The 115,343-nt window shown below is 70.8% G+C and carries 92 protein-coding genes, 2 tRNA genes and 5 pseudogenes (2 of these 99 cut by a window edge); 44 read left to right on the forward strand and 55 right to left on the reverse strand.

Going from position 1 to position 115,343, the window contains the following annotated elements; translation table 11 throughout:
- The 5 genes from OG936_RS31885 to OG936_RS31905 form a co-directional block, all read left to right on the forward strand.
- Window positions 1-1,731: the 3' portion of an ATP-binding protein gene (locus OG936_RS31885; protein ID WP_406499409.1), read on the forward strand. Its footprint begins 252 nt before the window's first position; 1,731 of the gene's 1,983 nt are visible here — the last part of the coding sequence; the start codon falls outside the window, past its left edge; its stop codon occupies window positions 1,729-1,731.
- Between the two features lie 7 nt (window positions 1,732-1,738).
- Window positions 1,739-2,173 (forward strand): roadblock/LC7 domain-containing protein, encoded by a 435-nt coding sequence (locus OG936_RS31890; RefSeq protein WP_406499410.1) that lies wholly within the window; start codon window positions 1,739-1,741, stop codon window positions 2,171-2,173.
- A gap of 2 nt (window positions 2,174-2,175) precedes the next feature.
- Window positions 2,176-2,547, forward strand: coding sequence for a DUF742 domain-containing protein (locus OG936_RS31895; RefSeq protein ID WP_266750438.1), 372 nt, complete (start codon window positions 2,176-2,178; stop codon window positions 2,545-2,547).
- A 382-nt stretch (window positions 2,548-2,929) separates the two neighbouring features.
- The gene (locus tag OG936_RS31900; protein WP_406499411.1) at window positions 2,930-3,490 is read left to right on the forward strand and encodes a GTP-binding protein; all 561 of its coding nucleotides are present in this window, start codon (window positions 2,930-2,932) and stop codon (window positions 3,488-3,490) included.
- Window positions 3,487-4,074 (forward strand): GAF domain-containing protein, encoded by a 588-nt coding sequence (locus OG936_RS31905; RefSeq protein WP_406499412.1) that lies wholly within the window; start codon window positions 3,487-3,489, stop codon window positions 4,072-4,074. Before OG936_RS31900 ends, OG936_RS31905 begins: the two co-directional genes overlap by 4 nt.
- Window positions 4,075-4,080: 6 nt before the next feature.
- Here the strand turns inward: OG936_RS31905 and OG936_RS31910 are convergent, their stop codons facing one another.
- From OG936_RS31910 to OG936_RS31925, 4 genes are all read right to left on the reverse strand, one after another.
- Complete coding sequence (locus OG936_RS31910; RefSeq protein ID WP_406499413.1) at window positions 4,081-5,991, reverse strand: DUF2264 domain-containing protein; 1,911 nt, start codon at window positions 5,989-5,991, stop codon at window positions 4,081-4,083.
- A 37-nt stretch (window positions 5,992-6,028) separates the two neighbouring features.
- Window positions 6,029-8,461 carry a polysaccharide lyase 8 family protein gene (locus tag OG936_RS31915; protein ID WP_406499414.1) on the reverse strand — a complete coding sequence of 811 codons (2,433 nt, stop codon included), beginning with the start codon at window positions 8,459-8,461 and terminating at the stop codon, window positions 6,029-6,031.
- A 271-nt stretch (window positions 8,462-8,732) separates the two neighbouring features.
- Complete coding sequence (locus tag OG936_RS31920) at window positions 8,733-9,827, reverse strand: LacI family DNA-binding transcriptional regulator (RefSeq protein ID WP_406499415.1); 1,095 nt, start codon at window positions 9,825-9,827, stop codon at window positions 8,733-8,735.
- A gap of 223 nt (window positions 9,828-10,050) precedes the next feature.
- The gene (locus OG936_RS31925; protein ID WP_406499416.1) at window positions 10,051-11,037 is read right to left on the reverse strand and encodes a hydroxyacid dehydrogenase; all 987 of its coding nucleotides are present in this window, start codon (window positions 11,035-11,037) and stop codon (window positions 10,051-10,053) included.
- 339 nt (window positions 11,038-11,376) lie between these two features.
- Here OG936_RS31925 and OG936_RS31930 point away from each other — a divergent pair, with 339 nt between their 5' ends.
- From OG936_RS31930 to OG936_RS31945, 4 genes are all read left to right on the forward strand, one after another.
- Entirely contained in the window at window positions 11,377-12,390 is a 1,014-nt protein-coding gene (locus OG936_RS31930; RefSeq protein WP_406499417.1) for an ABC transporter permease, read from the forward strand.
- Between the two features lie 82 nt (window positions 12,391-12,472).
- Complete coding sequence (locus OG936_RS31935) at window positions 12,473-13,333, forward strand: carbohydrate ABC transporter permease (protein ID WP_266750451.1); 861 nt, start codon at window positions 12,473-12,475, stop codon at window positions 13,331-13,333.
- 61 nt (window positions 13,334-13,394) lie between these two features.
- Window positions 13,395-15,068, forward strand: coding sequence for an extracellular solute-binding protein (locus OG936_RS31940; protein ID WP_406499418.1), 1,674 nt, complete (start codon window positions 13,395-13,397; stop codon window positions 15,066-15,068).
- Window positions 15,065-16,531, forward strand: a complete 1,467-nt coding sequence (locus tag OG936_RS31945) for a M1 family metallopeptidase (protein WP_406499419.1) — start codon at window positions 15,065-15,067, stop codon at window positions 16,529-16,531. The genes OG936_RS31940 and OG936_RS31945 overlap by 4 nt, the downstream gene beginning before the upstream one ends.
- 90 nt (window positions 16,532-16,621) lie before the next feature.
- Here the strand turns inward: OG936_RS31945 and OG936_RS31950 are convergent, their stop codons facing one another.
- On the reverse strand, window positions 16,622-17,644 hold the full coding sequence (locus OG936_RS31950) for a LacI family DNA-binding transcriptional regulator (protein WP_406499420.1): 1,023 nt from the start codon (window positions 17,642-17,644) through the stop codon (window positions 16,622-16,624).
- 273 nt (window positions 17,645-17,917) lie between these two features.
- Between OG936_RS31950 and OG936_RS31955 the strand changes: the two genes are divergently transcribed.
- The 3 genes from OG936_RS31955 to OG936_RS31965 are packed head-to-tail and all read left to right on the forward strand — an operon-like array spanning window position 17,918 to window position 20,676.
- Entirely contained in the window at window positions 17,918-18,781 is an 864-nt protein-coding gene (locus OG936_RS31955; protein WP_406499421.1) for an ABC transporter permease, read from the forward strand.
- Window positions 18,782-18,829: 48 nt separating this feature from the next.
- Window positions 18,830-19,849: an ABC transporter substrate-binding protein gene (locus tag OG936_RS31960; protein WP_406499422.1), complete on the forward strand. Its 1,020-nt coding sequence runs from the start codon at window positions 18,830-18,832 to the stop codon at window positions 19,847-19,849.
- Window positions 19,846-20,676, forward strand: a complete 831-nt coding sequence (locus tag OG936_RS31965) for an ABC transporter ATP-binding protein (RefSeq protein ID WP_406499423.1) — start codon at window positions 19,846-19,848, stop codon at window positions 20,674-20,676. Before OG936_RS31960 ends, OG936_RS31965 begins: the two co-directional genes overlap by 4 nt.
- Before the next feature lie 80 nt (window positions 20,677-20,756).
- Here OG936_RS31965 and OG936_RS31970 read toward each other — a convergent pair.
- From OG936_RS31970 to OG936_RS31980, 3 genes and pseudogenes are all read right to left on the reverse strand, one after another.
- Window positions 20,757-20,903, reverse strand: a pseudogene (locus OG936_RS31970) (sugar phosphate isomerase/epimerase); the annotation flags it as partial.
- Between the two features lie 51 nt (window positions 20,904-20,954).
- Window positions 20,955-21,857: a transketolase family protein gene (locus tag OG936_RS31975; protein WP_406499424.1), complete on the reverse strand. Its 903-nt coding sequence runs from the start codon at window positions 21,855-21,857 to the stop codon at window positions 20,955-20,957.
- A gap of 36 nt (window positions 21,858-21,893) precedes the next feature.
- Entirely contained in the window at window positions 21,894-22,595 is a 702-nt protein-coding gene (locus OG936_RS31980; protein WP_406499425.1) for a transketolase, read from the reverse strand.
- A gap of 129 nt (window positions 22,596-22,724) precedes the next feature.
- On the opposite strand from OG936_RS31980, the gene OG936_RS31985 reads away from it, so the two are divergent.
- Window positions 22,725-22,798: transfer RNA gene (locus tag OG936_RS31985), tRNA-Pro, on the forward strand.
- Here the strand turns inward: OG936_RS31985 and OG936_RS31990 are convergent.
- From OG936_RS31990 to OG936_RS32030, 9 genes and pseudogenes are all read right to left on the reverse strand, one after another.
- Window positions 22,764-23,444: pseudogene (locus tag OG936_RS31990) on the reverse strand (tyrosine-type recombinase/integrase); the annotation flags it as partial. The gene OG936_RS31985 and the pseudogene OG936_RS31990 sit on opposite strands and share 35 nt — an antisense overlap.
- A gap of 171 nt (window positions 23,445-23,615) precedes the next feature.
- On the reverse strand, window positions 23,616-24,371 hold the full coding sequence (locus OG936_RS31995) for an NAD-dependent epimerase/dehydratase family protein (protein WP_406499426.1): 756 nt from the start codon (window positions 24,369-24,371) through the stop codon (window positions 23,616-23,618).
- 422 nt (window positions 24,372-24,793) lie between these two features.
- On the reverse strand, window positions 24,794-25,696 hold the full coding sequence (locus OG936_RS32000) for an IS3 family transposase (RefSeq protein WP_331746374.1): 903 nt from the start codon (window positions 25,694-25,696) through the stop codon (window positions 24,794-24,796).
- Between the two features lie 5 nt (window positions 25,697-25,701).
- Entirely contained in the window at window positions 25,702-26,007 is a 306-nt protein-coding gene (locus OG936_RS32005) for a transposase (RefSeq protein ID WP_266751048.1), read from the reverse strand.
- 37 nt (window positions 26,008-26,044) lie between these two features.
- Entirely contained in the window at window positions 26,045-26,641 is a 597-nt protein-coding gene (locus tag OG936_RS32010; RefSeq protein WP_406499427.1) for a hypothetical protein, read from the reverse strand.
- A complete protein-coding gene (locus OG936_RS32015; RefSeq protein WP_406499428.1) occupies window positions 26,641-26,823 on the reverse strand; it encodes a hypothetical protein in 183 nt (60 codons plus the stop codon). Before OG936_RS32015 ends, OG936_RS32010 begins: the two co-directional genes overlap by 1 nt.
- 287 nt (window positions 26,824-27,110) lie before the next feature.
- Window positions 27,111-27,893 (reverse strand): IS630 family transposase, encoded by a 783-nt coding sequence (locus OG936_RS32020; protein ID WP_406492112.1) that lies wholly within the window; start codon window positions 27,891-27,893, stop codon window positions 27,111-27,113.
- Window positions 27,782-28,216 (reverse strand): helix-turn-helix domain-containing protein, encoded by a 435-nt coding sequence (locus tag OG936_RS32025; protein ID WP_406500688.1) that lies wholly within the window; start codon window positions 28,214-28,216, stop codon window positions 27,782-27,784. The genes OG936_RS32020 and OG936_RS32025 overlap by 112 nt, the downstream gene beginning before the upstream one ends.
- A 2-nt stretch (window positions 28,217-28,218) precedes the next feature.
- Window positions 28,219-28,668, reverse strand: a complete 450-nt coding sequence (locus OG936_RS32030) for a hypothetical protein (RefSeq protein ID WP_406499429.1) — start codon at window positions 28,666-28,668, stop codon at window positions 28,219-28,221.
- A gap of 565 nt (window positions 28,669-29,233) precedes the next feature.
- Here OG936_RS32030 and OG936_RS32035 point away from each other — a divergent pair.
- Together OG936_RS32035 and OG936_RS32040 are read left to right on the forward strand one after the other, a co-directional pair.
- The gene (locus OG936_RS32035; protein WP_406499430.1) at window positions 29,234-29,482 is read left to right on the forward strand and encodes a hypothetical protein; all 249 of its coding nucleotides are present in this window, start codon (window positions 29,234-29,236) and stop codon (window positions 29,480-29,482) included.
- A 129-nt stretch (window positions 29,483-29,611) separates the two neighbouring features.
- The gene (locus OG936_RS32040; RefSeq protein WP_406499431.1) at window positions 29,612-30,895 is read left to right on the forward strand and encodes a phosphatase PAP2 family protein; all 1,284 of its coding nucleotides are present in this window, start codon (window positions 29,612-29,614) and stop codon (window positions 30,893-30,895) included.
- Between the two features lie 862 nt (window positions 30,896-31,757).
- On the opposite strand, the gene OG936_RS32045 is transcribed toward OG936_RS32040, so the two are convergent.
- From OG936_RS32045 to OG936_RS32060, 4 genes are read right to left on the reverse strand one after another with little or no spacing between them, the layout of a single operon-like run.
- A complete protein-coding gene (locus tag OG936_RS32045; protein ID WP_406499432.1) occupies window positions 31,758-33,455 on the reverse strand; it encodes an ABC transporter family substrate-binding protein in 1,698 nt (565 codons plus the stop codon).
- Window positions 33,456-33,476: 21 nt separating this feature from the next.
- Complete coding sequence (locus OG936_RS32050; RefSeq protein ID WP_406499433.1) at window positions 33,477-35,603, reverse strand: dipeptide ABC transporter ATP-binding protein; 2,127 nt, start codon at window positions 35,601-35,603, stop codon at window positions 33,477-33,479.
- On the reverse strand, window positions 35,600-36,556 hold the full coding sequence (locus OG936_RS32055) for an ABC transporter permease (RefSeq protein ID WP_406499434.1): 957 nt from the start codon (window positions 36,554-36,556) through the stop codon (window positions 35,600-35,602). The genes OG936_RS32050 and OG936_RS32055 overlap by 4 nt, the downstream gene beginning before the upstream one ends.
- Window position 36,557: 1 nt before the next feature.
- Entirely contained in the window at window positions 36,558-37,316 is a 759-nt protein-coding gene (locus OG936_RS32060; RefSeq protein ID WP_266750469.1) for an ABC transporter permease, read from the reverse strand.
- A gap of 1,041 nt (window positions 37,317-38,357) precedes the next feature.
- Between OG936_RS32060 and OG936_RS32065 the strand changes: the two are divergent.
- A pseudogene (locus OG936_RS32065) lies at window positions 38,358-38,492 on the forward strand (transposase); the annotation flags it as partial.
- Between the two features lie 587 nt (window positions 38,493-39,079).
- Here OG936_RS32065 and OG936_RS32070 read toward each other — a convergent pair.
- The 5 genes from OG936_RS32070 to OG936_RS32090 all read right to left on the reverse strand — a co-directional run bounded on the left by OG936_RS32070 (window position 39,080) and on the right by OG936_RS32090 (window position 44,091).
- Entirely contained in the window at window positions 39,080-39,865 is a 786-nt protein-coding gene (locus OG936_RS32070; RefSeq protein WP_406499435.1) for an SDR family oxidoreductase, read from the reverse strand.
- Window positions 39,866-39,954: 89 nt separating this feature from the next.
- A complete protein-coding gene (locus OG936_RS32075) occupies window positions 39,955-41,031 on the reverse strand; it encodes an acyl-CoA dehydrogenase family protein (RefSeq protein WP_406499436.1) in 1,077 nt (358 codons plus the stop codon).
- On the reverse strand, window positions 41,028-42,023 hold the full coding sequence (locus tag OG936_RS32080; RefSeq protein WP_406499437.1) for an acyl-CoA dehydrogenase family protein: 996 nt from the start codon (window positions 42,021-42,023) through the stop codon (window positions 41,028-41,030). The genes OG936_RS32075 and OG936_RS32080 overlap by 4 nt, the downstream gene beginning before the upstream one ends.
- Window positions 42,023-43,243, reverse strand: a complete 1,221-nt coding sequence (locus OG936_RS32085) for an acyl-CoA dehydrogenase family protein (protein ID WP_406499438.1) — start codon at window positions 43,241-43,243, stop codon at window positions 42,023-42,025. The genes OG936_RS32080 and OG936_RS32085 overlap by 1 nt, the downstream gene beginning before the upstream one ends.
- Window positions 43,243-44,091 (reverse strand): enoyl-CoA hydratase, encoded by an 849-nt coding sequence (locus OG936_RS32090; protein ID WP_406499439.1) that lies wholly within the window; start codon window positions 44,089-44,091, stop codon window positions 43,243-43,245. Before OG936_RS32090 ends, OG936_RS32085 begins: the two co-directional genes overlap by 1 nt.
- A gap of 48 nt (window positions 44,092-44,139) precedes the next feature.
- Here OG936_RS32090 and OG936_RS32095 point away from each other — a divergent pair, with 48 nt between their 5' ends.
- The 4 genes from OG936_RS32095 to OG936_RS32110 are packed head-to-tail and all read left to right on the forward strand — an operon-like array spanning window position 44,140 to window position 47,958.
- On the forward strand, window positions 44,140-45,342 hold the full coding sequence (locus tag OG936_RS32095) for an acyl-CoA dehydrogenase family protein (protein WP_406499440.1): 1,203 nt from the start codon (window positions 44,140-44,142) through the stop codon (window positions 45,340-45,342).
- Window positions 45,339-46,124, forward strand: a complete 786-nt coding sequence (locus OG936_RS32100) for an SDR family oxidoreductase (RefSeq protein ID WP_406499441.1) — start codon at window positions 45,339-45,341, stop codon at window positions 46,122-46,124. Before OG936_RS32095 ends, OG936_RS32100 begins: the two co-directional genes overlap by 4 nt.
- 56 nt (window positions 46,125-46,180) lie before the next feature.
- Window positions 46,181-46,768 (forward strand): TetR/AcrR family transcriptional regulator, encoded by a 588-nt coding sequence (locus tag OG936_RS32105; RefSeq protein WP_406386859.1) that lies wholly within the window; start codon window positions 46,181-46,183, stop codon window positions 46,766-46,768.
- Window positions 46,769-46,800: 32 nt separating this feature from the next.
- Window positions 46,801-47,958, forward strand: a complete 1,158-nt coding sequence (locus OG936_RS32110) for an acetyl-CoA C-acetyltransferase (protein ID WP_406499442.1) — start codon at window positions 46,801-46,803, stop codon at window positions 47,956-47,958.
- 101 nt (window positions 47,959-48,059) lie between these two features.
- Here OG936_RS32110 and OG936_RS32115 read toward each other — a convergent pair whose 3' ends face one another.
- Genes OG936_RS32115 through OG936_RS32130 form a run of 4 tightly spaced genes read right to left on the reverse strand, consistent with a single transcriptional unit; the run spans window position 48,060 to window position 51,515 of the window.
- Window positions 48,060-49,130 (reverse strand): NAD(P)H-dependent flavin oxidoreductase, encoded by a 1,071-nt coding sequence (locus OG936_RS32115; protein WP_406499443.1) that lies wholly within the window; start codon window positions 49,128-49,130, stop codon window positions 48,060-48,062.
- Window positions 49,127-49,900 (reverse strand): CoA-transferase subunit beta, encoded by a 774-nt coding sequence (locus OG936_RS32120; RefSeq protein WP_406499444.1) that lies wholly within the window; start codon window positions 49,898-49,900, stop codon window positions 49,127-49,129. The genes OG936_RS32115 and OG936_RS32120 overlap by 4 nt, the downstream gene beginning before the upstream one ends.
- The gene (locus tag OG936_RS32125; protein WP_406500689.1) at window positions 49,897-50,745 is read right to left on the reverse strand and encodes a CoA transferase subunit A; all 849 of its coding nucleotides are present in this window, start codon (window positions 50,743-50,745) and stop codon (window positions 49,897-49,899) included. The genes OG936_RS32120 and OG936_RS32125 overlap by 4 nt, the downstream gene beginning before the upstream one ends.
- 14 nt (window positions 50,746-50,759) lie before the next feature.
- Window positions 50,760-51,515: an enoyl-CoA hydratase family protein gene (locus OG936_RS32130; RefSeq protein WP_406499445.1), complete on the reverse strand. Its 756-nt coding sequence runs from the start codon at window positions 51,513-51,515 to the stop codon at window positions 50,760-50,762.
- A gap of 179 nt (window positions 51,516-51,694) precedes the next feature.
- Here OG936_RS32130 and OG936_RS32135 point away from each other — a divergent pair, with 179 nt between their 5' ends.
- The 4 genes from OG936_RS32135 to OG936_RS32150 all read left to right on the forward strand — a co-directional run bounded on the left by OG936_RS32135 (window position 51,695) and on the right by OG936_RS32150 (window position 55,707).
- Entirely contained in the window at window positions 51,695-52,606 is a 912-nt protein-coding gene (locus tag OG936_RS32135; RefSeq protein WP_406499446.1) for an SDR family oxidoreductase, read from the forward strand.
- A 109-nt stretch (window positions 52,607-52,715) separates the two neighbouring features.
- Window positions 52,716-53,867: an ABC transporter ATP-binding protein gene (locus OG936_RS32140; protein ID WP_406499447.1), complete on the forward strand. Its 1,152-nt coding sequence runs from the start codon at window positions 52,716-52,718 to the stop codon at window positions 53,865-53,867.
- Between the two features lie 93 nt (window positions 53,868-53,960).
- Complete coding sequence (locus OG936_RS32145) at window positions 53,961-54,119, forward strand: hypothetical protein (RefSeq protein WP_406499448.1); 159 nt, start codon at window positions 53,961-53,963, stop codon at window positions 54,117-54,119.
- 133 nt (window positions 54,120-54,252) lie between these two features.
- Window positions 54,253-55,707, forward strand: coding sequence for a glyceraldehyde-3-phosphate dehydrogenase (locus tag OG936_RS32150; protein ID WP_406499449.1), 1,455 nt, complete (start codon window positions 54,253-54,255; stop codon window positions 55,705-55,707).
- A gap of 211 nt (window positions 55,708-55,918) precedes the next feature.
- On the opposite strand, the gene fusA is transcribed toward OG936_RS32150, so the two are convergent.
- Window positions 55,919-58,018 (reverse strand): elongation factor G, encoded by a 2,100-nt coding sequence (fusA, locus tag OG936_RS32155; protein WP_406499450.1) that lies wholly within the window; start codon window positions 58,016-58,018, stop codon window positions 55,919-55,921.
- A 691-nt stretch (window positions 58,019-58,709) separates the two neighbouring features.
- Between fusA and OG936_RS32160 the strand changes: the two genes are divergently transcribed.
- On the forward strand, window positions 58,710-59,342 hold the full coding sequence (locus OG936_RS32160) for a class I SAM-dependent methyltransferase (RefSeq protein WP_406499451.1): 633 nt from the start codon (window positions 58,710-58,712) through the stop codon (window positions 59,340-59,342).
- Window positions 59,343-59,363: 21 nt separating this feature from the next.
- Here the strand turns inward: OG936_RS32160 and OG936_RS32165 are convergent, their stop codons facing one another.
- Window positions 59,364-59,690 (reverse strand): hypothetical protein, encoded by a 327-nt coding sequence (locus OG936_RS32165; RefSeq protein ID WP_406500690.1) that lies wholly within the window; start codon window positions 59,688-59,690, stop codon window positions 59,364-59,366.
- Between the two features lie 122 nt (window positions 59,691-59,812).
- Window positions 59,813-60,715, reverse strand: a complete 903-nt coding sequence (locus OG936_RS32170) for a DUF2510 domain-containing protein (RefSeq protein WP_406499452.1) — start codon at window positions 60,713-60,715, stop codon at window positions 59,813-59,815.
- A 166-nt stretch (window positions 60,716-60,881) separates the two neighbouring features.
- On the opposite strand from OG936_RS32170, the gene OG936_RS32175 reads away from it, so the two are divergent.
- The 5 genes from OG936_RS32175 to OG936_RS32195 all read left to right on the forward strand — a co-directional run bounded on the left by OG936_RS32175 (window position 60,882) and on the right by OG936_RS32195 (window position 65,649).
- Window positions 60,882-61,661, forward strand: coding sequence for a crotonase/enoyl-CoA hydratase family protein (locus OG936_RS32175; RefSeq protein ID WP_383760400.1), 780 nt, complete (start codon window positions 60,882-60,884; stop codon window positions 61,659-61,661).
- A 106-nt stretch (window positions 61,662-61,767) separates the two neighbouring features.
- A complete protein-coding gene (locus tag OG936_RS32180) occupies window positions 61,768-62,514 on the forward strand; it encodes a FadR/GntR family transcriptional regulator (protein WP_406499453.1) in 747 nt (248 codons plus the stop codon).
- A 164-nt stretch (window positions 62,515-62,678) separates the two neighbouring features.
- Window positions 62,679-63,446: a (Fe-S)-binding protein gene (locus OG936_RS32185; RefSeq protein ID WP_406499454.1), complete on the forward strand. Its 768-nt coding sequence runs from the start codon at window positions 62,679-62,681 to the stop codon at window positions 63,444-63,446.
- On the forward strand, window positions 63,443-65,020 hold the full coding sequence (locus OG936_RS32190; protein ID WP_406499455.1) for a lactate utilization protein B: 1,578 nt from the start codon (window positions 63,443-63,445) through the stop codon (window positions 65,018-65,020). The genes OG936_RS32185 and OG936_RS32190 overlap by 4 nt, the downstream gene beginning before the upstream one ends.
- A complete protein-coding gene (locus OG936_RS32195) occupies window positions 65,017-65,649 on the forward strand; it encodes a lactate utilization protein C (RefSeq protein ID WP_406499456.1) in 633 nt (210 codons plus the stop codon). The genes OG936_RS32190 and OG936_RS32195 overlap by 4 nt, the downstream gene beginning before the upstream one ends.
- A gap of 46 nt (window positions 65,650-65,695) precedes the next feature.
- On the opposite strand, the gene OG936_RS32200 is transcribed toward OG936_RS32195, so the two are convergent.
- Window positions 65,696-67,327: a DUF2264 domain-containing protein gene (locus OG936_RS32200; RefSeq protein WP_406499457.1), complete on the reverse strand. Its 1,632-nt coding sequence runs from the start codon at window positions 67,325-67,327 to the stop codon at window positions 65,696-65,698.
- A gap of 94 nt (window positions 67,328-67,421) precedes the next feature.
- On the opposite strand from OG936_RS32200, the gene OG936_RS32205 reads away from it, so the two are divergent.
- Complete coding sequence (locus OG936_RS32205) at window positions 67,422-68,189, forward strand: sulfite exporter TauE/SafE family protein (protein WP_406499458.1); 768 nt, start codon at window positions 67,422-67,424, stop codon at window positions 68,187-68,189.
- On the opposite strand, the gene OG936_RS32210 is transcribed toward OG936_RS32205, so the two are convergent.
- Both OG936_RS32210 and OG936_RS32215 read right to left on the reverse strand, forming a co-directional pair.
- Window positions 68,087-68,530, reverse strand: a complete 444-nt coding sequence (locus OG936_RS32210; protein ID WP_406499459.1) for a hypothetical protein — start codon at window positions 68,528-68,530, stop codon at window positions 68,087-68,089. The genes OG936_RS32205 and OG936_RS32210 overlap by 103 nt on opposite strands.
- Before the next feature lie 48 nt (window positions 68,531-68,578).
- Complete coding sequence (locus OG936_RS32215) at window positions 68,579-69,145, reverse strand: hypothetical protein (protein WP_406499460.1); 567 nt, start codon at window positions 69,143-69,145, stop codon at window positions 68,579-68,581.
- 104 nt (window positions 69,146-69,249) lie between these two features.
- Between OG936_RS32215 and OG936_RS32220 the strand changes: the two genes are divergently transcribed.
- Window positions 69,250-70,005, forward strand: a complete 756-nt coding sequence (locus tag OG936_RS32220; RefSeq protein WP_406499461.1) for a cobalt-precorrin-6A reductase — start codon at window positions 69,250-69,252, stop codon at window positions 70,003-70,005.
- Window positions 70,006-70,012: 7 nt separating this feature from the next.
- Here OG936_RS32220 and cobF read toward each other — a convergent pair whose 3' ends face one another.
- Both cobF and OG936_RS32230 read right to left on the reverse strand, forming a co-directional pair.
- Window positions 70,013-70,768, reverse strand: a complete 756-nt coding sequence (gene cobF, locus OG936_RS32225; protein ID WP_406499462.1) for a precorrin-6A synthase (deacetylating) — start codon at window positions 70,766-70,768, stop codon at window positions 70,013-70,015.
- Between the two features lie 262 nt (window positions 70,769-71,030).
- A pseudogene (locus OG936_RS32230) lies at window positions 71,031-71,483 on the reverse strand (DUF309 domain-containing protein); the annotation flags it as partial.
- 108 nt (window positions 71,484-71,591) lie between these two features.
- Here OG936_RS32230 and OG936_RS32235 point away from each other — a divergent pair.
- Window positions 71,592-74,225, forward strand: coding sequence for an ATP-binding protein (locus tag OG936_RS32235; RefSeq protein WP_406499463.1), 2,634 nt, complete (start codon window positions 71,592-71,594; stop codon window positions 74,223-74,225).
- A 50-nt stretch (window positions 74,226-74,275) separates the two neighbouring features.
- A tRNA-Pro gene (locus OG936_RS32240) sits at window positions 74,276-74,349 on the forward strand.
- A gap of 99 nt (window positions 74,350-74,448) precedes the next feature.
- Here OG936_RS32240 and OG936_RS32245 read toward each other — a convergent pair.
- Window positions 74,449-74,795 (reverse strand): annotated as a pseudogene (locus tag OG936_RS32245) (tyrosine-type recombinase/integrase); the annotation flags it as partial.
- Window positions 74,796-74,891: 96 nt separating this feature from the next.
- Between OG936_RS32245 and OG936_RS32250 the strand changes: the two are divergent.
- Window positions 74,892-77,123, forward strand: a complete 2,232-nt coding sequence (locus tag OG936_RS32250; RefSeq protein WP_406499464.1) for a protein kinase domain-containing protein — start codon at window positions 74,892-74,894, stop codon at window positions 77,121-77,123.
- A gap of 447 nt (window positions 77,124-77,570) precedes the next feature.
- Here the strand turns inward: OG936_RS32250 and OG936_RS32255 are convergent, their stop codons facing one another.
- From OG936_RS32255 to OG936_RS32320, 14 genes are all read right to left on the reverse strand, one after another.
- A complete protein-coding gene (locus OG936_RS32255) occupies window positions 77,571-78,350 on the reverse strand; it encodes a thioesterase II family protein (RefSeq protein WP_406499465.1) in 780 nt (259 codons plus the stop codon).
- A complete protein-coding gene (locus OG936_RS32260) occupies window positions 78,347-80,008 on the reverse strand; it encodes a condensation domain-containing protein (protein WP_406499466.1) in 1,662 nt (553 codons plus the stop codon). The genes OG936_RS32255 and OG936_RS32260 overlap by 4 nt, the downstream gene beginning before the upstream one ends.
- Window positions 80,005-84,024: a non-ribosomal peptide synthetase gene (locus tag OG936_RS32265; protein ID WP_406499467.1), complete on the reverse strand. Its 4,020-nt coding sequence runs from the start codon at window positions 84,022-84,024 to the stop codon at window positions 80,005-80,007. The genes OG936_RS32260 and OG936_RS32265 overlap by 4 nt, the downstream gene beginning before the upstream one ends.
- Window positions 84,021-87,527, reverse strand: coding sequence for an amino acid adenylation domain-containing protein (locus tag OG936_RS32270; RefSeq protein ID WP_406499468.1), 3,507 nt, complete (start codon window positions 87,525-87,527; stop codon window positions 84,021-84,023). The genes OG936_RS32265 and OG936_RS32270 overlap by 4 nt, the downstream gene beginning before the upstream one ends.
- A gap of 230 nt (window positions 87,528-87,757) precedes the next feature.
- Window positions 87,758-88,477: a response regulator transcription factor gene (locus OG936_RS32275; protein ID WP_406499469.1), complete on the reverse strand. Its 720-nt coding sequence runs from the start codon at window positions 88,475-88,477 to the stop codon at window positions 87,758-87,760.
- A gap of 203 nt (window positions 88,478-88,680) precedes the next feature.
- Window positions 88,681-90,204, reverse strand: a complete 1,524-nt coding sequence (locus OG936_RS32280) for an MFS transporter (protein ID WP_406499470.1) — start codon at window positions 90,202-90,204, stop codon at window positions 88,681-88,683.
- Between the two features lie 72 nt (window positions 90,205-90,276).
- Window positions 90,277-93,243 (reverse strand): type I polyketide synthase, encoded by a 2,967-nt coding sequence (locus OG936_RS32285; RefSeq protein WP_406499471.1) that lies wholly within the window; start codon window positions 93,241-93,243, stop codon window positions 90,277-90,279.
- Window positions 93,240-97,280, reverse strand: a complete 4,041-nt coding sequence (locus OG936_RS32290) for an SDR family oxidoreductase (RefSeq protein WP_406499472.1) — start codon at window positions 97,278-97,280, stop codon at window positions 93,240-93,242. Before OG936_RS32290 ends, OG936_RS32285 begins: the two co-directional genes overlap by 4 nt.
- Window positions 97,277-98,887 (reverse strand): type I polyketide synthase, encoded by a 1,611-nt coding sequence (locus OG936_RS32295; protein WP_406499473.1) that lies wholly within the window; start codon window positions 98,885-98,887, stop codon window positions 97,277-97,279. The genes OG936_RS32290 and OG936_RS32295 overlap by 4 nt, the downstream gene beginning before the upstream one ends.
- Window positions 98,884-100,635 (reverse strand): fatty acyl-AMP ligase, encoded by a 1,752-nt coding sequence (locus tag OG936_RS32300; RefSeq protein ID WP_406499474.1) that lies wholly within the window; start codon window positions 100,633-100,635, stop codon window positions 98,884-98,886. Before OG936_RS32300 ends, OG936_RS32295 begins: the two co-directional genes overlap by 4 nt.
- The gene (locus tag OG936_RS32305; protein ID WP_406499475.1) at window positions 100,632-101,303 is read right to left on the reverse strand and encodes a methyltransferase domain-containing protein; all 672 of its coding nucleotides are present in this window, start codon (window positions 101,301-101,303) and stop codon (window positions 100,632-100,634) included. The genes OG936_RS32300 and OG936_RS32305 overlap by 4 nt, the downstream gene beginning before the upstream one ends.
- Window positions 101,304-101,364: 61 nt before the next feature.
- Window positions 101,365-101,904: a hypothetical protein gene (locus OG936_RS32310; protein ID WP_406499476.1), complete on the reverse strand. Its 540-nt coding sequence runs from the start codon at window positions 101,902-101,904 to the stop codon at window positions 101,365-101,367.
- Window positions 101,901-102,785: a hypothetical protein gene (locus tag OG936_RS32315; protein WP_406499477.1), complete on the reverse strand. Its 885-nt coding sequence runs from the start codon at window positions 102,783-102,785 to the stop codon at window positions 101,901-101,903. Before OG936_RS32315 ends, OG936_RS32310 begins: the two co-directional genes overlap by 4 nt.
- 58 nt (window positions 102,786-102,843) lie before the next feature.
- Window positions 102,844-103,521 (reverse strand): thioesterase II family protein, encoded by a 678-nt coding sequence (locus OG936_RS32320; protein WP_406499478.1) that lies wholly within the window; start codon window positions 103,519-103,521, stop codon window positions 102,844-102,846.
- 372 nt (window positions 103,522-103,893) lie between these two features.
- On the opposite strand from OG936_RS32320, the gene OG936_RS32325 reads away from it, so the two are divergent.
- From OG936_RS32325 to OG936_RS32345, 5 genes are all read left to right on the forward strand, one after another.
- The gene (locus OG936_RS32325) at window positions 103,894-105,531 is read left to right on the forward strand and encodes a (2,3-dihydroxybenzoyl)adenylate synthase (RefSeq protein ID WP_406499479.1); all 1,638 of its coding nucleotides are present in this window, start codon (window positions 103,894-103,896) and stop codon (window positions 105,529-105,531) included.
- A gap of 95 nt (window positions 105,532-105,626) precedes the next feature.
- Window positions 105,627-106,973, forward strand: a complete 1,347-nt coding sequence (locus OG936_RS32330; RefSeq protein ID WP_406499480.1) for a salicylate synthase — start codon at window positions 105,627-105,629, stop codon at window positions 106,971-106,973.
- A gap of 134 nt (window positions 106,974-107,107) precedes the next feature.
- Window positions 107,108-108,670, forward strand: a complete 1,563-nt coding sequence (locus OG936_RS32335) for a DHA2 family efflux MFS transporter permease subunit (RefSeq protein WP_406499481.1) — start codon at window positions 107,108-107,110, stop codon at window positions 108,668-108,670.
- Window positions 108,671-108,756: 86 nt separating this feature from the next.
- Window positions 108,757-109,404: a TetR/AcrR family transcriptional regulator gene (locus OG936_RS32340; RefSeq protein ID WP_406499482.1), complete on the forward strand. Its 648-nt coding sequence runs from the start codon at window positions 108,757-108,759 to the stop codon at window positions 109,402-109,404.
- A gap of 59 nt (window positions 109,405-109,463) precedes the next feature.
- Window positions 109,464-109,898: an ester cyclase gene (locus tag OG936_RS32345; protein ID WP_406499483.1), complete on the forward strand. Its 435-nt coding sequence runs from the start codon at window positions 109,464-109,466 to the stop codon at window positions 109,896-109,898.
- Window positions 109,899-110,137: 239 nt separating this feature from the next.
- Here OG936_RS32345 and OG936_RS32350 read toward each other — a convergent pair whose 3' ends face one another.
- Window positions 110,138-111,244, reverse strand: a complete 1,107-nt coding sequence (locus tag OG936_RS32350) for an NlpC/P60 family protein (protein ID WP_406499484.1) — start codon at window positions 111,242-111,244, stop codon at window positions 110,138-110,140.
- 255 nt (window positions 111,245-111,499) lie between these two features.
- Between OG936_RS32350 and OG936_RS32355 the strand changes: the two genes are divergently transcribed.
- From OG936_RS32355 to OG936_RS32365, 3 genes are all read left to right on the forward strand, one after another.
- Complete coding sequence (locus OG936_RS32355) at window positions 111,500-111,736, forward strand: hypothetical protein (RefSeq protein ID WP_406499485.1); 237 nt, start codon at window positions 111,500-111,502, stop codon at window positions 111,734-111,736.
- 157 nt (window positions 111,737-111,893) lie between these two features.
- Complete coding sequence (locus OG936_RS32360; RefSeq protein ID WP_406499486.1) at window positions 111,894-112,409, forward strand: GNAT family N-acetyltransferase; N-acetyltransferase; 516 nt, start codon at window positions 111,894-111,896, stop codon at window positions 112,407-112,409.
- 621 nt (window positions 112,410-113,030) lie between these two features.
- On the forward strand, window positions 113,031-114,260 hold the full coding sequence (locus OG936_RS32365; RefSeq protein WP_406499487.1) for a cytochrome P450: 1,230 nt from the start codon (window positions 113,031-113,033) through the stop codon (window positions 114,258-114,260).
- A 45-nt stretch (window positions 114,261-114,305) separates the two neighbouring features.
- On the opposite strand, the gene OG936_RS32370 is transcribed toward OG936_RS32365, so the two are convergent.
- A complete protein-coding gene (locus tag OG936_RS32370; RefSeq protein WP_406499488.1) occupies window positions 114,306-114,956 on the reverse strand; it encodes a formylglycine-generating enzyme family protein in 651 nt (216 codons plus the stop codon).
- Window positions 114,957-115,282: 326 nt separating this feature from the next.
- On the opposite strand from OG936_RS32370, the gene OG936_RS32375 reads away from it, so the two are divergent.
- Window positions 115,283-115,343, forward strand: partial view of a PP2C family protein-serine/threonine phosphatase gene (locus tag OG936_RS32375; RefSeq protein ID WP_406499489.1) — the 5' portion only. It continues 1,061 nt past the right edge of the window; the window shows 61 of its 1,122 coding nt (coding positions 1-61); the start codon lies at window positions 115,283-115,285; its stop codon lies beyond the right edge, outside the window.

Consider the following 115,343-nt stretch of genomic DNA (forward strand, 5'->3'; position numbering starts at 1 on the left):
GGGCTGGGCGGGGCCGGTGCGCTGGCCCTCGCCGCCGTGCTGGCCGCGTATCTCGCGGCCAACCGCGTCGCCACCACCGTCTTCGGCCGCTGTCTGGCGCTTCGCCGCGCCAGCGTCCACGGCCAGGCCGAACTGCAACGGGTGGTGGAACAGCTCCGCAACGGCGAGTCCGTGCCCGCGCGGCGGCCCGCGCGGCCCGTTGTTCCCGGCAGCGACGCCTTCGAACTGCTCGGGCAGGAACTCAGCCGCCAGCAGGAAGTCGCCGTGGCCGCGATCGTGCAGGCGTCCCGGCTCCCCGGCCACACCGGGGAGGACCAGAAGGTCGAAGTCTTCGTCAACCTCGCCCGCCGGCTCCAGTCGCTCGTCCACCGCGAGATCCAACTGCTCGACGAGCTGGAGCACAAGGTCGAGGACCCGGATCTGCTCAAGGGCCTCTTCCACGTCGACCACCTCGCCACCCGCATTCGCAGACACGCGGAGAATCTCGCCGTCCTCGGTGGCGCAGTCTCCAGGCGGCAGTGGAGCAATCCGGTCACCATGACCGAGGTCCTGCGCTCGGCGATCGCCGAGGTCGAGCAGTACCCACGGGTCAAACTGGTACCGCCGATCGACGGCACACTGCGCGGACACGCCGTCGCCGATGTGATCCATCTGCTGGCCGAACTGGTCGAGAACGCCACGGTGTTCTCGGCCCCGCACACCCAAGTGCTGCTGCGCGCCCAGCAGGTCACCGCCGGGCTGGCCCTGGAGGTCGAGGACCGGGGCCTCGGCATGCCGGGCAACGAGCAGAGGCGGATGAACGCCCTGCTCGCCGACCCCGACCAGGTCAACGTGGCCCATCTGCTCCAGGACGGCCGGATCGGCCTGTTCGTCGTCGCGTCACTGGCCCGGCGGCACGGCATCGCCGTCCAGCTGCAGAGCAACATCTACGGCGGTACGCAGGCCGTACTCGTCCTCCCCCAGTCCCTCCTGGGCCTGGACGGTGACGTTCCCGCCGGAGGCGACGCTACCCCGGTCCCGCCCCCCGGTCCCGTGCATCGGCCACCGGCCGAGGACGCCACCGGCGGCCACCGCAGGCCCAATCCGGACCGGGGCCTCGGTCCCGGACCCGACCGGGGCCCCGCCCCGAGTCCGCAGCCGAGCACCAACCGCCAGCCCTACGTCCCCAGCCAGCCGCTGCACCTGCATCAGCCGGCCCAGCAGACGGGACGCCAGGGCGAAGCCCCACCGCTCCCCCTGCGCGCGGAGCGCCTCGACCGCTCCGCCCCCGCCGAGGCCGGTCCCGGGAACCGGGGCACCGGCGACGCACCCGCGGCGCTTCACCCCGAGACGCTTCATCCCGAGCCCGGCGTGGTGCGCGCCACCATGGGCCGGCCCCAACTCCCGCGGCGGGCCAACCAGGAGCACCTCGTCCCACAGCTCAGGGAGGCACCGGCCCCACGCAGCGAGGACGAACAGGCCCTGCACGACCCGGGGCTCATGGCGGCCTTCCGGCGCGGCATCGAACTCGCGGAGGCCCGTGCCGAATCCGAGGCGGACACCGCCCAGGCGGCGGGCACGAGCCCGGGAACGGCGTCCGCCCCGCAGGCCCGGAAGCCCCAGGCCCCGCTCGAACCGCTGCCGGTACGCGGACTCACGGCAACCGCCGCCGCGCACACCCAGGCCCCGGCCCCGGACACGAACGCGGGCGAGACCACCGACCTCCTCGAATCGAACACCTCCAAGGAGTAGATGCACCATGTCGACCGATATGTCGTCCGGTCGGGTCTCGGACCTCGACTGGCTGCTGAGCGGACTGGTCCAGCGCGTCCCGTACACACGCAGCGCAGTCCTTCTCTCCGCCGACGGGCTGGTGAAATCCCTCCACGGTATGGACGCCGACAGCGCCGACCACATGGCCGCGCTGGCCGCCGGCCTGTACTCGCTCGGCCGCAGCGCCGGCGCGCGCTTCGGTGACAGCGGCGACGTACGCCAGGTGGTCGTCGAGCTCGACACGACGCTGCTGTTCGTCTCCACCGCGGGCTCGGGCACCTGCCTCGCCGTCCTCGCCGGCCGTGAGGCGGACGCGGCGGTGCTGGGCTACGAGATGACGATGCTGGTCAAGAGCGTCCGGCCCTACCTGATGACTCCGGCAAGACAGGCGGCCGGGGCCCCGAGCACCACGGGGCTGTGAGGGTGTCGGTTCCGCAGGACGCGCCGCTGCTCGACGACGCGGCCGGCCGGCTCATCCGCCCGTACACCGTGAGCAACGGCCGGACCCGTCCGACGGCCGTGCTCGATCTGCTCTCCCTGGTGATGGCCACGGGGACCGAGCCACAGGTCCATCTCGGTCCCGAGCACTCCGTCGCGCTGGGGCTGTGCGGCGGCCCCACCTCGGTGGCCGAGATCGCCGCCCATCTGCGGTTGCCGGCAGTCGTCACCAAGGTGCTCGTCTCCGACCTGGTGGACTGCGGAGCAGTCACCGCGCACGCGCCCGCCTTCCATGACATGCCCACCGACCGATCTCTGCTGGAGGCAGTGCTCGATGGCTTACGACGACAGCTCTGACGGCTTCGGCAGCCCAGCCGCGTACGAGAACAGCGCACGCCACGAAGGCTTCGGAAGTCTCGGAAGCCATGGAGAGCGTGGAGACCCTGGAAGCCGTGGAAGCCATGGAAGCCAGGAGAGCCATGAAGACCGCGGCTATCCGGAAGGCCTTGGCGGCTCCGGCGGTGCGTATGGCTCCGGCGGTGCGTATGGCTCCGGCGGTGCGTACGGCTCCGGCGGTGCGTACGGCTCCGATAATTCCTATGGCTCCGATAGCTCCTATGCCTCGGATGGTTCTCATGATGCCGACGGTTCCTACGGATCCGGCGGGTCCTATGACGTCGGCGGCGGCTACGACTCCGCCGGGCCCGATGCCTCAGAAGGCTTTCCCGTCGCGCTCAAGGTGCTGGTGGCAGGCGGGTTCGGCGTCGGCAAGACGACCTTCGTCGGCGCGGTCAGCGAAATCGCGCCGCTCAGCACCGAAGAGCTGCTGACCCAGGTCAGCGCCGCGACTGACAGCCTCGACGGCATCGAGTCCAAGACGTCCACCACCGTGGCGATGGACTTCGGCCGCATCACCCTCGACGAGCAGCACGTTCTCTATCTGTTCGGCACCCCCGGCCAGGAACGCTTCTGGTTCATGTGGGACGAGCTCTCCCAGGGCGCGCTGGGAGCGGTCGTGATCGCCGACACCCGCAGGCTCGCGGAGTGCTTCGCCGCCGTCGACTTCTTCGAGCGGCGCGGTATCGGTTTCATCGTCGCGGTGAATGAGTTCGACGGCGCCTACCGCTACGCCCCGGAGGAGGTACGGGCCGCACTCGATCTGGGACCGGACGTGCCGGTCGTGCTCTGCGACGCCCGGATCGCCAGCTCCGGTACCGGGGCCCTGGTCACCCTGGTTCAGCACCTGATCAACGTCACCTCCGCCCCGGCCCCGCTGACCGCCCTCGGATCCCACACGTGACCGGGCACGCCGCTGGCCGGCTGCTGCTCACGCCCGTCGACCGGGACGCCCTCGTCCGTACCCAACGGCTGCGGACCCTGGGTCTGGGGGAACGCGCCGATGCCTCGTTCGACAACTTCGACGCCTTCGCCGACCGGGTCGCCGAAGTGACCGACGTGCCCTTCTCGATGGTCAACTTCATCGACGGGAACCGGCAGTTCTTCGCCGGTCTGCACACCCCGGCCGGCACGCCCAGGGGATCCCACCTGGGCGCCACGGCCGCGGGCAGCGGCCGCGCCGGCCGCTACGTGGCCCTCGACCGCGGCTACTGCCCGCATGTCGTCGTACGGCGCAAGGCGCTCGTCCTGGAGGACGTCTGCGACTACCCGCGGTTCGCCGGGAATCCGGTGGTCGACGACATAGGCATCCGCTCCTATCTCGGCGCGCCCCTCATCGACCGCACGGGCGTCGCCCTGGGCGCCGTCTGCGCGGTCGACACCGTGCCCCGCCCATGGGGCAGGGCGGGGCTCGACACGATCAAGTCCCTGGCGCGGGAACTGGTCGGGCACATCGACCGGCGGGAGGGGAACAGCATCGGCGGCTGACCGCGGTCAGACCTCGACCGTCGTACCGTCCAGGAACGTCAGCACCACCGACTCCGATCCCGCCCGCACCCGCACCGAGTCGCGCAACGCCGCCGGATGCACGGTGTCCCGGGAGAGGGCGACCAGCGAGACATGGACGCTCCGCCCGCCCGGGTGCGGTCGGCTGCGCAGATACGGGATCGCGGAGCGCGGCCCGTACGCGTTGGACTGGACGTCACGCGCCACAGCGGCCCCTTCGGGACCACCGTCCCAGCCGTGCAGCGCGACCAGGGCGCTGCTCAGACCGTCGGCGGTACGGGCCAGCGCCCAGCCGGGACCCGACAGGGCGAACGGACTCTCCGTGTGAGCGACCGCGTGACCGCCCTCCCGCACCACCGCACCCTCGGGCGCCTCGACCCGGTGCACCCGGATCTCCCACGGGCCGTGCAGCACACTCGTCGTCTCGATCCGGTACGGATGATCGTCGCCGGGCAGCCGGGCCGCGTACCAGGAGGAGGCCACGCGGTCCTCGCAGCGCAGCGGATGGATCCGGCGGCGCAGCGACGGCGTGCCGTCCGGGGCCACGAGTGCCAGATGGCCGTCGATGGAGCGTGCCACGGCATGCGGAGCGGATTCGGGGGCCGTCGCCGTCGAGTAGGCCAACTTCGCGTAGTGCGGGTCCTCCGTGCCCTCGGACGGGTCGGCCGTCTCGTCGTACGGCGGATTGTGGTCGCTGCCGTGATTGATCAGCCGCACGATGCCGTCGTCACGGGTGCCGTGCAGCAGCCAGCCGGGGGCCGGCAGCGCGGTGTACCGGTCGGACTTCTCGATGGGCAGCGGGAGTTCGCGCGCCGTCCACACCGGATGGTCCGCCGGGAGCAGCAGCCCGAGGAAACCCTTGCTCGCCCAGTACGGCGAGGCGGGACCGGAGTACGGCTGGGTGCTCGGCAGGAACGTGTCGTACCAGCCCAGTGTCAGCAGCCCCCGCTCGTCGGGCACACCGCGCTCCGCGAAGTGCCGCATCGTGCCCGAGGCGAGCCGGCGCGTCAGCCCCGGTGCGAGCGGGGTGCAGTCGGCCAGTGCCCCCATCCACACCGGTGCGAGCGCGGCGAACCGGTACGTCAGTGAGCGGCCCTGATGGACCGGTGCCCCGTCGGAGCCGAAGAAGTGCGGATAGTCCTCCAGGAACCGGCTGAGCCGCTCCCGGTAGACCTCGGTGCGGCCGCCGTCGTCGGGGCCCGCGATCCGGGACCACAGCAGCGGGTACAGATGCATGGCCCAGCCGATGTAGTAGTCGAAGTTCCGGCCGTCCCCGTCGGTGTACCAGCCGTCGCCGACGTACCAGTCCTCGATCCTGTCCAGATTGCTCTCGATGTCGGAGCGGCTGTACGGGGCGCCGACCGAGGCGAGGAACTGCTCGGACACCACCTGGAAGAGCCGCCAGTTGTTGTCCCAGGTACGCCCGCCGACGAACCCGGAGAACCAGTCGACGACCCGCTCCTGCACCCGGGCGTCCAGCCGGTCCCAGATCCACGGCCGGGTCTCGTGCAGCGCGACCGCGACCGAGGCCGCCTCCACCATCTGCTGCGAACAGTCCGTCAGCCGCGGCCACGCCTCACCGCTGCCGGGATCCGTGCCCGCGGCCAGGCCCGCCGTGTACCGCTCGATCAGTGCGGGGTCGACCGCCCCGCCCGCGCCCGCTATCCGGCAGGCGGCGAGCAGGAACGACCGCGCGAACCCTTCGAGACCGTCCGAGACGACACCCGACCAGCTGGTGCGGCCCGGCAGCCGGTACTGCGCGAAGCCGGGTGTCGCGTACGGCACCAGTGCGTCCAGCATCCGGTCGGCCGTCGCCTCCCAGTGGGCCCGGGTCCAGCCGGTACGGGACGACAGGAGCCGGTCGGGCGGCGGCAGTTGCAGATGCGGTGTGACGGACATGGTGGTGCTGCTCCTCGGAGGGGGTGCGGAGTGTGGGTTACTGGATGAGTTCGGCTCGGTGGGTGTGGCCGCGGGAGCCGCCGACGGTGACGGTGAGGACGGGCCTTCGGCCCGGGACGAGGCTCACCGTGTCATCGGCGTCCGCGACGGACCGTACGTGGAAAGGCAGCTCGACCGAGAGCGTGGTGAGCGTCCGGCCCGGGTCGGCGACCGCGACGCTCACGCGCGCGCCGTGGCGCCGTACGAGCACCGACGCGGGGCCCGATGCGGTGATCCCGGCCGCTGTTCCGGCGCCCCAGAAGTTCACCGCGGTCAGTCCGGCCCGGCGTACCTCCACGGCCTGCGCGGTGGTGTCGTTGGCGACGATCCGGACCGGCCGGGACCGCGACCAGGCGGCGGTCGCCGCCGCCGACGCGCCGGGCAGCAGCACGTAGGCGTAGTGGGCGTCGGTGGGGGAGGAGCCGTGGTCCACCCAGAGCGTCAGATAGCGGCGGCTGACCGGATCGGCGCTGCCGCCCGTGTCCGACCCGGAGTTGATGTCCCGCCAGGTGCCGGTGCGCTGTTCACGCAGGGCGTGCAGGGTGGTCCCGCCAGGGAAAATATAGCCGCCCACGCCGTCCGTGTGCGCCCACCGGGCTCCGTCGAACTCATGGGTCCAGCCCTGGTCGACGGGCTGCCGGACGCCGTCGATCAGCAGCCGGTGCCCGCCGTCGGCGCCCAGGTTCCGGTTCTCCACGATCGTCTCGACCCGGCGGCCGTCGCTCGCCGTGATGCCGGCACCGAGCGCGATCACCGCATTGTCCAGCAGGAACCACGACTTCCTGGCCCGCAGGGTGGTGCCCTGCGCACCGATCACCTCCATCGCGGCCGCCACGTACCTGCCGTCCAGCACGGCACCGCCCGCGACGGCATTGGACGGACAGTAGGTGGACGTGCCCGCGCTCGTGCCGAGATCGGTGCGCTGCCGGGTGTCGACCGTGGTGCCGGGGAGCCGGTACGGATCGACGGTCGGCCAGAAGCCGTCGTTGTACTGCCGCAGATCGTCGCCGTCGTACAGATACGTCATGCCGTCGCCGGTGTACCAGCCGTGCAGGTTCTCGCCGTTGCCCGCCTCGTACGCCGAGATCCGCTTCGACGACAGCGACAGCGCGCAGGCCCAGCCGGGGCGGCGGTGCACGACGCGGTCCATGTCGGCGAAGACGAGACTGCCGGTCGTACGCGCCTCGGCGGGGACGGTCCTGTCGTTCAGGACGGACTTGGCCAGGGCGAGTTGGGGCAGGCTCGCGAAAGTCTCGAAGGGGGTGGTGCGGTTGCGGGTCAGCCAGCCCTTGACCAGTGCCCGCCAGCGCTTCGCGTACTCGGCGGGTGCACCGGACGCGAGGAGCAGGATCGCCGCGACGGCCGCCGCGCCGTCGCGGTGGTCACCGGCGGCTTGCCGGGAGATCGCCCGGCCGCGCACCGAGTCCATCATCAGTCCGTCGAAGATCACCGGGGTGAAGGTCCGTTCGACGGCCTCGTACACCACCGACACCTCCGGGTCGGCCACCGCCCACTCGGACCCCGCCAGCAGCGCCAGCAGGTAGGCGGTGCCGCTGAGCAGCACGACGCCGTACGTACCGGTGTAGGCGACCACATCGTGCTGGACGAACGACCCGTCCCGGTAGAAGCCGTCACCCGACGTCGCGTACCGGAAAAGGCTGTTGCGGCCCAAGTCGCGTACGTCGGAGAGCGCGTCACGGGCCGAGACCAGCTTGGCGGCGTCCCGCCCCAGCAGTCCGCGCAGCGCCACGATGACGGCCTTGTCGGTGCGGTTCGCGCCGGTCTCGGACAATCTGGGGGAGTTGGTACGGCGGTCCGCGTCCGGGCAGAACCGGTCGACGACAGCGAGATAGTCCGTCAGATCGGCTGCGGGCAGCCGGTCGCGCAGGAGGACGGCGCAGTCCATCAGCGCACGCGGGGCGCCGATTTCCCAGAACCACCAGTTGCCCGTCTCGGGCTTGGCCGGGTTGTACGCGATGTCGTGGCTGAAGCGCAGCGCGGCGACGAGGGCGTCCGCCACCTGGATGCTGCCGGTGAGGGAGGTGCCCTCGGTGGCCCAGGCGGTCGCGAGGGTGCGCAGCCGCGTGTAGCTCTGGCCGAAGTTGCCCGGGTCGGTGAGGGGCGCGAGGTCCGGCCAGAGCGCGGTGCGTCCGGCGCCGCGGTCGAGGGTGTCCCACAGACCGGTGGCCGTGGCGTCCAGTGCCGCGACCGCGGCCGTGAAGTCGGTGTCGGCGGGGTCGAACCCGCCGCCGGTGAGAAGCGTTTGGGCCCGCTGGAGCAGCGTGTCGAAGTCGGCGGTGGCCGCGGCGCCCGCCGATGCGGCCGCGACCGGACGGGCCTGCGCGCCGCCGGCCGATGTCAGGAGTGTTGTCGTGGCCGTGACAGCGGTGGCGCTGCTCGCCGCGAGGAGGGTTCTTCTGCTGAGGTTCACGGTGAACTCCCTTTCGTCGTGGTCAGTCGGTCAGCACGGACGGGTCGACGGGCGGCTTCGGCAGGTTCAGCGCGGCCGGCTCGGCCCTGGCCGTGGCATCGATGGGCAGACGCATGCGGAACTCTCCCTGCGGAAACGAGTGAGGGGCGGAAGCGTGCGGAACGGTGCTGCTCGGCGTCAGCATGTAAGCGGTTGCTATCGACCCGCAAGAGGAGTCGGGAAGTTACTGTGATTTTCTATGGCCAACTGTGGACAGGCGGGAAGTAACCGGTCACATACGGGTGGGGCGTCCCGGCCGTGGCGCAACGGAATCGCGTACCACGATGTGCGTACCGAGCCGCAGCGCACCCGTCGTCGGCTCGCGCCAGTCGTCCTCGTCGCCGCCGGTCACGGCGAGCCGTACCGCCTGGCGCCCCATCTCCTCCAGCGGCACATGGACGGTGGTCAGCCGAGGCCGCAGCTCCTGGGCCACCGGGATGTCGTCGTACCCCACCAGGGACACGTCCTTCGGTATCTGCACCCCGGCCTCCTCCAGGGCCTGCGCAGCGCCCGCCGCGACCATGTCGTTGGCGGCGAAGACCGCGGTGAAGACCGGTCCGTCCCGCAGTAGTTCCACCATCCGCCGGTATCCGAAGCTGCGGCTGAAGGCGCCGGACTGGACCAGCTCGGGGGCCGGGGCGATACCGCGCAGCCGCAGGGCTCGTTGATGCCCGGCCAGCCGGTCGCGGGTGGTGGAGAGCTTGGGCGGGCCGCCGAGATAGAGGATCCGCTCGTGCCCCTGCATCAGCAGGTGGTCGGTGATGGCGAAGGCGCCGCCCTCGTTGTCGTACTCGACCGCGACGGTCGGGGCCTGTTCGCCCAGCGGTGGCCTGCCGCACAGCACGAGTTTCGATCCGCCCGCGTCCAGCTCGCGCGCCCTGCGGGCCAGTTCGCTGGTATAGCCGCGGTCCGCGAGGGAGCCGCCGACCACGATCACCGCGTCCGCCCTGCGCTCGTGCATCAGATCGATGAACGCCAGCTCGCGCTGCGGGTCGCCCTGGGTGCAGCAGACCAGGCAGAGCCGGCCGCCCAGCGCCGCCTCCCGCTCCACGCCGCGCGCGATGTACGCGTAGAACGGGTCGATGACCTCATTGACGATGATGCCGACGGTGCGGTTGGAGACGCCGGCCAGCGCACGGGCGTGGGCGTTGACGACATAGCCGAGCTCGCGCATCGCGCACTCGACACGCTCCCGGGTCGCCTCGGCGACCGGGTAGTTGCGGTTCAGTACGCGGGAGACCGTGGCCGTGGAGACGCCCGCGCGCCGCGCGACATCGGTGACCGTCGCGCGCCGTTGTCCATCCGCGGCCGTGCTCTGCCGGCGCATCCGGCTCACCCCCTGGTGGCTGTTGTGTGACGCCGAGCCTAGTGCCCCTCCCGGCAGGCTCTGCCCCGTCGCGCCGCCCATCACGCACGCTCGCCGTGTTGGCCAAGAGCCCTGGTGGCTCGGCTACCAGGACGTCCGGCCACCTTGCGATCGCACGCACCGGACGACGCTCCTTCCGGGCAGGCACGGCCGGTCGCGGCACTGGCCTGTGCCGGGACGGGACTCATGCGATCCTCCCCAGATCGGCCCGGTGCACCGGATGGTCGAACGGTGTGCCGCGCGCGTACCGCGTCAGCTCGTCCACGGCGAGCGCCCCGAGTCGCCCCACCTCGTTGCCCTGAGCGCCCGCCAGATGCGGGCTGAGGAAGACGTTCGGGAGGTCCCACAGGGGGTGACCGTCCGGCAGCGGCTCGGGCGAGGTCACATCGAGGACGGCGTCCAGCCGGCCGCTGACCAGGTGCTCGGTCAGCGCCTCGGTGTCCACCAGAGGGCCGCGCGCCGTATTGACGAGCAGGGTGCCGGGGCGCATCAGGCCGATCCGCCGGGCATCGATGATCCCGCGGGTTTCGGGCGTGTCGGGGGCGTGGACGGTCACCACGTCGCAGGTCGCCACCAGGGTGTCCAGGTCGGTCGGGGTGACGCCGAGGAGTTCTGCCTCGGCTTCACCGACATACGGGTCGTACAGCAGGACTTCCGCATCGAGCACCCGGAGCAGCTCGATGACCCGGCGGCCGATCCGGGAGGCCCCGACGACGCCGATGGTCAGGCCGTGCGTACCGAGCCAGTGCTGGCGGTCGAGGTCGGCGGCGGTGCGGTGGGTGCGCCGGGTGCGGAAGAGCCCGGCCAGCGGAAAGACGCGTTTGGCGCCCATGATGATCGCCGCCAGGGTGAACTCGGCGACCGGCACGGCATTGGCGGCGGCGGCCGAGGAGACGACGATCCCCCGGTCGAACGCGGCCGGGGTCAGAAACGTCTTCACCGTGCCGGCCGCATGGATGACGGCACGGAGCGCGGGCGCCCGGTCCAGCAGTTCGGCGTCGACGGGTGGGCAGCCCCAGCCGGTGAGCAGGACCTCGGCGGCACTCAGCGCCGCGGCGGCTTCCGGGGAGTCGAAATCGCTGATCACGAACGGGTTGAGGAGGTCGGCCGTCTCCTCCAGACGCGCCCGCACCGGTGGCGGAAATACGTCGTCGAGCAGTCCGGGGCTCATGACCAGGACTGTGCACGGCCGTTGCGGGGGCGGTGCCGCAGCATCGCTGCCGGAATGAGCCGGTGCCTCTTCGGTGGTTCGCACCCTGCCTCCGGATAGTAATCGCGTTCTATGGGATGACCGGCACGCTAAGGAGCGCGATGGTCGACCGTCAAGCTCGCAGGCGTTCCAACTGTCCGCTTGATCTTCTTTTTTGATGATTCTTTGGGTCTGATTCGATGCGCCGGATGTCGCATCACAAGGACATTCGCCCAGATCTCTTGACGCTTGGGTTAACCGCTTACTAACTTGCGGCCTCAGAAGGCTCATATCGCGCCACCCAGCCGAACAGGAAACACCATGGCTGAAACAGCACCCCCGTTGCCGCGGGAGAAGCGGCGGCAGAAGGCTGGAATACCCTCTCCGCCCGCTGCCCAGGCCGCCGTCGCACAGCACCGGCTGACGCTCTGGCAGCGGATCAAGCGGGACCGGGTGATGCTGCTGCTCACTTTGCCCGGTCTGCTGTACTTCGTCGTCTTCCACTACGTACCGCTGCTCGGCTATGTGGTGGCGTTCCAGGACTACCAGCCGTACCTCGGCTACATGCACAGCGTCTGGGTGGGGTTCGCCAACTTCTCCGCGGCGTTCAGTGAGCCGGCCTTCTGGTCCGCGACGTTCAACACCCTGGAGATCGCCCTCGTCCAGCTGGTGTTCTTCTTCCCGATCCCGGTCGCCCTGGCCCTGTTGCTCAACAGCATCGCGAGCGACCGCGTCAGGCGGTTCGTGCAGAGCGTCGTCTACCTGCCGCACTTCATCGGCTGGGTCATCATCGTCTCGATCTTCCAGCAGATCCTGGGCGGCGCGGGCCTCCTGCCCGACGTGCTCGACGGTCTGGGGCTGCCGCGCTACGACATGATGAGCGACCCCGACGCCTTCCCGTGGCTGCTGACCCTCCAGGTGGCCTGGAAGGACGCCGGCTGGGGCACGATCATCATCCTCGCCGCGCTGCTGAACATCGACAAGCAGCAGTACGAGGCCGCCGCGATCGACGGCGCGGGCCCGCGACGCCGCCTGTGGCACGTGACCCTGCCCGGCATCGCCCCCGTACTCATTCTGCTGCTGATCCTCAATCTCGGGCAGATCCTGTCCGTCGGCTTCGAGCAGATCCTGCTCCAGCGCGACGCGGTCGGCCCGGACGCCGGCGAGGTCCTCGACACCTACGTCTACTACCACGGCATCAAGGACAACGACTGGGGCGTCGCAGCCGCCGTCGGTCTCGTCAAGGCGGTCATCGGCACCGCACTCGTCCTGGGCGCGAACAAGTTCGCCCACCGACTCGGCCACGAAGGGGTGTACCGCGGTGCTGACCGCTGAGAAGACGCGCGCCACAACGGAATCCGCCGCACCGGAGCCCCCGCCCGCTCCCGCCCGGAAGCCCGACGGCAGGCCCCCATGGATGGAACGGCCGACCCGTGTCGGGCAGATTGCCAAGGCGGTCGCCATCGTCGTGGTCGTCCTCGCCGTTGCCTACCCGCTGGTCGGCGTCATCGGCACGAGCTTCGCCTCGCAGACCGACATCATCAAGAGCTCCGGTCTCGTCCTGTGGCCGGACCACCCCACCCTGGACGCCTACCGCACCATCTTCACCGGCGGAGTCGTCACCCGGGCGCTGATCGTCTCCGTGGGCATCACCGTCCTCGGCACCCTCGCCAGCCTGCTGGTGACCGTCGGCATGGCGTACGGACTGTCCCGTCGCGACGTCACCGGCTCCCGCTTCATCCTGATGACGGCCCTCTTCACGATGCTCTTCAACGCGGGCATCATCCCGAACTTCCTGCTGGTCAAGGGGCTCGGCCTGTACGACACCTACGCGGCGCTCGTCATGCCCACCCTGGTCAGCGCCTTCAACCTGGTCGTCCTGCGGTCGTTCTTCATGAGCCTTCCGGAGGAGCTGTACGACGCCGCGAAGGTCGACGGCGCCGGAGACTTCCGCATCCTGGTGCGGATCGTCCTGCCACTGTCCAAGGCCGTTCTCGCCGTCATCAGCCTCTTCTACGCGGTGACGTACTGGAACGCGTTCTTCAACTCGCTCCTGTACCTCAACGACTCCGACAAGTGGCCGCTGCCGATGGTGCTGCGCACCTACGTCCTGCAGGGCCAGAGCCTGAACGCGGCCTCGGCCGGTGAGGTGCTCGCCCCACAGCAGGCCGTCCAGATGGCGGTCCTGGTGATCGCCGTCGTACCGATCCTCTGCGTCTACCCGTTCCTCCAGCGCTACTTCACCAAGGGCGTGCTCACAGGCGCCGTCAAGGGCTGAGCGCAGCCACAGACCCCACAGACCCCCACTCCTTCCTTCCCCTTCTCCCAAGGAGATTCAGGTGTCGAGCTCCACCCCCATCAACCGCAGAGCACTGTTCCGCATGGGAGCGGGCGTCGGTCTGGGACTGGCCGCCGCCCCGCTGCTCGCCGCCTGCGGCGACGGCGGCACGACCGCCAAGGCAGAGGCCAAGAGCGCCTCGCTGCTCCCCAACTCCGCGATCCGCAACATCGGCCTCAAGCCCGACCTGCCCGGCACCGCGGCCGGCGTTCCGCAGGGCTTCTTCCGCTACCCGGCCAAGCCGCTGCGCGCCACGAAGAACACCCCGCTCAAGGGCGCCCAGCCGATCAGCGCGACGATGGAGACCTTCTCCCCGCCGCCGCCCGCGCGCGGCAAGAACGTCGCCTGGCAGGAGATCGAGAAGCTCCTCGGCGGTCAGGTGAACATCACCGCCGTCCCCGCCGACGACTACGGCACAAAGTTCTCCACCATGGTCGCCAGCGACAGCCTGCCCGACCTCTTCATGTACCCCGAGGCCGGAGGCGTCGACAACAAGGCGGCCTTCCTCCAGGCCAAGTGCGCCGACCTGACCCCGTACCTCGCCGGGGACAAGATCAAGGACTACCCGAACCTGGCCGCGATCCCGAAGGGCGCCTGGCAGGCCGCGATCTTCGGCGGGAAGCTGTTCGGCATCCCGATCGCCCGCACCGGCACCGGCGGCGCCGGCTTCTACCGCCACGACCTGTTCGAGGAGGTCGGCGTCACCAGCCTCGACCAGATCACCGACCTCGACCGGTTCGTCGAGGTCTGCAAGGAACTGACCCGGCCGAAGAAGGACCAGTACGCGATCATCGCGGGCGCCACCACGATGCTCGCCATGTCCGCGGGCGCTCCCTACGCCTGGCGGCTGGACGAGAAGACCGGCAAGTTCACCTCCGACCTGGAGACGCCGGAGTACCGCAAGGCCGTGGAGACCGCCCGCGAGCTGTACAAGGCGGGCTGCTACTACCCGGGCACCCTTCAGATGTCCGGGGCGCAGAAGGCCCAGTACACGGACATGTTCAAGAACGGCAAGGGCGCGTACGTCTACGACGGCATGCCCACCTACCTGGCCCCCGGCGTCGGGTACATCGCCTCCATGGGAGCGATCGACAAGAAGTACGACCCGCGCCCCTTCGTCCCGATCGGCAAGGACGCCATCTCCTGGATGGACAACCTCAAGCTGGAGAACACCCACGTCAAGAAGGCGTCCGCGGAACGGGTCAAGCAGATCCTCGCGCTCGCCGACTTCGCCGCCTCGCCGTTCGGCAGCCAGGAGTACACGCTCATCAACTACGGCGTGGAGGGCAAGGACTTCACCCGCGACGACAAGGGCAACCCGGCGCTCACCAAGCAGGGCACCCAGGACGTCACCGTGCCGTGGAAGTTCATGGCCTCCGCCGTCCCCGCCATCTTCAGCGCCGACTCGGAGCAGGGCGTCCGTCACGTCCACGACGCCTTCTCGAAGCTGATCCCGATGATGGAGCCCGACCCGACGCTCCAGTACTCCTCGCCCACCTGGGACTCCAAGGGCTACGGCAGCCTCTACACCCTCAAGCAGGACGCGCTGAAGGACATCGTCGCGGGTCGCAAGCCCATGTCGGCCTACGACCAGCTCGTCAAGGACTACCTGGCCAAGGGCGGCGAGCAGGCCCGCGGCGAATTCGAGGACGCCTTCCAGAAGGGGAAGAAGTGACGACGCGACGCACAGCCCTCAGACTCGGCGGCGCGGCGGTGGCCGCGGCCGTCGCCGTACCCGCCCTCGGCTCGCCCGCCGGAGCGCAGCCGCGCCGCTTCGACCCGAAGCCGGGATCCGACGGCGTCGGCGACCCGCTGTTCCCGACCCTCGGCAACGGTGGCTACCAGGTCGTCCACTACGACCTCACCTTCGACTTCACCCCGGTCACCTACGACTTCACCGCCGTCGTGAAGATCAACGCCAAGGCGACCCAGGACCTCTCCGCCTTCAACCTGGACACCGACGGCCACACCATCGAGTCCGTCACCGTTGCCGGCCGCCCCGCCACCTGGGAGCTCTCGCCGGGCCAGAGCGGCCAGGAGCTGACCGTCACCCCTGCCCGCCCGCTCCACGACAACCAGGCCTTCACCGTCGAGATCCGCTACCGGGGCAACGGCAAGGCGCCCCGACTCGGCCTGAGCGGCTGGAAGTTCGGCACCGACGGCGGCTTCGCGTCTGCCGCCCAGTCCTCCCGCGCCGATACCTTCCTGCCGTGCAACGACACCCCGTCCGACAAGGCGACGTGGACCTTCCACATCAGCGCACCGCAGGGCTACGTCGCCACCGCCAACGGCGAGCTGCTCCACAAGACCCCACGCGCCGACGGCTCCACCGTCTGGCACTTCGCCCTCCGCGAGCGCATGGCGACCGAACTCATCGGCATCGCCGTCGTCAAGGGCACCTATCTGTACGGCACCAGCCACCGCGGACTGCCACTGCGCCACATCGTCCCGCAGGGCCAGGAGGAGAAGTACGCTCCGATCGTCGCCCGTACCGCGGACCATCTCGCGTGGTCGGAGGCGAAGTTCGGCCGCTACCCGTTCTCCGTCTACGGCCTCCACATCTACGACGGCTACACCGACGCCCTGGAGAACCAGACCCTCTCCCTGTTCTCCACCAACTGGTTCAAGCCCGACGCCAACGGCCGGCCCGGCTACGAGACCACCATGGTCCACGAGCTCGTCCACCAGTGGTTCGGCGACTCCGTCACCCCGAACGACTGGCAGCAGGCCTGGCTCAACGAGGGCCCCGCCGTGTACTACGCCGGCCTGTACGGAGACGAACGCGGCTGGTCGGTCTTCGAGGACAAGATGAAGGCCACCTACGAGAAGCTCGACGCCGTCCGCGCCACCGACGGCCCGCCCGGACTCCCGAAGGCGCTCGGCGGCACCAACATCTACGACGGCGGCGCACTCGTCCTGTACGCCCTCAGTCTTCAGATCGGGCAGCGGCAGTTCGACAGGGTCATGCATGAGTGGGTGAAGCGCTTCAAGGACTCCACGTACACCAGCGAGGCCTTCATCCGGCACACGGTCGACGTCACCGGCGACAAGTCCCTCGACCCGTTCCTGCGCGACTGGCTCTTCGGGGCCGTGAACCCGCCCATGCCCGGCCACCCCGACTGGAAGGCCTCCGCGTGAACCGCCGCAGCGTGGCACTCTCCCAGGTACTCGTCCGCCCGTAGGGCCGCTCCCCAGGGCCCTACGGCCCCACCCCCCGGACGCCGCCGGTCATCCGACCGGCGGCGTCCCAGTGCTCGCCCGCACCACCACCTCGCCCGCCACCCGCACGACCCGGGCCCGCTGCCCCGCGGACCGTTCCCGCAGCGCCAGCGCGATCACGTCCTCGCCCATCGAGGTCAGCGGCAGCGCCACCGTGGTGAGTGCCGGTGACAGTTCCCGTACCAGTGGGATGTCGTCGAAGCCCGCCAGCGAGATGTCCTCCGGCACCCGCAACCCCTCCTCCCGCAGCGCGGCGAGCGCACCGACCGCCATGACATCGGTGACCGCGAACACGCAGGTCGGCCGCGGACGGCCGCAGGCCAGCAGCCGACGGGTCGCCGCGTACCCGCCCTCGCGGGTGAACGCGCCCTCCACGACCCGGTCGAGCCCGATTCCCGCCTCCGCGAGACCTTCCCGGAAGCCCGCGAGCCGGTCGGAGACCGTGGTCAGCGCGGGCGGTCCGGTGAGCACCGCGAACGTCCGGTGCCCGAGCCGCACCAGCGTCCGGGCGAGCGCGGCCGCCCCCGCCCGGTTCTCCGGCTGTACGGTGTCCACCCGCAGGCTGCGGTGCCGGCTGACGACCGCCACCCGCCCGCCGCCCCGTACGTACGGCGCCAGTTCGGCATCCATGGCCCGCTCCCACGCCCGGTCCTGGAACCCGGAGCCGATGAGCAGGATCGCCCGGGCGCGCTGGGCCCGCAGCATCGAGACGTAGGCGATCTCCCGGGCGGGCTCCCGGAACGTGGAGGCCAGCATCACCAACAGATCCTGTTCGGCGGCGGCCCGCATCACACCACTGGACACGGCGGCGAAGTAGGGGTCGCTGACGTCATGGCAGATCACTCCCACCGTACGGTTGTTGGTGGCGTTCGCGAGTGCCTGTGCGTGCGCGTTGGGGATGTAGCCGAGCCGGTCCGCCGCCGCCCGTACCCGCTCGCGCAGATCGTCGCGGACCCTGGTCGTGCCATTGAGGGCGCGCGAGGCGGTGGCGGGGGAGACGCCGGCCTCCCGGGCCACGGCGTCGAGCGTCACATGCGCCGCCGCGCGAGGGGCGTGGCGCGGTCCGCGGTGGTGCGCTTCCGGGTGGTGCGGTGATCCCCATTCACTCAAGTCGACCCCCAAGGGCGCGGTGGTGGAAGGCGCGAAACTTGTCGACGACCTATTGACCGTGCGTGCAGGCAGTCATTAGCGTGGCCAAAACCTTATCAGAAAGCGCTTTCTGAAAGCGTCTTCTGAAAGCGCGTTCTCGTTACCGCAGGATCGTACAGCTCTCCACAACTGCCCAGGAAGTGCAGGGAGTTAACAGTGAGTCAGAGTGTGTTGGCCAAAAGCCCACCCGAAGCGGCGGGAGTCGTCCGGCGGGCCGGGCCCTCGGCGGGGGAGCGGTTCGCACGGGCGGCCGAGCAGAGCTGGCGGCCCCTCGCCCTGCTGCTGGCCTGTTTCGCCGCCTGGTGGGTGATCTCGGCGGCGGAACTGGTGAAGCCCTACCTCGTACCGTCGCCCGGGGCGACCCTCGACGTCCTCACCGGCAAGGCGGGCTATCTCTGGCAGCACACCTGGGTGACCACGTACGAGACGCTGCTCGGCTTCCTGATCGCCGTGGCCGTCGGTGTCCTCTCGGCCGTCGTCATGGTGTACTCCTCGACCGTCGAGCGCACGCTCTATCCGATCCTGCTGTTCGCCCAGGTCGTACCGAAGATCGCGATCGCGCCGCTGTTCGTCGTCTGGCTCGGCTTCGGAATCGGACCGAAGATCCTCATCGCCGTGCTCATCGCCTTCTTCCCCGTGGTGATCTCCATGGTCACCGGCCTCAAGGCGGTCGACCCGGAGATGCTCCAGCTCTCGGCGACGATGGGCGCCAAGCCCTGGCAGACCTTTCTCAAGATCCGCTTCCCGGCCTCGCTCCCGCACCTCTTCTCGGGACTCAAGGTCGCCGTCACTCTCGCGGTGACCGGCGCGGTCGTCGGCGAGTTCGTCGGCGCCAACGAGGGCCTGGGGTATGTGATCCTCCAGGCCAACGGCAACCTCGACACCCCGATGCTCTTCGCCGGGCTGCTCGTGATGTCACTCATCGGCGTCGTCCTCTTCGTCGCCGTCGAGATCGCGGAAACGCTGCTGCTCCCGTGGCACGCCAGCCGCCGGGACACCTCCGCCACCACCACGTACTGATTCCGTCCGACCGACTCCTTTTTACTTCGTCGCGGGAAGGCCCAGCCCATGTATGCGCGCAGACTCCTGATCGGTGTCGTACCTCTCGTCCTGGTGGCCACGGCCTGCGGTGGCAACGACACGTCGACCACCACGAGCGAATCGGGCAAGAAGCTCGACAAGGTCACGCTGACCCTCAACTGGTATCCGTACGGCGAACACGCGCCGTTCTACTACGGCAAGCAGCAGAAGATCTTCGAGAAGCACGGCATCGACCTGAAGATCCAGGCGGGCCAGGGCTCGCAGAAGACGGTGCAGGCCACCGCGGCGGGCCAGACCGACTTCGGCTGGGCCGACACCCCGGCGCTGCTCGCCGGTGTCGACCAGGGCGTGCAGGTGAAGAGCCTCGGAGTCTTCCTCCAGACCACCTCGGCGTCGGTGCAGTCCTTCGACGCCGCGGGCATCCGATCGCCCGCCGACCTCAAGGGGAAGACCATCGCGGGGACCGCGGGGGACGCGCTCTCCAAGACCTTCCCGATCTTCCTGAAGAAGAACGGCCTGGCCGAGTCGGACGTCAAGGTCCAGAACACCGACCCGGCGGGCAAGATCGCCGCAGTGATGTCCGGGAAGACCGACGGACTGCTCGGCTACGCCAGCGACCAGGGCCCCACCATGCAGGACAAGGCGAAGAAGCCCGTCTCGTACCTGCGCTTCTCCGAGAACGGGCTGAACTTCTACTCCAACGGTCTGCTCGCCGGCCAGAAGATCCTCTCCTCGAAGTCCGAACTCGCCGGACGCATGGTGCAGGCGGTCAGCGAGTCATGGGCGGCCGCCGAGAAGGCCCCCGGGCCAGCGGTCGCGGCGATGGACGGAGCCTCGGAGCAACTGCCGCCGGCCACGGTCCTGACCGAGCAGTTCAAGACGACCCTCACCCTGCTGCACACCACCTCGACCCAGGGCAAGGCGCCCGGCGTGAACGACGAGGCCGACTGGCAGCAGACCATCGACGTCTTCGCCGAGGCCGGCATGGTGAGCAAGCCGAAAGCCGTCGCCGAGTACTGGGACGAGAAGACGGCCCTGAAGGGATGACCATGCCGAAGCAGGACACGACACGGACCGAGGTGCCGGTCCACGCCGCCACGGCGGCAGCAGCGGTCGAACTGTCCGACGTGGCGGTCCGGTTCCGCAGCAAGAAGCGCGATGTCACCGCGTTGCGCGAGGTGTCGCTCGATGTGGCTCCCGGTGAGTTCGTGGCCATCGTCGGACCGTCCGGATGCGGCAAGTCGACCCTGCTCAAACTGGTCGCGGGACTGCTGAAGCCGTCCGCGGGCGAGGTCCGGCTCGGTGGCGAGCAGGTCAACGGGGTGCGCCACGACATCGGCTACGTGTTCCAGCGCGCCGCCCTCCTGGAGTGGCGTTCGGCGCGCCGCAACATTCTTCTCCAGGCCGAGATCCGGAAGATGCCTCCCGCGCAGGCGCGCGGCCGGGTCGACGAACTGATCCGGATGACGGGACTGGGCGGCTTCGAGGACGCGTATCCGCACGAGCTGTCCGGCGGAATGCAACAGCGCGTGGCACTGTGCCGGGCGCTGCTGCACGAACCGCCGGTGCTGTTGATGGACGAGCCGTTCGGCGCGCTCGACGCCCTCACCCGCGAGCAGATGAACATGGAGCTGAACCGCATCTGGCGGGAGACCCGCACCACCGTCCTGCTGGTCACCCACTCCATCTCGGAGGCCGTCTATCTGGCCGACCGGGTGGTGGTGATGAGCCCGCGCCCCGGCACGGTCTCCGAAATCATCGAGGTGGGACTGGGCGCGGATCGGGAGTACGGCGAGACGCTGGGCCGCCCGGAGTTCCGGGAGGCGGCCGCTCGTATCCGCGACCTGCTGGGTGCGGCCTCCGCGCACGACTGATGGTGTCGCCGGCCACCGGCAACGGAACGGCCCCGGGCTGCGGTTCACGCAACCCGGGGCCGTTCCACGCACCCGCCCGGTCAGTAGCGCAGCCGGGACGGATACGTGTAGCTCGCGAGCGCCGAGGCGAACGGATCGGCCGGTGAGTCGTGCTTCACCAGTCACTGCTTCACACCGCCCCGCCGGGCCGTGTCGGACATCGCCGGGAAGTCCAGCACCCCGAACCCCGCGCGAGGGCTCCCGCTCCGCTCGGCGACGGTGGAACGCACCGATGCGCGTCAGCCGCCGAGGAACGCACCGATGCGTTCCCGCAGCCCCCGCGGATCCAGGCCGTGGGCGGTGAGGTGCTCGTCGATCTCCCCGTACCTGCGCAGCTCGGCCCGCCCCACCCCGATGCCCAGCACACGGTGTGGCAGTTCGATGAGCGCGTCATTGGCGACGGCCGTGGACGTGCCCGCCAGGTAGGGCTCGACGATCACCACATCGGCCGCCCCACCGCCGCCGACCGCCCGCCGCAGCCCGGCCCCGTCGAACGGGCGCACCGTCGCCGCGTACAGCACGGTCACATCGAGGCCGTCGGTCGCCGCGAGGACGTTGTCGAGCATCGGTCCGACCGCGATCACCACCCCGCCCTTCCCCTCCCGCACCACGGTGAACCCGCTCCCCGCGCCGACCGGCCGCGCCCGCGCGTTCGACTGGAGCGACAGCCGTACGTACACCCGGCCGTCCTCGGCCGCAGCCTGCCGCAGCAGCTCCTCGGCCTCGTCGGGGTGGCCCGGCACATGGACCGTCCAGCCGTCGAGGGTGTCCATGAGGGCGACATCGCCCGGTGACATGTGGGTGAAGCCGCCGGCGGGCCAGTCGTACGAGCCTCCGGCGCTCACCAGCACCCCGCTCACCCCCTGATGGCCGAAGTCCAGCTTGACCTGCTCGAACGGCCGCTCCACCAGAAAGCTGGCGAAGGTGTGCACGAGGGGCCGCAGTCCGGCGAGCGCCATCCCGGCGCCCGCGCCGATCAGCAGCTGTTCCCTGATCCCCACATTGATCACCCGGTCCGGATGGGCCCGCGCGGCCCATTCGAAACCGTCCCGGCTGATCTCGGCCAGCACCAGGGCGAGGCGGGGGTCCTCGTCCAGCAGCTGCGACGTGGTCGAGATGAAGCGGTCACGCATCGTGTCCATGCGTCTCTCTCCGTTCCGTTGTCTGCGTCCGTGGGTTCAGCGCTTCGGGGCGACGTGCGCGATCACGGCGCGCGGGTGTCCGCCGTGCGGTGCGGTGAAGGCCGCGTACAAAGCCTCGTGGTCCCGTCCGTCGACGGAGTCGACCGACCAGCCGGCGGTCTCGAACCGGGCCGCGATCCCGCCGGGCCGGCCGTGCGACGCCGACGCGTTGTCGATCACCACGGTGTGCAGCTGCTCCAGACCGGCCGGGCCCGCGTAGGCGAGCGCCTCGTGATTGCTGCCCTCGTCCAGCTCGGCATCCCCGATCAGCACCCATACCCTCGGGTCGGTCAGCCCCCGCGCCCGCAGACCGAGCGCGGTCCCCACGGCCAGCGGCAGCCCGTGCCCCAGCGACCCGCTGCCGATCTCGACCCCCGGCACCAGGGTCCGGTCCGGGTGGTGCCCGAGCGGGGAGTCGTACGCCCCGAACCCCGACAGCAGCTCCTCGCCGAAGAAGCCGTGCGCGGCCAGGACCGCGTAGTACGCCATCGGCCCGTGCCCCTTGGACAGCAGGAACCGGTCGCGGTCCGGCGCGTCCACGGTGCCGGGCGTCACCCGCAGCACCCGGTCGTACAGCACCCAGAGCGCGTCCAGCGTGGAGGTCGCGGCGGGGCCGTGCTTCTCGTCCCCCGTCATCAGGCTCATCAGGCGGTTCACGTCGCGGTAGCCGCCCGTCGGCGGGGTTGTCGTGTTCGTCATGACCCCAGCGTTGAACATCAACTTTGGTCGAGGTCAAGCCACGGGAAAGGCGTTCGTGACCACTCGTCCGAGTGCGGTATTGTTCTCTTGCGCCGTTCGGCCGGGGGAAGCCCCAGGTCAGGCGGGCATCGGGACGTGGCGCAGCTTGGTAGCGCACTTGACTGGGGGTCAAGGGGTCGCAGGTTCAAATCCTGTCGTCCCGACTTGTGTTTCCGCAGGTCGCAGGCGGTATCGGAGAAATCCGGTACCGCCTTTCCGTGTTTCTTGGGGACCAGTTGGGGACCACGGGGTCCAGCGGCGCCGTCCTGCTGCCGGCTGGACGGCGAGGGTGAGGGGTGTGCGGATGGGGTTGAGGTGTGTGGTGAGGGCGTGGCCGGCGTTGGTGATCTGGGTCATGTCGGGCTGGAGGTAGCGCCGGGTGGTGAGGAGGGAGCCGTGTCCGGCGATTTTGCGGAGGACGTGGGCGGGGACGCCGGCGTCGGCGAACCAGGTGAGTCCTGTGTGGCGGAGGTCGTGGCGGCGCAGGTGTTCGTGGCCGAGTGAGGTGACCACCTCGTCCCAGTGGGTTGCGTCCCGTAGGACGGCGGTGGAGATGCGCCCGCCGCGGGGGCCGGTGAAGAGCCGCGCGTCAGGGTTGGGGCCGAAGGCGAGGATGCGTTCGGCGATCATCGGGCGGATTTCCTCGATGAGGGGGACTTGGCGGGCGCGTTTGCCTTTGGTGTTCTTGTCGGTGAGTCCGCCGGGTGCGGGGGTGGTCTGCCGGCGGACGGTCCAGATCCAGTTCTCGGTGTCGATGTCGCAGGCGCGGATGCCGGAGACCTCGCCGATGCGGGCGGCGGTCGCGGCGGCGAAGACGACGACCTCGCGCCATCCTCGGTAGTGGTCGTAGGATCGGTCGGTGAGTGCCTGGGCGAGGGCGAACTCGCCACCGCCGGAGGGTCTCGAACAGCTCGGCGGCGCGGGCTTCGAGGGACGCGATGGAGACGGGCGGCCTCTCGGGGAGGGCCTTGTCGAGCGCGGTCATGTCTGCGCAGGTGAAGTACTGGTAGGCGTCGGTGACCGTGTTCGGCACCAGCTCGGCAAGCAGCGGCTGACCGGTGGCCTCGCGGTGCAGGCGGGCGCACCACTGTGCGACGTCGGCGAAGAAGACGGCGAAGCCGGCGCCGAGGTTGTAGACCGCAGCTGGCACCGGCCGACGATCGGTGAGCTGGATGATGGTGGCGGTGACGGTCTCGATGAGATGTAGTCGCGGGCGGCGGTCAGGGAGTCGCCGAAGACCCGGATTTGTCCGGTGCGGGCGGCCTGGCGCGGGAGTTGGGACAGGATCGAGGCCATCGGGCCCTTGCCGGTCTCGTCCGGGCCGACCACGTTGGTGTAGCGCAGCCCCACCCACTCCAGGCCGGTGGCGTAGCGGGTGCGCATCTGCTGGTCGAGGGCGAGCTTGGACGTCGCGTAGGGGTTGAGCGGGCCGAAGTAGCGGCTGGTGTCTGCGTCTTCGGTGATCGGCGTGCGATGGTGAAGGGTGCCGTAGACGGAGTGCGAGGAAGCGTAGATCAGGCGGGCCGCGCCGGTGCGGCAGGCGTCGGCCAGGCGCAGCCGCCCGGCAGTGTTGGTCTCCTCCAGTTCAGGCCCGGCTGGGGCCCGGGTATCGCTGATACCGGCCTGGTGACTCTCGGGTTGCCGGTACTCGTCGAGGTCACTGCTGAGCGGCGTGATCTCCTCGACTTCATAGTCCAGCTCCGCCAGGGCTGTTCGGAGGTCCGCGAAGGTAGGCACCGGCGTGGGGCCGTGCTCGAGGCGGTGGCACTGCACGGGGAACCGGCAGCCCTGCCACGGTTCCCTCCTCGAGGGCCGCTCCCACGTGAACTCGACCAGACCGTAGTCGCGCCACATCAGGTCGCCCCGAAGGTTCTCCCCGTAGTCGCCGAGCCAGGCAGTGACTTGGTCGGGCGTAGCCTGCAGTCCAGGCCGCGGACCGTGCCCCGGGCCACCACCTGGGCAAAGAAGGCGAGTTCGCTCATCCGAGCCGCCCGTTCCGTGGCTGTGACGGGTTCCTCAGCTGCAGGCTGGCGATTCGGTCCTCGACGGTACCGGGCCAGTGCGGGTTGGGCAGGCCGTCGTGGGTCATGTGCTCCCTGCGCCACAGGCGCGGCCACAGGTCCCGTTGAAGTTCCCCCTTGATCTTGGACAGCGGTTGTTTACGCTGCGGGGGTAAATTCGTGCTGCAGCCTGGCTCGGGTTTCGAGTGGGGTGAGGTACCCGAACTCGGGGTGCTTGCGGAGCCTGGTGCGGTTGTACTCGACCTCGATGAAGCGGAAGACGTCGGCGCGGGCCGCCTCACGGCTCTCCCAGACGGCGGTGCCGATCTCCGCTTTCAGTAGACCGAAGAAGCTCTCGGCTGCGGCGTTATCGTAGCATATGCCGGTTCGTCCCATGCTCTGTCTCAGGTTCAACTCCCGCAGCTCGCGGCGGAATTCGCCACTCGTGTATTCGCTTCCGCGGTCGGTGTGCATGATGCAGCCGCCCTGAAGGTCGCCGCGGCCGGCGGCCATCCGCAGCGCGTCGGTGACCAGCTCGGCACGGTGGTGTTCGGCCATCGCGTACCCGATCACCTCGCGCGTCGCCAGGTCCATGACGGTCGCGAGATACCACCAGCCCTCGATCGTCGGCAGATAGGTGATGTCGCCGACGAGCTTCGTGCCGGACCGGGTAGCGGTGAAGTCGCGGCCAACCAGGTCCGGAGCCGGTGCGGCCTTGGTGTCCTGCTGCGTCAGGTGGCGGCGTCTGCGGCGGGTGACGCCGCGGATGTCGCGCTCGCGCATGATCCGCTCGACCTTCTTCCGGTTGATCGCATGGCCCTTGCGCCGCAGCGCGGCGTGCACGCGCGGGGCACCGTAGGCACCCCGTGAGGAGGCGTGGATCTCGCGGATCTCCTCGGTCAACTCATCCTCGGCACACTGCCGTTCGGCCGCTGCCGGCCGGGCCGCCAGCCAGGAGTAGTAGGTGGAGCGGTTGATCCCCGTGACGCGGCACAGCAAAGCCACGCTGTAGCCGTCGGGGTTGGCCTCGGCGGCCTTCTCCGCGTCGATGAAACGGCACAGAGTGCCTACTTCATCGTCTCCTTCGCGAAGAAGGCCGCTGCTTTTTTCAAGATCTCGATCGTCTGCTGCTGTTCCCGGTTCTCCCTGCGCAGCCGCTGGAGCTCTTCCTTCTCCGCCGTGGTCAGCGCGCCGGGCGCCCCCTCGCCGCGGTCGGCCTTCGCCTGCTTCACCCAGCCGCGAAGCCCCTCCGGACTCACACCGAGTTCCCGGGCGACCTCGGTGACATTCCGCCCTGACGACCGGACCAGTGCCACCGCGTCCCGCTTGAACTCCGACGTGTACCGCTTGCTCATGTTGCTCTTGCCACTCAACCTGGACTGCTTCCTCCGGGACCGATCCGTCCCAGTATCAGGCTGTCCAGTTCAGAGGGGGAACTTCACGTTCGCGAGGGTGGAGGTAGTGCGGCTGGCCGCAGGCGCAGGAGCGCTGTACCGTTCCGCAGCTGCGGCACAGGTCGATGAACCCGTGGCCGGTTGAACGGGACACCGCGGGCAGGCCGCTGCCGCAGTCCGCGCAGCCGGGCAGTGCTTCGCCATTCGCCAGGCCGATTTGGCGGCGGACGAACTCGGGCAGGGCCAGGGCAGGATGGCCGAGCGGATCGAGCTGGATGCAGCTCTGCTGCCCGTGGCGGTGCCACCACGGGCCCGGGCGTCGGGGGCCCCGCTGACCGGCATGCTTCTCGCGTCGCCGCCGCTCGGCGTACCGGGCGTCCTCGGCCAGCCGGAGCAGGCGGGCCTCGTGGAGCTCGTTCACCGCACGTTCCAGAGACTCGGGATCGGCGTCGAGGTCGCGTGGTATCGCGGCGCTGACCGTCAGGTGGTGGTACGTGGCGCGGAAGCCGTATGGGGCGTACAGAGTGAGGCAGGCCCGCAGTGCCGCGTGGCGACGCCGCATCGGAAGCGTGCAGTCAAGCACGAGCCGGCGGTGCGTCAGGAAGCTCGCCATCAGCTCAGCTTTCGCAGTGGTGCGGTGATTGCGAGCGACCGGTCGACCGCACTGACCAGTGCCTGCGCCGACTGGGGCGCGTGCTGCTCGGCCCATGCTGCGACCAGGAGGAGGAAGTCCGCGAGGTCCTGCTGGACCCCGGCGAGCAGCCGGGGGAGCTCGGTCCGGGCGACCTCGATCACGGGGCCCGGGTGCTCGCCGTTCGGGTGGAGCCGGACGGTGTCGCCGAGTTGTTCGGCCCACGGTGTCGGTTCGTGGCCGAGCCACAGCTCGCTTCCGTCGGCGATCTATAGTGCCGCGACCGGCAATGTTTGCCCGGAAGGAGCGTCGTCCAGTGCGTGCGATCGCAAGGCGGCCGGAAGTCCTTGTAGCGGAGCTACCAGGGCTTTTGGCCAACGCAGCGAGCGTGCGTGCTGGGCGGCGCGACGGGGCAAAGCTTGCCGGGAGGGGCACTAGTAGACCGTCGCAGCTAATTTTTGGGATAGAGGTGGCGCAGTTTGATGCGTGCGTCGTGCGTGGTGAACTGCCAGTCCACGTGACGTTGGTCGGTGTTGGTGGCGTTCTGCCAGGCCGAGAGTTCGGTGTTGAGGATGTCGAGGTCGCCGATCCGGCGGTCGAGACATTGCCGGGTCAGCGCGGAGAGTTCGATCTCGGCGATGTTGAGCCATGACCCGTGTTTGGGCGTGTGGTGGATCTCGAGGCGTTGGGCCAGCGCGAAGGCCTCTTCTGGTTCGAATGCCTCGTACAGTGAGGCGATGCCGTGGGTGTTGAGGTTGTCCATCACCAGCACCACGGCCTCGGCGTCGGGGTAATCCACGCTCAGCAGCTGCTTGACCTGGCCGGCCCAGTCGATCCGGGTCCGCTGGGACAGTGCCTGAACTCGACGCCACCCGCGCAGGGGTTCGACCCACACGAAGATTGAGCACGTGCCGCAGCGGATGTACTCGCTGTCCTGGCAGGCGTCGTGACCAGGGCGGGCCGGGAGCGGGTCGCGGGCATGGTCGAGGAGCTGGTAGGGCTTCTCGTCCATGCACACCACCGGACGTGCCGGGTCATATGGCCGGGCATAGACGGCCAGCACGTCTTCCATCCGGGCCGCGAACTCCGCGTTCGCTCGTGGTGGGATGGTCCAGCACTTCTTCAGGTGAGGACGCAGTTCCGTTTTTTTAAGACCCGCCCGATGGTGGAGTGGTCCAGATCGGGGATGTCCTCGACCAGCGCGACGTGCTTCTCCAGCAGCCGCAGTGACCACCGGGCATGGCCTTGGGGTGGCTGTGAGCACGCCATCGCGATCAGCCGGGCTTCGACCTCACCGGTCACTGGCGAGGGCACCGGTGGGAGGTCGCGCTTCTTCCGCGCGATCGTGGCGTGAACATCGCCACCGGTCTCGGCGAAACGCTTGGCGACCAGCCGCAACGTCTCACCGGAGACGCCGAGCCGGGCCGCGATCACCTCCTTGGGATCCGCCTCACCCGCCGAGGTATCCAGTGCAAGCAGTACCCGCGCACGCATGATCATCGAGGCCCCACGAACACCTGTCGTGGTCACCCGGACCAACTCCTCGCGATCCTGCACGGTCAACCTGACCGGCCGCTTCTTCTGCGAACCCATGACAACAGTCCTGTCTGGCAAAGGGGAAGGAATCTGCCAGACACCAACCTCCCAACCAGACACGCCATAACTAAACAGCGACACGCTACTAGCCATCCGCGCCAGTCCTCCAGTCCGCAGCAGCAACCGGGCGTCAGCGTCGTGCCGGTGCCGGTGTCCTGGACGCGGAGCCCTCCAGGGGCGACGAACCCCTCCTCGTGTAGTAGTGAGCTCAGGAAGGCGTCGGCCGGGTCGGTCAGGTGGTCTTCGACCCGGCTGGAGTTGTAGCCGGCCATGGTGGCTATTGCCGTGCCGACCTGCTCATCGCTCAGCGTGCCGTTCAGTGGGGTGAGGTGGTGCGGCGGTTGCTCGACGACCGGCCAGAGCTCGAAGCCGGGGAGCGCGCCGGTCTCCAGCACGGGGTGTATGACGATCACCGGCCCAGTGTCGCGGACACCTGTCCCGGGCGCCGCCGAATATCAGCGCCACTGGTGGTTGGCTTTGCAGGTGACAACGGAGAGCGTTTGTCGGCAGATACGGAGAGCGGCCGCTTCGTCCAGGACGCTTAAATGTTGCCGAGTTCTGAGTGGGCGTTTGATGTTGATTCGTGATGGGTATTTCGACCCGCTTTGCCGTATTCATCGCCAACGTGCACAGCCTGAAATGCTGGAAGCTCCGCATTGGCGGGAATCTTCCGCCCCATTGCTAAACTAGAAAGAATCCAGTGCCGAGAAGCGGATTAAGCGGGCACGCAGGTCGGCGCTCGGAAGGCCGTGAAGGCGCACGTAAGGTGTGAATCAGCCCGAAGATCGTTGGCCGCAGGAGCGACTTAGCACCACAATCCATCCCTAAACGCCCACTCAGGAATCGGAAGGCGGTCTTTCGTGCGTCCGGGGGCGTGGTGGTCGCAGTGTGATTGCATGCCCGGGTTGGGGCTGGTTCGCGGTGGGTGGGCAGCATCCGACAGAGTCAGTGGCCCCCTGGTGTGGCTGAGCGCTGTAGGTGGCCAGTCTGAACACTCTCATTGGCGACTATCCGCTGTCGGCGTCGCTCGCGCTGCCCTCGACCGCCACTGTCGCCGTCGAGCTCGCCCCGACACCCGCCCTCCTGTCCACCGAGCCGCCCGCGCCGCCCCAATCCGGGGCCGTGCGGGCCGCGCGGCGTTTCATGTCCGCCGTGGCTGCGGGAAAAGGGGAGCTGATCGCTGTATTCGGCGTACCTGTGATCAGCGAAACCCACCCGTTCCGTTAGCATGTTCGAGCTCACAATGATCACATTGGAATATGACAAAGCGGCTGAAAATTGATATCTACGGTAACGCGAGTGTTTTCGCGAATAGACGGCAGAACTAGGTTCGCTGCATGGCGTCAACCACGCGTCATGCTGTGGGTCGCGGTGAGTGTAGCGGCCCTCGGATTCCTCATTGCACTGGAGGTCGCCGCGCGTCGGTACGGCGAGCCGGGGCCGATCACCGACCAGGCGCGAGAGGTGATATTCGCCCCCAAATCGGGGACGGTGTTGTACGTCAGTATGGCGTTGATGATGGTGGTGCTCACCTGGCGGCAGCGGTTCATCGCGGCCGGCGCCGCGATCGGCATCGACGTCGTCTTCTGGCTCGTGCGGTGGGCGGTCGACGCCGAGATGATGTTCGGCAACGGCGCGTTGTGGGTGACTTTGGCCTGTGCCGTCATCGCTGTCACGCGCCGCACCGACCGGGACCGTGTCCTGCTGCTGAAAGGCGTCGGACTGGCCCTGCTGCTGGTGGCCGGCCGCAAGACCGGCTACACCTGGCTGCTGATCACGTCGAAGACCCGCCCGGCGGTGCTCGACCAGTACGTGGCAACCGCCGATCATGCGTTGGGTAACCCGTCGTGGCTGGTAGGGCGGATTGTCGCGGCTACCGGCACGGTCGGCGCCCACGTTCTCGACTGGGTCTACATTCAGCTCGCGGTGGCCGCGGTCGTCGTCGCGCTGTACCAGCTGCGCAACGTGGCGGTCGAGCGCCGCTTCCCGGGCCATCATCTGGTGCGTACCTTTCTGGTCATCGGCCTGCTCGGGCCGGGCATCTACATGATCTTCCCGGTGGTCGGACCGATCTTCGCCTACGGCGCGGACGGGGGGCACTGGGCGGTGGCCAACCTGTGGCCGGACACGCCGCCGCCGGTCAGTACCCCGCACCCGATGCTCTTCGACGAGGTCACCCCGCGCAATTGCATGCCCAGTCTGCACACGGCGTGGGCTACCGCGATTTTCATTCATTCCCGCAAGGGCCCGCGGGCTCTGCGATTCGCAGGCGCGTTCTGGCTGATCGCCACGCTCGGTGCAACGCTGGGCTTCGGCTACCACTACGGCGCGGACATCGTCGCCGGTGTGGTGTTCACGCTCACGATCGAGACGGCGCTGCGCTCGCTCGACCGCGGCTGGGACCGGTCGGGAATCCAGCTGGTCGTCTACGGCGCCGCGGTCTTCGCTGGGCTCTTGGCGTCGTATCGCTATCTGTCGGTGGAGATGGCCGGACATCCGTGGGTGTTCGGGCCGCTGCTCATTCTGGCGATGACCTCAGTGGTCTACGGCTACGTACGGACCACCAAGCTGTGGGACCGGAAGGCCGCGTCGGCGTATCTGCCGGAACCGCGACGCGAACCGGAGCCCGAACTGGTTTGAGTCATGTTGCAGCGGGTCGTGGGCTGAGCGCCTCCCGGGTGGGGCCGGGAGTGTGGCTGAGCGCTGTGGTTGGCCAGTCTGAGCGCTCTCGTCGGCGACTGTCCGCCGTCGGCGTCGCTCGCGCTGCCTTCGGCATCGCCACGGTCGCCGTCGATGGAGGCCCGGGCGCATGGGGCATGGGGCATGGGGCTGGTGGTGGGGACCCGTCCGGATGCTCCTGTTGCCGGCCTGTGTGAGGTCAGCGCGCGGCGGGCTCGGTCACGGCCTGTTTCCGGGCCGGGATCAGGCGGGGGACGGGGTTCAGTTGAGCTGCCCTTGCTGGCGATTCCCCGACCTTGTTCCGGCGCCCCTTCGTCATGCGGCCGGTGAAGGACTTCATCTCGAAGATGAAGTCCGCCGGCGTCCGCGTCGGGTACTGGTCGCTCGACCAGTACCCGACCTCCAGGGGCGACCGGGTCCGGGCTTGGGGACCAGTTGGGGACCACAGGGTATGCCCGGTGCCGCACAGTGTGCCTCGCCATGCACGATCTGCGTCCGTGAAATGTGTGATCCATCCGGAAAATTCCCCTGGCTCGCACTCCTGGGGGTCAAGGGGTCGCAGGTTCAAATCCTGTCGTCCCGACTCGTGAGAGTCGCAGGTCAAAGGCCGGTTTCGGAGCAATCCGAAACCGGCCTTTGATCATTCTTGGGTACCAGTTGGGGACCGGCGTGCTTGACCGGTGTCATGACGTCGACGGCCTCCGTCACCTGCCGTCACCACCGACTACGTAACAGAGCCGTTCGTTCGTCCGACAGACCACTGGTACAGGCCGGGGGCTCCACCGCATCGACGCTGCGGCGGAGCCCCCGGCAGGGCGGCTTACTACTTCTGCCAGCCGATCAGATCGGGCTGGCCGAGGTTGCCGTAGTTGCCGTAGAACTGGGCCGCGCCGAAGTTGGCGAGCCCCTTCTTGACGGCCCAGATGGTGGTGCCGTTGTGGAGCGGCATGATGCCGTAGGTCTCCATGGCCTTCATCTCGACCTCGTTGCCGGCCTTGATCTGCTCGTCCAGGGTCGGCAGGTTGGTGACGGCCTTGGTCTCCTCGTCCAGGCTCTTCGGCACCGAGCGGGAGACGTTGAGCGTCGAGTCGGAGCAGTACATCTGGCAGATGTAGAGCATGCCGTTCGGGTCGCTGGAGATGAAGCCCATCCCGAAGATGTCGAAGGAGCGCTCGGTGAACACCTTGTTGAAGTCGGCGGAGGGGTGCGCCTTGATGTCCACCTTGACGCCGATGTTCTTCATCATCTGGGCGATGGCAGTGGCACGGGCCTTGACGGTGGAGCTGTCACCGATGGTGGGGAAGGTCAGTTCCAGCTTCTTGCCGTCCTTGGCACGCACACCGTCCGAGCCGGCCTTCCAGCCGGCGGCGTCCAGGTCCTTCTTCGCCTTCTCGGCGTCGAACTTCACGAGCTTGCCGAAGGTGTCCTGGTACCCCTTCTGGAAGGGGAAGAGGGTGAAGGAGCCGGGCAGCGGCTCGGTGTACCCGAGTCCCTGGAAGGTGATCTTCGCGAGCTGAGCGCGGTCGATCCCTTCCATCACGGCCTTGCGCACCGCCAGGTCCTTCAGCTGCGGCGAGGTGCTGTTGAAGACGAGGAGGTTGTTGGAGGTGGTCGTGCCGCGGCGAAGCTCGGTCCCCTTCACCGACTTCACCTGGTTGAGCTCCTCGGCGTTGGCCGCCGAGACCCCGTCGATCTGGCCGTTCTTGAAGGCGTTGATGCTGGCGCTCGTCTCCATCTGCACGAAGGTGAACTCGTCCAGATGCGGCTTGGCGCCCCACCAGTTGGGGTTGGGCTTGTAGGAGACGGTGCCGCCCTTGGGGTCGAACTTGGAGATGGTGTACGGACCGGCACCCCACTCCGCGTGCGGCTTGCTCACGTACGCCTTGTTGAAGTCCTCGGCCTTGGCGATGTGCGGGTTGACGATCTGGTTGAAGAGGGACTTCCAGTAGACGAACGCGCCCTTGAAGGTGACGATCGCCTGCTTGTCGTCATTGCCCTTCTTCACCGAGGTGATGCTGGAGTACCCGTCCGTGGACGAGACGTTGTACTCCTTGTTCTTCCCGTTGAGCGCGGTCCAGGTGTCACGGAACGCGGTCCAGTCGATGTCCTGGCCGTCGTTCCACTTGGCCTTCGGGTTGATGGTGTACGTGACCTGGGTGTTGCCACCCACCGTCTCCTGCTTGACGTCGGTCAGGTAGTCCTGGCTGAAGGTGATGTTGCCCTTGGGGTCGTTGAAGGACAGCTGCGGCTGGTAGAACCAGGCGATCTTCGACGTGTAGAGCGACCCGTTGCCGTTCATCGGGTTGAGCTGGTCGGGGATCTCCACGATGGGAAGCGTCATCTTGCCCCCCTGCTTCAGGTTGCTCGCAGGCTGGGGGTTGTACGAAGTCAGGACGTCCTTCTCGGAGGTGGCGCCCTTGGACTTCTTCTGCCCGGAGTCGCCGGAGTCGCTGCTGCACCCGGAGAGGACGAGGGAAGAGGCGGCGGCGAGCGCCACCAGGCTCAGGGAGATCTTTCTCATAACGGCCTTGGCCTTTCTAACTTAGTTGTCGACAGACGTGGTCGTGCCCGCGAAATGGCATGCGTCGCGGTGGTCCGGGTCCCCCCTCTCGGTGAGTAGAGGAGTGACCCCGCGACACTGCTCCTTCTGCGGCTCCGACAACGTCGTGTGGAGCGGACACCTGGAGACGAACCGGCAACCGGGCCGTTCGTCGGTGGGACTGGGAAGGTCGCCCTCCAGGAGGACGCGTTCCCGGGTGCGCTCGGCCACCGGATCGGGCAGGGGGATCGCGGAGAGGAGCGCCTTGGTGTAGGGGTGCCTGGGGTTGTCGAAGACGGAGTCGGTGGCCCCGATTTCGACGATCCGGCCCAGGTACATCACCGCCACACGGTCGGAGATGTGGCACACCACCGACAGGTCGTGGGCGACGAAGAGGTAGGACAGGCCCAGCTCGGCCTTGAGGTCGTTGAGCAGGTTGATGACGCCGGCCTGCACCGAGACGTCGAGAGCCGAGACCGGCTCGTCGAGCACGAGCAGCTGGGGCTTGGTGGAGAGCGCCCGGGCGATGCCGATGCGCTGCCGCTGTCCGCCGGAGAATGCGGAGGGGAAGCGGTCACGGTGCTCGGGGTCGAGCCCCACCAGCTCCATGAGGTCCGCGACCTTGGTGCTGAGCACCTTCTTGTCGCGTTCGCCGACCGCGCGGAGCGGTTCCGCGAGGATGTCGAAGACCGTCATGCGGGGGTCCAGCGCGCCCATGGGGTCCTGGAACACCATCTGGATGTTGCGGCGGACGGCGCTGATGTCCTGCTTCCGCTTCAGGTCGGCCGTGTCCTGGCCGCAGACGGCGATGCTGCCCTGCTCGGGCGGCTTCAGCCCCATGATCTCCAGCAGGGTGGTGGTCTTCCCACACCCCGACTCGCCGACCAGCCCGAGCGTCTCTCCCTCGCGGATGTCCAGGTCGATGCCGTTGACCGCGAAGACCGTGCCCACCTTGCGCTTGAGCAGGCCGCCCCTGGTGAGCGGGAAGGTCTTCGTGACACCGGAGAGTTCCAGGACCTTCGGCCGGTCCTCACGGGGGACGTCCGCGACGCGGCTCTCCCGCTCGGCCGGGACGGGGTAGATCGGCTCACCGCCGATGGCGCCGTCACGGATCTCCGCGGCACGCCGGCAGGCCGTCGAGTGCCCCGCACCGGTGTCACTCCCGGCGATGGCCAGCAGCGGCGGCTCGGCCTCCCGGCAGGCGTCCTCGACCGCGGGGCAGCGCGCCGCGAACGGACAGGCGTCGGGAAGGTCCACCAGGAGCGGCGGAGTGCCCAGAACCGGGGTCAGCGCTTCCCTGTCGCGGTCGTCCAGGCGGGGGATCGCGCCCATCAGGCCGATGGTGTACGGCATCCGGGGCTGCGCGAAGAGCTCGTCCACCCCGGCGTGCTCGACCGGGCGACCGGCGTACATCACCATGACGTCGTCGGCGGAGCCGGCCACCACCCCGAGGTCGTGGGTGATCATGATGACCGCGGCGCCGGTCTCGCGCTGGGCCGTCTTGAGGACGTCGAGGATCTGGGCCTGCACGGTGACGTCCAGGGCGGTCGTCGGCTCGTCGGCGATGATCAGGTCGGGGTCGTTCGCGATGGCCATGGCGATCACGGCCCGCTGCCGCATGCCGCCCGAGAACTCGTGCGGGAACCCCTTGGCGCGGCGGTCCGGGTTGGGGATGCCGACCAGGTCCAGCAGCTCGACGGCCCGCTTCCAGGCGGCTGCGGACGAGATCTCCTGGTGGATCTGGAGGGACTCGACGATCTGGGCCCCGATGCTGAAGATCGGAGTGAGCGACGAGAGCGGGTCCTGGAAGATCATGCCGATCCGCTGACCGCGGACCTTGGACATCCGCCGGTCGTCCAGGTCGAGGAGGTTCTTCCCGTCGAGCATGATCTCGCCGGTGACCGAGGCGTACTCGGGAAGCAGCCCCATGACGGCCATCGACGTGACGGACTTGCCCGAACCGGATTCGCCCACGATGCCGAGGGTCTTGCCGCGGTGCAGGTCGAAGGAGACACCGCGAACGGCGTCCACCCGGCCGGCCTCCGAGGGGAAGGCGACCTTCAGGTCACGCACGGACAGCAGGGCCCGCTGGGTGCCGGGCTCGGTCGTGACAGCGCGCTGCTCGATCATGCGCGGCCTCCAGACTGCGATGTGGGGTCCAGGGCGTCGCGCAGACCGTCACCGATGAGGGCCATTGCCACGGTGAGCAGCACCACCAGTGCCGCCGGCATGTAGAACAGCCAGGGAGCGGTGGACAGCGTGTTCTGCCCGTCGGCAAGCATGGAACCCAGGGACACGTCGGGCTGCTTGACGCCGAATCCGATGAAGGAGAGTGCCGTCTCGGACTGCACGGTCGAGGCGACACCGAGGGTGAACGTCACGATCAGCAGGGACCCGATGTTCGGTACGAGGTGGCGGATGATGGTGCGGATCGGGCTGACGCCCATGAAGCGGGCCGCCATCACGTACTCGCGCTCCCGGAGGGACGTGGCCAGGGACCAGATCACCCGGGCGGTGAGCATCCAGCCGAACAACGTGAGGACCACGACCAGAACCTGCCACTCACCCCGGTAGTGCGTACCGACCAGGGCGATGATGAGGAACGAGGGCAGGATGAGCAGGAAGTGCACGAAACCGAGCATCGCCCGCTCGATCTTCCCGCCGAAGTAGGCGGCGGTGGTGCCGAACAGACCGGCGATGGCGGTGGTCAGGAGCGACACCGTCACGGCGATGATCAGCGACCTGCCGAGGCCGTGCACGAGCTGGGCGTAGACGTCGTTGCCCGCGCCGTTGGTTCCCAGGAGATGGCCCCCGACCCCGGGGGCGACGGAGAGCGCGGTGAAGTCCGCCTCCATGTGGTCCCAGTGGGTCAGATACCGGCCGAACACCGAGAAGAACACGAGCAGGACGAAGAGGATCAGACCGCCGAGCGCGGGCTTGTTGCGCGCGAAGCGCCGCATGTAGAGCCGGGAGGGGGAGAGGCGCTTGCCACCGGTTCCGGTCTTTCCCGGTTCCAGTGCTTCGGCGGTCTCGGGGCGCGCCTCTTCGGGGGCGGTTCCGGCGCCGGGCATGTTGATGGCCACGTCAGCTCACCCTGATCCTGGGGTCGAGGGCCACGACGACGAGGTCGGCCAGGATCGCGCCGATGGCCGTCATGAGGGCACCGAAGGCTGCGACAGCGACGACGCCGTGCACGTCGTTCGTGCTGATGGTCTTGGTGAAGTACTCACCCATGCCGTGCCACGCGAAGACCGTTTCCGTGATGACCGCGCCGGTGAAGAGCGCGGGCATCGCGAACGCGACCTGAGTGGCGACGGGAATGATCGAGGTCCGCAGCCCGTGCCGGTAGATGGCCTGCTTCCGCGTCAGCCCCTTGGACCGTGCGGTACGCACGTAGTCGGAGTTGATGTGGTCCAGCAGCAGAGAGCGCTGCAACAGGTGGTATCCGGCGTACGAGATGAACGTCAGCGAGATCGTGGGAAGAATCGCGTGCATCGCCCGTGACCCCAGGACCGGCCAGAACCCGACGACATCGGGGCTCTGCGCTCCGGCGACGGGCAGCAGCGTGCTGCCGAGGGACTGGTTGAGCGCGATGGCCGCGAGTACCACGCCGAGCGAGGCCACCGCGGAGGGCGTGTTGAAGGAGATCACGGAGATGCCCTGCCACACCCGGTCGCCGGCCTTGTACTGGCGCGACGCGGTGTAGACGCCCAGCCCGACACCGATGATGATGGACAGGATCGTCGAGGCCAGGACGAGTTGGCCGCTGACGAAGATCCGGTAGGAGACCTGGTCGTTGACGCTGCCCCCGGTTGGCGACTGGCCCCAGTCGAAATGAGTCACGATCTGAGTGATCCAGTGCCACCACCGATCCATGATCGGTTTGTCTGGATTGAGATTGTAAAGCGCCAGCGACTGGTTGATCTGGGCTGGAGTTCGAGGCGGTCGCAACGCGGTGTAGTTCGACGCAGGTTTGAGGAATGCGTTAGCGAGGAAGTACGTGAGGTTGGTCGCGATGGCGATCATCAAAATCCAGCCGACTGCTTTGCGGGCGATGTAACGCAGCACTGTTAGCCGGCCTTTCGTGATATGGGGCGTATCGGCCCGCAAGTCCGGTGAGTGACCGGACGCTTGGCCGCGTTGACCGGGCACCGGGTCGCGAGCGCTCGGACAGGACGTGCGGATCCTCGGGGGATCAGAAAATGATTTGTGTGAAACCGTTCCGGTGTACGAGCCTGAGGTGTGCTGACGGAGCTGCACAGGCGGGCGAAGGTGGAGTGAGCAGTGCGCCGGGCATGGAGCGACAACCTCGCGTGGGGGTAAGCCAATTCAAGGCGACCGCATGGTTCAGCAGCGCCGCTGCTGACGATTTCAACTGCCCGTGTGGCACGTCAAGGCTGGTCAGGTCGCGATCCGATTAAGCTGAAGCCGCATATCGGTCATTCTTCGCGAAAGTTTTCAACGCCGTGGTGGACGCGCGGTGAACGATGGAGCTCTGGAGGCTCCAAAAGATGCAAAACCAACCTATCGCGCGCATTCGCCGCTTTGTGTTTGATCCAGGACCAGGGTTTCTTCTGTGAACTGTCGTTCTGGGGGCGCTGTTGGTGGTCTTCGGTGTGACGACGGAGCGTGCCGTGCAGGTGTGGGTGGGTAGTTCGACGACTTCTCCGCCAGTCTGGCGGGGGTGTTCGGGCGGGTCGAGCCGCGTCGGGTGGCGATGGCCCACATCAAGGCGTTGATCGCTCCGGTGGAGCGGAAAAGGGGATGGCAGATCGCGGAGCACGCCGCGCATGTCACGCTGGACCGGGTGCAATGGTCCCTGGCCCGCTCCGTGCGGCGTGCGGACCATCCTCATGACCGTGTAGGGAAGTTCGTCGTTGCCCACCTCGGACGGGCGGACTGGTCCTGGACGAGACCGCCTTCCTCAAGAAGGGCGTGAAATCGGCCGGGATGGCAAGGCGGTACGTCGGCAGCACCGGGCAGACCGAGAACTGTCAGGTCGCGGTGTTCTGCGCCTGAGCTACCGACACCGACCGGTGTAACGAAGCGAGGATCCCCAGGCTCCGGGCCGGCGAGCTGAACACCAAGGCCGAAATCGGTCGCGGATGGACGAGCGGGCCCGCCGCGCCTCGGTGCCCTTCGAACGGGTCGCCGCGGACAGCGCCTACGGCCAGGACCGCAAACTCCGCGCCGCACTCGAACGCCGCGGCATCCCCTACGTCATGGCCGTCCCGGCCACGGGGCAACCCCATCGAGCGCGCCTGGCGGGACGCCCACGCCGGCAGCGTGCACGTGGCCAACGACGTCGAACGGGCGCTGGCGATGTACGGATGCGGCGCATTCGGGCTCACCGTCGAGGACAACCTGGTCTGAGCGGGCCGGGGCCGCTGCCGGTGTCCGGCAGCGGCTCCGTATCGCGTCACGGCGTGACGGAAGGTCGGCTCACGGCATACGGGAAGTCCGGTCACGGCGAGACGGAAGGCCCGGTCACGGCATACGGGAGGTCCGGTCACGGCGATACGGAAATGAGAAACGGCCGCGCGGCCGTTTCCGTGCGGGCCCGCTGGGGCCCGCACACAGACCTCAATCGGCCCGTCCGCCCGGCCTCACCCCGTCCCGCCGGACTTCGCGGCGAGATAGCGGGAAGGGAACTCGCCCCCGCCGTGCACCGCCAGGTCGGCGCCGTTGACGTAGGAGGCGAGGCCACCGGCGAGATACAGACAGGCGCCCGCGACATCCTCCGGGACGGCCATCCGCTCCATCGGGACGACCCGCGCCACCGCGGCCCCGCCGTCCTCGCCGTAGACGGCCGCGGCGCTCTCGGTGCGGATCAGACCGGTGGTGATGTGGTTGACCCGGACCTTCGGCGCCCACTCCAGGGCCAGTGCCCTGGTCAGGGTGAGCAGACCGGCCTTGGCGGCCGAGTAGGCGGCCGTGCCGGGCTGCGGGTCGTGGGCGGAGACACTTCCGATGTTGATGACCGAGCCACCACCGCTCTGGGTCCGCATGACCCGGTTGGCGGCCTGCGCCACGTAGAACGGCGCCAGCAGGTTGAGGGCGACGATCTTCTCGACGAACCGCGGGGAGACCGTGGCCGCTTCGGCGTCGGGGGAGCCGCCCGCGTTGTTCACGAGGACGTCCAGCCGGCCGAAGCGGTCCACGGCGCCGTCGACGAGCCGCGCCGCCGCCGCGGGGTCGCGGACATCGGCCGGGAGGAACACGGCGTGCCGGCCGTTCGCACCGGGCAGCGCCCCTGGTTCGTTGCGGCCGCAGACGACGACATCCGCGCCCGCGCCGAGAAACGCCTCGGCGATCGCCGCACCGATGCCCCTGGTGCCCCCGGTGACCACCACGACTCGTCCGGTGAAGTCCATCGGGTTGTCGCTGTCCATGCTTCCGCCTTCTGTCAGGCTCCGGTAGGGCGTACTGGAATCCGTGGGTGGAACCACGGACCCGGGTGACTGGGCTGCCGTCCGGCCGGTCACGCCGCGGTCAGCCCCAGGCCGGTGGCGAGCCGGCCCCGGTGCCACGACGGCGGGCCGAAGAGCCGGCCGGAGCCGTGCGCGCGTTTGAAGAAGCGGTGGGCGGTGTGTTCCCAGGTGATGCCGATACCACCGTGCAGCTGGATCATCTCGCCCGCCACCGCGGAGAACGCCTCCGAGCAGGCGGACTTGGCGACGGCCGCGGACCGGCTCAGCTCCGGTGAGCCCTCGACGGCCGCGAGGGCCGCACCGAGGGCGGCCGAGCGCGCCGACTCCACCAGCACGTACGCGTCCGCGAGCCGGTGCTTCACCGCCTGGAAGGAGCCGATGGGCCGGCCGAACTGGACGCGGTCCTTGGCGTACGCGACCGTGAGTTCGAGACAGCGTTCGGCCGCGCCGACCTGCTCGGCGGCGAGCGCCGCGCACGCCAGGTCCAGTACGTGCCGCAGCACCCGGTCGCCCTCGCCGTCGGCGCCGATGAGCCGTCCCTCGGCACCGTCGAGGACCACGCGCGCCTGTGACCGCGTCAGGTCCATCGTCACCACCGCTTCGCGACGTACTCCCACACCGTCCGGGGCCACCTCGAAGAGCGAGACTCCGGCCGCCGTGCGGGCCGCCACGAGCAGCACATCTGCCTCGGTGCCGTCCAGCACGTGCTCCTTGGTCCCGGTGATCCGCCAGGCACCGCCTCCGGGCCCGGCGACGGCCTCGGCCCGGATCGCCGCCGTGTCCCAGGAACCCTGCTCGGCCCACGCCAGCGTCCCCACCGTGCGGCCTTCGGCGAGCCGCGGCAGCAACCGGGCGCAGGCCGCCCCGTCACCGGAGGCGAGCAGCGCCTGCACCGCGAGCACCGCGGAGCCGAGACAGGGGACCGGGCTCAGCTCCCGCCCCAATTCCTCCATCACCACGTGGACTTCCGCCGCTCCGCAGCCCGCGCCGCCGTACTCCTCGGGGACGGCGAGCCCCGCGACGCCGATCTGCCCGGTCAGCGGTCGCCAGGCCGCCGCGCCCTCATGGCGTGCCAGCAACGACCTGACGGCGGAACGCAGTTCCTCCTGTTCCTCCGTCAGTCTCATACATCTGCTCCCTGGAGAACGCGGGCCCGGCATGCCGCGGGAGTGCCCCAGGCGTCGCGCAGGGGACGGGCCTTGCGGATCCACAACGACAGGTCGAGTTCGTCGGTGTAGCCGAGGGCGCCGTGCAGTTGCAGGGCCGTGCGGGACGCGGCGTACGCGGCCTCGCCCGCCGTGACCTTGGCCGCAGCTGTCTCGCGGGCCGACGCCCGGCCCGAGGCCAGGGCGAGGGCGGCGGAGTGGACCAGCGGCTGGGCGAATTCGAGGGCGAGGAGGGTGTCCGCCAGGCGGTGCTTCACCGCCTGGAAGGAACCGATGGCCACCCCGAACTGGGTGCGCTGCTGGACGTATTCGACCGTACGTGCCAGCAGGGCGCGGCCCAGCCCGAGGGCCTGGGCGGCGGTGGCCAGCGCCGCGACGTCGGCTGCGTACGCGGCCGCGGCGACCACCTCGGGCCCCCGCGCCAGCACGGTTCCCCCCACCGGCCGGGCCGGCCGCCGGGCCGGGTCGGCGGACGGCTGGACGGGTCCCGCCGACGCCGCCAGGCGCAGGGTGTCACCGTCCACGACGAAGACGGCGTCGGCGGCGTCGGCGTCCAGGGCGTAGGGGCTGTCGGGGGAGAGCAGGCAGAGTGAGGCGACCGTCTTGCCGGAGGCGATGACGGGCAGCCAGTCGGCGGCAGCGGCCTCGTCGCCGAGCCGGTCCAGGAGCGCGGCGGCTGCGACCGTCTCGACCAGCGGTCCGGGGACGGCGTACCGGCCCAGTTCCGTGAAGGCGACGGCCAGTTCGAGCGGGAGCGGCCCGAGTCCGTCGTGCTGCTCCGGTACGGCGAGGGCGAAGACCCCGGCCTGCGCGAGCCGGTCCCACAGGGCGCGCCCGGGGCCGTGGTCGCCGGACGCCCAGGCCCGTACGGCACCCGTGGTGTCGTACGAGCCGAGCATGCCGTCCAGGGTGCGGGCGAACTCCCGCTGTTCGTCGTCCAGGAGGAACCGCATCACCGGCGTCCCTTCGGCAGGCCGAGCAGCCGCTCGGCGATGATGTCGCGCTGGATCTCGTTCGTGCCGGCGTAGATCGGCCCGGCGAGGGAGAAGGTGTAGCCCTCGGCCCAACTGCCGTGTCCGGGCGCCTCCTCGGCGCCGTCGGCCAGCTCGCCGTACGGACCGAGGAGGTCCAGGGCGGTCTCGTGCAGGGCGATGTCGAGCTCGGACCAGAAGATCTTGTTGAGGCTGGACTCGGCGCCGATCGATCCCGCCCGTCGCCCACCACCACCCTTGCTCGACGGCCCTGCGGGCCCGCCCCCCTCTGCGGCCAGGCGCGAGGCGCTCGCGTAGGTGAACAGCTGGTAGGCGCGGGCACCGATCACCGCATCGGCGACCCGGTCGCGCAGAGCCGTGTCGGCCGGGTCGGCACGCTCTCGCCACAGCGCGGTCAGGCGGTCGGCGGCCGCGGTGAAGCGGCCGGGGCTGCGCAGGGTCAGGCCGCGCTCGTTGCCCGCGGTGCTCATTGCCACCCGCCAGCCCTGCCCGGGCTCGCCGATGACGTCCTCGTCGGGCACGAACACCTCGTCGAGGAAGAGTTCGGCGAAGGCGGGCTTGCCGTCGAGCCGGCCGATGGGGCGTACGGTCACACCGTCGGCGTCCAGCGGGAACATCAGATACGTCAGGCCCTGGTGCGGCCTGCCGGCGTCCGGGTCGCTGCGGAAGAGGCCGAAGGCCCGGTCGGCGAAGGCGGCCCGCGAGGACCAGGTCTTCTGGCCGCCCAGCAGCCAGCCGCCGTCGGTGCGCACGGCCGTCGAGCTCAGCGAGGCGAGGTCGGAGCCGGACTCCGGCTCCGACCAGGCCTGGGCCCAGATGACCTCGCCGCTCGCCATGCGGGGCAGGATGCGGGAGCGCTGCTCCTGCGTACCGTGCTCGAAGAGGGTGGGGGCGAGCAGGTTGATGCCGTTCTGGCTGACCCGGCCGGGCGCGCCGGCCGCGTAGTACTCCTCCTCGAAGATCAGCCATCGAAGGATCGAACTGCCGCGTCCGCCGTACTCCTCGGGCCAGGAGACCACCGACCAGCGGTCCGTGAAGAGGGTGCGTTCCCACTGCCGGTGGGCGGTGAAGCCCTCGGCGGTCTCCAGGGAGGGCAGCGGGGTGCCGGGGACGTGCGCGGCGAGCCAGTCCCTGGCCTCGGCGCGGAAGGCGTCCTCCTGCTCGGTGAAGTCGAGGTCCATCAGGATCCCGCCTCCTTCATCGCGCGGATGTCCATGCCGCCCAGCGCGTCGGGGGCGGTCTCGGCGTTGTGCGCGTGTGCGAGGTGGTGCAGCCCGAAGACCGAGTCCATGCCGGTGTGCAGACCCTGCAGGTCCTCGGCCTGGTTGACCGCGCGTTTGGTCAGGGCGAGCCCCATGCGCGGCATATCGGCGATCCGGGTCGCCAACTCCGTGACCCGTTCGGTCAGTTCGGCGCGCGGGACGACACGGTTGACCATGCCGACCTCGTACGCCCGCTGGGCGCTCATCCGGTCGCCGGTGTACAGGAACTCCTTGGCGATGCGCGGCGGCATCACCCAGGGGTGCGCGAAGTACTCCACGCCCGGGATGCCCATGCGGACCACCGGGTCGGCGAAGAACGCGTCGTCGGAGGCGATGATCAGGTCGCAGACCCAGGCGAGCATCAGCCCGCCCGCGACGCAGGCACCCTGCACCGAGGCGATGACGGGCTTGGGCAGTTCGCGCCAGCGGCGGCACATGCCCAGGTAGACCTCGGACTCGCGGGCGAAGCGGCCCTCCGCTCCGGCCTTGTCCGAGTGGTCCCACCACAGTCCGGCCTTGCGGTCGAACGGCAGGTGGGCGTCCCGTTCCGGCGTGCCGATGTCGTGGCCCGCGGAGAAGTGCTTCCCCGCTCCGGCCAGGACGACGACCTTGACCTCGGCGTCGTCGGCGGCGCGGTAGAAGGCCCGGTCCAGGGCGTAGGTCATCGCGGAGTTCTGGGCGTTGCGGTAGTCGGGCCGGTTCATGGTGACGGTCGCGACCGGGCCTTGCCTCTCATAGCGCACCGGTTCGTCGTGGGCAGTGGTCATCGAGCCCCCTCCTTCCCTAACAAGTGTTTGGTAGACTACCGTACGGCCATGAGCAGCGTCGAGGAGTTCCGTACCGAGTTCCGTAACTGGCTGGCCGCCCACCTCACGGGAGAGTTCGCGAGTCTGCGTGGCCGCGGCGGCCCGGGCCGGGAGCACGAGGCATTCGCCGAACGGCTCGGCTGGGAACGGCACATGGCGGCCGAGGGCTGGACCTGCGTGGGCTGGCCGAAGGAGCACGGCGGCCGGGGCGCGACCCTGGAGCAACAGGTCGCCTTCCACGAGGAGTACGCCCTGGCCGACGCCCCGGCCCGGGTGGGCCACATCGGGGAACAACTGCTCGGCCCCACCCTCATCGCCTTCGGCACGCCCCAGCAGCAGGAGCGGTTCCTGCCACCGATCGTGGCGGCCCGGGAGCTGTGGTGCCAGGGCTACAGCGAGCCGGACGCCGGTTCCGACCTGGCGAACGTACGCACCCGCGCCGAGCGGGATGAGGGAGGCACCTCCCGCTCGAACGGAGCCGGGAGCGGGGGAGATTGGGTCGTCACCGGGCAGAAGATCTGGACCTCGCTGGCCCACGAGTCCGACTGGTGCTTCGTAGTCGCCCGCACCGAAGCCGGATCGACCCGCCACCAGGGCCTGTCCTACCTCCTGGTGCCGCTGGACCAGCCCGGCGTCGAGATCCGGCCGATCAACCAGCTGACCGGCACCTCGGAGTTCAACGAGGTGTTCTTCGACGGCGCGCGCACCCGCGCCGGACACGTCGTCGGCGCCCCCGGGGAGGGCTGGAAGGTGGCCATGGCCACCCTCGGCTTCGAGCGCGGGGTCTCCACCCTCGGCCAGCAGGTCGGCTTCCGCCGCGAACTGGAGTCCCTCATCGAACTGGCCCGGCACAACGGCGCCGCCGACGACCCGCTGATCCGCGACCGGCTCGCCCGCGCCTGGGTCGGCCTGGAGACCATCCGCTGCAACGCCCTGCGGATGCTCGACCAGGTCGCCGCGGGCGCCCCCGGCCCCGAGGCCTCCATCGGCAAGATCTTCTGGGCGACCTGGCACCGGGAGCTCGGCGAGCTCGCCATGGACGTCTGCGGCGCCGACGGAATGCTGGCCGCCGGGCCGCCGTACGACCTCACCGACTGGCAGCGGCTGTTCCTCTTCTCCCGCTCCGACACCATCTACGCCGGCTCCAACGAGATCCAGCGCAACATCATCGCCGAGCGCGTCCTCGGCCTGCCCAAGGAGGCCCGCCCATGACCACACCGCCGCCCTACGTGTCCGGCCACGCCCTGCTCGACGGCCGCACCGCCGTGATCACCGCCGCCGCCGGTGCGGGCATCGGCGGGGCCACCGCCCGCCGATTCCTGGAGGAGGGCGCCCGGATCGTGATCGGCGACGCCCACGCACGCCGGCTGAAGGAGAGCGCCGAAGCGCTCGCCGAGGAGTTCGGCGCCGACCGGGTCGCCGCACTCCCGTGCGACGTCACCGACGAACAGCAGGTCGCGGCCCTCTTCGACCTCGCTCAGGCGCAGCACGGCCACCTCGACATCGTCGTCAACAACGCCGGACTCGGCGGCACCGCCGACCTGGTCGAGATGACCGACGAGCAGTGGTCCGCGGTTCTCGACGTCACCCTGAACGGCACCTTCCGCTGCACCCGCGCCGCGCTGCGGCGCATGAAGGAGCGGGAGCGCGGGGGCATCGTCGTCAACAACGCCTCGGTGATCGGCTGGCGCGCCCAGCGCGGCCAGGCGCACTACGCCGCCGCCAAGGCCGGCGTGATGGCGCTCACCCGCTGCGCGGCCGTCGAGGCCGCCGAGTACGGCGTGCGCGTCAACGCCGTCGCGCCGAGCCTCGCGATGCACCCGCACCTGGCGAAGGTGACCACCCCCGAACTGCTGGCCGAGCTCACCGAGCGCGAGGCGTTCGGCCGGTACGCCGAGCCCTGGGAGGTCGCCAACGTGATCGTCTTCCTGGCCAGTGGCTACTCCTCGTACATGACGGGCGAGACGGTCTCGGTCAGCAGCCAGCGGGCGTGACGAGTGATGACCGGATACCGAAGCGCAGCGCGCCGGGCAAAGGCGAGAAGACCCCGATGAGCCCGTCCCCCGAGCGGCACAGCGAACTCCTGGCCACCGCCGCGGAGGTGTTCGCCGCACAGGGATACAACGCCACCACCGTCCGCAAGATCGCCGACGCCGCCGGAATGCTCGCGGGAAGCCTCTACTACCACTTCGACTCCAAGGAGTCGATGCTCGACGAGATCCTCTCCACCTTCCTGGACGAGTTGTGGGCCGGGTACGACGCCGTACTCGCCGCCGGACTCGGCCCGCGGGAGACCATCGAGGCCCTCGTCACCGAATCCTTCCGGGAGATCGACCGGCACCGCGCCGCGGTCGACATCTACCAGAAGGAGTCCAAGCACCTCTCCTCCCAGCCCCGGTTCCACTATCTCGCCGACTCGCAGGTGAAATTCGAGAAGGCGTGGCTGGCAACCCTTGAACGCGGCGTCGCCGCCGAGATCTTCCGCGCCGACCTGGACATCCGGCTCACCTACCGCTTCGTGCGCGACACCGTCTGGGTCGCCGCGTCGTGGTACCGGCCGGGCGGACAGCACAGCCCCGAGGAGATCGCCCGCCAGTACCTGTCCATGGTGCTGGAGGGCATCGCCCTGCGGGACTGACATGTCACTCTGAATACAGAGAAGGAGCAGTCATGGCCGAGGCCTATATCGTCGAAGCAGTCCGCACCCCGGTAGGCAGGCGCAACGGCGGGCTCGCCGCCGCGCACCCGGCCGACCTGGGAGCACATGTGCTCACCGCGCTCGTGGAGCGCACGGGCATCGACCCGGCGGCCGTCGAGGACGTCGTCTTCGGCTGCCTGGACACCGTCGGCCCGCAGGCCGGGGACATCGCCCGCACCTGCTGGCTGGCCGCCGGGCTGCCGGAGGAAGTGCCGGGCGTCACCGTGGACCGGCAGTGCGGTTCCTCCCAGCAGGCCGTGCACTTCGCGGCCCAGGGGGTGCTCTCCGGCACCCAGGACCTGGTCGTCGCGGGCGGCACCCAGAACATGTCGCAGATCCCGATCGCCTTCGCCGGCCGCCAGGCGGCCGAACCGCTCGGACTCACCGAGGGGCCGTACGCCGGCTCCGCGGGCTGGCGGGCGCGCTACGGCGACCAGCCGGTCAACCAATTCCACGGCGCCGAGCTGATCGCCGAGAAGTGGGGCATCACCCGGGAGCAGATGGAGGAGTTCGCGCTGCGCTCGCACCAGCGGGCGATCCGGGCCATCGACGAGGGCCGTTTCGACCGGGAGACCGTCGCCTACGGTGACGTGACGTGCGACGAGGGCCCGCGCCGGGACACCTCGCTGGAGAAGATGGCAGGCCTGAAGCCGCTGGTCGAGGGCGGCCGGCTGACCGCCGCCGTCTCCTCGCAGGTCTCGGACGGCGCCGCCGCGATGCTCATCGCCTCCGAACGGGCCGTCCGCGAGCACGGCCTGACCCCGCGGGCCCGCATCCACCACCTCTCGGTGCGTGGCGAGGACCCGATCCGGATGCTGTCCGCGCCGATCCCGGCGACGGCGTACGCGCTGAAGAAGACCGGGCTCTGCCTCGACGACATCGACCTGGTCGAGATCAACGAGGCGTTCGCCTCGGTCGTCCTGGCCTGGCTGAAGGAGACCGGAGCCGACCCGGAGAAGGTCAATGTCAACGGCGGTGCCATCGCCCTCGGCCACCCCCTGGGCGCCACCGGCACGAAGCTGATGACCACACTGCTGCACGAACTCGACCGCACCGGCGGCCGGTACGGCCTGCAGACCATGTGCGAGGGCGGCGGCCAGGCCAACGTCACCATCATCGAGCGCCTCTGACGCATCGCCGGGTAACGACCTCGCCCAGGGGTCCGGCGTACCGAAGCGCGAGTGCCCGCGGGCGTCAAGGCCGCGGGCACTCGCGCTTCGGTACGCGCGCCTCAGCGCGCCAGGGGAAGGGGCAGGGCACGGAGCGTGGCGTCCGCCTCCGCCATGACGCGGTCGACGAGTTCGGCGCACGACGGCAGATCGTCGATCAGCCCCGCGACCTGACCGGACGCCATCACCCCGAGATCGGTGCGCCCTTCGACCATCGAGGCCTTGAGCAGCATCGGGGTGTTGGCGGCCAGCAGGACCTGGCTCCACGTCAGTTCCTTGCCGTGCTTCATCGCCAGGCCGTCGCGGATCATCCGCGCCCAGCCCAGGCCCGATTCCTTCTTGAAGGCCGCGGCGTGCCGGACCGCCCGGAGCAGCGAGGCGGACCGGCCCGAGCGCTCCAGCGCGTCCACCAGCTCGGTGCGCAGTATCCGGTGCGGGAGGCCGTCCACGGCGGTGGTGACGGTCACGTCCGTCACCGCTGCGGCCAGGTACTTCGCCTTGACCGCCGCGGGGACGGTGCTGTCGGAGGTGAGCAGGAAGCGGGTGCCCATGGCGATCCCGGCCGCGCCGTAGGACAGCGCGGCGACCAGACCGCGACCGTCGTGGAAGCCGCCCGCCGCGATGACCGGGATGTCCACCGCGTCGACGACCTGGGGGAGCAGGACGGTGGTCGCGACGTTCCCGGTGTGGCCGCCCCCCTCGCCGCCCTGTACCACCACCGCGTCGGCGCCCCACGCGGCGACCTTCTCCGCATGCCTTCTGGCACCGACGGACGGGATGACCACCACCCCGGCGTCCTTCAGTCGCGCGATCAGCTCACGGGAGGGCGCCAGCGCGAACGAGGCGACCTTGACGCCCTCGTCGATGATGATCCGTACCCGCTCGGCCGCGTCCCCCGCGTCCGCCCGCAGATTGACGCCGAACGGCGCGTCCGTACGGGAGGTGACCTCACGGACGGCGGAGCGGAGCTGCTCGACGGTCATCGTTGCGGAGGCGAGGATGCCGAGCGCGCCCGCGTCGGCGGCCGCCGTGACCAGACGGGGGCCCGCCACCCACCCCATGCCGGTCTGCACGATGGGGTGGCGGACCCCGACCAGCTCGGTGAGGGGGGTGGCGATCGTGACGCCGCTCATGCGGGGACCTCGCTCTCGCGCAGGCCCTTCGGGTCGATGACCTCGCGGATCAGCCGCAGCTCCTCGGCGGTGGGCTCGCGGGTGTACGGCACCTCGTCGGGGATCGGGAGCGCGAACCCGGTGGCCTCGGCGACCTCTTCGGCCGTGACGCCGGGGTGCAGGGAGCGCAGCCGCATCGTACGGTCCGGGGTCTCGAAGTCGAAGACGCCGAGGTTGCTGATGACGTCCGGGATGCGGTGGTACCGGGCCGCGGCGGGACCGGCCGCCGCGGCGCGGTCGTAGCCGACGCCGCAGACCATGTCGACCCGCTCGACGAACACCCGCGCCGAGTGCCTGGGGATCCAGTAACTCGTCGGGTTGTTCAGCGTGTTGAGCGGGGCGCCGCGCACCCCCAGCAGCTGCCGCTTGGGGGCGGCCCAGTCGCCGATGCAGGAGATGTTCTGATTGCCGTGGCGGTCGATCTGGGTGGCGCCCATCATCACGTGCCGCCGTCCCGTGGCGGTCATGGACAGATGCTGACGATACGGCAGCCACCCCTCCACCACCTGGGACTTCGTACCGACCGCCGGCACGTCGCCGATGAGCAGGGCCTCGCCGTCGGTCAGCAGCAGATCGGGGGAGAAGGTGAGCTTCGCCAGCCGGGCCCCGATCGTGGGGACGGTACCCATCGGGCCGGCCAGGACCTCGCCCGCGCCCCGCCATGCCTCGGCGCAGGCCACCACGCAGTATTCGGCCCGCGTCGCCGTCGTCGTCCCGGTGCTGCCGCTCATTTTTCCTCCTCGTGGAACGCCGCCACCGCGGCCTGGTACGCGGCCTCGTCCCCGGACAGGAACCGCTCGGTGAACGCCTGCCACGCCTCGGGGTCGCGGGCGGCCTGGGCGTAGGCCCGTTGGAACGTCTCGTCGCGGTCGTGGTCGGGCACGCAGGACGTGAAGTGGGCGCCGTTCGGCGTCTCGACGACACCGTTCACGAACGCGCGCTTGACCAGCAGCGTCTGCGGTCCGTTCTCCTTGAGCAGGTCCGCGGTGTCCACGATCCGCTCGCAGGAGACGTACGCGGTGTCGGCGGCCTCGCAGACGAGGTCGTCGAAGTACGGGTCGGGGCCGAGGTACTGGGCGTTGCCGTGCACATCGGCGCGGTTGAGGTGGACGAGCGCGGCGTCCAGCCGCAGTGCCGGGACCGCGACGAGCTCCTCGCCGTCCTCGTACAGTGAAGTGATGGTCCGCAGCCGCGGGTTGACGCGCATCACGTCCGAGGCGAGCCCCGCCCGCACCGGCATGAAGGGCAGCCGCTGCCCGGCGGCCGTCAGCCCCCACATGAACATGGCCTCGTCCAGCTCCACCATCTCGAACGCGCCCCGCTGCCGGGCCGCACCGAAGTGCGGTTCGAGGGGGATGGAGTCGAGCGTGGCGAAGGCCGCGACCAGCTTGCGGATCCGTCCGGCGGCGGCGAGCAGCCCGACGTCGGGACCGCCGTAGGAGACGACCGTCAGGTCGGTGACGTCCGAGCGCAGCAGCGCGCGGACCAGGGCCATCGGCTTGCGCCGGGAGCCCCAGCCGCCGATGCCGATCGTCATGCCGCTCTCCAGCCGGCCGACGACCTCGTCGGCGGTCATGGTTTTGTCCCTGCTCACGACTGCTGCTCCTTTTCCGTGCCGAAGGTGTCGCGGACGCGGTCGGCCACGCCGCTGAGGTTGGCCTCGAAGGTGAAGCCCTGCTCGAAGCGGTAGCTGCGGCGTACGTCGACCGGGTCGATGCCGTTGATCGCGGCCTTTGCGAGGCGGATCAGCGTCCCGTCCTTGGCGGCGATCTCACGGGCCAGCTCCAGCGCCGCGTCCGGCAGTTGCTCGCGCGGTACGACCCGCCACACGGAGCCGTGCCGGTGCAGCTCCTGCGCGGTGGCGGTCCGCGAGGTGTAGTACAGGGCCCGCATCAGGTGCTGGGGGACCAACCGGGCCAGGTGGGTGGCCGCGCCGAGCGCGCCGCGGTCCAGCTCGGGCAGGCCGAAGGTCGCGTCGTCGCTGGCGACGATGGCGTCCGCGTTGCCGACCAGGCCGATACCGCCGCCCAGACAGAAGCCGTGCACGGCGGCGACCACCGGGACCTCGCAGTCGTAGACCGCGGCGAACGCCTCGTAGCAGCCGCGGTTGGCGCCGATCAGGGCGTCGTGGCCGGCCGTGCGCTGCATCTCCTTGATGTCGACGCCGGCGTTGAAGCCGCGGCCCGTGGCGCTGAGCACCACGCATCGCACCGACGGATCGGCCCCCGCGGCGCGTACCGCGGCGGCCAGGGCGTACCAGCCCTGCACGGGGAGGGCGTTGACCGGGGGATAGTCCACGGAGACGAGGGCGATGCCCTCTTCCGGGGCGGAGGTGGAGACACCCATGAGCAGATCAGCTACCTTCCCACCAAGCGTTTGTTAGGTTGCAAGCTAGCAGCGATCGGTGTGCGGCGGGAGATGTCCATGGGCAGCGATCGCCGAACCGACCGGATGCGCGGCTTCCGACACCGGCCGGCGGGTTCTGGCCGCAGACCTCGATTCGCTCACCGAAAGGACACACACCCATGACCGGACTGTGTACGGGACGCGTCGCCGTCATCACCGGGGCGGGCCGCGGGCTCGGGCGCGCGCACGCCCTCGCCCACGCCGCCGAGGGCGCCAAGGTCGTCGTCAACGACCTCGGAGTGGGTCTCGACGGCACGGGAGGGGCCACCGGGCCCGCCCAGCAGGTCGTCGAGGAGATCCGCGCACTCGGCGGCGAGGCGGTGGCACACGGCGGCGACATCACCACCACCGAGGGCGCGGCCTCACTGATCGCCACCGCTCTCGATGCCTTCGGCCGCCTCGACACCCTCGTCAACAACGCCGGATTCCTGCGCGACCGCATGCTCGTCAACCTGGACGACGACGACTGGGACGCGGTGATGCGCGTCCACCTCAAGGGCCACTTCCTGCCGCTCAAGCACGCCGCCGCGCACTGGCGCGCCGAGGCGAAGGCCGGCCGTACGCCCGAGGCGCGGGTCGTCAACACCAGCTCCGGGGCGGGCCTCCTGGGCAGCGTCGGGCAGGGCAACTACTCCGCCGCCAAGGCGGGGATCATCGGTCTGACCCTGGTCGCCGCCGCCGAGATGGGCCGCTACGGCGTCCAGGTCAACGCCATCGCCCCGGCCGCCCGGACCCGGATGACCGAGCAGACCTTCGCCGAAACCATGGCGGCCCCCGAGGACAGCGGATTCGACGCCATGGCCCCGGAGAACGTCTCCCCCCTCGTCGTCTGGCTGGGCTCCGCCGCCTGTGCCGGGGTGAGCGGCCGGGTCTTCGAGGCCGAGGCCGGCCGGATCACCGTCATGGAGGGCTGGCGGCCGGGGCCCACCGCGGACAAGGGAGCCCGCTGGACGCCGGCGGAGGCGGGGGAGGCCACGCTCGAACTGCTCGCCGACTCCGAGACCCCGCAGCCGGTGTACGGGGCACACTGACACACTGTCCGCTACGCGGCGCGGTGCCACCTGTCCGGCCGGACGGGTACCACCGCGCAGCGGGGCCCCTCGTCCGGATTCGCAGGAGTCCTCCCCGCCGTCCCGGACCATGCGGGACCTGGCGATCCTCCTCACCCCCTGGCTGCCGCTCGCCGAGCATCGGGACGTGGCGGCCACCGTCACCGAACCGACCTTCGCGACCCCGGCGTTCACCGGACCCCACCCGCTCGGCACCAACGGTTTCGGGCTCGACCTGCTCGCCCGGTCCCTCTACGACGTCACCGGCCTGCGCACGGTCTTCCACACCCCGCACGGAGAGATGCGGGCCGTCGACGACGTCTCCCTGCCCCTGTCCCCCGGGGAGACCCTCGGCCTCGTCGGGGAGTCCGGATCGGGCAAGTCCGTCCTCGGACGCACCGTCATGGGCCTGATCGGCAACGGGCCCGCCACCTCGGTCTCCGGATCCGTGCTCATCGGCGGCAAGGACGTCCACGCGCTCACGCCGCAGCGGCGGCGTGAGCTGTGGGGCACAGAGGTGGCCATGGTCTTCCAGGACCCGATGACATCGCTGAACCCGGTGAAGAAGGTCGGCACGCATCTGTCCGAGAGCGTGCGCCTGCACCTCGGCCTGAGCCGCGCCGACGCCCGGGACCGGGCCGTCGACCTGCTCCGGCAGGTCGGCATCCCCGAACCCTCCCGGCGGGCCGGGCAGTACCCGCACGAACTCTCGGGCGGCATGCGGCAGCGGGTCGTCATCGCGATGGCGCCGGCCTGCGGTCCGCGCCTGCTCATCGCCGACGAGCCGACCACGGCACTCGACGTCACGGTCCAGAAGCAGATCCTCGACCTGCTGCAGGCGCTCGGCGAGCAGCTGCGCATGGCGACGATCCTGATCAGCCACGACCTCGGCACTGTCGCCGGCCGGGTGGACCGGGTCGCGGTGATGTACGCCGGGCGCATCGTCGAGCACTCCGACATCGCGTCGGTGTTCGAGAGCCCCCGGCATCCGTACAGCCAGGCCCTGATCGCTTCGATCCCGCAGCTGGACACGCCCCCGCACACCCTGTTGCCGACCATCGAGGGCCGGCCCCCGAACCCGTTGAGTCCGCCGGCCGGCTGCCGCTTCGCCGCCAGGTGCGGCTTCGCCACCGACCGGTGCGCGGACGAGGCCCCCGAACTCGTCCCGCACAAAAGCACCGTCGGCGTCGTCGCCTGCCACTACCCGCTGGGTGTCGCCACTGCCGAGGAGGCCACGGTATGACCGCGAACGGTGCCGTCGTGGAGACGCCGCGGCGGCGCGCGCTCACCGGCCTGCCCTCGACCGGCGGCAGCCGCCTCTTCGCCGAGGGCCTCGATGTCCGTCCCGCTCGGCCGGGACGGCGACGGGCTGCCGCTGGGCGTCCAGTTCGCCGCCGATCTCGGGGGCGAGGGGCTGCTGCTCTCCCTGGCCGCGCAACTGGAACAGGCCGCGCCCTGGCCGGCGGCGCGGGTCCAGGAGGGGTCGGTCACCTGACGACCCGATATCGAGACAAACAAACGCAATACGTCACACATCCCTACCGTTTCCGGCTCGGACGGCACCGTTTGATTGATCAAAAAGGCGACGGGTTAGCATATGAGCGCCGCCTAGCTCGAAAGATAAATCTGTGACTGTCAATGACGACTCGTTCACCAATTGGAACCACCGCGAGGAGATCGCGGAGTCGATGATCCCGATCATCGGGAAGATGCACCGGGAGCGGGACGTGACGGTCCTGCTGCACAGCCGCTCCTTGGTGAACAAGTCGGTGGTCAGCATCCTCAAGACCCACCGGTTCGCCCGGCAGATCGCCGGTGAGGAGCTCTCGGTCACCGAGACCATGCCCTTCCTGCAGGCCCTCACCACGCTGGATCTCGGCCCCTCCCAGATCGACATCGGCATGCTCGCCGCGACCTTCAAGAGCGACGACCGCGGTCTCTCGGTCGAGGAGTTCACAGCCAAGGCCGTCGCCGGCGCCACGGGTGCCAACAAGATCGAGCGTCCCCAGGGCCGCGACGTCGTCCTCTACGGCTTCGGCCGCATCGGCCGCCTCGTCGCCCGCCTGCTCATCGAGAAGGCCGGCTCCGGCAACGGGCTGCGGCTGCGCGCCATCGTCGTCCGCGGGGGCGGCGGCCGGGCCGACGAGGACCTCGTCAAGCGTGCCTCGCTGCTGCGCCGCGACTCGATCCACGGCCAGTTCCAGGGCACGATCACCGTCGACGAGGCGACCAGCACCATCGTCGCCAACGGCAACGAGATCAAGGTGATCTACGCCAACGACCCGTCGGAGGTCGACTACACGGCGTACGGCATCAAGGACGCCATCCTCATTGACAACACCGGCAAGTGGCGCGACCGCGAGGGCCTGTCGCAGCACCTGCGCCCCGGCATCGACAAGGTCGTCCTGACCGCTCCGGGCAAGGGCGACGTCCCCAACATCGTGCACGGCGTCAACCACGATGCGATCAAGTCGGACGAGCAGATCCTGTCCTGCGCCTCCTGCACCACCAACGCGATCGTCCCGCCGCTGAAGGCGATGGCGGACGAGTACGGCGTGCTCCGCGGCCACGTGGAGACCGTCCACTCGTTCACCAACGACCAGAACCTGCTGGACAACTACCACAAGGCCGACCGGCGCGGCCGCTCGGCGCCGCTCAACATGGTCATCACCGAGACCGGTGCCGCGTCCGCCGTCGCCAAGGCGCTGCCCGACCTCGAGGCGCCGATCACCGGCAGCTCGATCCGCGTCCCGGTGCCGGACGTCTCGATCGCGATCCTCAGCCTGCGGCTGGGCCGTGAGGCCACCCGCGAAGAGGTCCTCGACTACCTCCGTGATGTGTCGCTGACCTCGCCGCTCAAGCGCCAGATCGACTTCACCAACGCCCCCGACGCGGTGTCGAGCGACTTCATCGGCTCGCGGCACGCCTCGATCGTCGATGCCGGTGCCACCAAGGTCGAGGGCGACAACGCGATCCTCTACCTCTGGTACGACAACGAGTTCGGCTACTCCTGCCAGGTCATCCGGGTCGTCCAGCACGTGTCCGGCGTGGAGTACCCGACCTACCCGGTCCCGCGGGTCTGATCCCGCCGGGAACCTCCGGTCCGGCGTTCCGGCAGGCGGGGCGGCGGTGGGGCGGCCATCGATTCCGATCGGTATCCGGCAGCGCTCCCACCGCCACCCGCCACCGCTGCTGACCGCGTTGCTCCGGCGGCCGGCAGTGCCGCCGGCGCGAACTGTCCGGCGTGTAGGTGACGCGGCCCAGCCCGCGTACGGACGGGGCCGCGCCCCGGGGCTACCGGCCCGTCGTCCCGTGGGGCACCGCGGCCGGCGCCGGGGCGTAACCGGTGGCCCGGGTGGTGAAGGTTCCCCGGCCCTGCGTCCGGCTGCGCAGCCGGGTCGCATAGCCGAAGAGCTCCGCCAGCGGCACGGTCGCGGTGACCACCGACGTGCCGGCCCGCGCGGTCGAGCCCGAGACCTGGCCGCGCCGTGCCGCCAGGTCGCCGAGCACCCCGCCCACGGCGTCGTCGGGCACGGTGACGGTGACCTCCACCACCGGCTCCAACAGCACCATCGCGCTGTTGCGCAGCGCCTCACGGAGCGCGAGCCGGCCGGCCGTCCGGAACGCCATCTCCGAGGAGTCCTTGGAGTGGGTCGCCCCGTCGGTCAGCGTGACCCGCAGCCCGGTCACCGGGTGACCGCCGAGTGGGCCCTCGACCAGGGCGTCCCGGCAACCGGCCTCGACCGCCCGCACGTACTCCTGCGGCACCCGGCCCCCGACGACGGACGACCGGAACACGAAGTCCACCCCGCCGCCGGCATCGTGGTCACCCCCGGCCTCCAGTGGCTCCACGTCGACGACGACATGAGCGAACTGACCGGCGCCGCCGTCCTGCTTGACATGCCGGTACACCAGTCCGGACACGCCACGGACGACCGTCTCCCGGTAGGCCACCTGCGGCCGGCCGACGCCGACCTCCAGCCCGTGAGCACGACGGATCTTCTCCACCGCGACCTCCAGATGCAGTTCCCCCATCCCCGACAGCACCGTCTGACCCGTTTCGGGGTCGGTCCGTACCGTCAGCGAAGGATCCTCCTCGACCAGCCGCGCCAGCGCCGGCACCAACCGGTCGGTGTCGATGCTCCTGCGGGTCTCGACCGCCACGGAGACGACCGGATCGGCCACGGAAGGCGGTTCGAGAACCAAGGGCGCCGCCGGTGCGCACAGCGTCGCCCCGGCCCGTGCCGCCTTGAGCCCGATCACCGCGACGATGTCCCCGGCCACCGCCCCGTCCACGTCCGAGTGCTGTCCGGCCCGGACCCGCAGGATCCGGCCGATTCGCTCGCTGCGCCGCGCGCCCACGTCCAGCACCGCGTCCCCCTTCCGGATCTTTCCCGAATACACACGCAGGTACGTCAGCCGCCCCGTCGCGGTCGAGTTCACCTTGAACACCAGCGCGGCGAACGGCGCGGCCGGGTCGGCGGGCCGCTCCTGCTCCGCGCCGTCCAGGGTGCCGCGTACCGCCGGCACATCCAGCGGCGAGGGCAGATAGGCAACGACGGCCTCCAGCAGCGGCTCGATCCCGCGGTTGCGGTAGGCCGAACCGCACAGCACCACGACGCCCTCACCGGCACGGGTCAGATCGCGCAGCGCGGCGGCCAGCGTCCCTGCGGAGACCGTCGACTCCGCGCAGAACTCCTCCAACGCCACCGGATGGAGTTCCGCCACGGTCTCCGCCAGCAGCCGACGACGCCGAAGTGCCTCTTCCCGCAGGTCGTCCGGCACCTCCCCCTCCTCGTACGTGCCCTGACCGTCGGCCCAGACCAGCGACCGCATACGCAGCAGATCCACCACTCCGGTGAACCCGTCCTCCTTCCCGATGGGCAACTGGACCACCAGCGGGACCGCGTGCAGCCTCTCGCGTATCGACGCGACCGCCGCGTCGAGGTCGGCCCCGGTACGGTCCAGCTTGTTGACGAAGGCGATCCGGGGCACCCCGTGCCGATCGGCCTGCCGCCACACCGACTCGCTCTGCGGTTCGACCCCCGCGACGGCGTCGAACACCGCGATCGCGCCGTCGAGCACCCGCAGCGAGCGCTCCACCTCGTCGGAGAAGTCGACGTGGCCCGGGGTGTCGATCAGGTTGATCCGGTGACCGTCCCAGTCACAGCTCACCGCCGCGGCAAAGATGGTGATGCCGCGGTCGCGTTCCTGGGGATCGAAGTCGGTGACGGTCGTACCGTCATGGACCTCGCCCCGCTTGTGGGTGGTGCCGGTGAGGTAGAGGATCCGTTCGGTGACGGTGGTCTTGCCGGCATCGACGTGGGCGAGGATGCCCAGATTGCGAACGCCGGTCAGTGCACTGGTGAGTTGACGGTGCAGTTCGGTACGCACGGCCCATGGCCTTTCGGGTGATCCGGATGCGGGACGGCGCGATTCCCGGACGAACGGGCCTGCGCTCAGGCCACGCATGAACCCCTGGTGCGGCGGACCGCATCGGTGCACGGCCGCACCGGCGACCCAACACCGTGGGAAAGAGGGTCAGTTGTTCGTCGCGGAGATCCGGTACCGGCCGCGCAGCGGGCACCGGACGCACGAAGACACCAGGATCACCTCGTACCGTGACCGGGGGACGACGACGGCGGTGCGGTAACGCATGGCCGGTCTCCCCTCGCTCGTCGCGGTGCACGCCGCGATGATGTCGCTGCGGGCGATTCGTGGCGAGTGTAGTGATCCCGGTGCGGGCAGGTCACCGGGTTTTCCGCCTGACGCCGTGTCCGGCGACGGCCCCGCGCGTCGGCCGCCGCGGGCACCACCCCCGGGCGCCGACAGGGCCGTACTCGACGGCGCGATCGCCATGGCACGGACGGCGGTCGGACTCGCCACCGACCCGGGGCGCCACCGGCTCCTGGCCGGGGTCCGTGACCGGGCCACGGCGGTCACCCGGCACCGGGGACGTTGCCCCTCGCTCGTCCACACCGGGTGCCCCGATTCCCCATGTGACGGGCCCGGGTGGGACGTTGAAGGCCGCACCGAATGGTGAAAAGATCCCGGGGACCTGCCGGGATGGGAAGGATGCGCATCGATGGACGAAGAGCACGGCCTTCCGGCCGCGAGGGTGTTCGATGCTCTGGGCGCCGAGTACGAGCGGGCGTTCGCCGACTCGGCCACCCACCACGCGTCGCTGCACCGGCTGTTGGAGCACATCCCACCGCACAGCCGAGTCCTGGACGTGGGCAGCGGAACGGGCCGTCCCACTGCGCAGACCCTGGCCGACGCCGGTCATCAGGTGCTGGGCGTCGATGTCTCGCCCGTCATGGTCGACCTGGCGGCCCGGAACGTGCCCGGTGCGACCTTCGTATGCGCCGATATCCGCGAACTCCCCCTGGAGCAACGGAGTTTCGACGTGGTGTGCTCGTACTTCTCGTTACTGCAGATGTCCCGCGACGATCAGTCCCGGCTCCTGCGGAGACTGGGACGACTGCTGCTCCCCGGCGGAGTCCTGGCCGTCGCCACAGTTCCGCTGGACGTGGAGGACGCCGATGTCGTCGTCATGGGGCAGAAGGTGCAGGCGACCAGTTTCGGCGCCGAAGCGTTCACCGAACTGGTCGCCGGGGCCGGATTCACGATCCTGTGGGAGCAGAGCGGTCCGTTCACCCCGGCGTACGAAGGAGCGGTGGCCGAGCCCCAGTTGTTCCTGCACTGCGAGCCGGTCTGACGCAGCGGGCCGGCCCGGAACTCAGCGCTCGCGCAGCAACGCCCCGGACCGGCGCGGCCGACGTACCCCGGCGCGCCGCGGCACCGGAGTGCCCGGGTGTCTGCAGGCGTTCAGCGGGGCCTTCCAGCTGCGAAGCGCGTGCCTGCCGCAGCGGCGCCACTGCGCGGGCGAGATCGGCACGGGCTGCCCGCCCCTGGTGACCATCGCGTTGACCGGACCCATCGGATCCGCCGCCATGGTCTTGGCCAGCAGTACGCCGATCACCAGCGGCGCCAACGTCACGGCCAGGGCCGTACCGGCGGTGGTGACGTGCTGCATGCGGGGGCGGGGAGACGCGTCGGGAACCATGGTTGTCATTCGACCAGCCATGGCCCGATGAGGAATCGGACGACGTACTCAGTCCGGTCGTCCTCTTGTACTCACACCGGTGCCGGGCGCCCTCCCCGCAGACGCGATCGCCCGCCACGCTCCTATACGGTGGTGCCCGGACCGGAGCCCGTTCCCGACGCGGCCTTGATGCCCTTGGTGATCTCGTCCATGACGGAGAGCTCCGGCGCCTTGGAGTTGATGTCGAAGCCGGAACGGACGACGACCAGCATGTCCTTGGAACGGGGGGACGGGAAGGCCAGCGACTGGACGTACCCGTCGTCGCCGTTCTTCGTCACCACCTTCCAGCGCACCAGGTAGCCCTGCTCTCCGGCCACGGTGACCGGACCGGACTTGAGCTCCTGATGCGAAGTGATGCCTCCGTAGATCTTTTCGCCGTAGGACTCCGTGGCGTTGGCGGAGATGTCCTTCGTCGCCGTGGCCTTCGCCGTCGTGGTGTCGAGCTTCAGGGCCTTCGCGGGCGTGGACGACACCCCGCCGCGCACGCACTGCTCGGACGTGGCGCCGGGGCACGCGTACTCGCCCGTGCTCACCCACGCGCCGGTGATCCCCGAGTTGCCCGTCCACCCGTCGGGCACCGGGAGACTGATTCCACTGGTCAGGTCCGTGGCGTAGCCGTCTTCGGTCCCCGGCAGCCGCTGCTCGGGTGCCCCGCTCCCGCCGCCGCCCTCGCGGCCACCGCCTCCGGGCGCCCCCGGCCCGCGGCCGGGCGCGCCGGAAGGTGCGGGTGACGGGGCTGCGGCCGCGTCCTTCACCGAGCCGGAGGAATCGTCCGACAGCAGGAAGAGACCGCCGCCGACGGCGGCGAGCACCACCACACCGGCGGTGACGCCGATGCCGATACGCAGCCTGCGGCGCCGGGCCGCGGCCGGCGGCACGCGGAGGTGGTCGGTCCACCGGTGGCCGTCCCACCAGCGCTCGTGAACGGGGCCAATTCCTGTATACCCGGGGTCTGGATGCCAGCCGGGCGGGCTCGTCTGGGTCACGCGGCTCAGAGTAGAACAGTTGCGTGAGAATCAGATGAATCCACCGACCGGGCCGGGCGTCTCACGGGGCGATCGCGTCGGGCTGCCGCACGTGGTGCGCGGCGGCGCGGCCGTCGTCCTCGACGGCATCGGCCCGGCTTCTGCAACCCCTGCGGGAGGGCGAACGATGAACGAGGAACCAGCGGTACGGATCGAGCGCGACGGACCCGTGTGCACGGTGATCCTCAGCCGGCCCGGGGTCCGTAACGCCGTGGACGGTCCGACAGCCGCCCGACTCGCCGACGCCTTCCGCGAGTTCGATGCCGACGCCGATGCGGCCGTCGCCGTGCTGTGGGGCGAGGGCGGTACGTTCTGTGCCGGTGCCGACCTGAAGAGCATCGGTACGGAACGCGGCAACAAGGTCCTGCCCGAGGGCGACGGGCCGATGGGGCCGACCCGGATGAGCCTGAGCAAGCCCGTCATCGCGGCGGTCTCGGGTCACGCGGTGGCCGGGGGGCTGGAGCTGGCCCTCTGGTGCGATCTGCGGGTGGCCGAGGACGACGCCGTGTTCGGGGTGTACTGCCGCCGCTGGGGAGTGCCGCTGGTCGACGGCGGAACCGTACGGCTGCCGCGCCTGATCGGCGAGAGCCGGGCCATGGACATGATCCTCACCGGGCGCCCCGTCCCGGCCCCGGAGGCGTACGCCATGGGGCTCGCCAACCGGATCGTTCCGACCGGTGAGGCCCGGCGCGCGGCGGAGCAACTCGCCCGGGAAATCGCCGCGTTCCCGCAACTGTGCCTGCGCCACGACCGGCTCTCGGTGCGCGAGCAGCACGGCCTGAGCGAGCTGGACGCCCTGGCCGCGGAGTACCACCACGGCCTGGTGCCGCTCACCGCGGGAGAGACGCAGGCGGGTGCCGACCGCTTCGGGGACGGTGCGGGCCGCCACGGGTCGTTCGGCGACTGAACGATGCGTCCTTTGGTCCGACCATATGTGTTGTGTGACATAGTGGAAGATCGGGCAGCGGACACGACGGCAACCGGACGATTCCGGCCGAGGCAGGGGGTGACGGATGCCCGTCGAATGGCAACCCGTACGGCAGTCCCGTACGCATGAACTCGTGCTCCAGAGCATCGAGGAGCGGGTGTTCTCCGGTGAGCTCAGGGCGGGCGACCGATTGCCACCCGAGCGTGAGCTCGCGCCGGTGCTCGGGGTCAGCCGGTCCGCGCTGCGCGAGGCGCTGCGGGTGCTGGAGACCATCGGTGTGCTGGTCGCGCAGCCGGGCCGGGGGCCGGATGCCGGGGCGCGGATCGTGCGCAACCCCGACGACGCGCTCGGGCGGCTGCTGCGACTCCACTTCGCGCTGGGCAGCTACAGCCTGGAGGACGTCCTGGAGGCGCGCGTCGTACTGGAGAGGTCGAGTTTCGAGGCGGCCGCGCGGCATGCATCCCCGGAGGGCCTCGATGAGGCGGAGGCGCTGGTCGTGCGGATGGGGGAGCCCGATGTCGGGGTGTCGGAGTTCAACGACCTGGACACCCGGTTCCATGTGCACATCGCCCGCAGCTCCGGCAATGAACTGACCTCCACGCTCACCTCCGCCGTTCGCGAGTCGGTGCGACCGCTGATCCTGCGGGCGCTGGAGGAGGCCGAGGACTGGCCGGCCACGGCCGCCGCGCTCAACGCGGAGCACGCCGGGCTGCTGAGGCTGGTACGCGCCGGCGAGGGCGTGCAGGCCGCAGATCTCGTCGAGCGGCACATCCGCAGCCTCCACGGCACGCTGGTCGACGAGAACTCCGACCGCGCGCGAGGGGATTCCTGACAGATGGGCGCGGGCTCCGGCCGGTTGGGCCGGGGTCTGGGGTGCGCCTAGGTCTTGTCAGGTGCATGCCTATGTGTATCGGCTCGTGGTGCCGCAGCCTTCACGTTCCGGACCGAGGCTAGTATGGTCGGACCATATAAATGGAGAAGCGATCGGAGAGACCCATGCGCATCGGACTCTTCGCCACCTGTCTGGGAGACACGCTCTTCCCCGAGGCGGTGAAATCGACCGCGGTCCTGCTCGCCCGGCTGGGCCACGACGTGGTGTTCCCGCCCGGGCAGACCTGCTGCGGCCAGATGCACGTCAACACCGGATACCAGCGTGAACCCGTGCCGCTGGTGCGGAACTTCGCCGAGCAGTTCGGTGACGCGTCGATCGACGCCGTCGTCATGCCGTCCGGCTCGTGCGCGGGCTCGGTCCGGCATCAGCACGAGATCGTCGCCGAGCGGTACGGGGACGCGGCGCTGCGCGCGGGGGTCGCCACCGTCAAGGGCAAGACGTACGAGTTGTCGGAGCTCCTCGTCGACGTCCTGGACGTCACCGATGTCGGCGCGTACTTCCCGCACCGTGTGACGTACCACCCCACCTGCCACTCCCTGCGCATGCTCCGCGTCGGTGAGAAGCCGCTGAAGCTGCTCCGCGCCGTCGAATCCATCGACCTCGTCGAGCTCCCCGAGGCCGACGCCTGCTGCGGATTCGGCGGCACCTTCGCCGTCAAGAACGCCGAGACGTCGACGGCGATGCTCCAGGACAAGATGCGCGACATCGCCACCACGGGAGCCGAGGTCTGCACCGCGGGCGACTCGTCCTGTCTGATGCACATCGGCGGCGGACTCTCCCGTATCTCTTCGGGCACCCACACCCTGCACCTCGCGCAGATCCTCTCCTCCACCCGCACCTCGCCGTACGTCCCGACGGAGGCCGTCCGATGAGCAGCACCTTCCTCGGCATGCCCGCCACCCCGCCCCGTTCCCCGTACGGGACCGGCAATCTGCGCGGCGACCGGACGTTCCCCGCCGCCGCCCACGACGAACTCCGCAACGAACAACTGCGCCGCAATCTCGGCAGGGCCACCCACACGATCCGCGCCAAACGCCTGAACGTCACCGGCGAACTGCCCGACTGGGAGCAGCTGCGCGACGCAGGTTCGGCCATCAAGACCGACACCATGAACCGGCTTCCCGAACTCCTGGAACAACTGGAGCGGAAGGTCACCGAGCACGGCGGCACCGTCCACTGGGCGCGCGACGGAGTCGAGGCCAACGAGATCGTCACGCGGCTCGTCAAGGCGACGGGCAGCACCGACGTCATCAAGGTCAAGTCGATGGCCACCCAGGAGATCGGCCTCAACGAGCATCTCGAATCGGCCGGCATCACCCCGTACGAGACGGACCTCGCCGAACTGATCGTGCAGCTCGCGCACGACAAGCCGTCGCACATCCTGGTCCCTGCGATCCACCGCAACCGCGACGAGATCCGGCAGATCTTCCTCAAGGAGATCCCGGGCGTCGACCCGGGCCTCGACAACGTCCCCGCGCATCTCGCCGCCGCGGCCCGCACCTATCTGCGCGAGAAGTTCATGACGACCAAGGTGGCGGTCTCCGGCGCCAACTTCGGCATCGCCGAGACCGGCACCCTCTGTGTCGTCGAGTCGGAGGGCAACGGGCGCATGTGCCTGACCCTGCCCGACACCCTGATCACCGTCATGGGTATCGAGAAGGTGCTGCCGCGCCATCAGGACCTCGAAGTCTTTCTGCAGTTGCTGCCGCGCTCCTCCACCGGCGAGCGGATGAACCCGTACACCTCGATGTGGACCGGGGTGACACCCGGCGACGGACCACAGGACTTCCACCTGGTCCTGCTCGACAACGGGCGCACCGCGGCGCTCGCCGACCGGATCGGGCGCGAGGCCCTCAACTGCATCCGCTGCTCGGCCTGCCTCAACGTCTGCCCGGTGTACGAACGGGCGGGCGGCCATGCGTACGGCTCGACGTACCCCGGACCGATCGGCGCGGTCCTCACCCCGCAGCTCGCAGGGATGCACGCGGCCAAGGACGACCCCAACAGCTCGCTGCCGTATGCCTCCAGCCTCTGCGGCGCCTGCTTCGACGCCTGCCCGGTCAAGATCGACATTCCGTCGCTGCTGGTCGAGCTGCGCCACCAGCACACCGAGCAGTCCGGCACGACGGCGGAGAAGCTGGCCATGAAGGCGGCGGCCGGAGTGATGAAGCGGCCGAAGCTGTTCACGGCCGCACAGAAGGGGGCGGCGATCGGCCGCGTCATCGCCGGGCGGGACGGGAAGATCTCGCATCTGCCACCGCCGTTCAACGGGTGGAGCGACAGCCGCGACACCGCCGCCCCGCCGAAGCAGTCCTTCCGCTCCTGGCTGGCGTCGGCCGAGGGCGCCGCGACGATGCGCGCCGCCGCCGACGAGCACAAGAGGAACGCCGCCGACGAGCACGAGAAGAACGAGAAGAACGAGATGAACGAGAAGGAGGGGAAGTGACGACCGCTCGCGACACGGTGCTGGGCAGGATCAAGGACGCCCTGGCCCTCGCCCCCACCCCGGACACCACCGTCCCGCGCACCTACCGCACCGGCCGTACCCTCCCCGACGACGAACGCCTGTCCCTCTTCACCGACCGGCTCGTCGACTACAAGGCACACGTCCACACCTGCGCCGCCGACCGCACGGCCGCGACCGTCGCCGAAGTGCTGCGGGAGCGCGGCGCCCGGCGGATCGGAGCGCCGGCCGGACTCGACCCGGCGTGGCTCGGCGCCTACGACGGTGAGGTCCAGCAGGACTCCGACACCATCCCGGCGCCCCGGCTCGACGCTTTGGACGGGGTCGTCACCGCCTCGGCCGTCAGCTGCGCCGAGACCGGGACGATCTTCCTGGACGGCTCGCCCGACCAGGGGCGGCGGGCGCTGTCCCTCGTCCCCGATCTGCATGTGTGCGTCGTCGACCTGTCGAGCGTCGAGGCCGGGGTACCGGAGGCGGTGGCCCGGCTCGTTCCGGAGCGTCCTACGACGTTGATCAGCGGCCCCTCGGCCACGTCCGACATCGAGCTGGAACGAGTGGAGGGTGTGCACGGTCCGCGCACTCTGGTGGTGGTGATCCGGACCGACGCGTAGGGGCGGGGCGGGGTCGCGCGACCTCCCGGCCGCGCGACCCCGGTGCTCAGCCGTGCGTGACCGTGACCGTGACCGTCACCGTCGGCGCGAAGCCGATACGTGTCGTCGCCGCGTCCTGCGCCCAGCGGACGTCCACCGAGTCCCCGTCCACCTGAACCCCACTCACCACCGCGTCCAGCGGTGCCGCGGCGGGCTCCGCGGTCAGCGAGGCGAGCGCCACAAGCACCACCGTGCCCTCCGCGGCCGTGGACAGCCGGGGCACCACCGCCCAGCGCGTGTACGCCGTACCCTGCGGGGCCCGTACCGCATCCCGCGTCTCCCAGCCGTGCAGGCCGTGCAGCTCGGACGTCACCGTGTCGCCCGGGCCGGTCGCCCAGCCCGTCTGCTCCCCCCGGGCCTCGGCCGGCGCGCCGACCACCCGGTGCACCCGCAGCTCGTAACGGCCACGCACCACGGTGACGCTCTCCACCCGCATCCCCGGCACCATCGGCGCACCGGACGTGAACACCGGGCGGTGCCAGGACGCGGCCCACCCCCACCCGTCGCCGCCACCCGCGCCCAGCGCGCGGACCACTCGGCGACCGCTGCGCACCCCGGCGACGACCACCGCCAGATGGTTGTCCGCCGTGTTCGCGCTCGACGTGGGGCCGGTCACGGTGGAGTACGACTGACGGCTGTACAGCGGATCGTCCGTCACCCCCGACTCGCCCTCGTGCGGGCGCACATGATCGCTGCCGTGGTTGTGCAGCCGTACGATCCCGTCCGCCCGGGTGGACTGGACGAGCAGACCGGGCGCGGGCAGCGCGAGCACCCTGTCGGGACCCTCACTGGGCGCGGGCTCCTCGGTCGCCGTCCACAGCGGATGGCCCTCCGGGGCGAGCAGCGAGACGAAGGCCTTGGACGCCCAGTACGGCGAGGCGGGGGCCGAGTAGTTCTGCAGCGTCGCCTCGTGCGGACCGTGCCAGCCCAGGTTCAGCAGCCCGTCCGTACCCGTCGCCCCACGGTCCAGGAAGTAGCGCAGCGACCCGTTGATCACCCGACGCGAGGCGCCCGGCGTGAGCGGGGTGTGCCCGGTGACGGCGCCGAGCGCGACCGACGAGGCGGCCGCGAAGCGGTACGTGAGCGAGCGTCCGAAGTGGATCGGTGCACCGTCGCCGCCGAACAGCAGCGAGAAGCCCTCCAGGTGCTCGCGCAGCCGGCCGCCGTAGTGCGCGGACAGCTCGGCGTCGCCCGACAGGTGCGCGTCCAGGACGGGATAGAGGTGCAGCGCCCAGCCGTTGTAGTGGTCGAAGGCCCGGCCGTCGCCGTCCGCGTACCAGCCGTCCCCGCGGTACCAGCCCTCCAGCAGGTCGAGGGCACGCTCCTTCGCGCGTGCCGTCTCCGCGTCGCCGCGGCCCACGGATTCGAGGAACGCGGCCACGGAGTAGGGGAACAGGTACCAGTTGTTGGGGGAGGGGATGTGCCGCAGCGCGTCGCGCAGCCACGCCTCGGTGCGGTCCCGCACACCGGACTCCAAGCGGTCCCAGAGCCACGGCCGGGTGAGCCGCAGTCCGATGGCGACCGACGCGGACTCGACCATCGGCTGGCCGAAGACGGAGTGGTCGCGGATCAGCGGCCATGATTCGGCATCGTCCCGGCCGGGCGTACGGGTGCCGGCCGTGAGGCCGTCTGTTGTCATGCCAATTCATCCGATGATTTGGTGAAATGGTGGCTACCTGGAGGCGGGTGCGACGCAGGTTCGGTAACACGTGGGTCTACCATCTGTTCCTGGCATGGAGACCCTCGCACTCTGGCAACTGGCCGCGCTCGCCGCGGCATCCGCACTCGTCGGCTTTTCGAAGTCGGCCGTCAGTGGCGCCAATACGATCAGTCTGGCAGTCTTCGCGGCCGTACTCCCGGCCCGCGAGTCCACCGGAGTACTGCTCCCGATCCTCATCGCAGGCGACGTACTCGCCGTTCTCATCTACCGGCGGCACGCCCACTGGCCGACTCTGCTGCGGCTCTTCCCCGCCGTGGCCGTCGGCGTGGTGGCGGGAACGGCCTTCATGACGTGGGCCGACGACGCGGCCGTACGGACATCGATCGGCGCGATCCTGCTGTTCATGGCAGGTGTGACAATCTGGCGGCGCAGGCCCGCGGCCACGGGCGGGGAGAAGCATGAGGAGTCCGGTGAACCCTCGGTGAGCGGCAGGATCAAGGCGCGCTCGTACGGGGTGCTGGGCGGCTTCACCACCATGGTCGCCAACGCGGGCGGTCCCGTCATGTCGCTCTATCTGCTTTCCGCCGGCTTTCGGAAACTCGGCTTCCTGGGGACCTCGGCGTGGTTCTTCCTCATCGTCAATACGTCCAAGGTGCCGTTCAGCGTGGGCCTGGGCCTCATCGACGCGCAGTCGCTGCTGCTGGACGCCTGCATGCTGCTGTTCGTCCTCCCCGGTGCCTACATCGGCCGCAGGTGCGTGGACCGCATCAACCAGAAGCTCTTCGAGCGGCTGGTGATCGGCGCGACGGTCCTCGGCGGACTCCAGCTGCTGCTGGGCTGATCGCACGCGGTGTTCCGTACCGCCCCCGCAGCGCCCGCCTCGTACCCGGCACGCGCCCACCCGGCGTCCACGCCACCGGAGAACTCCAGCAGGCCGTCCATCTCCACCGGCAGCGGATCGGTACCCGCGCTGTCGTCATCGGCGACGAACCCGTCAGCCGTGCCGCGGCCGACACCCTGCGCGTCGCCGGCCTGGACGTAGTCGCCGTGGTCACCGACCAGCCGTCCTCCCGCCTCACGGTGCCGACCAGGTCCCGGGCCCGCACCCCGCTCCTCACCCGCGCCACTGTCACCGCCCTGACCGGCCGCGACCGGCTCACCGGAGTGGAACTGCGGCATCACGACGGCCGGACCACCACCCCGTGCGGATCCCGGTGCGCTGACCGTACGTCAGGGAATCAGTAGCCAGTCGGAACCGATCGCCGCCAGCAGGCCGATCCCCAGCAGCCAACTGCCCAGCCGCGTACGGCCGTTCCTGCTGAGTTCGATCACGATCCCGCACAGGATCAGCGCGAGCCCGTACACCCCGACCACGAGCACGGACGACCGGCTGGCGATCCGCAACGCGAGGACGACCGCCATCGCCGCCATGCCGACGGACGAGAGGACGATGCGCAGCCGTCGCGCCTGACGCGGTGTCAATCGTCGTTCGTCGGCCTCGGAGCCGGCCTCGGAGTCGGCCTGGGAGTCGGCCTCGGAGCCGGTCTGGGAGTCGGCCTGGGAGTCGGCCTGGGAGTCGGCCTGGGAGTCGGCCTCGGGGGCGGTCTCCGGAACTGCCGCGGGCGCGGTCTCGGAAGCGGTCTCGGAAGCGGTCTCGGAGGTGGTCTCCGCGACGGCATCGGTACGGTCCTCGGCCTCGGAAGCCGTCTTGGGAACCATCGCGGAAGCCGCCTCGGAAGCGGCCTCGGGAGCGGCTATCGGGGTGTCCACGGCCTGGTCCTGGTCAGAAGTGCTCATGACGCCGGATCGTAATGGCTGCGAGCGGCCCTGTTCACCGCTCCGTACGTCCGGTGGCGAAAGTGACGTAGATGGTGACGGAGGCGGTGACATAGGTTCGGGTCATGCCCGGCCACCTTTTGATCCTCGGCGGAACGACCGAGGCCCGACAGCTCGCCGCCGAGCTGACCGGGCCCGGCGGCGACGCGACGACGCGCGTCACCACCTCGCTGGCCGGCCGGGTCGCCCGGCCCCGGATGCCCGCCGGCGACGTACGCGTCGGCGGCTTCGGCGGGCCCGAGGGCCTCGCCGACTGGCTGCGCACCCACGGCGTGGACACCGTCATCGACGCCACCCACCCGTTCGCCGACACCATCAGCGCCAACGCCGCCACGGCCGCGAAGGCCACCGGCACCCGGTTGTTCGCGCTGCGCCGCCCGGGCTGGACGGCGGGCCCCGGCGACCGCTGGTACCCGGCCGACGACCTCACGCACGCCGCCGCACGACTGCCCGCCCTGGGCCGCCGGATCTTCCTCACCACCGGCCGCCTGGGCCTGGCCGCCTTCGCCACCGCCCCCGGAGCGGACCGGCTCCACTTCCTCGTACGGTCCGTGGAACCCCCCGAGCCCCCGCTGCCCCGGCACACCGACGTCCTCCTCGACCGAGGCCCGTACACCGTCGAAGGGGAGACGGCGCTGCTGCGTGACCACGCCATCGGCGTCCTCGTCACCAAGGACAGCGGAGGCCCCGCCACCGCGGCGAAACTCACCGCGGCCAGGAACCTCGGTCTGCCCGTCGTCGTGGTCCGCCGCCCGCCGCCGCCCGACAGCGTGCCCGTCGTGCGCGATGTGCCGTCCGCGCTCCAACTGCTGGGCCGGTAAAGCCTATTCAGCCGCGACGCAGCAGATACGTATCCATGATCCAGCCCTTGCGGGCGCGCGCCTCGGCCCGCAGCTCCTCGATCCGGTCCGACACCTCGGCGAGGCGACCGGAGACCAGGATCTCGTCCTCGGTCCCCACGTACGCGCCCCAGTAGATGAAGAGGTCCTGATCGAGATGGCGGGTGAACGCCTGCCGCGCGTCGAGCATCACCACCACGTCGTCGACCCCCTCGGGCCAGCCCTCGGCCAGCCGCCGGCCCGTCGTGATCTGCACCGGACGCGCCACCCGGTTCAGCCCCGTCCGGTGCTTGGCCAGCAGCGCGGAGACACTGCTGATCCCGGGAACCACCTCGTGGTCGAAGACGACCGCACGCCGGTCGAGGATCTCCTCGAGGATGCCCAGCGTGGAGTCGTACAGCGCGGGATCGCCCCACACGAGGAACGCCCCGCACTCGTCCTCGCCGAGATCCTCCGCGATGAACCGCTCGTACAGATCCGCGCGGCGCCGACGCCAGTCGTCCACCGCGGGTGAGTAGTCCGACGTCCTGCGGTCCCGCTCCGGATCCCGCGCCTCGACGAGCCGGTACGCGGAGTTGGCCACGTGCACATCGAGGATGTCCCGCCGCAGCCCGGTCAGATCGGACTTCTCCTCACCCTTGTCAAGGATGAAGAACGCATCCGCCCTGTTCAGCGCCTTGACGGCCTGCAAAGTCAGATGGTCGGGGTCGCCCGCGCCGATGCCGATGACATAGATCTTTCTCACCGCACCGAGTCTGCCCCACGCCCCACCGCCCCCGGCGCCGGGGTAGAGGGCCTGGTCCGGCGGACCGGCCCTACCGGTCTCCGGGCCGCAGACAAGGCGCCTCCTCGGCCGCGTCGACGGGCCGCACACCGGGCACCGGTCCACCGGCCGCGCTCCCGGCACCTCCGCGTGCCACTGAGCCGCCGGCCGCGCTTCTGCCCCCGCCGCGTGCCACTGAGCCGTCGGATGTGCGTCCGCCCCCGCCGTGTGCCACCGATCCGTCGGCCGCGCTCCCGCTTCGGGGCTGCTCCACTCGCGCCGCCAGCTCCCCGGCCCAGTCGATCAGCCCGTCGACCCCGATCCCATGGGGCCGGGTGGCAGCGAACGCCGTGAGCGCCGCCGCGCCCCGCCGCAACAGCCGGGCCCCGCCCGTCGTGTTGCCCCGGGCCGCATGCGTGAGCCCGACGGCCAGCTGCGCAAGCCCGCGCCACAACTCCCGTTCCGCCACCGGCCCCGACTTCCACGCGTCCTCGAACACCTCGTGCGCGTGGAACGGCATCCCCGCGTCCAGCAGCCGCTGCGCCTCCCGCAAGGTCTCCTCGGGGGTACGGACCACCCCCTCCGGTTGTCGCTCCACTCCCGGTGCCCCGTACGGCAGCGGGCGTCCCAGCCCGTCACGGGGACGCGCGTTGCGCGCCCGGCCCTCCGCGTCGCGATCCCTGCGAGTCTCGTCCACCCCTCGATTGTGCCCCGCACCTGCGGCGAACTGTCCGAACCACTGTCCGTCGACCCCCGTGCCCGACTAGTGTCGACAGGCATCCGCACCACTTTGGGGAGGGTAGGGATGAAGCAGTCCCGGCCGCTGTACGAGCGCGAACCGGAACTCGCCGCTGCCGCACACGCCGTGGCCGCCCTGTGCGGCGCCCAGGCAGTCGGCGGGCTGCTGATCTTCAGCGGCGAGGCCGGCATCGGCAAGACGGCGCTGCTCGCCGAGATCCGGGCGATGGCCGCCGACCGCTGCTCGGTCTGGTCCGCACGCGGCGGTGAAACGGTCACATCCGTGCCGTTCCACGTCGTGCGCCAACTGCTGCAACCCGCTCTCGACCAGTTCCCGCCCGACGAGGTGCGGACCCTGTTCGGGCCCTGGTACGAAATCGCCGCGCCCGCACTCGGACTCGCCGAACCGAGCGGTCCCCAGCCGGATCCGCAAGGTGTACGGGACGGCCTCGACTTCGTCGTCTCCCGGCTCGCGTCCCGACTGAGCCACCGCCCGCTGCTGCTCGTCGTCGACGACGCGCACTGGGCGGACGGCGAATCCCTCGCCTGGCTCGCCTCGTTCACCGCCCGCCTCGGCGAACTGCCTGTCCTGGTCGTCCAGGCCCACCGGCCGGAAGAACTGGCGGCGCGGCAGGAGGGGAGCGGATCGGGCGGCGCCAACCCCTCCCAGGTCCGGGTGGCCCTGCGCGCCCTCACTCCGGACGCAACCGCGGTACTGGTCCGCGCGGCCCTCGGCGAACACGCCGACGACCCGTTCTGCCGCGAGGTGTGGGCCGTCACGGGAGGCAACCCCTACGAGGCGGTCGAACTCGTCGCCAAGGTCCAGGACCGCGAACTGGTGCCGCTGGAGGAGTCGGCCGGGCTGCTGCGCGAACTCGGCGCGTCCGCCCGCGGCAGCGGCCTCGTCGCCCGGCTCGAACGGCTCGGCACCAATGCCACCCGGTTCGCCTGGGCCGCCGCCGTCCTCGGCACGGACATCTCGCAGGATCTCGCCGCCACCCTCGCCGGAATGAGCCCCGCCGAGGCCGCCGACTGCACGGCGCGGCTACGCGAAGCCCGTATCGTCACCGGCTTCGACCCGCTGGAGTTCGTCCACCCGCTGATCGCCACCGCGGTGTACCGCTCCATCCCGCCGGCCACCCGCACCGCCTTCCACGGCCGGGCGGCGTGGGCGATCACCCGTGCGGGACTCGGCCCCGCGGCAGCCTCCCGCCACCTCCTCGAAGTGCACCCGGACAACGACCAGGATCTGGTCGGCCAACTCCGCGAAGCAGCCGGACAACACCTCGCGGTCGGTGCCCCGGAGGCCGCCCGCCGCTGCCTCGAACGCGCGCTGGAAGAACCACCGAGCCAACGCGACAAGGCCACCCTGCTGTACGAACTGGGCTGCGCCACCCTCCTCAGCTCGCCCGCCACCACCGTCCGGTATCTGCGCGCCGCCCTCGACATGCCCGGACTCTCCGACGACCAGCGCGTCGACGCCACCTACCGGCTCGCGGCCGCGCATTCCCACAACAACCAGCTGAAGGAAGCGGCGCGCGCCCTCGCCGCGGAGGCCGCGCGCACCGCCCCGGGCCCCGGCCTGATGCGGCTTCAGGCCGCCCACTTCCTCTGGGAGGGCATGCAGGCGTCCGAGGACGATGGACCCGCCCGTTCCGCCCGGCTCGCCCGGAATGCCGACCACCTGTCCGGCCGCGACAACGCCGAGCGCGCCCTGCTCACCATTCGCGCCTTCGACGCCATGATGCGGGGCGAGAACTCCCAGCTCGTCGTCGACCTCTGCGAACGCGCCCTGATCGACGGCCATCCCGCACGCGGCCTCGGCTGGACCGATACCGAGTGGGGCTTCGAACTCCCGACGCTCGTCGGCATCACCTACGCCTTCACCGACCAGCTCGACCGCGCCGAGGAGCTGTTCGGCGAGGCCGTCCGCGCCTTCGAGATCTCCGGCTGGAGCGGTGCGCACCTGGCGTTCGCGCACACCCTGCTCGGGCTGGTCCACCGCCGCCGCGGCCGGCTCGCCGAGGCGGAGGGCTTCCTCCGCGAAGGACTGCGCCTCGCCGACCGTGTCGGCAGCGGACTGCCCGTCCACTGGGACGCGGCCTGTCTGCTCATCGACACCCTGGTCGCCCGCGGCCGGGTCACCGAGGCCCGTCAGATCGCCGACCGCTACGACTTCGGCTCGCCCTACCCCAGCGCGATGGTGCTGCCCGACGCCCCGTGCGTACGCGGCCGGCTGCTGCTGGCCGAAGGCCGTACCGAGGAAGCGGTCACGGAACTCGAAGCGGCCGGTCAGGCCCTTGAACCCCGTGGCAGGTTCAACGGCGTATGGGCTCCCTGGGCGGGCGACCTCGCCCGCGCCCTGGCCGAGGAGGACCCGGACCGTGCCGCCCGGCTCGCCGCCTCGGCCCGGGCACATGCCGAACGCTTCGGTACGGACACCGCGATCGGCGAGGCCCTGCGCTGTGTCGCCCTGTTCGCGCGCTCCGAGGAGGCCACGCATCTGCTCGCCGAGTCGGTCCGCCACCTGGAGGCGTCCCCGTCCGCGTACGAACACGCTCTGGCCCTCGCCGACTACGGCATCGCGATCAGCTCCCCGCGCGAACTCGCCAGGGCCCACAAACTGGCCACCGCCTGCGGCGCCGAATCCCTGGCAAACCGCGCCCACCAGGCACGGGCGTCGATCGGGGCCGCGGAGTGAGGTAATGTTTGTCCTGCACGGCCACCCGGGTACACCGGGATGAATCGCATCGGGACGTGGCGCAGCTTGGTAGCGCACTTGACTGGGGGTCAAGGGGTCGCAGGTTCAAATCCTGTCGTCCCGACTGGAGACAGTCGCAGGTCAGGGCCGGTTTCGGAGAAATCCGAAACCGGCCCTTGGCCATTCTTGGGGACCATTTGGGGACCGGCGCCCTTGACTGGCCTCAGCGGGTCATGACGATCGGACTCGGCAGGGAACGCGGTGCGCGGAGCACGCCGAGGCGGGCGGAGAGCGCCGCCCCGGCGGCCGTGATCTTGTGTACGTCCGGGGGAGGTAGCGCTGGGTGGTGGTCAGGAAACCGTGGCCGGCGATCGGTCGCAGTACGTGGATCTGGACTCCTGCGTCGGCGAACCAGATCTGTCCAGTGTGCCGGAGGCCGTGGCGGCGCAGGTGTTCGTGGCCGAGCTTGGTGACCACGTCGTCCCAGTGGGTGGCGTCGCGCGGGACTGCGGTGGAGATGCGTCCGCCGCGCGGACCGGTGAACAGGCGGGCGTCGGGGTCGGGCCCGCTTTGCTCTGCCGTACTGCCCTGCGGCTAGTTTGTGTGCAGGACAGGTACGCAGACCCGTGGCGGCAGAGGTGCACGGGGGACGGGAGGTCGGGAAGAGTGTCGCTGCGCGGAGGTGATCCAGCCGAGATCGGCGGTTATCCGCTTGAGGCGCGGCTCGGCTCGGGGGGCATGGGCACGGTCTTTCTGGCCCGTACGAGCTCGGGGCGACCTGTAGCGATCAAACTGATCCACCAGCAGTTCGCGGGGGACGACGAGTTCCGCATCCGTTTCCGGCAGGAGGTGGCGGCGGCGAGGCGGGTGAGCGGTGCGTTCACCGCCGCCGTGGTCGACGCTGCCCCTGAGGCCGAGCAGCCGTGGATGGCGACGACCTATATCGAGGGGCACACGCTCGCCCAGCGCATCGCGGCTGAAGGCCCGCTGAACGGAACGGAGCTGAGGAGGCTCGCCATCGGGCTGGCGGAGGCACTGCGCGACATCCACCGGGTGGGGGTCGTCCACCGTGACCTGAAACCCTCGAACGTCGTGCTCTCGCCCGAGGGCCCGCGCGTCATCGACTTCGGCATTTCGCGCGCCGTGGACCAGCAGACGCTGACGATGACAGGGCGGGTCATCGGTACGCCGCCCTTCATGTCGCCGGAGCAGTTGCAGTCGCCGCGTGGTGTGGGGCCGCGGTCCGATGTCTTCTCGCTGGGGACGCTGCTGGTGTACGCAGCGACGGGCCACGGGCCCTTCGACGCGGACAGCCCATACATGACGGCGTATCAGGTGGTGCACGAGGAGCCGTCGCTGGGTGCCGTGCCGGTGGCATTGCGCGCGGTCGTCGAGTCGTGCCTGGACAAGGAGCCGAAGGGGCGCCCCTCGGCGGACGAACTCCTCGTGCTGCTGCGGGACCTGCCGGCCGACCTCGGTGGGACCGACGCGAACGGGGTTGGAGCGGGCCGCACCCGCGACATGATCACCCAGCATCACTTCGCGACGCGGGCCACCCCGGCGCCGACCACCGCCCCGGCCGGTCCCGATACAGGGAGCGCCGGCACCATCGGCCGCCGTCTGCGTCGCCGATGGCGTCCTGTGCTCGCGGCCGCGGTCGCGGTGGCAGCGATCGGCGGGGGAGCCGCCGCACTGAAGGGGGGCGGCCTCGGGGGGAACAGCGGCGGTGACAAGGGCAACGGCGTTGCGGCGCCGGGTGCCGCACTTCCGGACGGCTTCGAGCCGTGGCGCAGGACCGTGCAGGGCGGTAGCGAGGACATCCCCGACGAGTTGCGTTGCGTCGCGCGCGGCGACGCGCTGTTCTGCGGTGGCGGCGGCGTTGTCGCGACCCGTATCAGGGCCCTGGACGGCTCGCGGGTGTGGACGGCGAAGAGCCCGGGCATCCCCGTCCAGGGCATGCACCTGGTGGGCGCCACCGACGATACGGTGCTCGGTTACCGCTTCGCCGCCCAGAACGCCCCGCAGGATCCTCCCAGCGAGGTGGTGGCCATCGACGCGAACAACGGCCGGGAGCTGTGGTCCGTGCCGTCCGGCGCCCAGTCGCAGGCCGTCACGGGCCGGACTCAGGACGCCCTTGTGGTCGGCTCCGCCGTCGTGACGGTCGACGCTTCCAACTCCCGCTTCGAGGCCCGGGACGCGCACAGCGGTGAGGTCGCCTGGACGACGTCGTTCCCCGCGGGTACGCAGTGCGCTCCCGTCCCGGTGGGCCCGCAGCTCGTCGCGATGTGCGCGACGAATGCGGAGCTGGATGCCCCAGAGGTGCGCCACCCCACCCTGTATACGGTCGACCGCGCCTCGGGGACACTGGGCAGGCCCATCGCGGTTGACGGCCCCGCCGTGCCGATGGGCGTCGCCAACGGCAAACTCGTACTCTTTCTGGGGCACATGGAGGGAACGGCACTGGCCGGCTACGACGGGGTGGCGCGGGTCGACCCGGCCTCGCGGAAGGTCACGTACTCCCGGCTGGCCAGGACATACGCGGGGACGCCCGGCATGGCGGACGGCACCCTCTACGTGAGCAGGCAGACCGGTCTCGTCACAGCGCTCGACCCCGCGACCGGCCGGAAGAAGTGGTCCCGGCAGACGGGCGTTGAGGGCGCGTCGGGTCCCGTGGCGGGAGCCGACGCGTTGTATTTCAGCTCGGCCACCGGCCGGGTGGTCGCGCTGTCGCCGCACAATGGCACACCCCTGTGGACAACAGATCCGCAGGCCGATGGTTTGACGGGCGAGCAGGGCGCAAGCCCGCGCGTGACCGTCGCGGGGCGTGCAGTGATCGTGGCCGCGGCCAATAACACTCTCTTCGCCTTCGACGCGCAGAAGCCGCCGAAGTCGGGCTGACCCCGGGGAACCGGCCGCCGGCCGCCTTCCTTGCCGTGCGGACACTTCAGCGGCGGTTTGTTGGCAGGGGGTCAGCGTCGTAGTAGGCCGGTAGCAGAGGAACGTCGCCTCGCCGCCCGGAGGGCTGTGACGACCCGTCGTCTGCCGTGTCCGCCCGCTCCGGGGCCGCTGGATGCCTATGCGGCACGCTTCGACGACCTGCTCTCCACATTGGCACAGCGCCGCGGGTTCCGTGAGTACCCCGCGGGGGCTGCTGCTGCCGCGGGACCGGAACAAGACCCTGACCTGCCCGGCCGGCACGGAGCCGGTGGCCGGTGCCCAGCACCCCTCGGTGCAGCGGCTGCAGTTCTTCCTGTCAGAGTCGACGTGGGACCACGAGCGGGTCAACGCCCGCAGGGTGGAAATTTGGACGTTCATGCCGCGACGCCGGCCTCCGGTCGTACCTGTTCACGAAACGCCCGCCGCTCGCAGATGTTCCACCAGGAGACCGGCTATGTCGGCCGTGTGGTCGTTCAGGAAGAAGTGGCCTCCCGGGTAGACGGTGAGCGAGTGCGAGCCGGTGGTGTGGTGCCGCCAGTCCACCAGCTCGTCCGTCGTGGTGCGGGCGTCGTCCCGGCCCGCGAGAACAGCGATGGGACAACTCGGTTCGGGGCCGGAGCGGTGGCGGTACGTCTCGATCGCCCGGTAGTCGCCGCGGATGGCGGGCAGCACGGTCCGCATCAGGTCCTTGTCGGCGAGGATCTCGGCGTCCGTGCCGTCGAGGGTGCGCAGGTCGTCGACGAGCCCCGCGTCGTCCTTGAGGTGCGTCCACTCGTCGCGCAGCCTGGACGGTGCTCTGCGACCGGAGGCGAAGAGCACCGCCGGCACCGTGGCCGAGTCGTGTTCGAGCAGCCGGGTCACCTCGTAGGCGACGACCGCGCCCATGCTGTGGCCGAACAGGGCGAGCGGTCTGCCGTCCAGGACGGGCAGCAGTTCCCGGTGGACCTGTGCGGCGAGCGCGTGCACGTCGTCGATCAGCGGCTCGTTCCTGCGGTCCTGGCGGCCCGGGTACTGGACGGCGAGTACGTTCAATGATGGGGCCTGACACGTGAGTTGCCGTGAGAGGGGGAAGTATGTCGTGGCTGAGCCGCCTGCGTGCGGGAAGCAGACGAGGTGGGCGCGGTGGTCCGGCGTCGGGTGGAAGCGCTTGAAGCAGCGGGAGCCGGTGGCGAGGTCGAGCATGTTCATCGGGCGACCTCCGGCAGCTGCTCGGGCGAGGCGATCCGCGGGGGACGTGACCAGCTGTCCGGTTGAGCGGCCAGCTCCTCCAGAAGCGCCCCGTAGGCGTCGAGCATGGTGTCGATGAGCCCCTCGGGAAACAGTTCGTCGACCGCGTCCCAGGCGAGCACCACCTCGTCGCCGACCTTGTACACCTGGTGGTCGAGCCAGACCTGCGGCGTCTGCGACAGCATCCAGGTCCACTCCCCGAGGGCCGCCTCGAACTCGGGGCCGACCCACTGCGAGTCGAGGTTGCAGGCGAACACCACGGGGGCACCGACCCGTTTGTCGCGGCGGGCTCTGCGCAGGTCCCGCAGCACGTTGAGGGTGGAGTACTCGGCGTGCGAGGCGTTCTGCTGAAGCTGGCGTTGCAAGGCGCGGGCCCGATCGGCGAACGGCATCGGGTGTGCCGCGTCCACCCGCAGCAGTACGAGATTGGTGAAGTCGGCGACCATGCCGGGCACTTCGGGGGCGAGGGGCTGCCGGTCGAAGAGCGGGACGTTGAGCAGGAAGTCGTCCGTCTCGCTCCAGGCGGCGAGCACCTGCGCGTACGCGGTCGCGAGGACCATCGCGGGGGTCAGGCTGTATTCCCTGGCCCGCTCAGTGATCGACTCCCAGGTGGCCTTGCCGAGGGTGAGGCGACGGCGGCTGAACCGCGACCGCGTCACCTGCTCGGGCCGCACCGCGAGGGGCAGCGCGGGCCCTTGCGCGGGCAGTTGCGGCAACTGCTCCTGCCAGTAGGCGCGCGCCCGGCCCGCCGGGCTGTCCGGGGCGGTGAGCGGGCCGCACCAGGACCGGTGGTCCTCCAGGTACTGGCCGAAGTCGTAGGCGGGGGCGGCGGGCAGCGGCGTCCCGGTGTAGGCCGTCGCCAGGTCGGCGAGGACGAGCTCGATGCTCGCTACGTCCGCCACCAGCAGATCGATGTTGAAGTGGATCCGGGTGCGGCCCGCGGGCAGCAGGGACAGCTGCACGTCCAGCGTCTCGGCGGCGGCGACGTCGAGCACGCGGTGCGAAAGTCCCTCGCGCACCTCCTCGGCGCGGCGCCGCGCGTCCTTGTCCCCGTACGAGGTGAAGTCGTGCACGGTCAGCCCGGTCCACCCGCTGTCGGCGAGGATCTGCTGGCGCCCGTCGTCGAGGAAGCGGGCCCGCAGCATCGGGTGCCGGGCGATCACCGCGCGCACGGCCGACTCCAGGCGGCCGCGGTCCACGCCCTGCCCGTCGAACTCCAGGTACGCGTGGCAGGCGACGGACCCGAGGGCCATGCCCTGGCCCCGGCCGATCCAGTACGCCTGCTGCACGGGGGTCAGCGCGAACGGGTCCCCGGTCGAGCGCCGTGCCGGCCGCTGCGCGGGCACCACGGACGCCGGCGTCGCCCGTCCCGCGGTGAGCAGCGCGTGCCAGCGCTCCACCGTGGGCTCCTCCGCGAGATCGCGGAACGTGGTGGTGGCACCGGCCTTACGCCAGGCCCCGGCGAGGCGCATCATGCGCATCGAGTCCATGCCGTACGAGATCAGGTTCCGCTCGTGGTCGATGACCTCGGGCGCCATGCCGAGGATGTCGGCGACGGCCTGGCGGACGTCGTCCCGGGTGAGGCCGAGGACCGCGGCGTCGGTGGCGGTGTGGGTCACGGCAGCTCCTTGGTGAGGTGGGTGCGGGCGGCGGGTGGGCCCGCCCACGCCTGGACGCGTTCGGCGACGGCGGTGAGCCGGTCGCCCGCGACGATCGAGTAGTGGTCCTCGGGGTGGACGTCCACCTCCAGGCGGGGGCAGAGGTTCAGCCAGGCCGGTACCGGATCGGCGCGCTCCACCTGTCCTGCCACGAACAGCAGGACCGGTGCGTCGAGCTTCTGCGGCCGATGGGCGTCGAGGGTCGCCAGATGGTGAGCGTGGACGTTCTTCAGCAGCGCGTACTGGTCGGCGCCCGAATCCGGCGGCAGCAACCCGTGTTCGACCGCCGCCCGCACGGCCGCCTCCGCCAGGTCGTCCTCCGGCGCGGCGCGCACGGCCGCTTCGAGGGAGGCCGGCAGACGCCCCCCGGCCAGGTCGGTCAGGAACTCCGTGTGCCGCTCGCGCTCGGTGCGGGTGCCGCGGACCTCGGTGAGGTCGCTGTCGATCATGAACGTCGCGACTTCGTGGCCCTGTTCGGCAAGTTGCGCCGCGACCTCGTGGGCCAGGATGCCGCCCATCGACCAGCCGCCGAGCAGGTACGGCCCTTCGGGGCGCAGCGCCTGCAGTTCCGCACGGTAGGCCCGCGCCATCTCCGGCACGTCGGCCGGCAGCGCCCGTGCCGTGCCCCGCGCGAGGGCCGCGCTCTGGAAGGCGTGCACGGGGCCGTCCCAGGCCCGGGCGAGCGGCGCGTAGGCCGCCACCGAGCCGCCCACCGGATGGAACAGGAACAGCTCCCGCCCACCGGACCGGCCGCCGCCGGGCAGCGAGACGAGGCTTCCGGTCCCCTCGCCCGGACTCTCGTACTGTGCGATGCGTGCCGCGAGCGCCCGCACCGTCGGGGCCTCGAAGACCTGGCCGAAGGAGAGCCCGGCGCCGAGATCGGTCCGGATCCGGTTGACGAGGCGCAGGGCGAGCAGCGAATTGCCGCCCAGCGAGAAGAAGTCGCTGTCCGCGTCCACCGACGGCACCTCGAGCAGCTCCGACCACAGGGCGCAGAGCCGCTGCACCGGACCGTCGTCGCCCGGTGTCGCGGGCTGTGTGTCGTCCGCGGCCGTCGGGGCCGTGGCGGCGAGCGCGGCGAGGGCGCCCTTGACGTCCACCTTGCCGTTCGGGGTCAGCGGCAGCGAGTCGACCACCTGGAGCCGGCCGGGTACCAGATAGTGCGGCAACCGCGCCCGCAGATGGGCGAGCAGCTCCCGGGGCTCGGGCCGTGCGCCCTCGGCCGGGACGACCAGGGCGGCCAGGCGCCGCTGACCACCGGCCGTGCTCACCGCGTCGACCGCGCTGCGCCGCACCGCCGGGTGATCGAGGAGCGCCGCCTCGACCTCACCGGGTTCCACGCGGAATCCCTGGATCTTCAGCTGCCGGTCCTCACGGCCCAGGAACTCGATGGTGCCGTCCGGCCGGTAGCAGCCCAGGTCCCCGGTCGCGTAGAGCCGCTCGCCGGTGACCGGGTGCGGTACGAAGCGGTCGGCGGTGCGGTCCGCGTCCCGCCAGTAGCCCCGGCTCAGGCCGGCCCCGCCGATGTGGATGCGGCCCACGGCCCAGGGCGGGCGCACGTCGTAGCGGTGGTCGAGCACCCGCATCGTCTGGTTGCGCAGCGGCACACCGTACGGGACGCTGCGCCACGCGGGGTCCGGCTCCTCGATCTCGTGGATGTTCGACCAGATCGAGGCCTCGGTGGCGCCGCCCAACGCGATGAGCCGCACCTGTGGCCACCGTTCCCGCAGCAGGTCCGGCAGGGTGGTCGGGATCCAGTCGCCGCTCATCAGGAACGCCCGGATCGGTGGCGTGCCCACCCCGGGCGCCGCGCCGTCCGCTTCGGCCATCATCTGCGCCAGGGCGGGCACGGAATTCCACACCGTCGCGCCGAACGTGGCGGCCGTCTCGGCCCAGCCCAGCGGGTCAGGACGGGCGCTCGCCCGCGGCAGCACCAGGGCGGCCCCCGCGGCGAGGGTGCCGAACACGTCCCACACGGACAGGTCGAAGCTGAGCGAGGAGATACAGAAGACCCGGTCTTCCGGGCCGAGTCCGACCCGCTCGTTGATGTCCACCACCGTGTTGAGGGCGGGGCCGTGCTCGATCATCACGCCCTTGGGCAGCCCGGTGGAGCCCGAGGTGTAGATGATGTACGCGAGATCCTCCGGCCCGCTCCCGGGCGCGGTGAACGGCCCCGGTGCCACCGGGGCCGCGTCGACGCACAGCACCGGCCGGTCCCCGAGTCCGCGAATCCGCTCCACAGCCGCGGGCTGTACCAGGACGGCCGGCGCGGAGCAGCCGTCCAGCAGATGGGCGATGCGTTCGTCCGGCAGGGCCGAATCGATCGGGCAGTACGCGGCCCCGGTGCGCAGCACGCCGAGCACGCCGACGATCTGCTCCCAGCCCTTGGCCATGACGACCGGCACGACGTCACCGCGGCCGACGCCGTGCCCGGCGAGCGCGTGCGCCAACGCCCTTGAGCGCAGCTCCAGTTCGCCGTAGGTAAGGGTCCGTTCGGTGGTCAGGACGGCGGGCGCGTCGGGGCGCAGCGCCGCCTGCTCCAGGAATCCGTCCTCCAGACGCCCGGCCGGGGGGTCCGAAGGCGCCGGGTTGAGGGCCGCGACGACGGCCCGGTGGGCGTCGGGCACCGGGTCGGGCCGTGCCGCGGCACCGTCGGGGGCCGCCAGGGTGTCGAGCATCCGGGCGTACGCCGCGAACATGAGGTCCGGCAGGCCGGGCGCGAATGCGTCGTCGACGGTGTCCCAGATGCAGTCGACACCGCCGTCGGCCCCGTCGTGCAGCTGGTTGTCGATCAGGACCTGCGGCGTGCGCAGATCGCTGTGCACCTCGCGGCAGGCGAGGCGTCCGTGCCGGGCCTCGGGTGTCTCGCCGTGCTGCCGTCCGTGGGCGGATGCCGGCGAGAGCATGCTCGTGAACACGTACGGCAGCGCGGCGCGCGAGGTCCAGCCGCGGCGTGCGGCCAGCTCACGGGTGATGCGCACGCCGGCCACATCGGAGTTCTGGAGGTCCTTGACCACCTGACGCTGCAGGTTCTGGGCGCGGGCGAAGAAGTCGTCGCCGGCCAGCAGGTCGACCTCGACCGGGAGCGTGGCCCCGAACTGGCCCATGACCCCGGCCGCCTCCGGCCGGGCGGACGCCCAGTTCTGGTGCAGCATGTTCAGGCAGAAGTGCGGAGCCGACGCCCATGCGCCGATCGCCTCCGCGAACACGTGTAGCATCGCCGAGGTGGCGAGCACGCGGTGCTTGCGGAACGTCGCGGACAGGGCCGTCCACTGGGCGCGGCTGAGCCGGTGGACGCGCCGGGTGAAGCGCACCGGACGGATGGCCGACGTCTGGACGGCGAGGGGCAGTCGGGGCGCGTCCGGCAGGGTGTCGAGGCGCTGTTCCCAGTACCGCCACTGGGTGCGGTAGGCGTCGCTGTTCTCGTGGTCGAGCAGGGCGAGGAGGCAGTCGCGGTAGGTGTGCTCCGGGCGGTCCGGCGCCAGGCCCGGATCGTGGTAGTACGCGCGCCACTCGTCCATCGTCTGCCGGATGCCGCGCCCGTCGAGCAGCAGTAGGCTCATGGCGATGTGCGCGCGCACCCGGCCGGGCCGCAGCCGCTGCACGACCACGTCGAACAGGGGCCAGCGCGTCGGGTCGACGCCCTCCTCGCACATCCGTCGCCGCGTCCGGGCGAGCGCGTCCTCCTGCTGCCGCATGTCGAGGCCGGTCAGATCCGTGACCGTGAACCGGTACGGGCCGGTCTCCCCCTCGGTGAGCACCCGCTGTGTCCCGGACGCGTCCACCACCACCCGCAGGTGGTCGTGGCGGCGGATCAGCCGGTCGACGGCAGCCTGGGCACGGGCCACATCGAGGTCGACCAGGTCCAGTTCGACGTAGTAGCCGGGTTGGAAGCCACCGAGTTCCACCAGGTCGGACGTGCCCACCAGATACGCCTCCTGAAGAGGCGTGAGCGGGAACGGCGCGTGCCGGCTCATGCGCCGACCTCCGCCCGTGCGGCCAGCACCCGGGCGAGTTCGGCGATGGTGGGGGCGTCGAAGAACATGTCGATGGCCTCGTCGCCCACCTCGTTCAGGCCCAGTTCGGTTCGGAACCTGCCGACGATGCGGACCGCGTGCAGCGAGTCGCCGCCCAGGTCGAAGAAGTTGTCGTCGATGCCGAAGTCGTCCCTGCCGAGCGCGTCGCTCCAGATTTCGTGCAGGCGGCGCTCCAGATCGGTGTGCGGCGCCGTGTGGTCCTGCGTGGACGACTCGCGCCACGGTGAGGGCAGTGCCGCGCGGTCCACCTTGCCGTTGGCGCTCAGCGGCAGCGCGTCGAGGGTGACGAAGTGGTGCGGGACCATGTACTCCGGCAGCAGCTCGCCGAGCGCCTGGCCGAGCCGCGACACGTCGAGGACGTTGCCGTCGTCCGGTGCGCTCGCGACGATCACGTGCTGGGCGAGCGCGTCCACGACCGGGGGACCGTCCGGCACCGACGCGGCCCGCCGGAATCCGGCGGCCGCCAGCTCCTCACGCCACTCGGTCACCGAGAGCAGGGTCGCGGACCGCTGGTCCTGGTAGTTCCCGAACCCTTCCAGGAACGCGAAACTGATCATGTTCAGGGGGGAGTTGACCGTGCCCTCGACGAGGACGAGCAGGCCGCCGGGGGCGAGCAGGGAGCGTACGTGCTTCAGGGTCCGGCCGAGGTCCTTCGCGTCGTGCAGCACGTTCGCGGCGACGACGACGTCGAACGCGCCCAACGCCAGGCCCTGTTCCACCGGGACGCCGTCGATGTCGTACAGGCCGTAGTCGACGAAGGGGTGCGCGGACGCGTACCGGCTGCGGGCCGACTCGGTGAACGCCGTAGACAGGTCCGTGAAGAGGTACTCGACACGGTCGGCGGGGAGCGCGGGCAGCACCTGGTCCGCGGTGGCGCCCGTGCCCGCGCCGAGTTCGACGATGCGCACCTTGCGCCCGCCGGTGAATTCGTCGACGAAGCGGCGCACGGCCTTCGCCGCGACGCGGTTCTGCAGCAGGGCCGCGGGATTGTCCGCGTACAGGGCCTTGGTGACGCGCCAGTCGCCGTCGGGCAGCAGCAGCTGCAGCGGCCGCACGGCGCCGGTCAGCAGATCGAGCTGGCGGCGGATGCAGCCGGTGAAGTACGCGCTCAGCTGCCGGTCCGCGTCGGCCGGTGACAGGGCGTCGAGTTCCGCGTCGATCCGGGCGTCGAGCGCATCGGCGTCGAGCGCGTCGGCGCAGCGGTACTCGCCCGGTCGGGCGGTGCGGCCGAGGATGCCGGCGTCGGCGAGCACGGCCAGCCACTGGTCGACCAGGCCGCGGTAGTGCGGGCGTACGCCGCACCCCTCGACGACCGAGTCGGCGGTGGCCGTGGCGCCGGCCGCGGTGAGGACGCCGAGCCGGGCCAGGTTGCGGGCCATCACGGTGGGCGCGAGTGCCGCGAGACGGTGCCACATGTCCCGGAACGTCGCGACGGCGGGCGCGAGTTCACCGGTCGCGGCCGTCAGCTCCTGGCCCGCCGCGTCAAGGGCCCCGGTCCAGGCGCGGTCCGCGTCGAAGTCGGGGGCGGGCCGCTCGGCGGTGTGCTGTTCGCCGCCGCCGGGCTGCTCGGGCACCACGTAGGCGACGAGCTGGCCCCGGTCCGTGACGGGGTTGGTGGCGACGGTGACGAGGGCCTCGTGGACGCCGGGGCGGCGGCGAAGCACGGCGGCGATCTCGTCGAGCTCGATGCGGTACCCGTTGACCTTGACCTGGGTGTCCTCACGGCCGAGGAACTCGATGTCGGCGCCCGGCAGGTACCGGCCCACGTCGCCGGTCCGGTACAGGCGCTCCCCGGTCACCGGGTGGGTGACGAACCGCTCGCGCGTCTTGTCCGCGTCCGCCCAGTAGCCCTTGGCCACGCCGACGCCGCCGATCCAGATCTCGCCGGTGGCCCACACCGGGCACGGGTCGAGGCGGTCGTCGAGCACATGCATCGTCTGGTTGGCCAGGGGCTTGCCGTACGGAATGCGGCTCCACTCCGCGGGGACCTCCTCGATGGGGTGGTGGATCGACCAGACCGACGCCTCGGTCGCACCTCCCAGGCTGATCACACGCGCCGTCGGGAACACCGAGCGCAGCGCGTCGGGCAGCGTCACCGGGATCCAGTCCCCGCTGAGCATCACCAGGCGCAGCGGAGCCGTGGCGGGCACGGGCGTGGGGGCCTCCAGCCAGACGCGCAGCAGCGCGGGCACCGAGTTCCACACGCTCACGTCGTGCCGCTGGACCAGTTCCGACCAGTGCTCCGGGTCGTGGGCGCGGCCCGGCGCGGGCATCACCACGGCGGCACCGGCGGCCAGCGCGCCGAAGACGTCGTACACGGACAGGTCGAAGCTGAGCGAGGACAGGGCGAGGATCCGGTCGTCGGGGCCGACGCCGAAGCGTTCGTTGATGTCCTGGATGGTGTTGACGGCGCCGCGGTGGTCGATCACCACGCCCTTGGGCCGGCCCGTCGAACCCGAGGTGAAGATGACGTACGCGAGGTCGGCGGGGCCGGGCCGGGCGGCGAGGGGGCCGTTGGCCTCGGCGCGGACCTCGGCGTCATCGAGGGTGATGAGACGGATGTCCTCGGGCCACTCCAGTTCGTCGCGCAGGCGGGGCGTGGTGACCACGGTCCGCACGAGGCCCTGCTCGATGAGCTGGGCGCGGCGCGCGGCCGGCCACTGCGGGTCGATCGGCAGATAGGCGGCGCCGGCGAGGGTGACGCCGAGGACCGCGGGGACCTGGGCGAGGCCCTTGTCGATCACCACGGCGACCAGCTGGCCCGGCGGCGTGCCGAGAGCGGTCAGACGGCGGGCGAGGCGGCGGGCGTCGGAGACGACCTCGCGGTAGGTGAGCCGGGTGCCGTCGTGGGCGATCACGGCGGGGGCGTCGGGGCACTGGACGGCACGGTCCTCGACGAGTCCGCACAGGGTGGCCGCGGGCAGGTCGGCAGCGGTGTCGTTGGCGGCGGCGCGCTCGGCGAGCTGCCAGGCCGGAAGGTCGGCGATCCGTCCGGTGCGGTCCCAGGCGGTGGGGTCGTCCGCGAGGAGTTCGAGCAGCCGCTCGCAGACGGCGGTGAGTTCGGCGTCGATTCCGTGCGGGAGCGACCCCTTGGGTATCTCCCATACGACGGTCAGGCCGGCCTCGCCCACGGCCGTGTGCCAGACGGGGCCGGTGCGCAGCGCCGGGTCGCCGGCCTCGTCCGCCTCGCGGACCAGCTGCTCGTGCATGTGTTGTGCGCGGTCGGCGAACGAGGCGCCGTCCGGCAGGTCGCACAGGACCTCGCGGGGCGTGGCGGTGCCGGGGCGGGTGACCGCGAGCGCGAAGGCGCAGTGGCGGGCCCACAGCCGGACCGCGTCGGCCGTCGCGGTGACCAGGACGGCCGACACGCCGATACATCGCTCGGCCGCACTCTGTTCGATGCGGTCAAGCGCTGCGGACGATATCCGGGACTCGATCCGCACCCGGGGGGCATCGCTGGTGGACGCCGTTCCGACGACGGGAAATTCCGGAGCAGAGTTCTTTGCAAAGTGAATTACTAGGCCGTTTGCTGTGACACTTCTCTGCGTCACGTCAAGGCGGTATTCAGTCATGACGAATCTCCTTGGGGAGCTGTTTCCGCGTAACGATGAGCCGCCCTTCGTTCTGTGGGGCGGACCGGGGCAGGTGGGGCGGAAATGGGGCAGAGGTGGTGTCAGACGGCCGCGCTGTCGGCGCTGTCGAGATCGAGCAGCCCGCTGCGCAGTGCGACGGCTACCGCGGAGGCGCGGTTCTGGCAGTTCAACTTGCTCATCACATTGGCCAGATGCCGTTTCACGCCGTGCTCGGTGATGCCCATGCGACGGGCGATACGGCGGTTGCTCAGTCCCTGGGAAACCGCCCAGAGCGTCTCGCGTTCCCGTTCCGTCAGGCGCGGACGTGCGGCCTCGTTGCCCGAAACCCCTGATGCGAGGCGGACGACCTGGTGAAACGCCTCGGAGGACACGGTGATCGTCCCGCGGGAGCGCGGCGTGAGCACCTCGCGCGCCGAGGTCTCCTTGAGGTCCTCCAGGCGCAGTACCGCATGGGCGAGCACCCACTGCGCGGTGTCGAGCTGATCCTGCATCAGCGAGCGCAGGACCAGGACGACATGCGTCGCCGGGTGGAGCAGGAGCGGGCTGAGTAGCGGCAGGTCGCGCACACCCAGCGATGACGGCAGCACCAGGGTGACCGGACCGGTCACCGAGTCCGACGGGATGTCAGCGGCGCAGGCGGCCGCGAGTACGGACTGGGAAAGCCCGCTGTCCAGGGCGAACTGCCTGAGCAGCAGTCTGGAAGAGGGGTCGGGATCGATGATCAGAATGCGTCGACAGTCCGCATCCTTTGTTTCGGCCTCCCCCTCGGATCTACCGATTTTCTCGAACCCCTTCTGCAAGTGCCCTCCCCGTGTCGTCGCTTTCAGCCAAACGGCGGCCATAACTATTCGACAGAGAAGTGACGGAGTCAAGTGGGTATCGAAATGAGAGTTTGCTCCTCTGTTCATCAAAAAGGGCATGTCAAATCGCCCCACCGGATTTTCTCCGGAAGGGCGATTTTCGCGGCTCATGGGGCCGCGCCCGGCGGGCGCGGCGTCTTGGGTCAGTGGGCCATAATCGGTCCCGCCGACGGGTCGGGGCGCTCCTTGGGCAGCAGCGTCAGACCGCCCACGGCCGCGACGACCGAGATGACCGCACAGGCCACGAAGGCGTTGCCGAAGCCGTCGAGCGAGGGGGCGCCGGCGCCTTCCAGGCCGGCCCCCGCGACGGCCGCGACCACTGCGATGCCCAGCGAGGCGCCGAGTTCGTGCGCGGTGTTCACCAGACCGGAACCGAGCCCCGCGTCCAAGTGACCCACGCCGTGCATGGCGCTGGTGATGGCGCAGACGAAGCCGATCCCGAGGCCGAAGGAGAGCAGGGCGAACCCGGGCAGCACCTCGGCCCAGGCGTTCCCGCGGTCGACGCCGGACAGCAGCAGACCGCCGACCGCAGCGATGACCAGGCCCGAGGCGGACGTCACGCGCCAGCCGATCCGGGCCACCGCCTGGGAGGCCAGGTGCGCGCCGATGGTGGTGGCCAGCGCCGCCGGGAGGAACATCAGACCGGTGCGCAGGGCGCTGTAGCCCAGCACGTGCTGGAGGTAGAGCGAGCACAGGAAGAATCCGGAGATCAGTACGCCCGCAGAGGCCAGCATGACCAGGCAGCCACCGGCCATGGAGCGCCGTGCCAGGAAGGACAGCCGCACGAGGGGGGAGGCCGTGGCGCGCTCCGCCAGCACGAACAGGGCCGCGCAGAGCGCCGCGGCGAGCAGCGGGCCCCAGGCGGCGGCGTCGCCGAAGCCGTGGTCGCGCGCCTGCACCAGGCCGTAGATGAGCAGAGCGGGCGCCGCCGTCATGGTGAGCGCGCCGGGCAGGTCGATGCCCTTGTGGCGGCCGCCGGGCCCGGTGGTCGGGCCGTCCTCCTTGACCAGGACGGGCACCAGGAGGAGCACGATGAGGCCGATCGGCACGTTGATGAAGAACGCCCACTCCCAGCCCGGCCCCGAGGTCAGCACGCCGCCGAGGAGCACGCCGAACGCCGCGCCCGTGCCGCCGATCGCCGCCCAGACACCCAGGGCGCGATTGCGCTCGGGGCCCTGGAACGTGGCCATCACCGTGGCCATGGCGGCCGGGGAGAGGAAGGCGGCGCCGACACCCTGGGCAGCGCGGGCGGCGATCAGGGTGCCGCTGCTTTCGGCCAGTCCTGAGAACAGCGACGCCACGGTGAACAGGGCGAGGCCGCCGAGGAACGTACGCCGGCGGCCGAGGAAGTCGCCCAGCCGCCCCCCGAGCAGCAGCAGACTGCCGAAGAGCAGCGTGTACGCGGTGACCACCCAGGTCATCGCGGCCGGCGAGAGGGTGAGGTCGTCACCGATCGACGGCAGCGCGACGTTCACCACGGTCACATCGACGATGAGCATGAACTGGGCCATGCACAGGAGCGTCAGGATCACCCAGCGGCGCGGGTTCGGCGCTGGTGGGGCCGGGTGTCCGTGCCCGTGGCCCTCGGGCTCCTCCGCGTGTTGGGCGTGCGGCTCGTCGCTCGGCTGCCCGTGTGCAGTGATCCGGGCTTGGCTCTCCGGTGTCACCGGACGCTCCTTAAGTTGAACACCACTGTCATGGTTACTGTAGGGCTTCGACTCGAATTTGAACAGCGGTGTTCAATTTATGTGGTGGGCGAGGCGGCGCGCGGTGGGGTGCTCGAAGACGTCCTTGGGGCGCAGGATCAGGCCATGTGCGCGGGCCTGTGCCGCCACCTGGTTGGCGAGCACCGAGTCGCCGCCGAGGTCGAAGAACCCGTCGTCGGGCCCGACGTGGGGAACGCCGAGCACCGCCGTGAGGATGCCGGTCAGGATGCGTACGGCGTCGGGTGCGGCGGCCGGATCGTCCTGCACCGGAGGCACCGCCGCCCCCGGCGTGTCCGCCTCGTCGGTGAAGTCGTCCCGCGCCCAGGCGGCTTCCGTCCAGTGCCGCACCCGTCGAAACGGATACCCGGGGAGCGGGACGGGGCCCTCGGTGCCGTGGCGGGCCGACGTCCAGTCGACGTCCACGCCGGACTCCCACAGCAGGCCCAGCGCCCGCCCCCACGTCTCGGCCGCCGCCGCGGACTCCCGCGCATGCGGCAGCATGCTCACCGCGCGGTGCTGCCGCGACCACCGGTCGCTGCCCCGCAAGGTCGGGCCGAGCACGCGGCCGGGGCCGGCCTCGGCCACCATGCGCCCCTCCCCGGTGAGCAGGGTTCGAACGCAGTCCGCCCAGCGCACCGTGGCACGCAACTGCCTTGCCCAGTACAGCGGATCGACCGCCTCGGCGTCCGACAGCCAGGTGCCGGACACGTTCGAGACGAGGGGCAGCGACGGCACGTGGAAGGCGACCGTGCGGGCCACGTCGGCGAACCGCTCGGCGGCCTCGTCCATGGCGGCGCTGTGGAAGGCGTGCGCCGTGCGCACCGCGGTCACCTGCACTCCGCTCTCTTCCAGCCGCCGGGCGAGACGGCCGGCCGCGTTGTGCGGGCCGGCCACGACGCAGGCCTCGGGGGAATTCACCGCAGCCAACTCCAGGCCGCTGCCGACCAGGTGCTCGCGCGTGCGCTCCTCGTTGAGCGGCACCGCCAGCATCGTGCCCGGTGGTGCGGCGTGCATCAGGCGGCCACGTGCCGCCACGAGCCGTACCGCGTCGGCGAGTTCGACCACACCGGCCAGGCAGGCCGCAGCGTACTCGCCGATGCTGTGACCGCCCACGGCGTCCGGGCGCACCCCGTACCGTTCCAGCGTGCGGGCCAGGGCGTACTCGACGGCGAACAGCGCGGGCTGCGCCCTGTCCGTACGGCGCAGCTCCGCCTCGTCGGAGCCGAACAGGGCGTCCCGGATGTCCGAGCCCGCAGGACCGGCCGCGAACAGCCTTGCGCATCGGTCGAGTTCGCTCCGGAACACGTCGTCGTCGCGGTACAGGTCCGCACCCATCCCGGGGTACTGCGCGCCCTGCCCCGGAAACACCAGGACGGGGCTCAGCGGGCGGCGCGGCACGGGCAGCACCGTGCGGTCCTCCCGCAGGAGCCGGGCGGCATGGTCGGGCGTGCGCGCCGCCACCGTCGCCCGGTACGCGAACCGGGCCCGGCCCTCGGCGAGCGTGTAGGCGACGTCGCCGAGGCCGGGGGTGCGGCCTTGCCGCCCGTCGAGGGCGTCGGCGAGCTGGAGCCGGGCATCGAGCAGGGCCTCCGCGGTGCGGGCGCTCAGCGTCAGCACCGGCACCGCGCCCGTACCGTCGGCGGGCGCGGACCGGGCCGGAGCGGGCGGCGCCTGCTCGACGATCACGTGGGCGTTGGTGCCGCCGACGCCGAGCGAGCTGACACCCGCGATACGCGGCCCGGGGGCCGGCCACGGCCGGGTCCGTACGGCCACCTCGAACGGGGTTCCCGCCAGGCCGAGTTCGGGGTTCGGGGCGGTGAAGTGGGCGGTGCCCGGGACTGTGGCCGACTCGAGCGCGAGCACCGTCTTGATCAGGCCGACGACACCCGAAGCGGCCTCCAGGTGACCGATGTTGCCCTTGACCGATCCGATCAGACAGGGGGACGTGCGGTTGCCGTGCGGGTCGAGGGCCTGCCGCAGGGCGGCCATCTCCATCGGATCACCCAGCGCCGTCCCCGTGCCGTGCGCCTCGACGTGGCCCACCGCGTGCGGATCGACACCGGCCACGGAGAGGGCCTCCGCGACTACCGCCGCCTGCATCGTCACACTCGGAGCGGTGAACCCCATCTTCAAGGAGCCGTCGTTGTTCACCGCGGTGCCCCGCACCACGGCGCGGATCCGGTCACCGTCCGCCAGCGCGTCCGTGAGCCGCTTGAGGACGACGACCCCACCGCCGCTGCCGAACACCGTGCCGTCGGCCGCCGCGTCGAACGGGCGGCACCGCCCGTCCGCGGACATCATCGAGTCCGGCTCGTACAGATAGCCCGTGCGGTGCGGCACCTTCACCGTCATGCCGCCCGCCAGTGCCACGTCGGACTCCCCGCACAGCAGGCTCTGGCAGGCGAGATGCACCGCCACCAGGGAACCGGAGCATGCCGTCTGCACAGTCAGGGCGGGCCCGCGCAGATCGAGCGCGTGGGCGACCCGGGCGGCGAAGAAGTTCGGGTCGGTCAGGGTCAGCGCGTGGATGAGCGCGGGCGACGTGCCCGCCCCCAGGAACTCCTGGGGGCGGTGCCGGGAGAGCAGGTTGTACCCGAAGTAGCCGCTGAACGACGGCGCGCCGAACACGCCGACCGAGCCGTCCCGCCGGGCCGGGTCGTGCCCGGCGTCCTCGAGGGCGTGCCAGCAGCACTCCAGGAACAGGCGCTGCTGCGGGTCCATGGCCGCGGCGGTGGCGGGCGGCAGCCCGAAGAACGCCGCGTCGAACTCCTGGTACCCGTCGAGCACCCCGGCCCGGCGGACGTACCCCGGGTGGTCGAGCACCGGCCTCGGTACGCCACCGGCCAGCAGCTCCTCGTCCGAGAGGTCGACCAGGCCCTCTCGCCCCGCGCAGATGTCCGCCCAGAACGCGTCGACGTCCGCGGCGCCGGGGAACCGCCCCGCGATGCCGACGACGGCCACCGCCTCGTCGTCCGGACGCCCGTCCTGTGGTGTGCTCACTGCTGTGTCCCCCTCTGTCGTCCCTTGCCCCGCCGGGCTCGTGCGGCGTGCAGCCGGGCGGCCCGTCCGTCGGTCCGGAGCGCAGCGTCGCGCACGCCGTCGGCGACGACCAGACGCGGCCCGGCGCCCGCGGCCCGCGGCCACAGCGCGGCCGCCACCTGCTCGGCCAGCTCGTCGGCGCTCGCGCCCTGCAGCAGCCGGGTCACCGGGACGTCCACGGCGAAGTCCGCGCGCAGCGTGTTCTTGATCCGTACCGCTGCCAGCGAGTCGAGGCCGAGATGGACCAACGGCCGTCCGGCGACGCGCTCCGCCTCGGTGAAGCCGAGGACGCGCGCCACGCTCAGCAGCGTCCTCGCGCGCACGGCGGCGGCCCGCTGCCGCGGCTCCAGGGCGTCGAGGGCCGCCCGGTCGAACGCGTCCGGCCCGCCCTCGGCCCCGGCGAACAGTTCACCGAAGAACGATGAGGTGCGCGCCTGCGGATGGACGCGGGCGAACTCGGCGCCGCTGAGCCGGACCACACCGGTCCGCGGCGCGTCCCGCGTGAGCAGGACCTCCAGCGCGGCGAACCCCTCGCGCGCGGTGAGCGCGCCGACGCCCTCCACGGCCTTGCCGCGCACCGCGCCGATGTCGCTCCACGGGCCCCAGTTGACGGCGAGGGCCCGCTGCCCCGAGGCCCGGCGCAGGGAGACGACGCCGTCGAGGAACGCGTTGGCCGCGGCGTACGCGCTCTGCCCGGCCGAGCCCACCAGCGAGGCGAGCGACGAGTAGCCGACCCACCAGTCGAGGTCTGTCGCCACGGTCGCCTCGTGCAGCCGCCAGGCGCCCATGGCCTTGGGCGCCCACACCCCGTCGAGACGCTCGGCGTACTCCTCGGTGACCAGGGCGTCGTCGAGCACGGCTGCCGCGTGCACCACACCGCGCAGCCTGGCCCCGGTCGCCTCGACCGCCGCGACCAGGCGCGCGGCCGTGCCGGGCTGCGCCACGTCGCCGTCGACCAGCTCGACGCGGGTGCCCATGGCGCGGAGCGCCGCGAGTTCCCGCTGTGCCTTGTCGCCGAGCGGACCGCGGCCGCCGAGCACCACGGCGCCCGCCCCGCGTTCGGCGAGCCAGCGGGCGGTGGCCAGGCCCAGGCCCCGGGTGCCGCCGCTGACGAGGTAGCCGCCGCCGGGCCTGACCGCGATGTGCGGCCGGGCGTCGGGAGCGTCGGGAGCCACGACGAGCCGTGCCGCGTACCGCTGCCCGGCGCGCCAGGCCACCTCGTCCGGGCCGTCGGGGGCGAGGATTTCGGCGGCCGTCCGGTGCGGATCGGTCGCCTCGTCCACGTCCACGGTCCTGGGCCGCAGTTCGGGCCGCTCCTGGTGCAGCGAGCGCACCGCGCCGCGCAGCGCGCTCTGCGCCGGATCCGGCCGGTCGCCGGCGAGCACGGCCTGGGCGCCGGCCGTCACCACGGTCAGTGCGGGCGGCAGCGTGCCCGACTCCTCGTGGGTGCGTAACAGACCGGCGGCTGTCCGCAGCAGCGCCGCCACCGCGCGCCTGCCCGCGTCCGGCACCGGCTCGGCGTCACCTCTGGCGGGCCACGCCGAGAGGACCACCAGGTCCGCCGTGCCGGCGGGGGGCGGCGGGCCGCTGTCGGGCCGCACCGTGCAGCGCGCCCCGGCGGTGGTGAGGGCGGCGACGAGGGCGGTCAGGCGCGGGTCGCCGTCGGCGGGCGCGTCGGGGTGCAGTACCAGCACGCTGCATCCGTCGCCGAACGGGGCGCGAGGCGCCGGCAGTTGCTCCCACCGCACCTCGTGCAGCAGCGGTGCGACATCGACCGGTAACGTGTCCTCGCCGACCGGGCTGAGTCGCACCCCCGTCAGGGACGCCACTTCGGTGCCGTCCTCGGCGTACACCCGTACGTCGGCGAGCAGCCCGCCGTGCACGGGTCCCGGGCTCAGCCGGGCCCGGCTCACGAGCGTGTCACCCGGAGTGCCGGTCACCCTCAACTCGCCCACTCCCGTGGGTAGAAGAGTGCCTTCGATGCCGGGCGGCAGGAGCGCACCGAGCCCGTGCAGACACGCGTCGAGGAGCGCCGGGTGGAACACGAGCCGTCGGTCGCGCGGCAGCACGGCGGGCCGCTCCACCCGACAGACGACCGTGCCGTCGGCCACGTCCACCTCGGTGACCGCCGCGAAGGCCGGGCCGTGTTCCTGGCCGAGGGCGCGCAGCGCCGCGTACACGTCGGCGGGCTCGCGGCGCTCGCCTTCGCCGGGGGCCGGTGCGCCGGGCGCGGGGACCGGGGCGGTGGCGCGGCGGACCCGGGCGGTGGCGACGACGTGCGCGGACGAGGCGGCGCCCGCGGAGACGGTGACCGTCCCGGCGTCGGCGTCCGGCTCCTCGTCGAGTGCGGTCGTGACCGTTGCCACCGGCGCCAGCGGCAGCAGCCGCCGGAACTCCAGGTCGCTCACCGCTACCTGCCCGGGTGCGGCGCCGAGCGCCTCGCAGGCGGCGGCCAGCACCAGCTCCGCGTAGCCCGTGCCGGGCAGCACCGGGACTCCGTGCACCTGGTGGTCCGCCGCCCACGGCACCGTGTCGCGGCTGACGCGGCTCTGCCACACATGGCGCACCGGCACGCCCGGCAGCACGATGTGCCTTCCGAGCAGCGGGTGCTCGGCGGGTGCGGGCAGGGTGCGGCGGCGCGGCGGGAAGTCCTGGCGCTGCCAGGCGTACGAGGGCAGGTCGGCCAGGCGTCCGGTGGGCACCGTCTGCCGCGGCAGCGGGAAGCCGGCGCAGTGCAGTGCGGCGAGCGCCTCGCCGAACACGGTGGACAACTGCGCACCGCGCTGCAGCGTGCCGATCACGGTGCTGTCGTCCGGGCGGCCCCCGCCGGCGTCGAGCAGTGTCTCCAGGACCGACTGGGCCACCACCGGGTGCGGCGACACCTCGAGGAACACCCGCAGTCCGTCGTCGGCGGCGGCGCGCACGGCCTCGGTGAGCCGCACGGGCCTGCGCAGGTTCTGTGCCCAGTACGCGGCGTCGAGCGCGGGCCGCTGCCGGGGGTCCTCCGAGGTGGCGCTGTAGTACGGGAGCCGGAGTTCACCCGCCACCAGGTCGGCGAGGCCCTCGTGCAGATCCGCGAGCAGCGGGTCGACCAGGGGGCTGTGCGCCCCGATCCGGACCCCCGGCACCAAGCGGGCAAGGAGTTCCTCGGACTGGCACTCGGTCACGAACTCCGCGACCACGTCGGGGCGCCCCGCCACGACGCAGGCGCGGGGCGACGAGTGGACCGCCACGGAGATCCCGGTGCGGCCCGCGAGCCTGGCGCGGGCGGTCGCGGCGTCCAGCTCCACGAGGGCGGTGGCCCCGGTCCCGGCGAGCCGCCGCTCCATCAGCCGGGAGCGGCGGCAGATCACGCGCGCGCCGTCCTCGGGGCTCAGGGCGCCCGCGACGACGGCAGCGGCGACCTCGCCCATCGAGTGGCCGATCACTGCGGCGGGCTCGACGCCCGCGCCGCGCCACATCTCGGCGAGCCCCACCTGCATCGCATACACGGCCGGCTGTACGTAGTCCATGCCCGAGCCCACGAGGCCCGGTGCTGCCAGCAGGGACCGCAGCGAGATTCCGCTCTCGGCCCGGACCACGGGTTCGATGCGGTCCACGAGTGCGGCGAACTCGGCATTCCGGGCCAGGAGTTGGCGACCCATGCCGTCCCACTGCGAGCCGTGCCCGGAGAACACGAAGACCGGGGCGCTGACGGCCCCTTCGGCCGCCCGGCCGCGCTGCGCGCGCGGCCCGGTCTCCGCCCCGTCGGCCACGGCGCGCAGCAGCCCGACGAGGGTCGTCCGGTCCGGTGCGCGCAGCACCAGGCGCTCCCTGAGGTGCGCGCGGCGCAGCGCCAGGGTGTGCGCCACATCGGTGAGCGGGGTCTGTGCGCCCTCGTCGGTCAGCCAGTCGGCGAGCCGGCCCGCGCCCGCGCGCAGCGCGTCGGCCGAACGGGCCGAGAGCGCGAACAGCAGGTCTTCTCCGTGCACTTCGGTGTCCAGGGCTGAGTGGTTCATACGAAGCTGTGCTCCTGCTCGGTGGCCGGTGCCTCGACCAGTACGGCGTGGGCGTTGGTGCCGCCGAAGCCGAACGAGCTGACACCGGCTGTGCGCGGCTGTGCGCCGCGCGGCCATGGGGTGGGGTGGTCCACCACGGAAAGGCCCAACTCGCCCAGGCGGATACGATCGTTGGGCTCGGTGTGGTGCAGGGTGGGCGGAATGAGTCCGTGGTGCAGTGCGAGCACGCACTTGGCGAGCCCGGCGAGCCCCGCGGCGCCCTCCAGGTGACCGAGGTTGGACTTGACCGAGCCGATGCGCAACGGATCGCCGGGGGCACGGTGCCGGCCGAGCGCCGCGCCGAGCGCGGACGCCTCGATGGGGTCACCGAGCGGTGTGCCGGTGCCGTGCGCCTCCACGTAACCGCTCTGCGCCGGGTCGAGCCCGCACTCGCGCCACACGGAGCCGATCAGCTCCTCCTGGGCGGCGGGGTTGGGCGCCATGAGGCCATTGGAGCGGCCGTCCTGGTTGACGCCGGTGGCCCGTACCACGGCCAGGATCCGGTCCCCGTCGCGCTGTGCGTCGGTGAGCCGGCGCACCACGGCCACCACACAACCCTCTCCTCGTACATAGCCGTTGGCTCTTGCCGAGAACGGGCGGCAGCGTCCGTCCGGGGACAGTGCCCCGCTCTCCATGAAGTTGAGCGTCACGCCCGGCGACAGGAGCAGGTTGACGCCGCCGACCAGGGCCGTGTCGCACTCCCCGGACAGCAGCCCCTGCCGCGCCAGGTGCAGTGCGACCAGCGACGAGGAGCACGCGGTGTCCACCGTCAGGCTGGGCCCGCGCAGGTCGAGCACGTACGACAGGCGGGCCGCGAGGACGCTCAGGGCCGCGCCGGTGCCGGTGCGGGCGGTGATCGAGGGCAGGTCCTCCAGGGCGCCGCGGCCGTGGTCCTCGCTGCAGGCGCCGACGTACACGCCGGTGCGTCCGAGCGCCCCGGATGCGGGCGGCAGGCCCGCGTGTTCCAGCGCCTCCCAGGACACTTCGAGCAGCAGCCGCTGCTGCGGGTCCATCTCGGCGGCCTCGGCCGGCGCGATCCCGAAGAACTCGGCGTCGAACCCGGTGACATCGGACAGGAACGCGCCGTGCGGATTGACCCGGTCGACGGCCTCGGCATGCGCCGGGGACAGCGCGCGGTACGTGTCCCAGCGCCCCTGCGGGACCGTGCCCACCGCGTCGGTGCCGGTGCTGAGCAGGTGCCACAGGCCGGTCGCGGAGTTGGCGCCGCCGGGAAGTCGGCAGCCGAGGCCCACGACGGCAAGGTCGTCCGACGGTGCGGCGGACCCCGGCGTGGCGCTCAACTGCTCGGCCGCATCTTCCATATGTGCCACGTCCGACGTGGAACAGCCGAGGAATGAAGCCAGTTGACGGATCGTCGGATACTGCCACAGCAGGGTCGGCGCGAGCGTGCGGTCGAGCAGTTCCTCCAGTTCGCCCGAGAGAGCCACGGCGTCGCGCGAGGCGAATCCGTAGGAGTCGAACGGCGCGTCGGGGTCCACGGCGGCGTCGGGGATGCCGGCCCGCTGAGCGACGCGCCGGATCAACAGACGGGTCAGGTCCTCGGTCACCGCGCACCGTCCACGGCGGCGCCGGTGAGCGCGCCCGACAGGTACAGCTCGCGGCAGGCGGCCCGGCGGATCTTTCCGCTGGTCGTCTTCGGGATGGTGCCGCGGCGCACCAGGAACACGTCCGGCACGTCCAGGGAGTGCCGGCTGAGCAGGGCCGTCCGCACGGCGGCGCGCACCTGCCGCGGGTCCTCGACCTCCCGGGGCCGGTCCAGCTCCGCGACGACGACGGCGCGTTCGGCGCCGTCGCCGGGCAGGGTCGCGCAGAACGCGGCGACATGCCCGCGCCGCACGGCCAAGTCTGCCTCCTGCACGGTCAGTTCGAGATCGGGTGGGTGATGGTTGCGCCCGTCCACCACGATCAGGTCCTTCAGCCGGCCCGTCAGATACAGCTCGCCGCCGTGCAGGAAACCCAGGTCACCGGTGCGCAGCCAGGAGCCCCCGGCGTCGAACGGCGCGTCGGCGAGGGCCGCGCCGAACACCTCCGCGGTGCGCTCCGGGCGGCCCCAGTACCCGTTGCACACATTGGCGCCGCGCACCCACACCTCCCCGGTGCGGCCGTCCGGCACTGTCGTACGGGTCTGTGGCGCGACGATCCGTACGTCCTGGCCGGCGGGGACGCCGCACGCCACCACGGGATATCCGGCGGCGTCGGACTCCGGCAGGATCTGCACGCGCTCCTCGGCGAGCGCGGCCCGGTCCAGAGTGAGCACGCGGGGCGCGGCGGGCGTGCCAATGGTCACGGCGAGCGTCGCCTCGGCCAGCCCGTAGCTGGGGCAGTGCGCCTCGTGCCGGAAGCCGTGCACGGCGAACCGGTCGGTGAAGCGGCGCAGGGACGAGCCGTGCACCGGCTCCGAGCCGTTGACGACAGTGCGCAGCGCGGAGAGGTCGAGGCCCTCGCTGCCGCGCTCGGTGACGCGGTCCACACACAGGTCGAGTCCGAAGTTGGGTGAGACGGTGTGGGTGCTTTGATGCGCCGACATCAGGCGCAGCCAGCGCGCGGGCTGCTGCACGAAGGCGAACGGCGGCATCAGCACGGCGGGCACCTGCGCGATCAGCGGCACGGCGATCATCAGCAGGAGGCCCATGTCGTGGAAGAACGGCAGCCACCCGGCGATCCGCGCCCCCTCGTCGATGCCGAGCCCGGCCCGCAGTTGGGCGGCCCCGGTGGCGAGATTGCGGTGCGTGACCTCGATGCCCGCCGGGCTCCGGGTGGAGCCCGACGTGTACTGGAGGTACGCCGTGGCGTCGGTGTGCTCCACGACGGGCAGCAGCACCGAGCGGACCCGGGCGGGCTCGACGCGGTCCACGCACACCACCCGGGGCGACCGGTCGCCGGGCAGCTTGCCGCTCAGGGCCCGCGTCTCCTCCTCGTAGGGCGTGGTGGTCAGGACCACGGCGGGCGCGCAGTCGGCCATGGCGAGCTGGAGCCGCTCGTCGGTGCGGAAGCCGTCCGGCGCGTACAGCGGCACGGCGAGCATCCCGGTGTACAGACAGCCGAGCAGCGCCGCGACATAGTCCGCGGTGTGCGGGCACAGGATCGCGGCGCGGTCGCCCGGTGTGCCGAAGGCGCTGAGCGCTCCGGCCACGGCCCGGGCCCGGGTGTGGAGTTGGCCGTACGTCAGCTCCTGCCGGGTGCCGGCGCGGTCGGTGGAGTAGTCGACGAAGGTCATCGCCACGGTGTCCGGGCGGTGCCGTGCGGCCTCACGGACCGCGGCCACCAGACCCGGCGGGGCGCTCGGGGTACTCACTCGCCTGTCACCTGCTGTTCCTTCGGCCGCGCGCTGCCGCGCGCGTACGGCGTGTTGGTGGGGTAGCGCGGCCAGGGGCGCACGAACTCGTGGACCTGGACGTCGTATCCGGCGTCGCGCAGCGCGCTGAGCAGCCTGCGGTTGGCGTGGCAGCCGCCCGCGACCCGGCGCCACAGCGGCGCGAGCACGTCCTGGAGCAGTCCCACCGCCCCGTGCGTCCGCACGTGCTCGAAGAAGATCAGCCGGCCGCCGGGCCTGAGGACGCGTCGGATCTCGGCGAGCGCGGCGTTCAGGTCGACGACCGTGCACAGCACGAGCGTGCACACGACGGTGTCGAACTCATCGTCGGGCAGCGGAAGTTGCTCGGCCCAGGCGTCCACGACGGTCACGTCGAGGGGGAGCGCGGCGGCCTGACGCTCCAGCTTGGCCCGCATCTCGCTGGCGGGTTCCACCGCGACGAGCGAGTCGGCCGACGTGTAGTAGGGAAGGTTGGCACCGGTGCCGGCACCGACCTCCAGGACCCGGCCGGTGAGGCCGCCGCACATCAGGGTGCGCAGCGGCCGGCCCCAGGTCTCCTCGGCGCGGCGGGTCATGGCGTCGTAGTAGCGGGCGAAGAACCGGCCGCTGCGGCTCTCCAACTGTGGATTGAGGTCCGTGGTGGTGCTCATGATCGAAATCTCCTGCGGAGGTCGTAAGCCGTAAGGGGAGGAAGCCGTGGGAGCGCAGGGCTCAGGGGCACCAGGGCTCGGGGACGCGGGCGTCCTCGTGGGTGAGCCAGCGCTCGAAGGCGGCGAGGTCCGGGACGATGACGTCGGAGCAGGACAGCACCGCGAGGTTCTGCCGCATGCCGGTGACAGCGACGACGGTGCGGCCGGCCCGGTGCGCGCTCAGCATCTCCGCAGCCGTGCCCATGCTCGGCTCATGGCCGGGAAGCCAGGCCACGCACACGTCGCTGTCCCCGGCGAGCACGGTCAGCCGGTGGAAGGTCTCGGTGAGCAGCCGGACCGCCGGGTCCAGGCTCGCCCGCCGCACTTCGGGCGTGGCGGCCAGCGCCGCGTGGCCGGTGAGGATCGCCGTCTCGTGCTCACCGATCCACTCCCGCATCAGGAGTCCGGGGTCGTGCACGACGGCGTCGGGCCGGTGGGCGAGGATCGCGCGGCGCAGCACGTCCCGGTACCCCTGGTCGGCGAGGTCGGCCCCGCCCCTGGCACCCTGCATCAGCCCGGCGAGGAAGTACGAGCGCGGTCGCGCCGCCGCGGTGGTGGTCACGCGTCCTCCAGGGAGTACTCGGGTACGTCCAGACCGGTGGGGGCCGCGGCGTCGTACAGGGCGGCGGCGGAGAGCAGGTGGTCGACGATCTCCTCCGTGGTGGCGAGCAGCGCATCGGCGACGCGCTCGAGCTCACCGTCGAAGGCGGCCTCGCCCCAGCGGCTCACCACGCCCTGGTTGTCGCGGGTGATCAGGGCCTGCGGGTCGGCGAGGCGGCTGCGCCGGTCCGCGGTGAACGGCAGGGCGATCTCGCACAGGCCGTCGTCGGGGTGCACGGCCCGGATCGACAGGTTGTTCTGCTCGGGGTGCAGCAGCAGTTCGCGCACCAGCGGCGCGGGCACGGGGAGTTCGCCGACGGTCTCCTCGGGCCGCATGGTGTACGCACGGTGCGTGACGGTCTCGCCCAGGCGCGGGCTGTAGCGCAGGTACTGCAGGCGCAGCACCCCGCTGTCGGGCTCCCACGCGGCGCGCAGCGTGGACGGCGCGGGCGAACCCTCCGGGCGGCGGCGTGTCGGATAGGCGTCGGCGTCGGCGTGGACGGTGCCGTCCACCGCGTCGCCCCGGTCCAGGCGCAGCAGGGCGCGGTGCATCAGATACGGGTCGAGGACGGTCAGGGCGTCGCCGTCGTCGTGCAGCGCGCACACGTGCCGCCCGCCGACGCGGTACTCGACCTCGACGCCGGTGCGGCGGGCGACGCGCTCGCCGATGGCGAAGGTCTGCCAGGCGCAGGCCGTGCCGAAGCGCTCCGGCGACGAGCCTTCCCCGTAGTGGATGTGGTACTGCGCGGCACTGTTGTAGGGGATCTGGGTGAGGACCTCCGTGTGGACTTCCTGGAGCACCTGCGGGTCCAGGGGTGTGCGGTGCGGGGCGGGCGCCGTCATGGGCTGCCTCCTCGGATCCGAGTGGGAGTGGTCGTGGGGCTCGTCGCGGTGGGCGGGCTCAGCGGGCGGCACCGGCCAGGCCGAGGCCGGTGAGCAGGAAGGCGATCAGCTCGGTGCTGCGCATGAGGGCCGGCCCGTCGCCGCGCAGGGCGCGCAGGGTGAACGGGCCGGTGGTGCACGGCTGCCAGCCCTGCGCGTGCCGCGTGGTGACGTTCCGGTCGTGGGCGCCCACGAGAGCGGTCACGGGGCACCGCAGCGGTGGGCCCGGCCGGTAGCGGGCCCGGTAACGCTCCGCGAGCCGGATGTCGGCCTGTGCCGTGGCGAGCGGCACCCCGTGCGCGGGGCGTGCCGCGCCCTCGTCGGGAGGGCCGGGAGGGGGGTCCTGGTGCGTGGGCGCGGCTTGCGCGCAGACGTACAGGGCGCGCGGCGCCGCGCGGTGCGCGGTCTGGAGCAGATGGGCCGTCTCAAAGGCGACGCAGGCCCCCATGCCGTGCCCGAAGAGCACCACGGGCGGGTCCGTGGCGTCGGCTGCGGTCAGTTCGGCGGCGACCGGCTCCGCGAGTTCCCCGAGGTGCCGCGGCAGCGGATCGCCGAGGCGCTCGGCGCGCCCCGGGTACTGCACGCGCGTCAGCGCGACGGAGCGGGGCAGCAGATTCGGCCACTGTGCGAAGAGCTCCGTCGTGCCGCCCGCGCCGGGGAAGCACACCAGGCGGAGGGCCGGGCTGTGCTGGAACAAGGGAACGCGCCCCCTGGCGATGGTGGGATGTCCGGATACGAGGCCGACGGATCGCCGTGCAGAAAATGATGCCCGCGAAAATAATGTCGAGATATCTATCGTCGCCTCTTCCGTGGCGCCGATATTGGGCGGTCCAACGCCTTCGCCCACAGAATTTACGCCCGTCGGCGCCGCCCATAAAGGGGTGATAGTCGAACGGGTAATACCCCTCCCGGGTAATGGGATGCATTTCCCAATATGTCCCCTTCTGGAGGGCTGTGGGAGGCGGCTGTCGCGTGTCATGATGCCCGAGAAAATAAACAGGAAAGTCAATTGCGGTGTCCTCGTCGATTTTCCTGCGCGTCGTGAACCTATCGATGAGCGGAGCCCTTCGTGGATGTTATTGCGTGGCCCGATGCGTATGCCCGGCGATATCGGGAAGCCGGTTACTGGCAGGACCGTCCGCTGGGCGACTTCCTCGCGGAGCACGCCCGCACACTGGGCGACAGAACGGCACTCGTGACGGAGCGCGGCAGCGTCGGCTATGCCGAACTCGACCGTCGGGCCGCCGTGCTCGCCCGCGGTCTTGCGGACCTGGGCCTTGCGCGAGGCGACCGCGTCGTCGTCCAACTGCCCAACACTGAGGACTTCTTCGCCGTTCTGTTCGCGGTGGTGCGGATCGGCGCCGTGCCCGTCCTCGGGCTGCCCGCCTACCGCCGCAGCGAGGCCGTGCACCTGGCGCGGCACAGCTCGGCCGCGGCCTACGTGCTGCCCGACACCGACCCCTCGTCCGGCTACGACTACCGCAAGCTCGCCGACGAGGTCACCGCCGAGGTCCCCACGCTGCGCCACGTTCTGGTGGCCGGCGCCCCGGGGCCGCACACCGCCCTCGCCGACGTGGAGCGGGCGGGTGAGCGGGCACCGGAGCCGACCGGTGCCGGAGCCGACCCGACGGCGCCCGCGGTCCTCCTGGTTTCCGGCGGCACCACGGGCCTGCCCAAGCTGATCCCGCGGACGCACAACGACTACGCGTACAACATCCGGGCCAGTGCGCAGGTGTGCGGCTTCGGTCCCGACACTGTCTATCTGGCGGCGCTGCCCGTGGCGCACAACTTCGCGCTCGCCTGCCCCGGCGCCCTCGGCACGCTCCTGGCCGGCGGCACCGTGGTGCTCGCGCCGTCACCCGACCCGGACACCGTGTTCCCGCTCATCGAACGCCACAAGGTGACGGCCACGGCCGTTGTGCCCCCGCTTGCCGCGCTGTGGTCGCAGGCCGCCGAGTGGGCCCCCGAGGACCTCGGTAGCCTGGCGCTGCTCCAGGTCGGCGGCGCCCGGCTCAGCCCGGACGTCGCGCGCCGGGTCCGGACCGGGCTCGGCTGCGAACTCCAGCAAGTGTTCGGTATGGCCGAGGGCCTGCTGTGCCTGACCCGCCCCGGCTACGCGCCCGAACGCGTCGACACCACCCAGGGCCGGCCGTTGTGCCCGGACGACGAACTGCGGGTCGTCGACGAGGACGACCACGACGTTCTGCCCGGCGGGACCGGCGAGCTGCTGACCCGCGGGCCCTACACGCTGCGCGGCTACTACCGTGCGCCGGAACACAACAGAACTGCGTTCACCGCCGACGGCTTCTACCGGACCGGCGACCTGGTCCGGCTCACCGCCGACGGCGACATCGTCGTCGAAGGACGCAAGAAGGACCTCGTGAACCGGGGCGGTGACAAGGTGTCCGCGGACGAGCTCGAAGGGCATCTGCGCGCCCACCCCGACATCCTCGACGCCGCGGTCGTGCCCGTGCCCGACGAGTACCTGGGCGAGCGCACCTGCGCCTGGGTCGTCCCGCGCGAGGGCCGCGCGGACCTCGAGGTGGGCACGCTCGATGCCTTCCTGGAGGAGCGCGGCGTCGCCCAGTACAAGAAGCCGGACCTCGTCCGCCTCGTCGACGCCCTGCCCGTGACCAGCGTGGGCAAGGTCGACAAGCGGTCGCTCGCCCGCCGTGCGGCCGAAGCCGGTGACCGTCCACAGCTCTGAGACCCACCCGGGCCGCACCCCTAGCCCCGGGCCCGCTCCTGCGTTCCACCGTGATCCTGCGCACACCACGCGCGCGCCGCACCGAGGAGACAGCCATGCCCACGGCTCTGCCGTCGCACACCCGCGCCCCGTTCACCGGAACCCCCGTCCAGGCCGCTGTCCGGCTCGCCGAGCACGGACCGCACGACCAGTACGTGGTCTACGAGCAGGAAGGCGCCTGGTGGTACGCGGGTGGGGTACGCGCCTCGCTCGTGGTCGACCGGGACCACGTCACGCTCGACCGCGGCGACGAGCGGATACGCGTTCCGTGGCAGGGCGATCCGCTGGCGGTGGTGAGAGAGCTGCTCGCCCAGCTGCCGCAGCAGGAGTGGCGGGTCTACGGCTGGGCGGCCTTCGAGCTGTCGTACGCCCTGGCCGGTGAGACGGAGGGGCTGGGCGAGGCCCCGCTGATGCACCTGGTCCTGCCGTGCAGCGAGGTGCGGATCGGGGCGGACGGCGCCCGGTTGCGATGTACGGACGAGGCGGACGCGGCCGCGATCGGCGCGCTCCTCGCGGCCGAGCCCGCCGCGCCCACCGCCGAACACGTCCCGCTCGGCGTCGATCTCGCCGAGCCGGTCGGCGAGTCGTACCAAGAGGGGGTCAAGCGGGCCGTGGCCGCCATCCGGGACGGCGACCTGCAGAAGGTGATCCTTTCGCGCGCCGTACCCGTCGCCGCCGAACTCGACCTGCCCGCAACCTACCTGGCGGGGCGTGCGGCCAACTCCCCGGCCCGCTCCTTCCTGTTGCGGATCGCCGGAGTCGAGGCCGCGGGCTTCAGCCCCGAGACCGTCGTCGAGGTCGCCGCGGACGGCAACGTCTCCACGCAGCCGCTGGCCGGGACCCGGGCGCTGACCGGGGACGACGCCGCGGACGCGGCACGCCGGGCCGAACTGCTCGTGGACCCCAAAGAAATCTACGAGCATGCCATCTCCGTCCAGGTGGCCTGGGACGAGATGACCGCCGTGTGTGCCGAGGGCTCGGTACGGGTCGATGAGTTCATGACCGTCAAGGCGCGCGGCAGCGTGCAGCACCTGGCGTCCCGGGTCGCGGGGCGGCTGCCGCAGGGCGAGCACGGGCCGTGGCCGGCGCTCGCGGCCGTCTTCCCCGCCGTCACCGCGTCCGGCGTGCCCAAGGCCGCCGCCTACCGCACCATCCGGGAGCTGGAGGACGGGCCGCGCGGCCTGTACAGCGGCGCGGTCCTCGCGGTGGGCAGCGACGGCTCGCTGGACGCGGCGCTCACGCTGCGCACGGTGTTCCGCGCGCAGGGCCGCACCTGGCTGCGAGCCGGCGCGGGCATCGTCGGACAGTCCACGCCGGAGCGGGAGTTCGAGGAGACCTGCGAGAAGATGCGCAGCGTTTCGCGCACCCTCGTGCAGGCGCGCACGGCCGGACAGAGCGAGTAAATCTTTACAGACGTGTTCGACCTATGGGGGTGGCCCGGGATACGCTCGCCCTTGACAGTGTTGTTCAATTTTAGGAGTGCTCCGTGCCGCCCCCGCCTCGCACCGCCGCTCCCCGCACTCCAGGCGGGCACCCCATGCGTTGGCCGATCCTGGCCGTGCTCTGCCTGAGCCTGCTCATCGTCGGCCTCGACGTCACCGTGCTGAACGTCGCCCTGCCGACGCTCGTCGACGAACTCGGCGCCTCCACCAGCCAGTTGCAGTGGTTGGTCGACATCTACAGCCTGATGGCGGCCGGCCTGATGCTCTTCGCGGGCAGCGTGGCCGACCGGTTCGGCCGCAAACCCCTCTTCCTCTGCGGACTGCTGCTGTTCACGGGCGCGTCGGCGGCCGCCGCGTACTCCGGCTCCGCCACGCAGCTCATGGTGGCCCGCGGGGTCATGGGTGTCGGCGAGGCGCTGATCATGCCCGCGACCCTCTCCATCATCGGCGTGGTGTTCACGGAGCCGGCCGAGCGGATGAAGGCGATCGGCCTGTGGTCCGCGATGATCGGCGTCGGGCTCGCGCTCGGCCCGCTCATCGGCGGCTGGCTCCTCGGCAACTTCTGGTGGGGATCGGTCTTCCTGATCAACGTGCCCATCGGTGTCATCGCCCTGATCGTCGCCCTGAAGATCGTGCCCAACTCCCGAGCGGCTGCCCGCAGTCTGGACCTCGTCGGAGCGGTGCTGTCCGTCCTCGGTGTCGGCGCGCTGCTCTGGGCCATCATCGAAGGACCGGTCAAGGGCTGGACGAGCGACCCGGTACTGATCGCGTTCGGCGCGGCCGTCGTTCTCCTTGCCGCCTTCCTGGTCCGGGAGCGGACGGCCCGCGATCCCATGCTGCCGCTCGGCATCTTCGCCCACCGCCGGCTCGCCGTCGGCAACATCCTGGTCTTCCTCGGTCTGCTCTCGCTGCTCGGCGCCCTGTTCGTCATGGTGCAGTACCTTCAGTTCGTCCTGGGGTACGACGCCGGGGAGACGGGTCTGCGGATCGCGCCGACCGCGCTCATCATCCTGGTCGCGGCACCGCTCGCCTCCTTCCTCGGGCAGCACCTCGACACGCGCTGGCTCGCCGCGACCGGCCTCGCGTTCGCCACGGCGTCCCTGCTCATCCTGGCCACTACCCAGGACCAGGACGGGTACGGGCAGGTGCTCGCCGCGATGCTCTGCCTCGGCGTCGGCGCCGGATTCATCATCGGCCCCACGAGCGACGCGATCGTCGGCTCGCTCTCCGACGACGACCTCGGCGTCGGCTCGGCCACCAACAGTGCCTCCGTGCAGCTCGGCTCGGCGCTCGGCGTGGCCGTCCTCGGCAGCCTGCTCTCCGGCGCCTACCGCGACGACCTCGCGGACAGCGCGTCCGCCGCGCACCTTCCCGAGGGGGCCCTCGACGCCGCGGGCGACTCCGTCGGCGCGGCCCTCGCCGTCGCGGGGGAGGTGCCGGGGCAGGCCGGGCAGGCGTTCGCCGAAGCGGCGCGCTCCGCGTACGTCTCGGGGATGGCGCCTGCCATGTTCACCGGGGCCGCGGTCGCCGCGGCGGGCATCCTCGTGGCCATCCTGCTGTTCCCCAAGGGGAGGGCCGGCGACACCGCGGCACCGGCGGGGGACGACGCCGCGCGCCCCGTGGCCGAGCGCCCCGATTCCACGGCCGTCGGCCGGTGATCACGTTCCCCGGACAGCCGCGCCACGTCGGCGACGTCGCCTCGGCGTCTGGCACCACGGGTAGGAGGTGACATACGCTCCGCTCCATGCCCACGTCGCCACAACGAGCCCGCAAGTCTCCGACCGCAACGTCAGCGACCAAGGCCCCGGCGAAGACCGCCGGCACCAGGCGTCGCGCCGACGCGGAGCGGAGCATCGCCGCCATCGTCACCGCCGCGCTCGAATGCTTTCGCAAGGATCCAGGAGTGAGCCTGACCGCGGTGGCGAGCGCCGCCGGGGTCAGCCGCGTGACGCTGTACGCGCACTTTCCGTCCCGGGAGACCCTCCTCGAGGCCGTGCTGGCGCATTCCGTCGAACGCGCCGACGCGGCCCTGGCCTCACAGCGGCTCGAGGAGGGGCACGCGAGCGAGGCGTTCTCGCGGCTGGTGCAGTCCAGTTGGGGCATTTTGGAACAGCATGCGTTTCTGCTCGGCATCTCCGAGGGCATCGTTCCGGCGGCCCAGTTGCGCAAGCACCACGCCAAGGTTCTCGGCCGCGTCGAAGCCGTCCTCAGGCGCGGCCAGGAGGAGGGCGCCTTCCGTACCGACCTCCCCACCAGCTGGCTGGTCACCACGTTCTACAGCCTTCTGCACGCGGCGGCGCTCGAAGGCCAGCAACGGCACCTGAAGAAGAAGGACATCCCCGGGATCCTCGACAGCACACTCGCCTCGATCCTCAGAGCGGACACTGCCTGACGGTGGTGTGCGGCTCAGCTCTCCCCCCGGGGCCGCACACCACGAGAAAGCAGCCAGACATGCATGCTCACGAAACGCTCGTCCGCCGTTGCCTGTCGGCGATCAGCACCGCCGACGCGGACGGTTGGCTGGCGTGCTACACGCCCGACGCCGTCTCGCGGGACGTACCCCTCGGTTCGGTCTGGAAGGGGCACGCGGAGCTCGCCGTGGGAGTCCGCGGCTGGGTCACGGCGATCCCCGACACTCGCATGGAGATACGTTCCCTGTTCGCCGACGACCGGCACGGCACCTGCGAGTGGACCATGGCGGGCACCCTGAAAGGAGCCATGGACGGACTCCCCGCGCCGATCGTCGAGGCGGCGCGCGGCAAGAGCTTCACCATCCAGGGGGTGACCGTCTACGAGTTCTCCGCCGACGGCCGCATCAGCCGCGAGTCCCTCTACTGGGATCTGGCCCGCATGCTCGGCCAGTTCGGGCTTCTCCCTCCCCTGTGACGTGCCTTTGTGACATGCCCGTCGGCCGGAAGGAAAAATGATGCCGGCCCGAAGCGCGCAACGGTTCGGGCCGGCTCCCGGCACGATGTGATCGTCGACCGTCACGCCACGCCCTTGGCCGATTCCCTGACCCGCGGACTCGATTGTTCGATCAGACGTCCTGCCCGCCGGTGACCTGTGGTCTCCGGCGGGCAGGACAGCAGGTACGGGGGCGCGGGAATGCGCCCGTCCGGGCGTGGTCAGATGCGCACCGCGGCCTGGAAGCCACCGATGGTGTTCATCGACTCGTAGCGGACGTAGGTGCCCGAGTACGGGGCGTGCAGCACGGTGTTGTTGCCCGCGTAGAGGCCCACGTGCGTCGTGTTGTTGAAGAAGACCAGGTCGCCCGGCTTCAACTGGCTGCGCGCGATGCGGGTGCCCTGGTTGATCTGGGTGTACGTGGTACGTGTGATCTGGGCACCGGCCTGGGCGTAGGCCCACTGGGTCAGGCCCGAGCAGTCGAAAGAGCCGGGGCCGGTGGCGGAGGGGGAGTACGGCATGCCCAACCGGGTGTGCGCGGCCTGGAGGGCGGCGGCGCCGAGGCCGGAGGCGGGGGCTTCTTTACCGAGGCCGGAGGCGGGGGCCCCGTTGCCGAGGCCGGAGGCGGGGGCCCCGTTGCCGAGGCCGGAGGCGGGCGCCCCGTTGCCGAGGCCGACCCGGTTACCGGCGGCGCGGCTGGCGCGGAGGTCGTCCGCGCGCATCTTGTCGCGCTCGGCCTGGGTGAGGGTGTTGAGCACCTCGCGCGCCTCGGCGAGCTTGACCTGCTGCTGCTTCTTCTTCTCGCCGAGCGTCTTGCGGACGTCCGCGAGGTTGCCGAGCTTGTCCTGGGCCTCCTTGCGCTCCTGCGCGAGGACCCGCTGCTTCTCCTGGATCTTCGCCAGGGACTCGGTCTGCTTGGCCGTCAGCTGGTCGAGGGCCGAGGCCTGGTCGAGGAAACTGTCCGGGTCCGAGGCGAGAAAGAGCTGCACGGAGGGGTCGATGCCTCCGGAGCGGTACTGCGCGGCGGCGAGCGAACCGAGGCCGGAGCGGAGCGTGTTGATCTCCTGCTGACCGCGGGCCACCTTGTCCTGCAGGGCGCTGACCTCCTTCTCCAGCTTCTCCTGCTTCTCCTTGGCCCCGTTGTACTGCTCGGTGGCCGCCTCCGCCTCGTGGTAGAGCTTGTCGACCTTCGCCTTGACCTCGCTCTTGGTCGGCTTGGGGTCGGCCTGGGCGGTCTGGGAGGTCAGGGCCACGGCCGCAGCGGCGGTCGCGGTGAGCACGGTTACGCGGGTGCGGCTCGGCTGCTTGGGACGACGGTGGGACGCCATGAAGGCGAGCTCCTTCTTCCTCGAGCCGCCTACCGGGCTATGGGGGGAAGCGAATCCCCGGCTCCGTGCACGTCACGGACTCGGCGGTGTCTTCGCTGTCACCCCGATTGGGTGATCAATCGCGCGAAGGTTCGAGGCTCGACCTTAGTGACCATCTTGTGATCAATTCAAATCCTCACAGGAAGAATCTCGTCCCACGAGGTACTTCCTGACTCGCATCACACGGCGTGTAGCGGCGACTTGACGGTCCGTTCCGTGTTTTCCGGCAAGTCGCAACAAGTCTCGCTGGACGCGCGAAAGCCGCTTCAGGGGCAAGACGGATGCAACGGGCCTGGCCCCCGCCTTCCGTCACCCGGTGGCCACCGCGCGGTCGGTGAACAGAGCGCGGTCAACGACCTGTGCCTGCAAGCCCTGGTCGCCACATTCGCCACCGGCACGTCCATCGTCGACGACAAAGCCGACCAGTCCGCCGTCACCGAAATCCTCGACTGAGCCAAGGATGCGGGTTCACCAGGCGGATTGGCTGCCGGGTCGCCGAAGGCCGCTTCAGGTCGCTTCAGGTCGCTTCAGGTCGCGCAAAGGAGACACGAGACCGCCGATGGTCGTCATGTCGGATCATTTGAGCAGTCCAGGGAGCAAGGAGAAGCCCATGCAGTTGCGCAACGTCCAGCTTGATGACGTCGATGCATACGTCAGAATGCGGTGCGATCCCGCCATGATGGCCGACCTCGGCGGACCACTGCCACGCGAAGGTATGGAGGACAAAGTCCGACGCGACGTCCACAAGGCAGCGGCAGATCATGACTGGACCAAGATGATCATCCCTGACCCCGCCTCCCCTGAACTCGTGGCAGGAACGGTGACCCTATGGTCCCACGACGCCGAGGACGGACCCATGTCGGAGATCGGATGGATGGTCCTGCCGGAATTCCAGGGACGCGGACTGGCCAAACTCGCAGTCCGCACCTTGCTCGAACAGGCACGGGACGAGGACCGCTGGGGGCTCGTGCACGCATTTCCGGCAACGAGCAACGGCCCTTCGAACGGCATCTGCCGATCTCTCGGCTTCCAGTTCATCGCCGAACGCAATGTGACATTCGCGGACCGAGTTCTACAAGCCAACCACTGGGCCATCAACGCCGGCACTGCCCTCACACGAAGGTGATGTCCCGCCACGTCGGGATGGGGGCAGCAGCGTGAGGTGCTTCCAAGTCTTGGGGGGCTGGAAGGTTAATGCCAGGTGACAGCCGGGGGTGTCGGAAACCGGGGGAATGGCGTCGGGATCAGGCGCGAGCTGTCGCAGGTTCGGATTCTGCCGTTCCGACTCATACGAGTCGCAGGTCAGAGGCCGTATCGGGGACATCCGGGACGGCATCTCGGCTGTTTCGTGGCCTGCTGTGGTCCCTGACTCGGCTTGAGGCGGACAACTTCGCACGACGCGGCACGGATACAGGTGGATCCTCGGTGTCCGGCGCGACAACGGAGTTGTGTCGCGGAGGTGAAGACCGGTTCGTTCAGAAACCAGAGAACTCCCCTGTGGCGAGAGGGTGTTCGGGCGTTCGGGTGGCTTCCGGGCTCATGCGGGTCGTGCGGGCCGAAGGCGACACCGCCGCCGACGGTGCTCGCGGCAGCCAGGAAGGTGATCGACGGACCGCTGTTCACGACCCGCCGAGTGGGGCTCGGGCCGTCGTCCCTCCGATGGCGCCCCCATCCCTCTACGCTGGGACATATCACCGTTAATATCTCAAACGAGTACGAAGAGGTGTGATGCCCCATGGGAGGCGTGATGAGCCGGCAACCGGTCCTCCTGCCCTATACCGACCCGGCCTTCGTGGCGGATCCCTTTCCGCTCTACCGGCAACTGCGCGAGGACGGCCCGGTACGGCGCGCCGTCATCGCGGGAGGGCTGGAAGCCTGGGTGGTCACGCGGTACGAAGACGGTCTCATGGCGCTGTCCCACCCGCAGCTGAGCAGCGATGTCCGTGATGCGTCGGATCCCCGGCTCATCGAGCGGCTGCCCGCCGCCGACCAGGAGTCCGTGCTGCGCAATATGCTGCGCACCGACCCACCCGACCACACCCGCCTGCGTCGCCTGGTCTCCAAGGCGTTCACCGCGCGCAGGGTGGCGGAGCTGCGGCCCCGGGTCCAGGAGATCGCCGACCGGCTGCTCGACGAGATCGTGCCGGCCGGCCGTGCCGATCTCGTCGAGAGCTTCGCGCTGCCGCTCCCGGTCACCGTGATCAGCGAACTGCTCGGGGTGCCCGTGGCCGACCGGCACGACTTCCAGCGGTGGACCGACGACATGATCCTGCAGGGGGCCGAGCCACCGGACCGGGCCCGGGTGGACGAAGCGTGGCGGCACATGCGCGCCTACCTGACCGGACTCCTGGAGACCAAGCGGGCCCGCCCCGGTGACGACCTGCTCGGCGCGCTGATCGTCGCCCGGGACGAGGAGCAGCGGCTGGATGAGGAGGAGCTGATCGCCATGGCCTTCCTGCTGCTCGTCGCCGGATACATCACCACGGTCAACCTGATCGGCAGCGGCATCGCCGCGCTGCTCGCCCACCCCGACCAGCTGCGGATGCTGCGCACCGATCCGACGCTGCTGCCGGGCGCGATCGAGGAGTTCCTGCGGTACGACGGACCGGTCAACCCCGGCATCGCCCGGTTCGCGCGCGAGGACGTCACCATTGCCGGGGTGGACATCCCCCGCGGCGCGACCGTGTTGGTGGCCTCGGCCATCGCCGACCGCGACCCGGCACACTTCCCCGAACCCGACCGCCTCGACATCACCCGGCAGGACAACGCCCACCTCGCCTTCGGGCACGGCATCCACTACTGCCTGGGCGCGCCGCTGGCCCGGCTGGAGGGTCAGATCGCCATCGGCACCGCCCTGCGCCGACTGCCCCGTCTCACCCTGGCCGTGCCGCCCGGGGAGCTGCGGTGGCGGCCGGGCGGGCTGCGCGGCCCCGAACACCTGCCCGTCACCTTCGCCGCCGGTGCCCGGGACCGTTAGCGCACACCGCCGGCGCCGACGGCGTCGTGCGCCGGCGCCCCCGGCTCACCGCGATCGGGCGAGCCGGAATCCGAGGTCGTCGATGCGGAAGGTCGGGTGACTCTTGCGGCGGCAGGAGGCCCGGCATCCGCGCGGGTGGTCATAGCCGCCTCCACCACGGAACACCCGGTACGGGCCGTAGACCGCGGGATCGTAGACGTCCCAGCACCACTCCCACACGTTGCCGATCATGTCGTGGAGACCCCACGCGTTCGGCGCCCTGGTCGCGACGTCGTGCACCGCGCCGCCGGAGTTCCCGCGGTGCCAGGCGATCTCGTCCAGCTCTCCGTAGCGGTCGCCGGAGGTCCCGGCCCGGCACGCGTACTCCCACTCCGCCTCGGACGGGAGGCGGTAGCCGTCGGCCGCCCAGTCGCAGACCACGTCCTGCCCGTCGGCGTCGTGACCGACCGAGTAGCAGGGTTCGAGCCCTGTCGCCTGCGAGAGCAGATTGCAGAATTGAACGGCGTCCTTCCAGGAGACCTCCGTCACCGGCGTCCGCGGCCCCGCCGAGCCCACGGGCAGCTCGCCCCGTACGGCGCGATACAGCTCACGGGTCACGGGATACGGCGCCAGCCGGAAGGCCCCGACCTCGACTTTCCAGTTCGTCCTCGTGCCTTCGTCCCGCAGGACGATCTCCCCGGCACAGATGTCCCTCATGCCCTCGGTACTCGGGTCCCGGAATAAGGAATCAGGGCTCATCGCAGCTCCTCATGTACTCCGGCGCATCGGACCGACGCTGCTGACCCCAGTGGCACCGGAGGGCTGACCGTCAGTGGCGCGGGAGGTCGGTCGGTCCGTGTCGCCGGACTTTCGGACAGGTGACGATTATGCCCATGGGACGTACGAGCGCCTGCCGTGCTCACCAACGGCAGGATCCGCGGCGATCGCACCGGCCTCACAGCACCCTGACCCGGGCATATAGGGATATTTAGGGTGATACGTTCAAGTCTGAGAGCCCGACGAGGGAGCGACAGGGAGCACAGGTGAAGGAGAGCCGGCGCGGAGCGGCACGGGCGGGCTGGCTGCTCGTTGTGCCGACCCTGG

Origin of the sequence: Streptomyces sp. NBC_00846, from assembly GCF_045207325.1 — a bacterium.
In the GTDB taxonomy this organism is placed as follows: Bacteria; Actinomycetota; Actinomycetes; order Streptomycetales; family Streptomycetaceae; genus Streptomyces.

What these genes read in the sequence shown, in the direction of transcription:
- OG936_RS31890 (WP_406499410.1), top strand. Translation starts at nt 1,739, where the DNA reads ATGTCGACCGATATGTCGTCCGGTCGGGTCTCGGACCTCGACTGGCTG.
- OG936_RS31910 (WP_406499413.1), bottom strand. Translation starts at nt 5,991, where the DNA reads ATGTCCGTCACACCGCATCTGCAACTGCCGCCGCCCGACCGGCTCCTG.
- OG936_RS31920 (WP_406499415.1), bottom strand. Translation starts at nt 9,827, where the DNA reads ATGCGCCGGCAGAGCACGGCCGCGGATGGACAACGGCGCGCGACGGTC.
- OG936_RS31925 (WP_406499416.1), bottom strand. Translation starts at nt 11,037, where the DNA reads ATGAGCCCCGGACTGCTCGACGACGTATTTCCGCCACCGGTGCGGGCG.
- OG936_RS31930 (WP_406499417.1), top strand. Translation starts at nt 11,377, where the DNA reads ATGGCTGAAACAGCACCCCCGTTGCCGCGGGAGAAGCGGCGGCAGAAG.
- OG936_RS31935 (WP_266750451.1), top strand. Translation starts at nt 12,473, where the DNA reads ATGGAACGGCCGACCCGTGTCGGGCAGATTGCCAAGGCGGTCGCCATC.
- OG936_RS31960 (WP_406499422.1), top strand. Translation starts at nt 18,830, where the DNA reads ATGTATGCGCGCAGACTCCTGATCGGTGTCGTACCTCTCGTCCTGGTG.
- OG936_RS31965 (WP_406499423.1), top strand. Translation starts at nt 19,846, where the DNA reads ATGACCATGCCGAAGCAGGACACGACACGGACCGAGGTGCCGGTCCAC.
- OG936_RS31975 (WP_406499424.1), bottom strand. Translation starts at nt 21,857, where the DNA reads ATGGACACGATGCGTGACCGCTTCATCTCGACCACGTCGCAGCTGCTG.
- OG936_RS31980 (WP_406499425.1), bottom strand. Translation starts at nt 22,595, where the DNA reads ATGACGAACACGACAACCCCGCCGACGGGCGGCTACCGCGACGTGAAC.
- OG936_RS32010 (WP_406499427.1), bottom strand. Translation starts at nt 26,641, where the DNA reads ATGGCGAGCTTCCTGACGCACCGCCGGCTCGTGCTTGACTGCACGCTT.
- OG936_RS32040 (WP_406499431.1), top strand. Translation starts at nt 29,612, where the DNA reads ATGCTGTGGGTCGCGGTGAGTGTAGCGGCCCTCGGATTCCTCATTGCA.
- OG936_RS32045 (WP_406499432.1), bottom strand. Translation starts at nt 33,455, where the DNA reads ATGAGAAAGATCTCCCTGAGCCTGGTGGCGCTCGCCGCCGCCTCTTCC.
- OG936_RS32050 (WP_406499433.1), bottom strand. Translation starts at nt 35,603, where the DNA reads ATGATCGAGCAGCGCGCTGTCACGACCGAGCCCGGCACCCAGCGGGCC.
- OG936_RS32070 (WP_406499435.1), bottom strand. Translation starts at nt 39,865, where the DNA reads ATGGACAGCGACAACCCGATGGACTTCACCGGACGAGTCGTGGTGGTC.
- OG936_RS32075 (WP_406499436.1), bottom strand. Translation starts at nt 41,031, where the DNA reads ATGAGACTGACGGAGGAACAGGAGGAACTGCGTTCCGCCGTCAGGTCG.
- OG936_RS32080 (WP_406499437.1), bottom strand. Translation starts at nt 42,023, where the DNA reads ATGCGGTTCCTCCTGGACGACGAACAGCGGGAGTTCGCCCGCACCCTG.
- OG936_RS32085 (WP_406499438.1), bottom strand. Translation starts at nt 43,243, where the DNA reads ATGGACCTCGACTTCACCGAGCAGGAGGACGCCTTCCGCGCCGAGGCC.
- OG936_RS32090 (WP_406499439.1), bottom strand. Translation starts at nt 44,091, where the DNA reads ATGACCACTGCCCACGACGAACCGGTGCGCTATGAGAGGCAAGGCCCG.
- OG936_RS32095 (WP_406499440.1), top strand. Translation starts at nt 44,140, where the DNA reads ATGAGCAGCGTCGAGGAGTTCCGTACCGAGTTCCGTAACTGGCTGGCC.
- OG936_RS32100 (WP_406499441.1), top strand. Translation starts at nt 45,339, where the DNA reads ATGACCACACCGCCGCCCTACGTGTCCGGCCACGCCCTGCTCGACGGC.
- OG936_RS32105 (WP_406386859.1), top strand. Translation starts at nt 46,181, where the DNA reads ATGAGCCCGTCCCCCGAGCGGCACAGCGAACTCCTGGCCACCGCCGCG.
- OG936_RS32110 (WP_406499442.1), top strand. Translation starts at nt 46,801, where the DNA reads ATGGCCGAGGCCTATATCGTCGAAGCAGTCCGCACCCCGGTAGGCAGG.
- OG936_RS32115 (WP_406499443.1), bottom strand. Translation starts at nt 49,130, where the DNA reads ATGAGCGGCGTCACGATCGCCACCCCCCTCACCGAGCTGGTCGGGGTC.
- OG936_RS32120 (WP_406499444.1), bottom strand. Translation starts at nt 49,900, where the DNA reads ATGAGCGGCAGCACCGGGACGACGACGGCGACGCGGGCCGAATACTGC.
- OG936_RS32125 (WP_406500689.1), bottom strand. Translation starts at nt 50,745, where the DNA reads ATGACCGCCGACGAGGTCGTCGGCCGGCTGGAGAGCGGCATGACGATC.
- OG936_RS32130 (WP_406499445.1), bottom strand. Translation starts at nt 51,515, where the DNA reads ATGGGTGTCTCCACCTCCGCCCCGGAAGAGGGCATCGCCCTCGTCTCC.
- OG936_RS32135 (WP_406499446.1), top strand. Translation starts at nt 51,695, where the DNA reads ATGACCGGACTGTGTACGGGACGCGTCGCCGTCATCACCGGGGCGGGC.
- OG936_RS32140 (WP_406499447.1), top strand. Translation starts at nt 52,716, where the DNA reads ATGCGGGACCTGGCGATCCTCCTCACCCCCTGGCTGCCGCTCGCCGAG.
- OG936_RS32145 (WP_406499448.1), top strand. Translation starts at nt 53,961, where the DNA reads ATGTCCGTCCCGCTCGGCCGGGACGGCGACGGGCTGCCGCTGGGCGTC.
- OG936_RS32160 (WP_406499451.1), top strand. Translation starts at nt 58,710, where the DNA reads ATGGACGAAGAGCACGGCCTTCCGGCCGCGAGGGTGTTCGATGCTCTG.
- OG936_RS32165 (WP_406500690.1), bottom strand. Translation starts at nt 59,690, where the DNA reads ATGGTTCCCGACGCGTCTCCCCGCCCCCGCATGCAGCACGTCACCACC.
- OG936_RS32175 (WP_383760400.1), top strand. Translation starts at nt 60,882, where the DNA reads ATGAACGAGGAACCAGCGGTACGGATCGAGCGCGACGGACCCGTGTGC.
- OG936_RS32180 (WP_406499453.1), top strand. Translation starts at nt 61,768, where the DNA reads ATGCCCGTCGAATGGCAACCCGTACGGCAGTCCCGTACGCATGAACTC.
- OG936_RS32185 (WP_406499454.1), top strand. Translation starts at nt 62,679, where the DNA reads ATGCGCATCGGACTCTTCGCCACCTGTCTGGGAGACACGCTCTTCCCC.
- OG936_RS32190 (WP_406499455.1), top strand. Translation starts at nt 63,443, where the DNA reads ATGAGCAGCACCTTCCTCGGCATGCCCGCCACCCCGCCCCGTTCCCCG.
- OG936_RS32200 (WP_406499457.1), bottom strand. Translation starts at nt 67,327, where the DNA reads ATGACAACAGACGGCCTCACGGCCGGCACCCGTACGCCCGGCCGGGAC.
- OG936_RS32205 (WP_406499458.1), top strand. Translation starts at nt 67,422, where the DNA reads ATGGAGACCCTCGCACTCTGGCAACTGGCCGCGCTCGCCGCGGCATCC.
- OG936_RS32215 (WP_406499460.1), bottom strand. Translation starts at nt 69,145, where the DNA reads ATGAGCACTTCTGACCAGGACCAGGCCGTGGACACCCCGATAGCCGCT.
- OG936_RS32220 (WP_406499461.1), top strand. Translation starts at nt 69,250, where the DNA reads ATGCCCGGCCACCTTTTGATCCTCGGCGGAACGACCGAGGCCCGACAG.
- OG936_RS32235 (WP_406499463.1), top strand. Translation starts at nt 71,592, where the DNA reads ATGAAGCAGTCCCGGCCGCTGTACGAGCGCGAACCGGAACTCGCCGCT.
- OG936_RS32255 (WP_406499465.1), bottom strand. Translation starts at nt 78,350, where the DNA reads ATGAACATGCTCGACCTCGCCACCGGCTCCCGCTGCTTCAAGCGCTTC.
- OG936_RS32265 (WP_406499467.1), bottom strand. Translation starts at nt 84,024, where the DNA reads ATGAGCCGGCACGCGCCGTTCCCGCTCACGCCTCTTCAGGAGGCGTAT.
- OG936_RS32290 (WP_406499472.1), bottom strand. Translation starts at nt 97,280, where the DNA reads ATGAACCACTCAGCCCTGGACACCGAAGTGCACGGAGAAGACCTGCTG.
- OG936_RS32305 (WP_406499475.1), bottom strand. Translation starts at nt 101,303, where the DNA reads ATGAGCACCACCACGGACCTCAATCCACAGTTGGAGAGCCGCAGCGGC.
- OG936_RS32315 (WP_406499477.1), bottom strand. Translation starts at nt 102,785, where the DNA reads ATGACGGCGCCCGCCCCGCACCGCACACCCCTGGACCCGCAGGTGCTC.
- OG936_RS32330 (WP_406499480.1), top strand. Translation starts at nt 105,627, where the DNA reads ATGCCCACGGCTCTGCCGTCGCACACCCGCGCCCCGTTCACCGGAACC.
- OG936_RS32335 (WP_406499481.1), top strand. Translation starts at nt 107,108, where the DNA reads ATGCGTTGGCCGATCCTGGCCGTGCTCTGCCTGAGCCTGCTCATCGTC.
- OG936_RS32340 (WP_406499482.1), top strand. Translation starts at nt 108,757, where the DNA reads ATGCCCACGTCGCCACAACGAGCCCGCAAGTCTCCGACCGCAACGTCA.
- OG936_RS32345 (WP_406499483.1), top strand. Translation starts at nt 109,464, where the DNA reads ATGCATGCTCACGAAACGCTCGTCCGCCGTTGCCTGTCGGCGATCAGC.
- OG936_RS32350 (WP_406499484.1), bottom strand. Translation starts at nt 111,244, where the DNA reads ATGGCGTCCCACCGTCGTCCCAAGCAGCCGAGCCGCACCCGCGTAACC.
- OG936_RS32360 (WP_406499486.1), top strand. Translation starts at nt 111,894, where the DNA reads ATGCAGTTGCGCAACGTCCAGCTTGATGACGTCGATGCATACGTCAGA.
- OG936_RS32365 (WP_406499487.1), top strand. Translation starts at nt 113,031, where the DNA reads ATGAGCCGGCAACCGGTCCTCCTGCCCTATACCGACCCGGCCTTCGTG.
- OG936_RS32370 (WP_406499488.1), bottom strand. Translation starts at nt 114,956, where the DNA reads ATGAGGGACATCTGTGCCGGGGAGATCGTCCTGCGGGACGAAGGCACG.